Below are 85,823 nucleotides of genomic sequence, written 5' to 3' on the forward strand. Positions count from 1 at the left end.
GGGAGCGGACGGCAAAGCCGCGTGGTCTTAGCGCCTCGACGCTGGCGCGAACCTGGCTTGATGCTGCGCATCACGCCGGGGACGGTGACAAAAAAGCCCGATCGCCGGAGAGAGCGCGGAATAAGCCGTAAAACCATTGCGCGGGGAATGCCGGGCGTTTCCCGGTGGACCTGTGGTGACTACTCATGTGCATTTTTCTCGCACATGAGGCTGCGGGTGCAACGGGCACCCGGCATTCCCTGCTCCCTCCGCTTTTCGAGGGACAATGTCTTGCAGCGGCCCGGAGGCGGTTTGCCTCGCGGGGACGTCGACGCGCAGGTCGACGCACGTCACGCGGCGAGCGACCCGACGGAGCCATGCACCGAGATGAATCGGCCCCGGTGCATGGACGCACCAGGGCCCGGCTTCAGTGAGGACCCCTCGTGATGCAGTGGGTTCAGATCGGCGGTACTAGTCCGGCGCCTTCCGCGACACCGGCTTGCCGCCCGGCCTCGTCTCATCCATCTGCCGGCGCGAATAGCCCATGTTGTGCGTGTGGTGATGGTGTGATGTGTGATGCATTGTGTGATGGTGCATCGTGTGGTGATGCATTGTCTGGGGCGTGGAATCCATTGCCATGGCGTTGGGCGCGGACGTGCCGGCCTTGGCGGACACATTTGCGCCCGGCACTCCCTCCGCGGCCGATGCGGCCGGCACGAATGCGCCCGCCCCGAGCAGAGCGGCGGCCGCGAGAGCTGAGAAAACGAACTTGGATCGCATGAAGGTCTCCCTGATTTCAATCAAACGACGCAGGAACAGAAACCTGCCAAACGGGGTTGTGTTCCCTTGTGCATCCAACAAACCGCTGGTGCACCGCACTCTCCTAGCCGTCGACCGGGTGGAAGCCTCTGATCCAGATCAAAACGCCCGCCGGCTCTGGATGATAGTCGGCTCTTCCGCTAACTTGCTTCAGCCTCAGGGGGCCCCATCGCATGACCGACTTCAGCCAGCTATCCGACGGCGAAATCGCCAACCGCGTCGCGGTTTTGCGCGACAACCTTCGCCAGCTCACCGAGCAGGCAGCCGCCCAGTCCGGCGCTGCCAACGAGGAGCGGCTGGCGAACCGGATCGAGGACCAGAGCAAGGAGCTCGACGATCTCCTGAAGGAGCAGGAGCAGCGGGCGCGGGCGCGCAAGTAACGTCTCGCCTCGGATCGGCTCTAGGCGCTCCTGCGCGATCGTCTCAGCGTCGCCAGGACAATGTCCGCGGCGCGGACGCTCGGCGGCTGGTTGCCGGTCGACATGACGCCGTCGAGGCGCGCGAAGGCCTCGAGCTGGCGCCGGCGCATCGGCGAATCGGACAACACCTCGCCAAGCGCTCCGGCAAGCTTCTCGGCGGTGCAGTCTTCCTGCAGGAATTCCGGCACCACGTTTTCGCCGAGCACGAGGTTGGCCAGGATCACCGATGTGACGGTCACTGCGCGGCGGACGATGAAGGCCTCCAGCGCGCCGGTCCGGTAGGCCGTCACCATCGGCACCCCCGCCAGCGCGAGTTCCAGCGTCACCGTCCCGGACTTGGCGAGCGCGGCAGTGGCGATTCGAAATGCCGCCCGTTTCTCCTGCTCGCCAACCACAATTCTCGGCGCGACCTGCCAGGAGGCGACGCCTTCCCTGATGCCCTCCAGGAGATGCGGCATGGTCGGCAGGATCAATTCGAACTCCCGGCCCGCGGCGTTCAGCCTGTCCAAGGCCTCGCCGAACACAGCCATGTGGTGGCGAATCTCGCTGCGCCGGCTTCCCGGCAGAACCAGCAGCACGGGCGGCGTTCCGTTGCGCCGCGCAGTCTCCTCGGCGTTCGGCCTGAGCAAGCCAAGCTGCTCGGTCAGGGGATGGCCGACATAGCTGCACGGCGGTCCACTAAGCCGCCGGTATTCTTCCGGCTCGAACGGCAAGAGCGCCAGAACGTGATCGATATAGACCCGCATGGCCCGCGCCCTGCCCGGCCGCCACGCCCATACCGAGGGCGAAACGTAATCCACGATCGGAATCGAGGGATCGCGAGCGCGCACCCTTCGCGCCACCCGATGGGTGAAATCGGGGCTGTCGATGATGACCAGCACGTCGGGGCGCGCGGCAAGGACCGCCCGAACGGTTTGCCGGATCAAACGCAAGACTTTCGGAAGCTGCTTGATGACGGCTGAAAAGCCGATGATTGACAACTCCTCGATCGGAAACAGGGACCTCAGTCCCTCTTTCGCCATCGCCAGACCGCCGACGCCCTCGAAGTTGACGGCATCGCCGAGCCGCTGGCGAAGCACTTTCATCAGATGGGCGCCCAGCCGGTCGCCGGATTCTTCCGTCGCGATCAGAAAGATCTTGCGCGCGACCCTGCTGCTTGCCGGGCCTGCCATCAAAACCGCAAGCCCGTCACGAAAAGGCCGGCCGCATCGGCGGCCTCGATCATGGCCTGCGCATCGGCAACGATTGTATTGCCGGCAGCGACCGCCACGCCGGACAGTCCGGCGGCCGCGGCGCCCTCGATGGTGCGCGAACCTACGGTCGGCAGATCGTAGCGCAGATCCTGCGTGCTCTTTGGTGTTTTCACCAGCACCCCGTGTCCGGCGGGCGCGCGGATGCGACCGCCCTTGCGCAGCTCTGCGATGCGCCTCAGCAGTTCGTCCGTGCCCTCGACGCCTTCGACGCCCACGACGTGGCCGTCGATCACGACGACCGCCTGGCCGATATCGAAGGGGCTAAGCGCGCCGAGCACCTCGCGCCCCCGCGCGATGTCGGCCAGGGCATTTTGATCGGCCGCAGCATGCGTGACGTTTCCTTCAGGCATCAGCAGATCCGGTGCGGCATCTTTAACGCCAAGGAGACGAAAGCCCTCCTGCTCGAAAAGCCGTCCTACGCCCGACAACAGGTGGTCGTCGCCGCCCCGAAAGGCCGACCATATCCGCCCCATCACACGAAGCGTTCCCCAATCGAGCCGGATTTCCGAGAGCGCCGGGCGCACCAGCGTTCCGATAAAGATCAGGTCTTTGCATTTTTCCGCGCGAAGCAACTTCGTCATCCGCCCGTATTGACCCACCGTGATCCAGTGGTGACGAAAGCGTTCGATGGCGACGGGATCGCAAACTCCCTTCAGCGCAAACAACACAGGACCATGGCCTCGCGCCTTCAAGGAATCGGCAACCGCGAACGGCATCACACCGCCGCCCGCAATGACGCCGATCGGCGATGAATTTTCGGGAGCCGCTGCTGTCATGGCTGCGACTGCTCCGCCATCAATCTTCGGCGTTGCGGCCGGACGGCAAACACAAAGGGCGATGTTTACCGGCCTCGATAAATCGCAGAATTTCCGCAATCGCAGGATCCGTCGCCGCAAGCGACTGCACCGCACTCAGCCGCTCGGAAAAGACTCCCGGGGCTTCGAACAGCTTCTGGTAAAATGAACGGACGATGGCGAGCCGCTCGCGGGTAAACTTGCGGCGTCTCATGCCGATGATGTTGAGGCCTTCGAGACGAGCATATTGGCCATTGGCCAATCCAAAGGGGATAATGTCGCCCCGAACACCGCAGACGCCGCCGATCATCACCTGCGACCCTACCCGGGTGAACTGATGCACGGCTGACAAGCCGCCGATATAGACGAAATCGCCGATTTCGCAGTGGCCACCGAGAGTCGCCGACGTCGCGAAGATCACGTCGTTGCCGACCACGCAGTCGTGCCCGACATGGCTGTTGTTCATGAAGAAGCCGCGCTCGCCGACGCGGGTGAGACCGCCGCCCTTCACCGTGCCGACATTCATCGTGACGCCCTCGCGAATCGTGCAGCCGGCACCAATCTGAAGACGCGTCGGCTCGCCTCGATAGCTCAGGTCCTGCGGTGCGCCGCCCAAGGAAGCGAACGGATAGACCGTACAGTCGTCACCGACGGTGGTGTGCCCCATTACATGGGCATGCGAGATCAGCTTACAGTTCGCACCGATGACGACGTCGCGGCCGACCACGCAATAAGGACCAATCGTCGTGCCCTCGCCGATCACGGCGCCGTCTTCCACCCGTGCGGTCGGATCGATTGTGGTCATCGAGAGGCCCATCGTCTCGCAAAGACTGAAGTCATTTGTTAGATTTTTCCGTGGTTAGCGCGGGCTGCCGGGACTGTCCAGTGACCCACCGGGGCGCTGCCCGGCTTGGGTGACTCGCTGCGCTAATTCATCGTTCGCTGCACGAAGGCAGAGCCACGGGTCACGACGCATACGTAGGAAAAAGTCTGCTCGTCACCTTGGGATTCAACATCCAGGTCGATCATGATGGGCTTCGACTGGCCTCTCCAGGTGGCCAGGACGGCAGGCGATACCGGTCGCGTCCGGAATCCCTTGACGACAAGGCCAGCAATTTTCGGCAAGGCTTCGGTCGCGCTGGCAACGCATGTCTTTCCGGCAGAGGCTGGACTATTGGCGGCGACCAGCAAAGCTGCGGAAGCCGCCCATATCGTCACGTTCCGCATCTATCCTTCCCCGCGCCGGACCGAAAAACTAGAACACAGAAAGCGCAGCATGTCGATTGCAGCTTGTGCGGCATCGGCTGCAAGCGCCGGCTAGTTAAAACCGGCTCAGTCGGCCAGCATGGCACCCACATCCGCCTCGGCAACGACCGTGCCGTTGACCTTAGCATCACCATGAAACCACCACATCGCCTTGCGCCGCGAGATGCTGCGCATGTGATATTCGATGGTGTCGCCCGGCAGAACGGGCTTGCGGAACTTGCACTTGTCGATGGTTAAAAAATAAACAGCGCCCGGCTTGTCCGTCTCCATCGCCTTGATGCCAATGACGCCTGCCGTCTGCGCCATCGCTTCGATCATGAGCACGCCCGGGTAGACGGGGCGCTCAGGAAAATGGCCGAGAAACACCGGTTCGTTGTAGGTGACGTTCTTGATGCCGATTCCGCTGTGGTCCGAACGAACATTGATCAGCCGGTCGATCAGCAGCATCGGATAGCGATGCGGCAATGTCTTGAGGATCTCGTTGATATCCACGAGCTCGTATTTGACCGACGCCTCGTCCATCTTCCCCGATCCTCTCCTTTTCACCACTCTGCGCTGGCGCGAAGACCGGCCCCTTTCCGAACCCTCATCCAAGGGTTCGGAGAGCCGACGTCTCCCCGACTTTGAGGTCGTTGACAGTCCTTGGCAATCCCCGGGGTGGCCCGAGCCAAAGCGACTCGTGGCCCCGCCACCCTTCTGTTGACGCTGCGCGATGAAACCGTGGGATACGGCTTAGAAGGTGGTGCCGCCGCCGAACTTGAACTCCATCGGGATGTCGTATTTGCCCATGGTGATCGGGATCGCATAATCGAAGCGGAGCGGACCGAAGGGCGACTGCCAGATCAGGCCAACACCGACTGACGTTCGCACCACGTTTTGCGCGGCATATTGCAATCCCAGGCAGGTTCCGGGTGCGGCAGGGAGGCCGAAACCATTATTCGTCGGCGGAATACAGCCCGGCCTGTTAATTTCACCCGTCGCAGCCCACTCCGTCGGTCCCTGATAATCGCCGAGCCAACCAGCGTCCGCATATATGGCACCCTTCATGCCCAGCTCCTTGGGCAGGAACCAGAACGGCATCTGGAATTCCCATGAAGCGCCCCAGTATTGCGTGCCACCGAGCGCGTCCTGTGTACCATAGGGATTGATGTCACGCGGACCGATACCGTTCGGCGCAAAGCCGCGCACGAGGTTCGGGCCCATCTGGAACTGGTCCAGCATCCGGATCTGGTTGTCGCCGATCTTGGTCAGGATGCCGCCCTGGAGGTGGACCAAGCTGACAATGTCAGCAACCAGAGGTGTGAAGTACTTCGCGTCGACTGCCGATTTCAGATAGGTCACGTCGCCGCCGACGCCCGCGAAATCCTGTTTCCAGTCGATCAAGAGACCGTCAGTCGGGTTCTTGTTGTTATCCAACGTATTGTAGTCGAACGAATAGCCAACCGACGACGTGATTATCGCACCCTGAGCCAGTTCCTTGCGAATGGGCAGAGAGGCCTGGCTATAAGAATAACACCAAAGCCCCTGACCTGATGGATCCGTTGCGCCGAGCGCCGTTGCCGCCGCCGCCCCGTTGGCCGCGATCCAGGCGGGCGAAGGATTGAAGGCAAGAAGGCCGTTACCCGGATTCATGTTACAGTTATCCAGATAGCTCGGCAGCGATATCTCTTGCTGGTAGATCGAATAGCGCAGCTGCAGCGTCATGTCTTCGCGCAACTGAAGTCCAACCCGCGGGCTGAAACCGATCGTCCTGGTTCCATAGGCGATAAATGGGTTCGACAACTGCTCGTTGTAATAGGCATCAAGACCAAGTCCAATGCGATAGTCGAGCAGGTAAGGCTCGACAAACGAGAGCGATACGCCGCGGGCATATTCGCCGTAGGTCACCGAAGCTTTGCCAAAAAGACCGCGTCCCAACAGGTTACGTTCGGAAATGCTAACCTCGGCGAGTGGTCCGTCGATCGTAGAATAGCCGCCCGATACCGAGAAGTCGCCGGTCGATTTCTCTTCCAGATCAACATTGAGAATCACGCGATCGCTGGATGAACCCGGCTCAGTCGTGATTTTGACGCTCTTGAAGAAATCAAGATTCTTCAGGCGGCGCTCGGCGCGATCCACAAGCGCACGGTTATAGGCGTCGCCTTCGGCGATATCGAATTCCCGGCGGATCACGTAGTCGCGCGTCCGCGTATTGCCGCGCACGTTGATTCGCTCGATGTAGGTGCGCGGTCCTTCGTCGATCGAATAAACGATCGAGACAGTATGATTATCGAAGTTGCGGTCGCCACGGGGCTTGACTACCGCGAATGCGAAGCCACGCCGCGAGGCTTCGATTTGCATTTCCTCGACCGACTTCTCCAGCGCCTCGGCGTTGTAGAGCGATCCGACACTGACGCGTGAATAACTGGCGAGCGCATTGCCGTTCAATCCGGGAATGCTCGATTCGAAATTGACCGAACCGACGCGATACTGCTGGCCTTCCTCAATCTTGAAGGTGACCAAAAAGCCCTTCTTGTCCGGATCGTATTCCGTCAACGCAGCGACAACCTGCACGTCGGCAAAGCCGTGCTTCAGATAGTACCGCCGAATCAGGTCGCGGTCGGCTTCGATGCGGTCCGGATCGTAGACGTCGTTGCCGCCGAGAAAACTCAGAAAATTCGATTCGCGCGTCTTGATGACGTCCTTCAGGCGGTACGACGAATAAAACTTGTTGCCGACGAATTCGATCGAACTGATGCCGGTCTTTTTGCCCTCGTTGATGGTGAAGATCAGATCGACCCGGTTGTTCGGCTGTTCGATGATTTCCGGGACGACGGTCACGTCATAGCGGCCGGAGTGACGATAGATTTCGACGATTCGCTGGGTATCCGACTGAACCATCGGACGCGAAAATGTTCCGCGCGGCTTCGACTGAATTTCCGACGAGAGCTGCTCGTCCTTGATCTTCTTGTTACCTTCGAAAACCACACGGCCAAGGACCGGATTTTCGACCACCGACACGATGATTCGGCCGCCAGCCTGATTGATCTTGACGTCCTGGAACAGGCCCGTCTCGATCAGGGCCTTCAGACCGTCATCGATATTCCCCTTATCGAGCTTTCCGTTGGGACCGGCCTTGAAATACGAACGGATCGTGGCGGCCTCGACCCGCCGGTTGCCTTGAACCTCAATCGAATCCACCGTCTGGGCTGAAGCCGGCGACGACGCCAACCCGACCGCTAGCGTTGCAGCAAACGGCGTCGACAACATGACCAAGGCGGCCAGCAAGCCCCCCCGCACCCGCATTCCAACCTTCATGCGCCGAGCGCCCTTACATTCTTGTGCCGGTCCATCGAACCCCCGCGAACCGGCAAATCCCCAGATGCCGCACTGCTTGTAGCTAATTTTACCTAGCCGGCAAACCTTATGTGGCAGCGCGATTTCATTTTCATTCCAAGACGTTGCCTATTGGCCACGTCACAAAAAAGCCGCTTCAAGATGACGTCAAATGCAGGATATCGTTGTAGGTGACGAACACCATCAGCATCAGCACCAGCCCTAACCCGATTCGCGCCCCCATTTCCTGGGCCCTCGGAGATAATGGACGCCCCCGTACGGCTTCCACCAAATAGAACAAAAGATGACCGCCATCGAGCAACGGCACCGGAAACAAGTTCAGCAGGCCAATTGATACGGAAAGCGCGGCGCAAAGTTGCAACAGGAACTGGAAGCCGAGGCTCGCCGCCTGTCCGGAAAGTTGCGCGATCCGCAAGGGACCGCCGAGGTCACCCGTGCTGCCGGCACCGACAAACAGCGATCCTACGAACTTGAACGTGCTGTCGATGATGAACCAGACCTGATCGACGCCGATCTTCAGCGATTCGAGATAGCCAACAGGAGTAGTCTTCGGATCACTGGGCTGAGCATTGTACTGGATGCCCAGCACGCCGATCTTGTGGCTGTTGCCGAAGATGTCCTTCATTTCCTTCAGCGCAGGCGTCGCCGTCAGCGTCACAATGCCCCCATCGCGCTTCACGCGAAAAGTCAGCTTGGACCCGGCATTGGTGGAAACGATTCGCTGCATATCGGCAAAACTCTCGATCGCACTCCCATCGATCGCGAGCACGACATCGCCGACCTGAAAACCTGCAGAGGCGGCGACGCTGCCGGGCTGAACGAGATCTACGCGCGGAATTGAGCTCGGCTTGCCGTAATAAAGCGCCATCCCGGCGAAGATCACGATCGCCAGCACGAAATTCGCAATTGGTCCGGCAGCCACGATCGCCGCTCGCGGAAAGACCTTTTTATGGTGAAAGCTGTCGGCCTGTTCTTCCGGCGTCATATTGCCCAGCGTCTCCAGATCGGGCGTCGAGGCCTCGCTGTCATCGCCGAAAAACTTGACGTAGCCGCCGAGTGGCACCGCCGAAATCCGCCAGCGGGTGCCGTGCCGGTCGTTAAATCCGGCCAATTCCGGGCCAAATCCGAGCGAAAACGTTAACACTTTCACGCCCGCCCAGCGCGCAATCAGGAAATGGCCGAGTTCGTGAAAAAAGACGACGACCGTCAGCACGAACAGGAAGGGAACGAGATATCCGATCAGCCCATGACCTAACACGTTGAAACTGTGCTGAAAAAACTCAGACATTAAAATTCCCTCACCCGAAGCCGAAGGCTCCGCCCCAACGCTCTAGGATGCCTTTAAGGCAATTTGAGGCAATAGGGTGGCCGCCTTATTTCGCGCATTATAGTCAACGGCAATTGCATCATCGGCTGACGCCAGTGGCGCCAGATTTCCAGCGCTAATCCAGGCTTCCAAGGTCGCCTCGACAAGGCGTGCAATGGCGCCAAACCGAATCTTACCGGCGATGAACGCGGCGACCGCAACCTCGTTGGCCGCATTATAAACGGTTGTTGCGCCGCGGCCTGTCCGCAAGGCCTCATAGGCCAGTTTGAGGCCAGGGAAACGCGAAAAATCCGGAGCCTCAAAAGTCAGCTGCCCGATCTTGGCGAGGTCGAGCTTCGCCGCGGGACCTATGATTCGATCCGGCCAGCCCAGGCAATGCGCGATCGGCGTACGCATGTCCGGCGCACCCAGTTGCGCCACTACTGAGCGATCGGAGAACTCGACCATTCCGTGGATGATCGATTGCGGATGGACGAGAACATCGATCTCTTCCGCCGTCAGACCAAACAGGCAAGCTGCCTCGATCACCTCGAGGCCCTTGTTCATCATCGAAGCCGAATCGATGGTGATCTTCTGTCCCATGCTCCAGTTCGGATGCTTCAGGGCCTGCGCCAACGTTGCCTGCTCGATGTCGGCGCTCGACCAGGTTCGGAAGGGGCCACCCGATGCGGTGATGATCACGCGAACCAGCTCTTCGCGATTTCCGGAAGCCAACGCCTGAAACAATGCATTGTGCTCGGAATCGGCCGGGAGGATGCAGGCGCCGGCCTGCGCTGCGCGTTGCATGAAGAAATCCCCGGCGCAGACCAGGCATTCCTTGTTGGCCAGCGCGACGGTCGCGCCACGATCGACGGCGGCAAGCGCCGGCTTCAGCCCGGCAGCGCCGCTGACTGCTGCCATCACCCACTCCGCCGGCCGTGCGGCGGCTTCAACGACCGCACTTTCGCCGGCGCCGCATTCTGTTCGCGTGCCTGCGAGGGCGTCTTTCAGCTCCTGCAACCGGCCGGGATCGGCGACAGCGACATAGCGGGCGCCGAATTCCCGCGCGAGATCGGCAAGGGCCTTGACGTTGGTGTGGGCCGTCAATGCCTCTATGCGGTAGCGGTCTTTCGACGCCCGCAGCAAGTCCATCGTGCTGTCGCCGATCGAGCCGGTCGCACCGAGCACGGTGACCGAACGAACTGCGAGAGCCGCTTTGTTGTTACGCAAGGGAACGGCGCTCATATCTCACCAAACCATAAGACCGCGGCCGACGCTATCGGCGCCGCCACGCAAAAAGCCGAAAATCGCCGCCAGTACGATAGCGGCAACGAAACCATCAAGGCGATCCATCAATCCGCCATGCCCGGGAATGAGATGGCTCGAATCCTTGACACCGAACTTGCGCTTCACCGCGGACTCAAAGAGGTCACCGAGCTGCGCGACAGTCGAAAGCACAGCCGCCAACGGCAGCAGCGCAACCGTCCTTCCGAAACCGCAGGCGGCAAATCCGGCGGCAATGCCGAGGCTTGCTGCAAATCCGCCGATGGACCCCGCCCAGGTCTTCTTCGGACTCACCCGCGGCCATAACCTTGGACCACCGATCAGCCGGCCGGCAAAGTATCCGCCGATATCGGTCGCCCAAACCACCAGCAGCACAAACATCAGCGCCACGAAACCCAAAGCAGGGTCGCGCCGTAATGCGCTCGAGGCAATCGAGGCCGCCAAGGAATAGCCGATTCCGGCCACCGCCCAGCTGCGCCGGTCGCGGGCGAATAGGGCGGCGACCGCCACTCCCAGAGCAACGAGGGCAGAAACATCCATGACGTGGAAACGTTCGGTTTCGGCCCAGCCCATAGCAAGCAGGACGACGACGCCGAGCATCGCCAGCGGGAGCCGGCGTTCGCCAATGACGGTAAGCCATTCAAGGTAAAGCCCGATCGCGGCGGCCGTGACAAGGCCCGTCCAGAACCATCCGCCGATGTAAGCCACGGCCACAGCCAGCGGCGCGAGCACCAGCGAGGCGGCGACCCGCAGCAGAAGGTTTCGTCCCTCCTGGCCGGCGGTCGATTCTGCGTTGCCGCCGGTCACGATCCGGTTTTCGCAACCAGCCCGCCAAACCGGCGCTCGCGCCTGGCGTATTCCGCGATTGCGCTCTCGAGCGCCGCTTTGTCGAAATCCGGCCAGTGCACCGGAACAAAAACCAGTTCGCTATAGGCTGCCTGCCACATCAGAAAATTGGACAGCCGCTGTTCGCCGCTGGTGCGGATGATCAGGTCCGGATCTGGCACTTCGGGCGCATCGAGGTATCTGCCGAGCACATCGGCATCGATCGAGGCTGGATCCCGTTTACCTTCGGCGACCTCCGCGGCGAGCCGCTGCGCCGCGCGGGCGATTTCCTGTCGCGACCCATAGTTGAACGCGACGATCAGATTCATTCGATCGTTATTGCGCGTCAGGTCTTCAGCCTCCTTGAGAAGCGCGCAGATGTCGGGCTCCAGTCCCTCCCGTTCCCCGATCACGCGGACACGGACTCCATCGCGATGCAGAGTTGCAAGATCATTGCGGATAAATCGCCGAAGCAGTCCGAACAGATCGCCGATTTCAGACGCGGGCCTCGACCAGTTTTCTGAACTGAAGGAGAAAATCGTCAAATAGCGAATTCCCAGCTCGCCGGCCGCCCGAACTACCTGACGAAGGGCCTCAACGCCGCGCCGATGCCCCTCCACGCGCGGAAGTCCCCGCGCCGCGGCCCATCGCCCATTGCCGTCCATGATGATCGCCACATGCATGGGAGCGTCCCCCCGGTCCGGTCCTTCTGTCACGGGCGCTGCGGCATTCGACATCACTCAATCCCTCAAGGTGCGACTTCTAACACGAGCGGTTCGACGGATCGCACCCGAACAAAAGGCTATACGGTCAGGATTTCTTTTTCCTTTGTCGCCAGCAACTGATCGATTTCCGATATCGTGCTGTCGGTGGCCTTCTGCACGTCGTTTGCAAGACGCTCCTGATCGTCCTCGGACATCTCGTGACTCTTTTCCAGCCTCTTGAGTATATCGAGACCGTCGCGCCGCACATGGCGAACCGCAACACGGGCAGCTTCCGCATATTTATGCGCGACCTTTACCAGTTCCTTGCGCCGCTCCTGGTTGAGTTCAGGAATCCGCAGGCGCAGCACCTGCCCTTCCGTCGCCGGGCTCAAGCCCAGGTTGGAATCGATGATTGCCTTTTCGACGGCCTTCACCATCGACTTGTCCCAGACCTGGACAGATAACAGACGTGGCTCGGGAACGCTGACGGTCGCAAGTTGATTGAGTGGCATGTGCGAGCCGTATGCTTCGACCTGAACCGGTTCCAACATTGAGGCCGCCGCGCGCCCGGTCCTCAGGCCGCCGAGTTCGTGCTTGAGAGATTGCGTGGCGCCGTGCATGCGGCGCTTCAATTCGTTAATGTCGAAATTACCGGCGGACATGACGCTCTCTCCTCCTGAATGCGGTTGCCACGACGCCCTGCCCGCATCCTCTGGCGGCTGCAGAGCTGCGGGAGCGGCTAACCGGTGACGATGGTGCCGCGACCGCTACCGGTCAGAATGGCCCCGATCGAGCCCGGCTCGGCAATCGAAAACACGATGATAGGCAGCGAAGTCTCCCGGGCAAGCGCAAATGCGGTCGCATCCATCACCTTGTACCCGCCGCTGATAGCCTCCGAATGCGTCAGGCGGTCAAATCGCTTGGCGGACGGATCCTTCTTCGGATCGGCGCTGTAGACGCCATCGACATTGGTCGCCTTGAGTACCGCCTCTGCGCCGATTTCGGCTGCCCGCAGCACCGCCGTCGTATCGGTGGTGAAAAACGGATTACCGGTTCCACCGCCGAGCAGCACGATCCGTCCCTCGGCCAGGTATTTGTGCGCTGCACTTCGCGTGAAAAGCTCGGAAATCTGCGGCATCACCTGAGCTGACAGGGTCCGCGCCGGCGCTCCCTTGCGCTCGATCGCGGCCTCCAACGCTAGACAGTTCATCACGGTCGCCAGCATGCCCATGGTGTCGCCGGTCGGGCGCGAAAGGCCGCGGGATGATACATCCACGCCGCGAACGAGGTTTCCGCCGCCAATGACGACGGCAATTTCAACCCCCAAAGCCTTGGCCGCGATCAGGTCCCCGGCGAGGCGGTCGATCGTTGGCTGGTCGAACCCCGACGGGTTCGGACCGGCAAAATATTCGCCGGACAGTTTGATCACCACGCGACGATAGACCGGCCCTGCCATCTGCTAACCGCTTTCCCTGTCCCGCCAGGCAGCTCCCCGGCGCAAACAGCCCGTAAGCGCTAATCCCAAAGGCAGTTATTTCTGACCGCTGGCGGCCGCAACCTCGGCCGCGAAGTCGGTTTCCTGCTTCTCGATTCCTTCGCCGAGAGCATAGCGCAAGAATCCGGACACCTTGATTGGACCGCCGACCTTACCCTCAGCTTCCTTGACCGCCTGGACCACCGACTTGGCGCTGTCGTGGATGAAGGCCTGCTCGAGGAGACAGACCTCCTTGTAGTAGGTCTTCAGCCCGGACTCGACGATCTTTTCAATCACGTTTTCCGGCTTGCCCTGCTGGCGATATTTGTCGGCCAGCACGTCCTTCTCGCGCCTGACGGCCGCCGGATCGAGGCCGGCCGGATCGATGGCGAGAGGGTTTGCCGCGGCCACATGCATCGCCAGTTGCTTGCCCAGAACGGCGAGTTCATCGGTCTTGCCGGGCGATTCCAATGCGACGATCACGCCCATCTTGCCGGCGCCTTCGATCACCGCATTGTGGACATAGCTCGACACCACGCCCTTGCTGACCTCGAGCGAAGCGGCACGGCGCAGTGTCATGTTTTCGCCGATCGTGGCGATGGCATCGGCAATTGCCGTCTCAATCGTGACGTCGCCGGCCTTGGCGGCCTTGATCTTGTCGATATCGGCGCCGACATCGAGCGCAACCTGCGCGATCATCTTCACCAGGCCCTGGAAGTGCTCGTTGCGCGCGACGAAATCGGTCTCCGAGTTGACTTCGACGACCACACCCCTGGTGCCCTTGGTCAGAGCTGCGATCAGGCCTTCGGCCGCGACGCGGCCGGCTTTCTTGGCGGCCTTCGACAGGCCCTTCTTGCGCAGCCAATCCTGCGCGGCCTGCATGTCGCCACCGGTCTCGGTCAGTGCCGCCTTGCAATCCATCATGCCCGCGCCGGTGGATTCGCGCAGGTCCTTGACCATCGCTGCCGTGATTGTCGCCATGTCGCTATGTCCTTTGCCTGTGACGGCGGCTGCATGCGGTTCGAAACCGCAGCTGCCCACCGTCACCAATGCCGTCAACTGGAATGTGCCGGTCATGCCGGCCGGGTTGTTCCGGCCGGCATCCTGTTACTCCGCCTCAGCGGTAAGGGCCTTGGCCTGGGCCACCCAGGCGTCTGCGCGGGCCGGAAGACCGACCTCTTCGCCAATCTGGTGGGCCGTATCGTGATTAAGCTCGGCCAGCTGCCAGTAGTGGAAAATGCCGAGATCGTTGAGCTTCTTCTCGATGGTGCCGGATACGCCGGTGAGCTTCTTGAGATTGTCCGGCGCGCCGCGCGGACCAGCCAGGCCCTGGAAGCCGGAAGCTGCTGCCGCTGCTGCTGCTGGAGCTTCCTGGGCTGCCGGGTGTGCCGAAGCGCCGATATCGATGCCGGCGTCGCCCTGCGCGCGCGAAATGCCGTCGATCGCTGCGCGGGCCACCAGATCGCAATAGAGCGAGATCGCACGGCCGGCATCGTCGTTGCCGGGCACGACATAGGTGATACCCTTGGGATCGCAATTGGTGTCGACGATCGCCGCCACCGGAATGTTGAGCCGCTGGGCTTCCTGGATCGCGATGTCTTCCTTGTTGGTATCGATCACGAAGATCATGTCCGGCAAGCCGCCCATGTCCTTGATGCCGCCGAGCGAGCGGTCGAGCTTGTCGCGCTCGCGCTGCAACGTCAGCCGCTCCTTCTTCGTGTAGGCGTTGGCATCCCCGGAGTTGAGCACCTCATCGAGGTGGCGAAGCCGCTTGATCGACGCCGAAATCGTTTTCCAGTTCGTCAGCGTACCGCCGAGCCAGCGCGAATTGACGAAGTACTGAGCCGAGCGCTTCGCAGCCTCGGCAACGCCGTCCTGCGCCTGCCGCTTGGTGCCGACAAACAGGATACGGCCGCCCTTGGCGACAGTGTCGCTCACCGCCTGAAGGGCGCGATGCAGCATCGGCACTGTCTGGGCGAGATCGATGATATGGATGTTGTTGCGCGCGCCGAAAATGTAATCCGCCATTTTCGGATTCCAGCGGTGCGACTGGTGGCCAAAGTGAACGCCAGCTTCCAGCAGCTGACGCATGGAAAAATCGGGTAGTGCCATTGTCTGAGTTCTCCGGTTGGTTCCTCCGGAAACGTGTGAGCAAACGGGCTTGATAGCCCGGCTGCCACCGGACGGCCTTTTGAGCCATGTTTCCGTGTGAGATGGCGCGCTATATAGCGCGATTTTTGCGAGAAGCAAGGAAATCCGGGGTCTCTTGGGCCAGACTGGCCGCCAAATCGTCCAGAATCGACCCGGATCAGGAGCCTATCCTGCGATCGGCGTCCCAAAATGACGCGGAGCGAAATCCAGCCCCGCCGGCGCCAAAACTGCTGACCAACGGCTCCCGATCGCTTCTTCGCGGCCGCGCCGTCTACCCGGCAAGAAGCTCAACGCCGTTTCGCTGCGTTTGAGCCGGTGGCGGTCGGAATCGAGCCTCCCACGAGCCCAGCCGCCATCGGACCTTTTCGGCCAGATCCCGCGCGTCCTCCGGCCTCCGGGATGAGCAAAACAGCCTTCAGAGCGTCTCCACCATCTCGACGCCGGCCACCGCCTTGATGGCGCCGGCGATCTGCGGCGACACCTGGAACCGGCCTTCCAGCTTGAACTCGACCTCGGTCTGCATGTCGAGCCGCAAGACGAGGGCGATATCGCCGCTGCCCGATTGGCCTGCCGGCGGCGACAGCCGCCGCGCAATCGACTCCAGCGGCTTGGTATCGCGCAGGAAGATGCGCAGGCCCTTTTGCGTCTTGGCTGCCGCATCATCGAGCGCTTCGGCATGCAGCACGCGCGCGCGTACGTCCTCCCCCTGCAACTCCGCCCCCAATTGCAACAATACGGCTGCACCGGGCTCCAACAGATCGCGGTATTGCGCGAGGCCTTCCGAGAACAGCACCGCCTCGAAATGACCGGTGGGGTCCGATAGCCCGATGATCCCCATCTTGTTGCCGGTCTTGGTGCGCCGCTCCATGCGAGACACCACCGTGGCCGCGACTTTGCCGGCGGTGGCGCCGGTTTTCACCGCGCGCGAAAACTCGGCCCACGACTGCACGCGCAGCCGCTTGAGCACGGTCGCATAATCGTCGAGCGGATGTCCCGACAGGAAGAAGCCGATCGCATCATATTCGCGCCGCAGCCGTTCGGCCGGCAACCAGGGCTCGACCTGCGGCAGAATGATCGTCGGCGCATCGGCCGCTCCGCCGAACATGTCGTTCTGGCCGGACGTTGCCGCCTCATGGCTGCGCTGACAGGCGGCAAGTATGGCATCCGCTCCCGCAAAGACGCGCGCCCGGTTCGGCTCGAGCGTGTCGAAGGCGCCGGCCGCCGCGAGGCTTTCGATGATCCGCTTGTTGATGGCGCGCGGATTCACGCGTGAGGCAAAATCGGCCAGAGACGTGAACAGTCCGTTGCGGCGTGCCTCGACGATCAATTCCACCGCTTGCTGGCCGACGCCCTTGAGCGCGGCGAGCGCGTAATAGATCGTGCCGTTGCTGACATCGAAGACAGCGCCGGAACGGTTGATGTTCGGGGCTTCAACCTTGATGCCGAGGCGCTGCGCCTCGGCACGGAATTCCGAGAGTTTGTCGGTGTTGTTCAGGTCGAGCGTCATCGACGCGGCCAGGAACTCGACCGGGTAATGCGCCTTCATATAGGCGGTCTGATAGGACACCAGCGCATACGCCGCGGCGTGGCTCTTGTTGAAGCCATAGTCGGCGAATTTCGCGAGCAGTTCGAAGATGGTTTCCGCCTGCCCCTTGGGAACGTTGTTCTTGACCGCACCGGCGACGAAGATCGCGCGCTGCTTCTCCATCTCGGCGCGGATCTTCTTGCCCATCGCGCGGCGAAGCAGATCGGCATCGCCGAGCGAATAGCCGGCCATCACCTGTGCGATCTGCATCACCTGTTCCTGGTAAATGATGACGCCGAAGGTCTCCTTGAGGATCGGCTCCAGGATCGGGTGAAGGTACTCCGGCTCCTCGTCTCCGTGCTTGCGCGCGCAATAGGTTGGAATGTTCGCCATCGGACCAGGACGATAGAGCGCGACCAGCGCGATAATGTCCTCGAAGCGGTCCGGCCGCATGTCGACGAGCGCCCGCCGCATGCCCTGACTTTCCACCTGGAACACGCCGACCACATCGCCCCGTGCCAGCATCTGGTAACTCGGCGCATCATCGAGCGGCAGCGTCGCCAGGTCGATCTCGATGCCGCGCTGCTTCAAGAGCTTCACTGCGACATCCAGCACCGTGAGTGTCTTCAGTCCCAGGAAGTCGAACTTCACGAGGCCTGCAGGCTCGACCCATTTCATGTTGAACTGGGTGACCGGCATGTCGGACTTCGGATCACGGTAGAGCGGCACGAGCTCGCTCAACGGGCGGTCGCCGATCACGATACCTGCCGCGTGGGTGGAGGCATGACGCGTGAGGCCTTCGAGGCGCTGCGCGATATCGAAGGCGCGCGCCACCACAGGATCCTCGTCGCGAAAAGCCTGGAGTTTCGGCTCGCCTTCGATCGCGGCGGCAAGCGTGACCGGAGCGGCCGGGTTCTGCGGCACCAGCTTGGTCAGCTTGTCGACCTGCCCGTAGGGCATCTGCAGCACCCGCCCCACGTCGCGCAGCACGCCGCGAGCCTGCAAGGTTCCGAATGTGATGATCTGGGCGACCTGGTCGCGCCCGTAGCGCTGCTGGACGTAATTGATCACCTCGCCGCGGCGGTCCTGGCAGAAATCGATGTCGAAGTCGGGCATCGACACGCGTTCCGGATTAAGGAAGCGCTCGAACAGCAGCCCAAAGCGAATCGGGTCGAGATCGGTGATCGTGAGTGCGTAGGCGACGAGCGAACCGGCGCCCGAACCGCGGCCGGGCCCAACCGGAATCCCGTGCGCCTTGGCCCATTTGATGAAGTCTGACACGATCAGGAAGTACCCCGCGTAATTCATGCGGGTGATGACGTCGAGCTCGAAGGCAAGCCGCCTTCGGTAATCCTCCTCGGAGCTTCCCTGCGACATTCCGTGGACAGCGAGCCGCCGAGACAGGCCCTCCTCGGCCTGCCGGCGCAACTCGGCGGTTTCCTCCTTGGCGGCATCCTCGGCGTTGGTGCCCGCGCCCACCGTGAAACGCGGCAGAATCGGTTTGCGTGTCTTCGGGCGAAACGCGCAGCGCTCCGCGATCTCGACGGTGGAACTGAGGGCCTCCGGAATATCGGCGAACAGGACCGCCATTTCCGCGCGCGTCTTGAAGCGATGATCGGGCGTCAGCTGCTCGCGGTCAGTTTCGGCGATCAGCCGGCCACCGGCGATGCACAGAAGCGCGTCATGGGCTTCGTAGTCGTCTGATGTCGCAAAATACGGCTCGTTGGTGGCGACGAGCGGCAACCCCTTTGCGTAGGCAAGCTCGATCAGCCCGGTCTCGATGCGCCGTTCCTTTTCGATGCCGTGGCGCTGTAATTCGACATAGAGGCTGTCACCGAACAGGCTGGCCAGGCGCTCGCAGCGCGAGGCGGCCAGCGCTGGCTGGTCGGCGGCGAACGCCAGGGAGACCGGGCCATCCGGGCCGCCGGTCAGCGCGATCAGGCCTTCGGCATGGCCCTCCAGCCAATTGAGCTTGATGTGCGGGGTTTGATGGACCGGCGTCTCCAGAAAAGCGCGGGAGTTGAGGTGCATCAGGCTGCGATAGCCTCGCTCGCGCGCTGCGAGCAGCACGATTCGCGCCGGCGCTGCCGCCAGCGCATTGCGCGCGTTCGGGTCTTGATCGCCGAAGTCGACGGCAATCTCACAGCCCACGATCGGCTGGATGCCGTAGCCGGCCATCTTGTCGGAGAATTCCAGCGCCCCGAACATGTTGTCGGTGTCGGTCAATGCCAGGGCCGGCTGACGGTCGGCCTTGGCCAGCTCGCCGAGCCTGGCGATCTTGATCGAGCCCTTCAGCAGCGAATACGCCGAATGGACGTGGAGATGGACGAATCCGGGATTGGAGGACGGCGCCACGGGCTTTGACATGTCGTTCAGCAGTTCACGGCTGGGAAGGGAATCAAGCCGCTCCAGGCGACTCGGCTGGGCGCTATGGTGGGACTTCCGAAACGCTGAGTCCACGCGCCTCTGTCCCCTCGGCGTCCGCTATTGGTCTTTTCCCCAGCGCCAAATCAGCCCAGCAAACCCCGTCAGCCGGGAGTGCCGAAAACCGGCCAAAGCCTCACAATTGCGGGATCAATTGCGCCCATACCGCGATCATCCCGACAAACAGGCCGATCGATGCCAACGCCGCTGCTTCCTCGACAAAAATGCGCAACATGAAAACCTCCCGCTTTAGAACATATAGAGAACATAGTTCTCTTTTTGTTCTTACGCAAGAGGCAAGCCTGCGTTGGCTCGCAATCCGGGATCGTTGGTTAATCGGGAATGCGGGGACGAACACACCCGGGCCCAAACAAAAACCCCGGCCACAAGGCCGGGGTTTGCAATCTCAGGCGAGCCTGATCTCAGTAGCGGGGCATCATCGGTCCGCCGAACTTGTAGTTCAGGCGGGCAGTGAAGATATCGACATCCTGCTTGATGTGATCGACAGTGTTCGACGCAAACGTGACGTCGTTGCCGCCCATGAACAGGTGATCATATTCGAAGCCCAGCGACACGTTCGGCATGATGGCATATTCGAAGCCGGCGCCGAGCGCAGCGCCCCACCGGGATTCGCTGGCATTGTCTTGCAGGAAGCCACCATTATAGACGTTGTACCGATTGTCCGTAACCGCAGCACCGCCGTTCACGTAGAATAGCGCGCGATCCCAAGCGTAGCCGATCTGACCGGTGAACAGGCCGAACGCATTAACCTTGGTTTGGTTATCAAAGCCGGTCTGCAAGCTGATGTTATCGCCCTTGAAGTCAGCCCAGTTGCCCTGCGCTTCCAGGCCGAAGACCCAGGAGGCCATCTGCCAGCGGTAGCCGACCTGGGCGCCGAACGTGGCTCCGGACGGATTGTGGCTGCCTTCATCACCGAAGCCGATTTCGTTCCAGTCCACGTTGCCTGTGGCGCCGCCGCCGTTGATACCAATATAGAAGCCGCTCCAGTCATAGGCGGCTTGAACCATCGCGGGCGCCTTTGTGTACGGTGCAGGCGCTCGAGCGGGAAGATCCGCGGCGAAGGCTGGTGCAGCGGCGCCTACCGCAAATGCAACCGCCGCGAGAATGGTGACTCTTTTCATATCAAAATATCCCTGCTTTCGAAGCTGTGAGAGTGCCCCAGTGACCCCGATAACATTCATAGCGATGTTCACGCAGAATGCTGTAACTCGCTCGCAACACCCTCAGGGAAATCCGTGTTAAAAAACTTTAAGAAACCCTTGTGGAACCTTGTCTTTCTGCAACATACGGAAACAAAAAGCCGCCACATTTGCGCCGAAATTGGTGCAGCGCATCGTTCTTTGGAACGAATCCTCCGGCAAGCGTTTCAGCGAGTTTAGGTTGCGCGGAGAACCGCGTCCGCGGCAGCCGGGACAGTTGTTAGACCGGCTTTATCGGCGTTTCGAAGGTCTTTTCCGGCTGAACTGTGAGACGGATCGCGACATTGGTCGAACCGTCAAAGGTCTCAAGCACCACATCGCACATCAGACAACGGTACTCGCCTTTGATCCCCGGGCGTGAGGTCAACTCGATGCGGCGGTAGCCCGCGTGACATACCGGGCAGCTGAGATCTGATTTTTTCATAGGATTGAATGCGGCTTTCGGGTCCCAGGAGGATAATGCCGCTTTGCGGCAAAGCTTTCCAGCCCGTGCCGGATCACTTTTCTCTCCGGTCCACCCTGGCAATTCTCAGGAAAGATCGGCCGAGGTCGATTCTTCCAGCGAATCGAACCAACTCAATCCAGTTCAACGACCTCGCCGTCCACAAGCGACACCCGGCGGTCCATGCGGCCCGCCAGTTCCATGTTATGGGTCGCAATCAGCATCGCCACCCGGGTCGCCTTCACAAGCTGCATCAGAGCCTGAAACACGTGGTCGGCCGTGTGCGGATCGAGATTGCCGGTCGGTTCGTCGGCGAGGAGTGCCCGCGGCGCATTGGCAACTGCGCGTGCGATCGCCACCCGCTGCTGCTCGCCGCCGGACAGCTCCGCCGGCCGATGCTTGATTCGGTCGCCGAGGCCGAGATAGGCGAGAATCTCGGTTGCGCGCTTGACGGTTTCGGAGCGCTTCAGGCCGCGAATCATCTGCGGCAGCATCACGTTCTCCAGCGCCGAGAACTCCGGCAGCAGCCGATGCGACTGATAGACAAAACCGATTTCGGTACGGCGGATCTGCGTGCGCTCGACATCCGAAAGGCCCGAGGTCGGAGTGCCCCCGACATAGACTTCACCTTCGTCCGGCGATTCGAGCAGGCCCGCAATATGGAGCAGCGTCGATTTGCCGGTGCCCGATGGGGCCACGAGCGCGACCGACTGCCCGGCCCACAGTGCGAGCTTGGCACCATTCAGAATGACCAACGGCGCGGCGCCCTGCATGTACTGTCGTTTGATCTCGTGGAGATAAACGACCGGTACCTCCTCCGCCCCCTCCACCATCTCTCCCTCACTCGTACCGCAGCGCTTCGACCGGGTCGAGGCGGGCAGCACGCCAGGACGGATAGAGCGTAGCCAGGAAGGACAGGGTCAGCGCCATGATCACGACAGCGCTGGTTTCTCCGAAATCGATCTCGGCCGGCAGTTTGGAAAGAAAATAGATCGTCGGATCGAAGATTTCAGTGCTGGTGAGCCAGGACAGAAACTGGCGGATCGATTCGATGTTCATGCAGATCAGCACGCCGACCAGAAACCCGGTAATCGTGCCGACCACGCCGATCGATGCGCCGGTGATCAGGAATATCCGCATGATCGCCCCCTGTGAGGCGCCCATGGTGCGCAGGATCGCGATGTCGCTGCCCTTGTCTTTCACCAGCATGATCAGACCGGAGATGATGTTCAACGCGGCGACTAGCACGATCAAGGTCAAAATCAGGAACATGACGTTGCGCTCGACCTGAAGCGCGTTGAAGAACGTCGCATTTCGCTGCCGCCAGTCGACCAGGAAGATCGGCCGCCCTGCCGCCTCGGTCACGCTTTTTCGAAAAGCTTCGATCTTGTCGGGGTTGTTGGTAAACACCTCGATCGCGGACACATCGTTGTTACGGTTGAAATAGGCCTGCGCTTCCTTCAGTGGCATGAATACGAAACCCGAATCGTATTCCGACATGCCTATCTCGAACACGGCCGCAATCCGGTAGGGCTTGATGCGCGGCGTGACGCCCATCGGCGTCACGGCTCCCTTCGGCGAAATCAGCGTAATCATGTCACCGGCGTGCAGCGACAGCGAGTCGGCCAACCGGCGGCCGATCGCAACCCCCTGCCCTTCATCAAACCCCTCGAGCGAACCTTGCTTGATGTTCTTGGCAATGGACGGAAGACTGTTGAGATCCTCGCCGCGAATGCCGCGAATGAAAATGCCGGACGCGTTATAGGGTGAAGATCCGAGCCCCTGACCGTCCACCACGGGCGCGGCAAGCTTGATTCCGGGCACCTGACTGATCCTGTCCGCCACGTCCTTCCAGTCCGTTAAAGGCGATTCCAGGGGCTGCACCAGAAGGTGGCCGTTGAGACCAAGGATCTTGTCCAGCAGTTCCTTGCGAAAGCCGTTCATCACGGCCATCACGATGATCAGCGTCGCAACGCCAAGCATGATGCCAAGGAACGAGAACCCGGCGATAACGGAGATGAAGCCTTCCCTGCGGCGGGCCCGCAAATAGCGTCCAGACAGCAGCCACTCGAAGGGCGCGAAAGGCCGGGTTTGAACTGTCTCGCTCATGGCTTGATCCATGTCCGATTTTCACACGATTCGGGGCCAATTGTGGCCACAGCGGTCGGTATTCCCACCGGCCCGCGGTGGATAATCCTAAATCATCCGCGCCAGCACGTCCGCCGCGCTCAAGTTCTCGCGCGTGCCGTCGGCGCGCCGCTTGAGTTCGAACTTGCCCTCGGCAAGTCCTTTCGGGCCTACGAGGATTTGCCAGGGAATGCCAATCAAATCGGCGGCGGCAAACTTCGCTCCTGCCCGCTGGTCCGTATCGTCGTAGAGCACCTCGACGCCCTTGGCCGTCAGTTCACGATAGAGCTGCTCGCAGGCACCATCGGTGTCTGCCGATCCCTGCTTCAGATTCAGGATCACCGCCTTGAACGGCGCGACGGCCTCCGGCCATTTGATGCCGGCGTCGTCATGACAGGCCTCGATGATCGCACCCAGCAGCCGGGAAACGCCGACCCCATAGGAGCCGCCGTGAATGGCGACCTCGGCGCCATCAGGTCCGGCCACCAGGGCCTTCATCGGCTCGGAATATTTGGTGCCGAAATAGAAGATCTGGCCAACCTCGATGCCCCTCGTGTGCACGCGCTTCTCTGCCGGGACTTCGCGCTCAAAGCGGGCCGCATCGTGCACGTCCTCGGTGGCCGCATAGACCGATGTCCATTGCTTGATGATCGGCGTGAGGTCGCCATCGTAATCGACGTTCTCGCCGGGCACCGGGAGGTCAAGCACGTCGCGGTCGCAGAACACGGCGGACTCGCCGGTCTCGGCGAGCACGATGAATTCGTGGCTGAGGTCGCCGCCAATCGGGCCGGTCTCGGCGCGCATCGGTATCGCTTTCAATCCCATCCGTGCGAAGGTGCGCAAGTAAGCGACAAACATGCGGTTATAGGCGCGCCGCGCGCCGGCCTCGTCGAGGTCGAAAGAATAGGCATCCTTCATCAGGAATTCACGCCCGCGCATGACGCCGAATCGCGGCCGCTGCTCGTCGCGGAACTTCCACTGGATATGGTAGAGGTTGAGCGGCAGGTTCCGGTACGACTTGATATAGGCGCGGAAGATCTCGGTGATCATTTCCTCGTTCGTCGGCCCGTAAAGCAGCTCGCGCTTGTGCCGATCGGCGATGCGCAGCATCTCGGGGCCGTAGGCGTCATAGCGGCCGCTCTCGCGCCAGAGATCGGCAAGTTGCAACGTCGGCATCAGAAGCTCAAGCGCGCCGGCGCGGTTCTGCTCCTCGCGCACGATCTGCTCGATCTTCTTCAATACCCGCAAGCCGAGCGGCAACCAGGCGTAAATGCCGGCCGCTTCCTGCCGGATCATGCCTGCGCGCAGCATCAGCCGATGGGAGACGATTTCCGCCTCTTTCGGATTCTCCTTCAGGATCGGGAGAAAGAAACGCGACAGTCGCATGGGCCTCGCCTCGACGGAATCAGTCGGAATTGCAGGAATTTGCGGCAGTCAAACCGGATCGGCCGGAAAAACACAAGGGCGCAGGCCCAAGAGGCCGCGGTTTTCAGGCCGATTTTGCGGCTCCGCGCCCCTTACATTTTCATACCGGGCGCCATCTTCATGCCGCCACCAGCCGGCCCCATCGCACCGATGCCCTCAACGTCAAACGTGACGGTGACCTTGCCTGCCCGCTCGAACTGAAGCGTCAGCGGCACCTTCTCGCCTTGCTTGAGAGGGGCTTTCAAATCCATGATCATCAGGTGATAGCCATTCGGTGCGAACTTGACGGACTTGCCGGGATCAATGGTCAGACCTCCCTCGACAGGGCGCATTTTCATGACACCGTTCGTCATCGACATCTCATGCACCTCGATTTTGTCGGAGATGTCGCCGGTCACGCCGACCAGCTTGTCGGCCGTCGTGCCCTTGTTCTCGATGGTCAGGTAGCCGCCGCCAACCTTGGCACCGCCGGGCGTCGCGCGGCTCCAGGCCTGGCTGATGACGAGATCACCGGCCTTCACTTGGTCCGCCTGGACGGGCGCCGTCAGGAGAGCCGCCGCACAAACAATGCCAGAGAGCACACTAATGATCTGTTTCATGCGAAATTCCACGTCTGCCAGCTTTTGTTTTCCTTTGCGCTACCGCAAAGCACGTCATGGCCGGGATTGCTAGGTTGAAATCGTCTACTATACTCCCGGCGCGCGTTCAGCGGTCGCATCCGCTCGAACCGTCGCCAAACCAAGCCAGAACCTAACTCCCGTAACCCTGCATAGCAGTACGCTTGTGAGCATGCCAACCGGAGCAAATCAAGGATGCGCGAGGCTGCGCCTGTTCTGGCGGAGGCTGGTCGGCGCGGCTGCGATCTACGCCCTGGTCATGCAGCCGCTGCTGCTGGCGGCCGGAGCCCAGTTCGCCGAAGCGTCGGTCCTTGATAACGTTGCGTTCTCCCAGCTTTGCCAGCATAACGCCGACGGCAGTCCGGTTTCACCTGCCAACCAGGAACACCACCGGGCCCACCAACATTGTCTGCAATGCTTTTCCGGCGCCTTTGCGCTCTTGGGCGCCCCGCAGTCCTTCGTCGTCGCGTCTATTGATCGCCAGTTCCGCAAATTACGGGAATCCGGGCGATCGCTGCGCCTGCCGTCGTTGTCGCAGTATTCCGTCGCCCGTCCGCGAGGGCCTCCGCTCAGCGTGTGATGCAATCCAGCCCTTTCGGCTGGCCAAACCTTGCGTTCACGTATTCTGACCGGAGAAATCCCGATGTCTCGGCTCTTGCCACGTCTTCTTGCGCTTGCGGGCGTTATGGCGCTGTCCTGCACGTCGCACGCCTTAGCCCACTGCTTTGTCGGCGCGCGCTTCTTTCCTGCCACCCTTGCCACCGATGATCCCTGCGTCGCAGACGAGATGTCATTGCCCACTGTCGGATGGTCGAAAACCGGCGACGTCCCGGCCGCCACCGAATGGGACTTTTCCGGCGAACTCTCGAAACGCATCACGGATAATTTCGGCATCTCGATCGGCCAGGGCTGGACGTCCATTCGTCAGGCCGACGGCACGCTGACACAGGGCTTCGATAACTTCGAGACGGCATTCCAGTATCAAATCGTCAAAGACCGCGAGCACGAGCTCGCCGTCCTGTCGGGCCTGGTCGTGGACTGGGGGCACACCGGTTCAACCGGTTCGGGCCTGGCCACCGACTACAGTCTTGTGACTCCGACGGTTTATATCGGAAAGGGGTTTGGCGATCTGCCCTCGGAGTTCGGTTGGTTCCGCGCCTTCGCCGTCACTGCTCAGGTCGGCTATCAAATTCCGACGAACTCTTTCGACATCGCCCAGAACATCTTCATTCCCCAGCAGCTGATTTATGGCGCCTCACTCCAATACAGCATGTCCTACCTGAAATCGGAGATCGTCGATCTGGGGCTTCCGGATTTCATCAACCACCTGATGCCGATCGTTGAGTTGAGCTTGACGACACCGGTCGCCAACAACTTCGGTAATCCCTACACCACCACAGGTACAGTCAACCCCGGCGTGATCTACGTGGGAAGCGGATTTCAGGTCGGGCTCGAGGCGATGGTTCCTGTCAACCGAGCCAGCGGAACGGGAGTCGGCGTTCTCGGGCAGCTGCACCTCTATCTCGACGACATGTTCCCCTCGACTTACGGCCAGCCGCTGATTGGCGGATTGGCAACGAACACCCCCCGTAAACTCTGAGGCAAACTATGCGTATCCTGACTCTCGCGACCACAACGTTTTTCGTAACCGCGGCAGCCGCGGCTGCCCACGCCCACGCTTTTCTCGATCACGCCGAACCGCGGGTGGGAAGCACCGTCCCCTCCGCTCCCAGGGAAGTCGTGCTGACATTCTCCGAGAGCCTGGAGCCGGCATTCAGTTCGGTCGAGGTGAGCGACGCCAGCGGCCACAGCGTCGGCCAAGGCAAACCAAGGATAAGCGCGACCACCATGCGGGTCGGCCTCAAGCCGCTGCCGCCGGGCACGTACCGCGTTCGCTGGCATGTTCTATCGGTAGATACCCATACCACGGAGGGCAACTTCACCTTCCAGGTTGGCCGTTAACTGTCCGCCCGCTTCCGACATCAGCCCCGCTCAGCGGGTCGTATGCGCGGCCGGCTTCCTCCTTCCGGCCAACGCTCAATGGAGAGCATGTTGATCGATCCGCTGATTGTTGTGCGGGACCTCCACCTGGCGTCGACGATCGCCGTCGCCGGCGTGATCTTCTTTGACCTCTTCATCGCCACGCCGCTCCGGCGAACGGGATCGCCGTCCACCAAAGCAGGAGTGGCCTTGCAATCCTCCCGCGGGAAAATTCTTTGGATCGGCCTGGCGTTGTCGATTGTATCCGCGCTGGCCTGGCTGTGCCTGGTATCCATGCGGATCGTCCACGAGGACTTCAACGACGTTTTGACCGACGGCACGGCCTGGCTCGTGCTGACGCAAACCCAATTCGGCTTGGCCTGGCAAATGCGGCTGCTGCTCGGCGTCGGGCTTGCTGCCTGCTTGCTCATGCAGAGAGCAACCGGCAGCCGCGTCGCCAATGTCCTGGCGATTTTCGCGAGCTTGCTTGCCGCGGCGTATCTCGGTTCTCTTGCCTTTGCGGGCCATGGCGCGAAAGGGCTCGGCCTCGAGCACAACATCCATCTTGCCGCCGATTTTCTGCACCTGATCGCAGCCGGTCTGTGGCTCGGCGCACTCGCGCCGCTGCTGCTCTGGCTCGTCTATCTCTGCCGCTTTCAGGAAAACGGCTGGGCGTCCGCCGCGGCTCGCGCGGCCGGCAGCTTCTCGCTGATTGGTATTTTTGCCGTCGGAATCCTGCTGGTCAGCGGGCTCGTCAATGCCGCCTTCCTGCTCGGCGGGATGCACAGCCTGATCAACACTCCTTATGGCCGCCTGCTGCTCCTGAAGGTCGTGCTGTTCGCCGCCATGGTAGGCTTGGCTGGAATTAACCGGCAGTACCTTCTTCCCCGCCTGTCCAGCGACTTGCATGCCGACGGCTCCTCCGTTGCCCTCCGCTGGCTGATCCGCAGCGCGCTGCTCGAAATTGCGCTTGGTCTTGCGATCGTCTGCATTGTCGGCGTGCTCGGCATCATGCCTCCGGCCGCTGACATGGCCGCCCACATACACTGAGCGGCAACTGGGCGGCGAAAGCAACTGAGGTAAGCCGTTCAATAGATTACTGAAATACCTTCATTCGGGTTTTCAATGCCGAAATTCCATTCATTTCGCTGCATGCTGTATTTTTGAACATTCGTTGCCGGAATGGGTGACACGGCAGAAATTTTGGTCTAGGAATGCCCCCCTCAGACGGGTCGAGAGGCTGTCTGGTGGTCCAAGTCTCGGGAGGAGCCCTGGCGCGCAAAAAGGCAGCGTCGACCCGTCAATCAAGATCAATCCACGATACGGGAAAATAGGGACGACACAATTTTCGGAGCAGGACTTCGCAGGTCCTGCTCCTTTTTTATTTCCGACCTGTTGTCGCTATCCCACCGATCGGAAAGGCACCGGTCAATCGCGATCGAGAAAACTCGAGCCAATGCTCGCCTTCTTCTTGATCGGATCGAAATCGCAAAAAACGCCGTCGGCAACGAGGGTGTAGCTGGCGACGACGTTGTACTTGTCGAGCTTCACCGAGTTCAGACCAATCACGCGGGTGCTGGAGCCCCCGTTCCACTTGAAAGGCGTGGTGCTGGACGCCCGCTCGCAAGCTGCCACCGCGTCCGCAAACACATAGCCCTCGACGAAGCTTCTCAGCGTCTGAAGCTGGCCGCTGACCTTCCAATCGATATATGCAGTCGTGGCGAGGCCTGCGACGGCGAGCAACAACAACGCGACCACGATTCGCTGAAACCACATCTTTGCCCCCAATCACAAAAAACGCGCTGACCTAAAGCCCTCAGAACGGCATACCAATCAATTTCGACAATCGATCGATATTAAGCCATCCTTCGTAGTATGCCGTCATCCCCGCAGCATAGATCACCGCTGACAACAGCGTGGTCCAGATCAGCTTGCGGCCCATGCGCGTTGCGATCGGCGCCCCCGGATCGGTGCCGGGACTTCCGCCACCGTCTTCGTGCAGGCTCCGCACGCCGAAGGGCAGCGTCACGAACAACGTGATCCACCATATGACGAAGTAGATCGCAAAGCCGGTTGAAATGGTATAGGCCATGGCTAGCAGTCCAATTCTAACATTCGCATCCCTTCTCAGCAGCCGCTTTTGCGAATGTTAGAATCAAAGGGACCACTGGAAAATATTGGTTTGTGGTGCAGTCTTGGATTTGACATTCGGCTGGTGAACTCGCGGCTAGGGTCAAATCCACTGCACCGGGTTCAGGCCTGCTCGATTTCGACAAGCGCGCCGGAAAAGTCCTTCGGGTGCAGGAAGAGCACCGGCTTGCCATGCGCGCCGATCTTGGGAATGCCGTCGCCGAGAACGCGCGCGCCCTCCTTGATCAACAGGTCACGCGCCACAGTGATATCGGGCACTTCATAGCAGATGTGATGAATGCCCCCGTCGGCGTTGCGCTCCAGAAATTTGGCGATCGGCGACGTCTCACCCAGCGGCTGAATGAATTCGATCTTGGTGTTCGGCAAGGTGACAAACACGGTGATGACGCCGTGCTCGGGCAACGGCACTGCCGGCGAAATATCCGCGCCGAGAGAGCCATATATCCTGGCGGCCTTTTCGGCGTCATTGACCGCAATTGCCACGTGATTGAGCCGGCCAAGCATTGGCGCCTCCCTCATCCTTTATAGCCAGGAGAGCCGCGCCGCAAAAGCCCGCGTGCCCGTTCCAGCTTCATCAGACCGTGAGCACATGCACGAAGCATAGCGGCTTCTTGCCCCAGTGCTCGTTTACGGAAGCGCGCACGGCCCGCCTCACCGACTCGGCCAGTGCATCGGGATCGCGCCGACGCGCCCGGGGCAGGCCCTCCACGGTCGAGACGATGACATCGAACACGATTTCGTCGATGACCTCGCCCGCCGCGTTCTTTTCGGGGATTCCGATCAGGTCGATCTCGGGATCGTCGGCGAGTTCGCCCTTTTCATCCATCGCCAGGGCGATGAACGCGCAGCCGGCGAACGCCATTCTCCGCCGCTCGACGACCGCACGCGAATTGGAATCCTCGAGGATCGTCCCATCCTTGTACAGACGGCCCGACGGCACCTCGTCAATGATGCCGGCCTCGCCCGGCCCTAGCTTCACCTGGTCGCCGTTGCGGCAAATCAGCACCCTCGGCACACCGGCGGCGCGCGCCAGCTTGGCATGCTCGAACAGGTGCAACGCTTCGCCGTGGACCGGGATCAGCAGTTCAGGGCGCACCCAGCCGATGAGTTCCCGCAATTCATCGCGGCGCGGATGACCCGATACATGAACGAGATGTGTCCGGTCGGTAATGACTTCGATGCCCTGCGTGATCAGTCCATTGATGATGGATCCGACCGCCTTCTCGTTGCCCGGAATGGTGCGCGAGGAAAAAATCACGCAGTCGCCCTTGTTCAAGGTCACCTGCGGATGATCGTCATTGGCGATGCGGGCGAGCGCCGCGCGCGGCTCGCCCTGGCTTCCCGTGCACAGCGCCAACACCTTGTCCGGCGGCAAATGACCGTAGAATTCAGCACTGCGGAAATTCTGCACGCCATCGAGAAAACCGGTTTCTCTTGCCACCTGGACGACGCGGTCCATGGCGCGTCCGACCACCACCACCTCGCGCCCGGACAGGCGCGCCGCATCCGCGACAGAGCGAATACGGGCGACGTTAGAGGCAAACGTCGTTACGGCAACCCGGCCCCTGGCGGCTTTCACGAGCTCGATGATGGTCTTGGCCACTTCGGTCTCCGACGGCGAGCGACCGTCGCGCACGGCGTTGGTCGAGTCGCCGATCAGCGCCAGCACGCCCGAGGCGCCCAGTTCGCGCAGCCGCCGCTCGTCCGTTGGGGGGCCTGTGACGGGCGTCGGGTCGAGCTTCCAGTCACCGGTATGCAGCGCCGTTCCCGCGGCCGTGTGTATGGCAAGCGCATGCGATTCCGGAATGGAGTGCGCAACCGGAATGAACTCGACGCCGAAGGGCCCGAGGTCGATCCGGCCGCCTGAAGGCACAACGGTAACCGGAATCTTCGGCGGATTGCGCTCGGCGGCGCATTTCGCTTCAAACAGCGCGGCACTGAATTTGGTCGCATAAATTGGGCATTTGAGCCGCGGCCAGAGATCGATGATGGCGCCGAAATGATCCTCGTGGGCATGCGTCAGCACGAGTCCAACCAGATTCTTGCGCTCCTGCACCAGAAAACTGATGTCGGGCATGATGGTATCGATGCCCGGAAGGTGCTCCTCATCGCCGAACGAGACACCGAGATCCACCGCGAGCCACGACCGCTGCCGGCGACTGCCAAACCCGTAGACCGAAAGGTTCATGCCAATTTCGCCGACACCGCCGAGCGGAGTAAAGGTGAACTCGTCGCCGTCAGACACTAGCCGGCCCTCGCGGAAGCGGCTGCGCCGAAATGCACGTCGCCGGCCGCGACCGGCACGCTGTTGCCGCTGGAAGTCCTGACGATCATGCAGCCCGTTTCGTCGATGGTGTCAAAGATGCCCGACACCGTGGCAGTGCCGGTATGGACCGCGACAGGCTGTCCGAGTCCCGCCGCCAGCGCCAGCCAGCGCCGGCGGATTTCGCCGAACCCCCTGCCTTGATCCCAGATAGCGCGGCACTCGGCCCAACTGTCGGACAGCGCCGCAAACAGCGCCTCGGCCGTAACCTGCAGCCCGAGGGCCTTGAGCGACGTGGCGGGGATTGGCATGCCCTCAGGCGCGGCAACGACGTTGGTACCCATCCCGACCACGACGGCAAGCCGGCCGCCCGTCAACGCCTGGGCCTCCAGCAGGATGCCGGAGAGCTTGGCCTGCCCTACAAGTACGTCGTTCGGCCACTTCAGCGAAAACCCGGTCAAACCCGGCCCAGCCACATCCCGCAGCGCCGCCTCCAGCGCAAGCCCGGCGGCAAAGCCCAGCGTTGCCGCGATCGAGGGTGCGACGTCAACGGTCTCCAGCACGCTGGCGGCGAGGTTGCCCCGGGGCGCGATCCAAGCCCGGTGGCGCCGCCCGCGGCCCGCCGTCTGCTCGGTCGTGACGAACCACATCGGTCCGCCCTCACCGGATCGGGCCCGCGCCATCGCTTCGGAATTGGTCGAGCCGATCTGATCGAAACTTGCGAGCCGGTAACCGGCCGATATGGCCTTCGGACCGAGCGTGAACACCATCTAAAACAGGGATTTTGCCGCTGCTGAAGCCACGCTCACCAGCGGTCCGGGATAAATAAAGAAAAAGAGATTGAAGAGGCCGGCCACAGCCAGCACCGCGCGCAATTCAACGCGGACGGGATCAAGCCGGGTCAGCTGCTCGTCGAAATACATCACCTTGACGATCGAGAGATAGTAATAGGCGCCGATCACACTCGTGATCACGCCGATCACCGCAAGCGTGAACAGGTGCGCCTGGATGGCCGCGACGAACACATAGAATTTTCCAAAGAAGCCCGCGAGCGGCGGAACGCCGGCCAGCGAAAACAGCAACATGGCAAAGAAGAAGGCCAACAAAGGATTGGTGCGGGAAAGGCCGGCAAAATCGCTGATATTCTCCACATGCCGCCCCTCGCGCTTCATCGCCAGGATCACGGTGAAGGCGCCCAGCGTCATCGCGACGTAGATTGCGATGTAGACCAACACGCCCTGTGCGCCCTCCGCCGTGCCCGAAGCGAGGCCAACCAGGGCAAAACCCATATGACCGATCGAGGAGTAGGCCATCAGGCGTTTGATGTTCTTCTGTCCGATCGCCGCAAACGAGCCCAGAGCCATCGAGGCAATCGCGACGAACACGACGATCTGCTGCCATTCCGGAATGATTCCCGGAAACGCCGTCAGCGTCACCCGTGTGAACACGGCAAGCGCCGCGACTTTCGGTGCCGATGCGAAGAAGGCGGTGACCGGGGTCGGCGCGCCCTCGTAAACGTCGGGCGTCCACATATGGAACGGCACGGCAGAGACCTTGAAGCAAAGCCCGGCGAGCAGGAACACGATGCCGAACACGATGCCGATCGAACCGGTCTTGGCGGCCGCCGCGATGCCGGCAAAGCTGACCGTGCCGGTGAAGCCGTAGATCAGGGAAGCGCCGTAGAGCAGCATGCCCGAGGAAAGCGCGCCCAGCACGAAATACTTCAGGCCCGCTTCGGTCGATTTGACGTCGTCGCGGTTTGAGGCCGCTACCACGTAAAGCGCGAGGCTCATCAGTTCGAGACCCAGATAGAGCGTGATCAGGTCGCCGGCCGAGATGAGGACCATCATCCCGAGTGTCGAAAGCAGGACCAGGATCGAATATTCGAAGATGCGCCGCGATGGATCAGCCAGAAATTCCGCCGACAGGATCAGCGTCGCGCCCGAGCCGATAAGCGCCAAAATCTTCAGGAACCGGGCAAAGTCGTCGACGATGAAGCTGCCATTGAAGGTCACAAGCTTCCCGGCAGGCAACGTCAGCTCCAGGACGCCAACGATCACGAGAAGGACGACGGCCAGCGCGGTGACAAGGCCCGTGACGCGGACGCCCTGAAAGGCCCCAATCATCAACAGCACCATGGCTCCGGCCGCCAGAACAAGCTCCGGCAAGACGGGCAGCAATTGATAACCTGCGCTTTGAAAGCTCATGGCGTCTTATCCAATGTCACTGCGTCAGCGCGGCCGCCTTCACGGCCGTCACTGCGGTATTGTAATTGTTGACCAGTTGCTGCACCGACGTTGCCGACATGTCGAGGATCGGCTTGGGATAGACCCCGAACAGGATCGTGAGGGCGACCAGCGGCACGAGCGTCAGACTCTCACGGAAGGTGAGATCCTTGATGGTGGCAAGCGACGGCTTGACCAGCGCGCCGAAGACCACTTTGCGATAGAGCCACAGGGCGTAGGCCGCCGACAGGATCACGCCGGTGGTGGCGAATACGGTCGTCGGCAGCGAGACTTTGAAGGTCCCGAGCAGGGTCATGAATTCGCCGACGAAGCCCGACGTGCCTGGCAGACCGACATTCGCCATGGTGAAGACCATGAAGACCAATGCATAAAGCGGCATGCGGTTGACCAGGCCGCCATAGGCGGCGATTTCGCGGGTGTGCATGCGATCGTAAACGATGCCGACGCAGAGGAACAACGCGCCTGACACGATGCCGTGCGAGATCATCTGGAACACGCCGCCCGCCACGCCCTGAGTCGTGCCTGCGAAAATGCCCATGGTGACGAAGCCCATATGCGCCACGGACGAATAGGCGATCAGCTTCTTCATATCCTCCTGCATCAAGGCGACGAGCGAGGTGTAGATGATCGCGATCACCGACAGCGAGAAGACCAGCGGCGCAAAGTATTGCGATGCCAGCGGGAACATCGGTAGCGAGAAGCGCAGGAATCCATAGCCGCCCATTTTCAGGAGAATGGCGGCCAGGATCACCGAGCCCGCCGTCGGCGCCTCGACATGCGCGTCCGGCAGCCAGGTGTGCACCGGCCACATCGGCATCTTCACCGCAAACGAGGCGAAGAACGCGAGCCAGGCCCATATCTGCAAGGAGCGTGGCACCGCAGCGTGCATCAGGGTCGGGATGTCGGTCGTGCCCGCGTTCCAGTACAGCGCCATGATCGCGAGCAGCATCAGCACTGAGCCCAGGAACGTGTACAGGAAGAACTTGAAGGAGGCGTAGACGCGCCGCGGTCCGCCCCAGATGCCGATGATCAGGAACATCGGGATCAGGCCGCCCTCGAAGAACAGGTAGAACAGCACGAGGTCGAGCGAAGAGAATGTGCCCACCATCAGCGTTTCCAGGATCAGAAACGCCATCATGTATTCGCCGACCCGAAGCTTCACCGATTTCCAGCTGGCCACGATGCAGAACGGCATCAAGGCAGTGGTCAGGATGACGAAGGGCAGCGAAATGCCGTCGACGCCCATGTGGTAGGTAATGGCGTTGGCAAGCCAGGGCGCCTTCTCGACGAACTGGAAGTCGGCCTGCGTCGGATCGAAACGCGCGACCAGAAGCAGCGACACCGCAAACGTCACCAGCGTCGTCCAGAGCGCGATCCAGCGCACGTTGCGCTGTGCCGCCTTGTCATCGCCTCTGACGAGATAGACCAGCAGCGCACCGACCGTCGGCAGGAAGGTAACGACCGAAAGAATGGGCCAGGTCGTCATCGGCTAGCCTCCCACACCGAACATGAACCAGGTGATGAAGCCGGCGACCCCGATCAGCATCGCAAAGGCGTAGTGATAGAGATAGCCGGTCTGAAGTTTGACGGCGCTTCGGGTCACATCGAGCACCCGCGCCGAGACGCCGTCCGGACCGAGACCGTCGATGATCTTGCCGTCGCCGACCTTCCAAAGGAAGCGCCCGATCCATTTCGCCGGACGGACGAAGATCACATCGTACAGCTCGTCGAAGTACCACTTGTTGAGCAGGAACTTGTAGAGCAGCGGCTGCTGGTTCGCCAGTTCGACCGGCAGATACGGCCGGCGAATATAGAACAGCCAGGACACCGCAAAGCCGATGACCATCATCAGCGTCGGCAACAACCCGAGCAGATACGGCATCCGCTCCATATCCTCCAGGATATGTGGGTTCATCTTCACGGATTCGCGGAAGAATTCTTCGACCCCGTGCGGGCCGGTGAATATCTCCTTGAAGGGGAAGCCGGCCAGGATTGAGCCGACGGCAAGCAGGCCGATCGGAACCAGCATGGTCAATGGCGATTCATGCGCGGCTTCGTAATGCTCCTGGTCGTGCGGCTCGCCGTGGAAGGTCTTGAAGATCAGACGCCACGAATAGAACGAGGTGAGTCCGGCCGCGACCACTGTGGCCAGATAGCCGTAGGTCGCAAACGGATTATGCGAGGCGAAAGCGGACTCGATGATCGCGTCCTTTGAGAAGTAGCCGGCGGTCAGCGGGAATCCTGTCAATGCCAGCGTACCGACGACCATGACGAGATAGGTGAAGGGAATCCGGTCCTTCAGGCCGCCCATGTTGCGGATGTCCTGCTCGTGATGCATCGCATAGATCACCGAGCCCGAGCCCAAGAACAACAGTGCCTTGAAGAAGGCGTGAGTGAACAGGTGGAACATGCCCACCGAGTAAGCGCCCGCCCCCATCGCCACGAACATGTAGCCGAGCTGCGAACAGGTTGAATAGGCGACGATGCGCTTGATGTCGTTCTGGACGAGGCCGATGGTCGCGGCAAAGAACGCGGTCGTGCCGCCGATGAACATCACGAAGGCCTGCGCGTCCGGCGCCAGTTCGAATAGCGGCGAAAGCCGTGCCACCATGAATACGCCGGCGGTGACCATGGTCGCGGCATGGATCAGTGCGGAGACCGGCGTCGGGCCCTCCATCGCGTCGGGCAACCAGGTGTGCAGCAGGAACTGGGCAGATTTGCCCATCGCCCCCGTGAACAGCAGCAGGCAAGCCAGGGTCAGCGCATCAGGATGCCAGCCGAACAGATTGATCGTCTTGCCGGTCAGAGCGGGCGCCGCGCCGAAGATTGTTTCGAAGTCGGTCGACCCGATCAGCATGAATACGGCGAAGATGCCGAGCGCAAAACCGAAGTCGCCGACGCGGTTCACCACGAAAGCCTTTATCGCCGCCGCATTCGCCGACGGCCTCTGATACCAGAAGCCGATCAAGAGATAGCTCGCCAGACCCACGCCCTCCCAGCCAAAAAACAGCTGCACGAGGTTGTCGGCCGTCACGAGCATCAGCATCGCGAAGGTGAAGAGCGAGAGGTAACCGAAGAACCGCGGCTGGTTCGGATCCTCGTCCATGTAGCCAATCGAATAGAGATGGACGAGCGAGGACACCGTGTTGACCACCACCAGCATCACGGCGGTCAGCGCATCCACCCTCAGCGTCCAGGAGACCTGGAGATCGCCGGACGTGATCCACGGGAACAGGGCCACCCTGACGTCGTGATGGGCAAAGCCCACGTCGTAGAGCATGAACCAGGACAGCGCCGCGGAAACTAGCAGAAGTCCCGTGGTGATCAGCTCGGCCGCGCGTGATCCGACGGCCGGCGGCTCGCTCACATGGTCGCCATGACCATGCCCGTGGTCATCATGGGCTGTCGGTTCATGGCTCGGGTTGTGGATGACGCTTGCGTCGCCGCCGACCGGCGCTCCTCCGTGGCCGTGCACATCGTCGTGATGTTCCACCTCGTCGCCGCTTGGATTGCGCCCGTGCGCGCCAACGACCGAGATCACGCCTGCGATGACGGCGCCGATCAACGGCAGAAAAACGATTGCCTGAATCATCTCGCGCGCTAGCCCTTCATCAGATTGACGTCTTCAACCGCGATCGAGCCGCGATTGCGGAAATATACCACCAGGACCGCAAGGCCGATCGCAGCTTCCGCCGCCGCCACCGTCAGCACCAGAAGCGCGAACACCTGGCCTACGATATCGCCGATGAAGGTCGAGAAAGCCACGAGGTTGACGTTGACCGCAAGGAGGATCAGCTCGATCGACATCAGGATGACGATGATATTCTTGCGGTTGAGGAAGATGCCGAGAATCCCGAGCGTGAACAGGATGGCGCCGACCGCCAGATAGTGCCCCAGACCGACCGTCATCGCACCCACTCCGCCTGGTCCGCATCCTGCAAGCCCTGGCCCGAGGCAACCTTGCGCACGGACATCACCATTTCCACCGTCCGTGCATTCTGCACGCTGATGTCCTGCCGCTTGACGTACGCCTTATGCCGTAGCGTCAGCACGATCGCGCCTATCATGGCAACCAGGAGCACCATGCCCGCAATCTGGAAGTAATGGATGTATTTCGTGTAGAGCACGAGACCCAAGGCTTCCGTGTTGCTGACGTTGGCGGGGATTGCCGACGTGATCGATTTGGCGACGTTGGGGCTGATCACCCAGCCGCCGCCGATCAGAAGCAATTCGACGAGAAAGATGCCTCCAATCACGAGCCCGACCGGCAAATATTCGATGAAGCCCTCGCGCAACTCGGCAAAGTCGACGTCGAGCATCATGATCACGAACAGGAACAGCACCGCGACCGCGCCGACATAGACGACGACCAAGATCATCGCCAGGAACTCGGCCCCCATCAGCACGAACAGGCCCGACGCGTTCACGAAGGCGAGGATCAGGAACAGCACGGAGTGCACGGGATTGCGCGAGACGATCACCATGACCGCGGAAGCCACGCAGACGCCCGCAAAAAGATAAAAGAACAGGGCCGGAAGGATCATCCCCTCACCTCACCGGTATGGCGCGTCTTGAGCGATCGACTTGGCAATCTCGCGCTCCCAGCGGTCGCCGTTCGCCAGCAGCTTCGCTTTGTCATAATAAAGCTCCTCGCGCGTCTCCGTCGCGAATTCGAAGTTCGGTCCCTCGACGATGGCATCGACCGGGCAGGCCTCCTGGCACAGCCCGCAATAGATGCATTTCACCATGTCGATGTCGTAGCGCACCGTGCGGCGCGTGCCGTCATTGCGACGCGGACCCGCCTCGATCGTAATCGCCTGTGCCGGACAGATCGCCTCGCACAGCTTGCAGGCGATGCAGCGCTCTTCCCCGTTCGGATAACGGCGCAGTGCGTGCTCGCCGCGGAAGCGCGGCGAGATCGGGTTCTTCTCAAACGGATAGTTGATGGTCGGCTTCGGCTTGAAGAAATAGCGCATGGCGAGAACGAACGCCGAGACGAATTCCGTCAACAGAAGCGAGCGGGTGGTGGCGTTGATGTTGATACTCATAGCGACCTCATTTCGGCGCGATCCCCGCAAGTTGCAGTACGCCCGCAACGACGACCACCATCGCGAGCGACAACGGCAGGAACACCTTCCAGCCGAGTCTCATCAACTGGTCGTAGCGGTAGCGCGGGACGATGGCCTTGGCCATCGCGAACAGGAAGAACATGAAAAACAATTTCAGCGCGAACCAGATCACGCCCGGCACCCAGGTGAAGGGCGGCAAGTTCACCGGCGGCAGCCAGCCCCCCAAGAACAGGATCGTCGCCATCGCGCACATCGTGGTGATCGCGACGTATTCTCCCAGCATGAACAGCAGGTAAGGCGTCGAGCCATACTCGACCATGAAGCCGGCAACCAGTTCGGATTCAGCCTCGACCAGATCGAATGGCGGACGGTTGGTTTCCGCCAGCGCCGAGACGTAGAACACGACGAACATCGGAAATAGCGGCCACACATACCAGTTCAGGATGGTGAGCTGCGGCAGGCCGATCAGGCTCGCCAACCCCCGCGCCTGCTGCGCCTCGACCACGCCCGACAGGTTGAGCGTGCCGGCGCACAACAGAACGGTGATGATGACAAAGCCGATCGAGACTTCGTAACTCACCATCTGCGCCGCCGAGCGCAAGGCCGCAAGGAACGGATATTTCGAGTTCGACGACCAGCCGGCCATGATGATGCCGTAGATCGACAGCGAGGAAATCGCGAAGATGTAGAGAATGCCGACATTGATGTCGGCGATCGCCCAGCCGAAATTGGTCGGGATCACCGCCCAGGCGGCCAGCGCGAGCACGCAGGAGACCAGCGGCGCCAGCAGGAAAACGCCCTTGTTGGCGCCGGCGGGAATGGTCGGCTCCTTCAGCACGAACTTCAGAAGATCGGCGAACGACTGGAACAGGCCGAACGGCCCGACCACGTTAGGGCCACGCCTGATCTGTACCGCCGCCCAGATCTTGCGGTCGGCCAGCAGGATATAGGCGATTGCGACCAGGAGAACGACCAGCAGGAGCAGGCTCTCGGCCACCATGATGATCAACGGCCACAGGAAGCCGGTCCAGAATGCGCTTGCGAAGAATTCAGTCATCTGGTCACGCTCACTCCGCTGCCGTCAGCATGCGCCCGGAGGCAAGACGCGAGCATTCCGCCATTACGGCAGACGCCCGTGCGATCGGGTTGGTCAGATAGAAGTCCTCAACCGACGCCTTGAACGGCACCTTTTCAACCTCGCCGCCGCGGGTGGCAAGCGCCTTGATGGCCGCCGCATCGCCCGCCGCGATCTGGTCGAGGCGCATCAGATGCGGCGCTGTCTTGAAGAGGGCCTGACGCAGCGACGCCAGCGAGTCGAACGGCAGCTTTTTCCCCAAAACTTCCGACAGTGCGCGGATGATCGCCCAATCTTCGCGCGCTTCCCCGGGCGGGAAACCGGCGCGGTTGGCCATCTGCGCCCGGCCCTCGGTATTGACGAAGATACCGGACTTTTCGGTGTAAGCTGCGCCGGGCAGGATGACATCGGCCCGGTGTGCGCCGGCATCGCCATGGGTGCCGATATAAACCACGAAGGTCCCGTCCGGCACCTTCACCTCGTCGGCGCCCAGCAGGAACAGGACGTCGAGCGTTCCGAAGGTCGTCATCTGCGCCGCGTTCAATCCATCCGCTCCGGCAGCAAAACCGATGTCGAGTGCGCCGGCGCGCGAAGCGGTATCGTGCAAGACGGCAAAGCCGTCCCAGCCGTCCTTGACTGCGTCGATAGCCAACGCGAGTTTCGCGGCGCGTGCCAAAATTGCCGCCCCGTCGTGACGCCCAAACGCGCCGGCGCCAACCAGCACGATCGGCTTCTTCGCATTCTTCAGGACGTCGGCAAAGGAATGCTTGCCGGCGGCGAGATCGCCGAACGAATCCGCTCCTGCGCCGATGTAATCATAGTCGTAGGTCAGATCGGCCTTAATCCCGATCACGCCGACCTTGAGCTGACCGGTGCGCCAGCGCTTGCGAATGCGCGCGTTGAGAACCGCGGCCTCCTTGCGCGGGTTCGAGCCCACAATCAACAGCGCATCGGCCTGGTCGATGCCGGCAATCGTCGGATTAAAAAGATAGGACGCGCGTCCGGCCTTCGGGTCGAAGGCATCGCCGCCCTGGACGGCGAGATTGACCGAGCCGAACTTGGCCAGAAGCTCTTTCAGGGCAAACATCTCTTCCACGGCGGCGAGATCGCCGGCGATGGCACCGATGCGCTTTCCGTCGGTGCGCGAAACCTTGGCGGCAATCGCGGCAAAGGCCTGCTGCCATGAGGCCGGCTGGAGCTTGCCGTTGGCGCGGATGTAGGGCCGGTCAAGCCGCTGCGTGCGCAACCCATCGACCACGTGGCGGGTCTTGTCGGAAATCCACTCCTCGTTGATCGCCTCGTTGACGCGCGGCAGGATCCGCATCACCTCGCGCCCGCGCGTATCCACCCGGATCGCCGAACCCACGCCGTCCATCACGTCGACCGACTGGGTCTTGCCCAGTTCCCACGGCCGCGCGGCGAAGGCGTAAGGCTTCGACGTCAACGCGCCGACGGGACAGATATCGACAAGATTGCCCTGCAACTCGGAGGTCAGCGCGCTCTCGAGATAGGTCGTGATCTCCATGTCCTCGCCGCGGCCGGTTGCGCCCATTTCCGGCGCCCCGCAAATTTCAGCCGAGAAACGGACGCACCGCGTGCACTGGATGCAGCGGGTCATCGACGTCTTGACCAGCGCGCCGAGATATTTGTCCTCGACAGCGCGCTTGTTCTCGGCGAAGCGCGAGCTGTCGACGCCATAGCCCATCGCCTGGTCCTGCAGGTCGCATTCCCCGCCCTGGTCGCAGATCGGGCAGTCGAGCGGATGGTTGATCAGCAAAAATTCCATCACGCCTTCGCGCGCCTTCTTGACCATCGGCGAGCGGGTGGAGATCTCCGGCGGCTCTCCATTCGGTCCCGGACGGCAATCGCGCACGCCCCAGGCACAGCTGGCGACCGGCTTCGGGCCGCCCTTCACCTCGACCAGACACATCCGGCAATTGCCGGCGATCGAGAGCCGCTCGTGGTAGCAGAAGCGCGGGATTTCGGCGCCTGCCGCCTCACACGCCTGAAGCAGCGTGTATTCGGCGGGCACATCGATTTCTTTGCCATCGACAACGAGTTTGGTCATTGCTGTCTCAAGTCTTTCCCAGCTTGCAGTCCGGCGGCATGACGCTGGCGGATATGAAGGATTTCTTCACCCAGTCCTGGGTGACGGTGCCGTAGGTCGCGAGATAGGTGGGCTCGGACTGGTTCTTCTCGCAGAGAAACGGCAGATGCGGCTTCAGGTCGTAGTCGCAGGAGGCGAGCCATTCCCGCCGGTCCGAAAAGGCGGCGAAGGCTTCCTCGCATGCATAAAGGAAATACGACACGAAGCTTTCGTACTGGACCTGAAGATCATGCCCGCCCGCCTTGATCGCCGCGTAATCGGGCGATGAAAACTTCGGGTTCTTGAAAGCAAGATCGGTGTAGGCAAGAAACGCCTGCCGCGCGGCGACGGCGCGGTTGTTGGAACGGATTTCGTTGATCTGGAACAGGATCGCGACAAAGCCGAGCAGCGCCACGGCCGCCTGCGCCATCTGCGCCAGCGTCCCGAACTTCTGCCAGAATGTTGCGGGCAGCGCCATATATCCTACTCCGCCGCGACCATATGTTGGGGGTCAAGAATGCCCTGATCGTCGAGGTCGGCCTTATGCGAATATTGATCGATGCGTTCTTCGATCTCATGACGGAAATGCGCGATCAGGCCCTGGATCGGCCAGGCTGCGGCATCACCGAGCGCGCAGATGGTGTGGCCCTCGACCTGCTTGGTGACTTCCAGCAGCATGTCGATTTCGCGCTTGTGGGCACGACCTTCCGCCATGCGGGTCAAGACGCGCCACATCCACCCCGTGCCTTCGCGGCAAGGCGTGCACTGGCCACAGCTCTCATGCTTGTAGAAATAGGAGATGCGGGCGATCGCGCGGATGAGGTCGGTCGATTTGTCCATCACGATCACGGCGGCGGTGCCAAGCCCCGAGCGCAGCTTTCCGAGACTGTCGAAATCCATCGGCGTGTCGATGATCTGCTCGGCCGGCACCATGCGCACCGACGAGCCGCCGGGAATTACCGCCTTCAGATTATCCCAGCCGCCGCGAATGCCGCCGCAATGTTTTTCGATCAGTTCGCGGAACGGAATGCCCATCGCCTCTTCGACGTTGCATGGCCGCTGCACGTGACCTGAGATGCAGAACAGCTTGGTGCCGACATTGTTCGGCCGGCCGATGGCGGCGAACCAGGCTGCCCCCCGGCGCAGGATATCGGGGGCGACGGCGATCGACTCGACGTTGTTCACCGTCGTTGGGCAGCCGAACAGCCCAACATTGGCCGGGAACGGCGGCTTCAGCCGCGGCTGGCCCTTCTTGCCTTCGAGGCTTTCCAGGAGCGCCGTCTCTTCGCCGCAGATATAGGCGCCGGCGCCGTGAGTGACGTAGAGATCGAACGGCCAGCCATGGACGTTATCCTTGCCGATCAGCTTGGCCTCGTAGGCCTGGTCGACCGCGGCCTGAAGATGCTCCCGCTCGCGGATGAACTCGCCGCGCACGTAGATGTAGCACGCGTGCGCGCCCATCGCGAAGCTCGCGAGCAGGCAACCCTCGATCAGCAGATGCGGATCGTGCCGCATGATCTCGCGGTCCTTGCAGGTGCCGGGCTCGGATTCGTCGGCGTTGACCACGAGATAGCTCGGGCGCCCGTCCTTGGATTCCTTCGGCATGAAGGACCATTTCATCCCGGTCGGGAATCCGGCGCCGCCGCGGCCGCGCAGGCCGGAGGCCTTCATCTCGTTGATGATCCAGTCGCGCCCCTTCTCGATGATCGCCTTGGTTCCATCCCAGGCGCCGCGACGCCGAGCACCCTCGAGGCCCCAGTCGTGCAGGCCGTAGAGATTTTTGAAGATGCGGTCCTTATCCTCGAGCATCAGGTGGTTTCCTTCAGCGTAGTCGGTCCGCCGACAGGCGCGGAGAACTGGCGATCAATCTGCGGCCCGGGCTTCGGCGGCTTGCCGGTGGCAAAGCCGTCCAGCACCTTGCCGAAGCTCTCCTTGGTCAAGTCCTCATAGGTATCCTTCCCGATCAGGACCATCGGTGCGTTCACACAGGCGCCGAGACACTCGACCTCCTCCCAGGAAAAATTGCCGTCCTTCGACAGATGGAAGGGATCGTGATGGATCCGGCTCTGGCAGACCTCGATCAGATCGCCCGCCCCGCGCAGGCGGCACGGCGTCGTGCCGCAGACCTGCACGTGCGCCTTCTTGCCGACCGGCGCCAGCTGGAACATGGTGTAGAAGGTCGCAACTTCGAGCACGCGGATATAGGGCATGTCGAGCAGGTCGGCGACCGCGCGGATCGCCGCTTCCGACACCCAGCCCTCGTGCTGCTCCTGCACCCGCCACAGGATCGCGATGACGGCCGAGGCCTGACGTCCGGGCGGATACTTGGCGATTTCCTTCTTCGCCCATTCAAGATTCTCCGGCGTGAACGTAAAGCTCGCAGGCTGGACTTCCTTGGGCGCAAGGCGACGAACGGACATCGTATTCAGTCTCTCATTGCATGCGGCGGCCGGCGCTGGCGTTCAGGGCAGCAATTCGCTCCTGCCAGAACGCGCTTGACGTGCCGAAGACGTTGTAGCCGATGTGGGAGGAAACCTTGATGCGGTCGAGGATCGAAAGCTCGGTCACGGTCTCAAGGCGGTTGGAACGGGGGTCGTAGACGATCAGCTGAAGCGGTGTCTGATCGAGGATATAGCGCGACACGGTGTGGTCGGGGTCGTTGCCGTGCTCCTCGCAAATGATCACGCTGTCGCCGGCAAGCAATTTCGTGCCGCCCTTGATGGCGTCGATTTCGACGCCCTCGACGTCGAGCTTGATAAGGTACTTGCCGCCCGGCGCGATCCTGCCTTCAGCGAGGAGATCATCGAGCGCCATCACCGGCACTTCTTCGCCGCCGACCGTGCCGCCGGCGATGCTGAACGCCTCGTGCTTGGTACCCGACAGCCGAGCGGTGCCCTTCGCAGCGCCGATGGCGCACTTCAGCGTCTCAAAGCGGCTGCCATTGACCTTCGCGTTATTGGCGAGCTTGGCAAAATTTTCCGAGGATGGTTCGAAGGCGATAGCCTTGTGCGCGCCGAAGGGCTTGCTCGTCACCAGTACCGACCAGTAGCCGTAATTGGCGCCGCAATCGAGCAGCGTGTAGTCGACATCGACGGAATGACGGAACAGCAATTCGAGTTCGTCTTCGTAATGATAGGAACGGTCGAGCAGCTTGCTCCAATAGCCGTCACCATAGGGAAACTCGAACGTCGCATCCTCATTTAGCCTGATGGCGATGTTCCGCTCCGGCAGCGTCTTGCGCAGCAGGTTGGCGCAACCGTTGTAGCCGCGATGGAAGAAATGAGAGGAGATTTTCGAGCCCGTCACCAGCGCCAAGGCAGCCGTCCGCTCCCACAGGTTGGCCCCTTCGAGGGCGCCCGAGGCTCGGTCGAACTGGATGGGCGGCGTTGCGATCACCGATCAACCTCTCCGAACACGATGTCGAGGGAGCCGAGAATGGCCGAGACGTCGGCGAGCAGGTGGCCGCGGCAGATGAAATCCATCGCCTGCAAATGTGCAAAGCCCGGCGCGCGAATCTTGCACTTGTAGGGCTTGTTGGACCCGTCGGCGACGAGATAGACGCCGAACTCGCCCTTCGGCGCTTCGACGGCCGCATAGACCTGACCGGCCGGGACGTGAAAACCTTCCGTGTAGAGCTTGAAGTGATGGATCAGGGCCTCCATCGAGCGCTTCATTTCGCCCCGGCGAGGCGGGAAGATTTTGTGATCCTGGATCGCCACCGGCCCCTGCCCGTCGGGGCTGCGCAATTTGGCGATGCACTGCTTCATGATTTTCACCGACTGCCGCATTTCTTCCATGCGGATGCAGTAGCGGTCGTAGCAGTCGCCGTTTTTGCCGATCGGAATATCGAAATCCATCTCGGCATAGCATTCGTAAGGCTGGGCCTTGCGAAGATCCCAGGCCGCGCCGGAGCCGCGCACCATGACGCCCGAGAAACCCCATTCCCAGGCCTGTTGCAGCGTGACGACGCCGATGTCGACGTTGCGCTGCTTGAAGATGCGGTTGCCGGTCAGCAAGGTTTCGAGGTCGTCGATGACCGTCGGGAACGCGTCGCACCAGGTGTCGATATCGTCGATCAGTTTCGCCGGCAGATCCTGGTGCACGCCGCCGATGCGGAAATAGGCCGCATGCATGCGCGAGCCCGAAGCGCGCTCGTAGAACACCATCAGCTTCTCGCGTTCCTCAAAGCCCCACAGCGGCGGGGTGAGCGCGCCGACATCCATCGCCTGTGTCGTGACGTTGAGAAGATGCGAAAGGATGCGTCCGATCTCGCAATACAGAACCCGGATCAACTGGCCGCGGCGCGGCACCTCGATGCCGAGCAGCTTTTCCGCCGCAAGGCAGAATGCGTGCTCCTGATTCATCGGCGCGACGTAGTCCAGCCGGTCGAAATACGGAATCGCCTGAAGATAGGTCTTGGCCTCGATCAGCTTTTCGGTGCCGCGGTGAAGCAGGCCGATATGGGGGTCGACGCGGGCGACGACCTCGCCGTCCAGTTCCAGCACGAGACGCAGCACACCGTGCGCCGCCGGATGCTGCGGGCCAAAATTGATGGTGAAGTTGCGCAAGCTTTGCGGTTGCTCGTTCATGACTTCGGCTCCGCCTTCGCTTTCTCGTCACCCGGGAGCGGGTAGTCAGCGCCTTCCCATGGCGACATAAAATCGAATTTCCGGAATTCCTGATTGAGCCGGACCGGCTCGTACAGCACCCGCTTCTCCTGGTCGTCGTAGCGTACCTCGACAAACCCGGTGAGCGGAAAATCCTTGCGCAGCGGGTGGCCGTCGAAACCGTAATCCGTCAACAGACGGCGCATGTCCGGGTGGCCAACGAAGATCACGCCGTAGAGATCGTAGGTTTCGCGCTCGAACCAGTCGGCGCCCGGAAACACGCCGATGATCGAAGGCACCTGCGTCGTTTCGTCAGCTTCGCCGCGCAGACGGATGCGGGTATTCAAGGTCGGCGACAGCAGGTGGTAAACCACATCGAACCGCTTCTCGCGGCCGGGATAATCGACTGCCGTGACATCCGTCAGATTGACGAAGCGGCAGGCCGGATCGTCCCGGAGATAGCGGACGACATCGACGATGCGTTCGATCCGCACATCCACCGTAAGCTGGTTGAACGCCACCGAATGGCCCGTCGCCGCACCCGATAGCGCGCCAACGATCGTCTGCCCCAAAGCGTCAAGCTTGCCGTCGTCCATCCCAAAACCCTAGCTAGCGTTCGATGGTTCCCGTGCGCCGGATCTTCTTCTGCAACAAGAGGACCCCGTAGAGCAGCGCCTCTGCCGTGGGCGGGCAGCCGGGCACGTAGATGTCGATGGGCACGATGCGGTCACAGCCGCGAACCACCGAATAAGAATAGTGGTAATAACCGCCGCCATTGGCGCACGATCCCATCGAGATCACGTAGCGCGGTTCCGGCATCTGGTCGTAAACCTTGCGCAGCGCCGGCGCCATCTTGTTGGTCAGCGTGCCGGCGACGATCATCACGTCCGATTGCCGGGGCGAGGCCCGCGGCGCAAAGCCGAAGCGCTCGACGTCATAACGCGGCATTGACACCTGCATCATTTCGACCGCGCAACAGGCAAGGCCGAATGTCATCCACATCAGCGAGCCGGTGCGCGCCCAGGTGATCAGGTCGTCGGCGGCGGCAACGAAGAAGCCCTTGTCCGAAAGCTCGTGATTGATCTCCAGGAAATAGGGGTCCTTGGCGCCGACCGGTTTTCCGGTGGAAGGGTCAATAATGCCGCTCGCAGCGGGCGCAACCGCCGGCGCGAACCCTGGCTTGGTGGGAGCTTGGCTCAATCCCATTCCAGCGCCCCTTTCTTCCATTCATAGGCAAAACCGACCGTGAGCACGGCCAGAAACACGAACATGGACCAGAACCCGGTCGCCCCCAGCTTTCCGTAGGCAACCGCCCACGGGAACAGAAAGGCGACTTCAAGGTCGAAGATGATGAAGAGGATGGCGACCAGATAGAAGCGGACGTCGAACTTCATGCGGGCATCGTCAAAGGCATTGAAGCCGCATTCATAGGCCGAAAGTTTTTCCGGGTCCGGCTGCTGGAACGCCACCAGGAAGGGCGCAATCAGGAGCACCAGGCCGATCAGGCCGGCGACGCCGATAAACACCACGAGGGGAAGATAATTCTGGAGGATGCCGGTCATCGGCGGAGCCTTGGTTTCGCTGCGGTCATCGGGGTCCGCAGATTCGTTGATTAGAATTGTTCCGAGCCTTAGCGCAGCGCACCAAGAGGCGCAAGACAAGCTATCTTGACGCCGTTTCGGAGTTCAGCCGGCGTGGAAAACTCCGTCGGACGTTTGGCCGGCGTCCAGTTCGTGGCTGCAACTTTGATTTCTGGCAACAGCCGCGCGTTCAGAGCGTCCGGCCAGAATGAAACCAATTTCATCGATATCCGAAACCAACCGGAAACAAATCAAGGGTACACGGGAACCAACAAACGGCGCCAAGACGCCCGGGAGGCTCCATGAACCACTCCATTCATTCCGCGGACCGTGCCACCCACCTGAAGATCGTCGTGACGGCGCTTGTGGCGGGAATCGCGGTTGCCGGTCTTGGAATTTTTGCCCGCACAGGCTCTGAATACCCCCCGAGCGCCGGAGTTCAGAAGGCTGGCCAGCCGATTGCCCTGTCCAGCTCCGACAGCCTGGGAGTCCGGTAGCCGTAGCTTTTGTCCCCGAAGTACCCCGTTCACCAAGGGCGCCAGATAGCCGCTTGCGGCAGCAGCAGATACGTTTAACGGGCGACACCCCCCAGATAGGGTCAACAAGCTGAGAATCCAGATGGTTAGGCGGGTTTCCTGTTAAACCGCTTCCTCCAGCTCCTTGGCCGCGCGGAACGCGACCTTCTTGCTTGCCTTGATCTGGATCTGTTCGCCGGTCGCGGGGTTGCGGCCGACGCGGGCGGCGCGCTTGCGCACCTGGAGGATGCCGAGGCCGACGATGCGAATACGCTCACCCTCCTTCAGGTGTTTGGTGATCCGCTCCACGAGGTCAGTCAGGATGGTTTCCGCCTGTTTCTTGGGCAGCTCGTGCGCCTCGGCGATGTCAGCGGCGAGGTGCTTGAGCGTGATGGTGGCGGGGGTCGCAGCTTTCGCCATGTTTGGCCTCCCTGTGTTAATGGTCTTCGAGAAACCAGGAAGCCGAAGCTATGGACGATTCGTGGTTTCGCTCCCCGTGTGGCTTTGCCTGCAAATAGCGCCTTTTTTGCATCGTACGTGGCGGAAAGCCCGGCGAAACAGCTGGTTTTGCAACAACCTTGACTAAAGACAGACACCCCTTTAATTCCTGCTCCGTTGCGGACCGGTCTTGATCGGAGCATCCGCGGGAGTAGCTCAGTTGGTTAGAGCGCCGCCCTGTCACGGCGGAGGCCGCGGGTTCGAGTCCCGTCTCTCGCGCCATCTCCCCTCAGGCGCGATTTTCTGTTACTCGCGGGCATGACCGCGAACTCCTCCCGCCTCGCCTTTGCCCATACCGTGACCGAGCGCTTCCTGCGCTATGTGGTGATCGACACCCAGTCCGATCCGGAATCGCCGACCTGCCCCTCGACCGAGAAGCAGAAGAATCTGGGACGTCTGCTCGCTGCCGAACTCCAGGAGATCGGCCTGTCCGATGCCCACCTCGACGATTACGGCTACGTCTATGCGACCCTGCCGGCAAATTCCGACAAGCAGGTGCCGGTGATCTGCTTCTGCTCGCACATGGATACGTCGCCCGACTGTTCCGGCGCCAATGTCAGACCCCAGGTCGTGAAGAACTACCGGGGCGGCGACATCGTGCTGCCGGCCGATCCCTCGCAAGTGATCCGTTATGCCGAGCATCCCGCGCTGGCGAGCCAGATCGGCCACGACATCATCACGACCGACGGCACGACGCTGCTCGGCGCCGACAACAAAGCCGGCGTCGCCGAGATCATGGATGCGGTGCATTTCCTGTTGAAGAACCCGCAAATCAAGCACGGCACGATCAAGGTGCTGTTCACACCGGACGAGGAGATCGGCCGCGGCGTCGACAAGGCCGACTTGAAAAAGCTCGGCGCCGATTTCGCCTATACGATCGATGGCGAGAGCGCGGGTCAGATCGAGGACGAGACGTTCTCGGCGGACGCAGCGACCATCACAATCCAGGGCGTTTCCGCGCACCCCGGCTTTGCCAAGGGCAAGATGGAGCACGCGATCAAGATCGCAGCCGCCATCGTCGAGCGCCTGCCGAAAAATACCTGCTCTCCGGAGACCACCGCAGGCCGGGAGGGATTTTTACATCCCACCGGCATATCCGGGACGCTCGAAGCGGCGACACTGGGCCTGATCGTCCGCGACTTCACCGAGGACGGTCTGCGCGACAAGGAAGCGCTGCTGGAGCGCATCGTCAAAGAGGTGATGAAGGACTTCCCGCGCTCGAGCTACCAGATCGAAATCAAGCAGCAGTACCGCAACATGAAGCAGGTGATCGATCGTCACCCGGAGATCGTCGAATATGCGGTAGAGGCGGTTCGGCGCGCAGGATTGACGCCGGCGAAGACCGCGATCCGCGGCGGCACCGACGGCTCGCGGCTGTCGTTCATGGGGCTGCCCTGCCCCAACATGTTCGCCGGCGAACACGCTTTCCATTCGCGGCTCGAATGGGTCAGCCGGCAGGACATGGAAAAGGCCGTGCAGACCATCGTGCATCTTGCGATGATCTGGGAAGAACGGGCGTAAACCGCAGGCCTTGCTCGACGCCTTCTGGCTATGCCTTGGCTGTCACGATCCAGATCGCGCCGTCGAGCGGTACCGAAGGTCCCTTGGCATAAGGCGCGAGCGCGTCGCGGACCGACTGGGTTGCGGCCGCGACGATCTCGGCTGGCTGATCCGTGAGCGCGCGGGAGGCAGGCCCCATCTGGATGCCGCTTTTGACCGCCGCCTCCAGGCCCTGCCCAATCGCCATGTCGAACGAAAGGTTGCAGGGCTCCATCGCAATTCCGGAAAAGCCGGCGGCCGTGAGAATGCGCCTCACGCGCTCCGCGGAGGCGAAGGCGAACGGGCCCGGCTCGTCGGGACCGACCGGCGGCATTTTCGGAACGTGACGGTAAACAGCCTGCAGCGGAACCATGAAGAACGGATTTTCACGCGGCTCCCGCCAGCAAGCAAAAGTGACCCGACCTGTTCGCCGCATCGCGCGATGCATATTGGTGAAGGATATTGCGGGATCGGCGAAAAACATCACGCCGAAGCGCGAGGCGAGCAGATCGAAACGGTCCGGCGGGAACGGATGCACGGTGGCGTCGGCGAGAATGAAATCGATCGGCGCATCGGGTGGGGCGAGCTCCCGGGCACGGGCCAGCATCGGCGCCGAAATATCGACGGCCGTGACATGTCCAGTCCGCCCCGTGCGTTCCGCAAACGCGCGCGAGGTGGCGCCGCTGCCGCACCCGATGTCGAGAATTTGCTCGCCGGGAGTGATCCGGGCGCGGTCGATCAGCAGATCGACCACTGGTCGCAGCAGAATGTCCTGGCTGGCCTGCCGATCGACCCAGCGCTGGCCTCCGGGACCATTCCAGTAAGCAATCTGATCGGCATTCTTCTCGTGACCTTGAGGTGCATCCATGTCTCAGACCCGTGTTAACGCCTGCTGCCCGGCAACTTTGTCGTCGCTGTCAATATCACATAATCTGCGTTGTGGTGGTCAAAGCCATGTTGCGAAAGGGCGCCGATCGTGAAGTTCGTCCATTCCATGCTGCTGGCAACGTTGCTTGCCGGCGCCGCTCAGGCGGAGTGGTCGAAAAAGGACTATTCCGCCGAATATGATGCCTGCCTTCCCGCGTGTGACAAGAACCACCCGAACGAGCACGAAAAGTGCGTCAACTATTGCAAATGCGTTACCGGCGGCATGCAGGCGCAGTTCGCTGACCACGAACAGATGACACGGCAAGTGGCCCAGCAAAAAATGAAGGACCGGATCGCAAACCTTCAGAAGATGGCCAACTCCTGCAATCACAAGCAGTGGGGCAGTCCCGCGTGGAAGTTGAGATTTTAGTGACAGCCGCGCCAACGATTGTCTGCACGAAAGCAGGTCACATCGCATTGCCGCCGCGCCGAGATCGGGCGGGGACTAGCCCTATGTCCACAACGTTACACACAATCACGAACGGGACTTTGTAGGAACGTCGCGCCGACGCACTTCTTATCCTCCGATCAGAGAGAATAGAGGACGACATGAAGATCACGACAGTAATTCTGGCAACGGCGCTCGTCGCATCGGGCAGCGTGGCTTTCGCCCAGGGCGGCGGTGGTGGCGGAGGAGGCGGCGCGGGTGGCGGCGGCGCGGGTGCTGCCGCGGGCGGTGGCGGCTCCTCGGGAGCAGCGGGCGCAGGCTCAGTCGGCGGCACAGCGTCGCCGGGGATGACTTCGCCCGGCAGCATCACGTCGGGCAACAGAGCAACCGGCGGGACCACGGGCATGGGAACGGGTAATGACCCGGCTACCCGGGCAAATCCCGGACTCAATGCAAACGGACCTTGCAACGGTGCCAAGTCGACGACGGGTAATACACCGTCTTGCTAGCGGGAACTTCTCTTAACCGCGGACGCTTATCCCACCAGCAACGAGATGGAGACACACGATGGATAAGGAACATGTAAAAGGCGCCGCTGACAAGGCAAAGGGCGCGATCAAGGATATCGCCGGGAAGGCGACGGGAGACAAGGAACTTCAATCCGAAGGCAAGATGGATAAAGCGAAAGGCGATGTGCACAAAGCCGCCGGAGACGTAAAGGACGCGGTGAAGCACGCGACCAAGTAGATTGGCTTCGCGTCATATTCCGGAAATGGGCCGCCCCCGGGCGGCTCATTTCGTTACCAAGGGTGTAAGAGGTTTAGGAAGTTCGCAGAGATCCAAGCGCGGCTGTGCTGACTTGGCCGCTGCTGGGAGTGTTCTTCAAAAACCGAAAGCATGGTGGGCGGCTACGGATTCGAACCGCAGACCCTCTCGGTGTAAACGAGATGCTCTAACCAGCTGAGCTAGCCGCCCGTAGGAGGAGTGTTTAGCCTCGCGCACCCCTTTGGCGCAAGGTCCGATCCGGCCGCCCTTTCCCGGCAGGGCGGAAAAAAACGGCGCCCGAAGGCGCCGTTTTCATTCAAGTGTCGAGGGACTTTAGTGCGCGGTCAGGCCGCCTGAGGCCTCGTCACCGGCCTCCGGGGTCACCGGCACCTTGGCGGAGTCTTCCTCCCAGACGATCGGCACGGGAGGCCGCACCAGCGCCTTGGCCACCACCTCGTCAAGCCGGGTGACCGGGATGATGTTCATCCCGCCCTTGATCGCATCGGAAATCTCCGTGAGATCCTTGGCGTTGTCTTCCGGGATCAGCACCGTCTTGATACCGCCGCGCGCGGCGGCCAAGAGCTTCTCCTTCAACCCGCCGATCGGAAGCACCCTGCCCCGCAGCGTGATTTCGCCGGTCATGGCGACATCATGCCGGACCGGAATGCCGGTCATCACCGAAATGATGGCGGTTGCCATTGCGACGCCGGCCGACGGGCCGTCCTTCGGGGTTGCCCCCTCCGGCACGTGGACGTGAATGTCCCGCTTGTCGAACAGCGGCGGCTCGATGCCAAAGCCAACCGCGCGCGAGCGGACGAAAGATGCCGCCGCCGAGATCGACTCCTTCATCACGTCGCGCAGATTGCCCGTGACGGTCATCTTGCCCTTGCCGGGCATCATGACGCCTTCGATCGTCAAGAGTTCGCCGCCGACATCTGTCCAGGCAAGTCCGGTGACAATGCCGACCTGGTCGTCGGTCTCGATCTCCCCATAGCGGAACTTCGGCACGCCAAGGAAGTCTTCGATCGTCTTCTCGGTGACCTTGACCGACTTCTTCTTGGAGATCATCAACTCCTTCACCGCCTTGCGGGCGAGTGTCGAAAGTTCACGCTCCAGGTTCCGCACGCCCGCTTCGCGGGTGTAACGGCGGATCATCAGAAGCAGCGCGTCATCGTCGATCGACCATTCCTTGGTGTCCAGACCGTGCTTGGAGAGCGCGTTCGGGATCAGGTGCTTGCGCGCGATCTCCACCTTCTCGTTCTCGGTGTAGCCGGCGATCCGGATGATCTCCATGCGGTCCATCAAGGGTCCGGGAATATTGAGCGTATTCGCGGTCGTGATGAACATCACGTTGGAGAGATCGTAATCGACCTCGAGGTAGTGGTCGTTGAAGGACGAGTTCTGCTCGGGGTCAAGAACCTCAAGCAGCGCCGACGACGGATCGCCGCGGAAATCGGCGCCCATCTTGTCGATCTCGTCCAGAAGGAACAGCGGGTTCGACGTCTTGGCCTTGCGCATCGACTGGATGATCTTGCCCGGCATCGAACCGATATAGGTCCGCCGGTGCCCGCGGATTTCGGCCTCATCCCGCACACCGCCGAGCGAGACGCGCACGAACTCGCGCCCTGTCGCCTTCGCAATCGACTTGCCGAGCGAGGTCTTGCCGACGCCGGGAGGCCCGACGAGGCACAGGATCGGCCCGGTCAGCTTGTTGGCGCGCGACTGCACCGCCAGATACTCGACGATCCGGTCCTTGACCTTCTCGAGCCCGTAGTGGTCGCTGTCGAGCACTTCCTGCGCGGCAACGAGGTCCTTCTTGACCTTGGATTTCTTGTTCCACGGGATCGACAGCAGCCAGTCGAGATAGTTGCGCACGACAGTCGCTTCCGCCGACATCGGCGACATCTGGCGCAGCTTCTTCAGCTCGTGCTGCGCCTTTTCGCGCGCTTCCTTGGAAAGCTTGGTCTTGGAGATTTTCTCTTCGAGATCGGCGAGTTCGTCCCGGCCCTCGTCGTCGCCGAGTTCCTTCTGAATCGCCTTCATCTGCTCGTTGAGATAGTACTCGCGCTGGGTCTTCTCCATCTGGCGCTTGACGCGCGAGCGGATGCGCTTCTCGACCTGGAGCACGGAGATCTCGCTCTCCATCAACCCGAGCACCTTCTCAAGCCGCGCCGTCACCGACAGCGTCTCCAGGATCGACTGCCGGTCGGCGATCTTGACGGCCAGATGCGAAGCCACGGTGTCGCCCAGCTTGGCGAAATCCGTGATCGCCTGCACCACGCCGACGACCTCTGCCGAAATCTTCTTGTTGAGCTTCACATAGCTTTCGAAATCCGACACGACCGAACGCGCCAGCGCTTCCGCTTCGACTGACGTGGCGTCGGTGTCGGCGAGCGCCACCGCGGTCGCCTCATAATATTCGGTACGCGCGGTGTATTTTTCCACACGTGCGCGTTCGAGCCCTTCCACCAGCACCTTGACGGTGCCGTCGGGTAATTTCAGGAGCTGCAACACGCTTGCAAGCGTGCCAGTCTCGTAAATCGCATCCGGCGCCGGATCATCGTCAGACGCGTTCTTCTGCGTCGCGAGCATGATCAGCGCATCGTTCTTCATCACCTCTTCAAGCGCGCGGATCGACTTCTCGCGGCCGACGAACAGCGGCACGATCATGTGCGGGAAAACGACGATGTCGCGCAGCGGCAGAACGGGATAAGCGTGGCTTTCGCCATGAACGATCGATGGCCGGGGTTTTGGGGTGGTCATGGCCTTTTCCTTTTGTTGTGCCCCCTTGCACGCCATCCGCATCATGCGCAACGGCCACAAGGTGCCGAGTCCGCCGGAAAACCGGAGCCTGATGAGGCCGCCGTTCCGGCTTTTGCCGGCGCGAATCTTCGAGGTACTTTCACGCCGCCAGTGATATTAGGTGGCTATCGGCGGGAGGGGTGTCAAGTCGCTGAAAATGCCTGTGGGACAAGGCAAAATAAGGCTTGCAACCTAGCTTGAAACGGCCGCCGAAAAGGCCCGACAGCGCCCCTGAAGAACACCGATAGCCAAGCGCCTGAAGTCTTCAGGCGCTTGCGCTGCTTTCGACCGCACGGTCGGAACGATCGGCGTAGATGTAGAGCGGGCGCGCCGTTCCTTCCACGACTTCGCGCGAGATCACCACCTCTTCCACACCTTCCAGACCCGGCAGGTCGAACATGGTCTCGAGCAGAATGCTTTCGAGGATCGATCGCAGACCACGTGCGCCGGTCTTGCGCTCGATCGCCTTGCGGGCGACCGCGCCAAGCGCCTCATCGGCGAAGGTCAGCTCGATGTTCTCCATCTCGAACAGCCGCTGATACTGCTTGACCAGAGCGTTCTTCGGATCGGTCAGGATCTTCTTCAGCGAAGCCTCATCCAGGTCCTCCAGCGTCGCCACGACCGGCAGACGGCCGACGAATTCCGGGATCAGGCCGTACTTGAGGAGATCTTCCGGCTCGACGTGACGGAAAATTTCGCCGGTGCGGCGGTCTTCCGGCGCCAGCACCTGGGCGCCGAAGCCGATCGAAGTCGAACGGCCCCGCGCGGAGATGATCTTCTCGAGCCCCGAGAAAGCGCCGCCGCAGATGAACAGGATATTGGTGGTGTCGACCTGCAAGAATTCCTGCTGCGGATGCTTGCGGCCGCCTTGCGGAGGCACCGATGCGACGGTGCCTTCCATGATCTTGAGCAAAGCCTGCTGCACGCCCTCGCCCGAGACGTCGCGGGTGATCGACGGATTGTCAGACTTGCGGCTGATCTTGTCGATTTCGTCGATATAGACGATGCCGCGCTGGGCGCGCTCGACATTGTAGTCGGCCGACTGCAGCAGCTTCAGGATGATATTCTCGACGTCTTCGCCGACATAACCGGCTTCGGTCAGCGTCGTGGCGTCCGCCATCGTGAAGGGAACGTCAAGGATACGCGCCAGCGTCTGCGCCAGCAGCGTCTTGCCCGAACCGGTCGGGCCGATCAGCAGGATGTTCGACTTCGCTAGCTCGACGTCGTTGTGCTTGGTCTGATGATTGAGCCGCTTGTAGTGATTGTGGACGGCGACCGAGAGCACCTTCTTGGCATGGCTCTGGCCGATGACATAATCGTCCAGCACCTTGCAGATTTCCTTCGGCGTCGGAATCCCGTCGCGCGACTTCACCAGCGAGGATTTGTTTTCCTCACGGATGATGTCCATGCAGAGCTCGACGCATTCGTCGCAGATGAAGACGGTTGGACCCGCGATCAGTTTGCGAACTTCGTGCTGGCTCTTGCCGCAGAACGAGCAATACAGCGTGTTCTTGGAGTCGCTGGCGCCAACCTTACTCATTCATGTCTCCGTCCGCAGTTCGATCAAGCAGGCTTGCTCTGATCCCGGCAACTGCCGGCCACGATCTTTGTTCAAGTCGTTGTAGATAGAGCAAAATCCGTACCAGAAAAGACCCTTTTTTCTTGTCTCGCCGCGGGAATCGCGGCCAACTCGAATCCCATGCAAGCATAACCCAAGCGACCTAGCCAACCATGCTCGCACCCGACTATCAAGAATTCGCTAATTGCCGAGGCTACGCTATCCGTGACAATACCGTGATTTGCGCCGCTGCGCGCCAATTACCGGTCAAAATCCGCCAGGCGTTGCGCGATTACCACGCCAAACCGGGGCGAAAGCGGAACTTTCGGCCGGACCGGGCAGAAAGGAACGCTTTCGGGACCATTTGGCGGGGCAATCCCTATTAACGCCGGTTTGGGCCAACTGGGACGATCAGCTTGGGTTGCCTCGCCCCGTTCAGCTCGCCTTGGCGACGGAAACCGGGTCATCGGGCCGCTTGTCGATCACCTTGTCGACGAGGCCGAACGCCTGGGCATCGGCGGCGGTGAGGAACTTGTCGCGTTCCAGCGCATCCTCGATCGACTTGTAGGTCTGGCCGGTATGCTTGACGTAGATCTCGTTAAGCCGCTTCTTGAGGTTCAGGATTTCCTGCGCGTGCAGCATAATGTCAGTTGCCTGGCCCTGGAAGCCACCCGAGGGCTGGTGCACCATAATGCGTGAGTTCGGCAGCGAAAAACGCATGTCCTTTTCGCCGGCGGCAAGCAATAGCGAGCCCATCGAAGCCGCCTGCCCCGTGCACAGGGTCGAGACTGGCGGGCGAATGAACTGCATAGTGTCGTAAATCGCAAGCCCCGACGTCACCACTCCGCCCGGCGAGTTGATGTACATGGAGATTTCCTTCTTCGGATTCTCCGCTTCGAGAAACAGAAGCTGGGCGACGATCAGCGTCGACATACCGTCCTCGACCGGCCCGGTGACGAAGATGATCCGCTCCTTGAGCAGGCGCGAAAAGATGTCGTAGGCCCGTTCGCCACGGTTGGTCTGCTCGACCACCATCGGCACGAGGTTCATGTAGGTTTCAACGGGATCGCGCATAAGTCACCCAGGGTTGGCAGGAACAAACATTTGCCGGCGAACGTAAGGCACTGAAACCGAGGCCGGCAGGATGAAGGTTCCGTGATGCAGGACTTCAAACAGGTTCACAGATAATCTTGGCATTTCCGGCCACAAGACCGGAATCCCCGGCCGTGTGACCGGGCCTGCAGTTGAAGCTGATTCTGGCGGATACGCCTAGCCAACGGCGCCGGCCCGGCGCCCTTTTGTGCTTCAACCTTAACGCTGAACTTACAGACGCTTAGTGGTGCGGATTCGACATTGGCTGTCAGTCCGCCCGACTAGGCCGCGCTCTTTTCCGCCTCATCCTCTTTGTAGAGTTCTTCGCGCGAAACCTTCTTTTCGGTCACCGTGGCGAGCTCGAGGATGAAGTCGACCACCTTGTCCTCATAGATGGGTGCACGAAGCTGGGCCAGCGCATTGGCGTTGTTGCGATAAAAATCCCAGACCTCCTTCTCGCGGCCCGGCATCTGGCGGGCCCGCTCGATCACGGCACGGCCGACCTCGTCGTCTGTGACGGTGATCTTGTTCTTCTCGCCGATCTCGGACAGCACAAGGCCGAGCCGGACACGGCGGTCCGCGATCTTGCGGTATTCCTCTTTGGCGGCCTCCTCGGTCGTATTTTCATCCGCGAAGGTTTTGCCGGCGGCTTCCATTTCCGATTTGATCGAGTCCCACATCAGATTGAACTCTTCGTCGACCAGCGTCGGCGGGGCCTCGAAACGATGGGCCTCGTCAAGGCGATCGAGCAGAATGCGCTTGACGCGCTGACGAGTCGCGCCGGCAAATTCGGCGGCGATCCGCTCACGAGCCGCCTGCTTCAGCTTGTCCAGGGATTCCATTCCCAGCGTCTTGGCGAATTCATCGTTGATCTCGAGTTCCTGCGGCGCCTCGATCTTGGACGCCGTGGTCTCGAATTCGGCGGCCTTGCCCGCCAGTTCCTTGTTGCCGTAATTGGCGGGGAAACTGACTTTCAACGTCCGGGTTTCGCCTGGCGCAATGCCGATCAGTTGATCCTCAAAACCGGGGATGAAGGTGTTGGAGCCGATGGTCACCGGGATATTCTCTGCGGTGCCGCCCTCGAATGCGGTACCGTCGATCGTGCCCTTGAAAGAGACGGTGACGCGGTCACCGCTGGCCGCCTTGGCTCCCTCGCCCTTGTCGGCGAAGCTGCGGTTCTGTTCGGCAATCCGCTTGACGGCATCCTCGACCTCGGCGTCGGTGACGTCGGCGACCGGCTTCTCGACCTTGAAGCTCTTGAAGTCAGCGAGCGCAATCGGCGGGACGACCTCGATCGCGACGGTATATGTCAGATCCGACTTGCCTGCGAGCAGCTCTTCGACTTCCTTCTGCTCGGTTGGCATCGTGATCTTGGGTTCCGTCGCGAGGCGGAAGCCGCGCTCGGTGAAAAGCTTGGAATTGGCGTCGCGGATGGTCTGGTCGATCGCCTCGGCCATCACCGAGCGGCCATAGATCTTCTTCAGATGGGCGACCGGCACCTTGCCGGGACGGAAGCCATTGAGCCGGACCTTGTCCTTCATCTCCACCAGGCGCTCATCGGCCTTGGCGTCGAGATCGGCCGCTGGAACACTGATCTGAAACTCGTGCTTCAATCCCTCGGCAACCGTTTCCTTTACCTGCATGGCTTCAATCTTCTTCTCAAGAAGTCCGGCACGGGCCGGACGCGTTCAATTTGAAATGGCGCATACCATCGTGGCTTGCGCCGGCGGTTTCGGTAGTCTCCAGAACCCTATGAAATCCTTGCCGTATTCCGCGGCCCGGCTGTCTCGACTTCCGAATAATCACAAGCCGCCGGCGGCCCAAAGGCGATGGGTTGTCGCTCGTAACGCAATGGCGGCAGGAGATCAACAGTTCCGCCATGGGACAGCGTCCCAAAACGGGGCCGAGCAAGCTATGGTCGCGATCGGCAACCTCCGCCACACACCCCCGTCGAATTGCAACAATTCTTGCGCAGGGGGAGCGGGAGGTGGTGCGGGCGGAGGGACTCGAACCCCCACAACTTTCGTCACTGGAACCTAAATCCAGCGCGTCTACCAATTCCGCCACGCCCGCAAGAAGAGCATATCCGCCGCCGTGCCGCGGGCAGCGGCTTATAACATGCGCTGCAAGCCGACAGCAAATGCAGGTCGCGGCCACCGCAATCCAACATTCGCACCACTTTCCAACCGGCCCCTCATGCAACCGACAGGAACTTCAATTCGCCGCACTGGCCGCAATACCATGCAAAGACTGGCCGGCATCAACGATATGTCTGATCACAAACCGAATGGCATTTTTCGACCGAACCGGCGCGAGGTCATGGCCGGTCTCGCGGCCGCCACGCTGCAAGCACCGAAGCGCGCAGTGGCGGCGGAAACACCGCTTGCACTTCGCTGCAGGGAAGCCTCGCTCGGCTTACGGGAAACAGGCGCGGCAACACAGACCTGGTCGCTCGGCGATCAGCCGCTTCATTTCAAGCGCGGCGATCGTCGAGAGGTTACACTGGTCAATGATCTCACGGTTTCGGTCGCGCTCAACTGGCGCGGCCTCGACGGCGCGGCCGCGCTTGAGCCTCTGCTGGCGCGTTCTCAACTCGCGCCGTCGGCGCGCGACACCTTCGACCTGCCGTTGCGCGACGCCGGGACTTATCTGTGCGATGCTGGCTTGCTCGGCGACGGCGCGTCGCGGCCATTCCGGGGACTGCCGCTCATTGTGCACGAGAGCGAGCCGGTCGAGGTCGATCGCGACGAGGTGCTCTTCATCGAGGGCTGGCGGCTGAAGCCGGATGGCACCGCGATCGCACCCGGCACTGATCCCGCGGGCACGCAGGGGATCTACACCGCCAACGGGCTGCCTTTGCGCGAACTTGAGTTTCGCCGCGGTGAACGCTTGAGGATTCGCTTCATCAATGCTCTCGAGCGTCGGACGATCGCGCTGAAAATGCTGTACCACCGCATCACTGTGATGGCGCTGGACGGGCAGCCGGCCGAGCCGTTTATGGCGCTCAATGGCGCCTTCACCTTGGCGCCGGGCGGCCGGGCGGACGTCTTTGTCGATGTCGCGCAAGACTCCGGCAACACGCCGATCCTCATGCATGACGGAGAAGCGGTTCACCTGATCGGCCGCATGGTCCTGTCAGAGGAGACCCCAATCCGTTCTCAGACCCTGCCGCCTCCATCCGCCCTGCCCTCGAATGGCTTGCCCGCACGGCTCGACCTCAAGGCCGCATTGCGGGTCGATCTGCCCTTTGGCGACGAACAAAAGAACTGGCTTCGGCCGGACAGTTTCACACCGACGGCACCGCCCGTCTTTCGCGCCAAGGCCGGCCGCACCGTGGTGCTCTCGCTGATCAACCGCGCGAAAGTGACAGTCGTCATTCACGTGCACGGGCATCATTTCCGGCTGCTCGACCGGCTCGACGACGGCTGGAAGCCGTTCTGGGCGGATACGATCGCAATCGATGCCGGACAGACCCTGCGCGTTGCCTTCGCGGCCGAATATGCCGGGCATTGGCTGATCGAAGCGGCAGAGACGAATTGGAGCGCACCGAAACTCCTGCGCTGGTTCAGCGTCGAGTAAACTCCATCAGTTGCGATGATCTCGGCGCAAGCGCCATGGTTTGTCGCAAGGAAACCCGCTGCGATGTTCCGGACCATGGGCTAATAATCGATGCCGAACTCGTCATAGAGATGGCGAGTCACCGCGGGCAACGTCTCCGGCAGGTCTTCCGCGATCAGTCCGGGTCCCGCCTCTTGCGCCGCCTCACCGTGCATCCAGACCCCGATCGAGGCCGCCTCGAACGCCGGCACGCCCTGCGCCAATAACCCGGCGATCATGCCCGACAGCACGTCGCCGGCACCCGCGGTCGCAAGCCACGGCGGAGCATTTGCCGCGATGGTCGCACGGCCGTCGGGAGATGCGACCGTGGTATCAGGACCTTTCAACAGCACGACCGCGCCGGCACGTTCGGCCGCCGCCCTCACCCGCTCGAGCTTGGAGCGGCCCGGATGCTTGTTGCTGATATCGCTGAACAGCCGCGGGAACTCGCCCTCGTGCGGCGTGAGGACCACCTGCGGATCGGACGAATGCCGGATCGTCTCGAACAGGCGTTCGGGCGCATCGGCGAAGCTGGTCAGCGCGTCCGCATCCAGCACCAGCGCCTTTTTCGCTGTGAGTGCCGCGAGCACGAGATCCCGGGATCGCTCACCGATGCCGGCACCCGGCCCTATGACATAGGCGTTAAGGCGCTTGTCGCCCAGCAATTCGCTGAATTCGATCACCGTGTCGACCGGGCGAACCATTACCGCCGTCAGCGCCGAGGCATTGACGGCAAGCGCATCGCGCGGCGAGGCCAGCGTGACGAGACCGGCGCCGGCCCGCAGGGCGCCGCGGGCGGAAAGCCGCGCCGCACCGGTTGCGGCAATGCCACCGGAGACGGCGACGACGTGGCCGCGGTCGTATTTGTGCCCCTCGACGGTCGGGATCGGAAACGCCTTGGCCCAGGACGAGGGAACATTCTCGAACGTTCTCGGTGCGATTTCCACCAGCACGCCGGCATCGATACCGATGTCGGCGACGCGGACGCGGCCGCAATGAACGCGTCCCGGCAGGAGAAGATGCGCCGGCTTGCGGCGAAAGAAGGTGACCGTCTCGACGGCACGCACGGCAGTTCCCATGATCGCACCCGACGTGCCGTTGATGCCGCTTGGCAGGTCAACCGCCAGGACCGGCGCGCCGTTGGCATTGATCGCCTCGATCATGTCGAACGGCTCACCCTTGACCGGGCGATCGAGACCGGCGCCGAACAGCGCATCGATGATCAGCGCCGGTCTGCCGATCGCCTGCGGATTGAACGGCAGCACCGGATATTTCCAGCCTCGTGCAGCGGAAGCTGCATCGCCCTGCAAGCTTTCCCGCTCGCACAGCAGGATGACCGAAACTTCCCGGCCGCGCGCTGCGAGTTCAGCGGCCGCCACAAAACCGTCGCCACCATTATTGCCCGGGCCGGCGATCACCAGGATCGGCCCTTCCGCGACAAGGTCCATGGCGGCCGCGGCAACCGCCTGCCCCGCGCTCAGCATCAAGGCGAAGCCCGGCGTTCCCGCGGCGATCGCGAGCCGGTCGGCCCGCGCCATCTCAGCCGTCGTCAGAACTTCCATGCCTAATCCCCTGACAGAAACGCCCGTTCCGAAGGCAGTTTTGGCGGTTTAGCCGAAAGCTTGGCCCGGATGGGCGCACACAATTTGGTCTATTTGCCTAATTTTAGTGCTGCACTATGCTGTGTCGATTCCCATCAACGGCCTTTCGGCACCTTCTAAGAGGTTGATGAAATTCAACAATCTGACACCTTAACGGCTTGGCATAGACCCTGCTTCCGAGGAAGCCATCTCCGGGTCTGTCGCCATGCAGGCAAATATCAAGCCTGTAACCGGCCACCTGATCCAAGTCATTTCGCGATCCGCGACAACAAATCTGTCCCCAAGACCCTGAAAGTGCCGGGAGGCAACCTGTGAAGAAAATCGAAGCCATCATCAAGCCGTTCAAGCTCGACGAGGTTAAGGAAGCACTCCAGGAAGTCGGACTTCAGGGCATTACCGTCACCGAGGCCAAGGGATTTGGACGCCAAAAGGGCCACGCCGAGCTCTACCGGGGCGCCGAATACATCGTCGATTTCCTGCCCAAGGTGAAGATCGAGATCGTCATATCCGACGAGCTGGTCGAACGCGCGATCGATGCGATCCGCCGCGCGGCGCAGACCGGTCGGATCGGCGACGGCAAGATTTTCGTATCCAATATCGAGGAGGCGATCCGCATCCGGACCGGCGAGTCTGGGCTCGACGCGATCTAACGCGAAAAGCTGATCCCTCCTCACCCGGCCGGCGAAATGCCGCTTTATGCGGCATTTTCCTATTTGCTCCGTATTGTCCCGCTCCGTATTGTCTTGGGCATTCCCCGATTGTATTGACCATTGAGCCGGGTGCTGCCCTGGGCGGCCCCAATCAAGCCATCACCAAAAGGGGGATTCATGAAGACCGCCAAGGACGTCCTCAAGTCGATCAAGGACAATGACGTCAAATATGTCGATCTGCGCTTTACCGATCCGCGCGGCAAATGGCAGCACGTCACCTTCGACGTCAGCATGATCGACGAAGAGATCTTTTCCGAAGGAACCATGTTCGACGGCTCGTCGATCGCCGGTTGGAAGGCGATCAATGAATCCGACATGTGCCTGATGCCGGATCCGGTCACCGCCACGATCGATCCGTTCTTCGCCGAGACCACGATGGTCATCACCTGCGACGTCCTGGAACCCACCACGGGCGAGCCCTACAACCGCGACCCCCGCGGCATCGCCAAGAAGGCGGAAGCCATGGTCAAGTCGATGGGGGTGGGCGACACCGTGTTTTTCGGTCCCGAGGCCGAGTTCTTCGTGTTCGACGACGTGCGTTTTTCGGCGCTGCCCTACAACACCGGTTTCAAGCTCGACTCCTCCGAGTTTCCCACCAACTCGGATACCGAATACGAAGGCGGCAACCTCGGTCACCGCATCCGCACCAAGGCCGGCTATTTCCCGGTGCCGCCGCAGGATTCCGTTCAGGACATGCGCTCGGAAATGCTGGGCGCCATGGCCAAGATGGGCGTCAAGGTCGAAAAGCACCACCACGAAGTGGCCTCCGCCCAGCACGAGCTCGGCATGAAGTTCGACACCATGACGCTGATGGCCGACCAGATGCAGGTCTACAAGTACTGCATCCACCAGGTCGCGCATATCTACGGCAAAACTGCCACTTTCATGCCGAAGCCGATCTATGGCGACAACGGCTCGGGCATGCACTGCCACCAGTCGATCTGGAAGGAAGGCAAACCGACCTTCGCCGGCAACAAATATGCCGACCTGTCGGAAACCTGCCTCCACTACATCGGCGGCATCATCAAGCACGCCAAGGCCATCAACGCCTTCACCAACCCCTCGACCAACTCCTACAAGCGGCTGGTGCCGGGCTATGAGGCCCCCGTGTTGCTCGCCTATTCCGCGCGCAACCGCTCCGCTTCCTGCCGTATCCCCTACACGTCGAACCCGAAGGCCAAGCGCGTCGAGGTGCGTTTCCCCGACCCGATGGCAAATCCGTATCTCGGCTTCGCCGCGATGCTGATGGCCGGCCTCGACGGCATCAAGAACAAGATCGACCCGGGTCCGGCGATGGACAAGGACCTCTACGACCTGCCGAAGGAAGAGCTGAAGGCGATTCCGACAGTGTGTGGCTCGCTTCGTGAAGCGCTGGAAAATCTCAACAAGGACCGCGCGTTCCTCAAGAACGGCGGCGTGTTCGACGATGATTTCATCGACGCCTATATTGAACTGAAGATGACCGAAGTGGAGCGTTTCGAAATGACGCCGCACCCGGTCGAGTTCGAGATGTACTACTCGCAGTAAAGAGCCGCGATACGAATTCCAAAAAAGGGACGCATCCGCGTCCCTTTTTATTTTGCGCTGGCCAACGCTTCAGCGCACCGGCGTTCAATCCTCGTAGCTGTTGATCACGGCGTCGGCGACGACGCGCTTGGTGATGATGCCGACAACGTCGTTGATGCGGGGGCGCGCGGTACCGCGAAACACGATCGCTGCGCCGGCACCATGACGTTTCAGCCGCGCGAATGCCAGGCTCAGAAGATCCTGGTCGCGGCAGATCACCAGCCGGCTCTCGACATATTTCTCGACCCTCACGTCCGGATTGGTGCGCGCCTCGAGCCACAGCCCCGAGCGCGGCGGGATCAGTCCGACGATCCGCCCTCCCCGTTCGACCACGATGGGGCGGACGTCCTCGATATCGTCGGGAACGATCGCCTCCCTCAGCGTCGTGCCGGCGCTGGCGACGATGAACCCGCGCTCCATGATGTCCTGAGCCTGTTGCACCAGATAAAGATTGATGTGCCGCTCCTTGGGAATGCGGTGGCCGCGATGGCGCAGTTTGATGGTGTAGATCGTCTCCCCGACGAGGGCGCGCCGGACGCCCGCCGCCAGCGCCACGGCCACGATCACGGGCACGATGATCGCGTAATCACGGGTCATCTCGAACACCATGACGATCGCCGTCATCACGCCGCCCGTGCCCGCGCCGACCACGGCGGCCATACCGACGATGGCGGCGGACGGCAGCGATAGCCCCGAATGCGGCAGCACCATCTCCACGGCCGCGGCAAAGGCCGCACCAAGGGTCGCGCCGAGATACAGCGACGGTGAAAAAATGCCGCCGGAGGCGCCGGAGCCAAGACTGATGGTGGTTGCAAGCATCTTCAGCACGAATAACAGCGCCAGCAGGCCGACCGCCGTCATCTTCTGATCGAAGATCTCCTGGATCACCGCATATCCGACGCCGTCGACATAAGAGTGTCCGAACAGGCGGGTGAGAACCACCATCATCAAACCAATGGCGGCCATCCCGACAATGTTCTGCACGTACTCATTTTCCGACAGCTGCGGAAAACCGTCTTCCATGAAGACCAGCAGGCGGATGAAGGCCCAGGCCGCGACGCCGCAGAGCAATCCGAGCAGCACGAAACCCAGGATCTCGCCGGCCGCGAGCGAATTCGCCAGCGAAAATTGCACATCCGGAACGGCGAAGGCCGGATCGGGGCCGATCAGGATTCGACCGATCGTCGTCGCAGCGCCGGTCGCGACCACCACGGGAAGAAAGGTGCGGTTGGACACTTCGGGCAACAGGATCTCGAGCGCAAACAGCACACCGCCGAGCGGTGTGTTGAAGGTGGCGGCGATGCCGGCGCCCGCGCCTGCCGAAATAAGCGTGATCCTCTGCCGCGTCGACAATCCGATCAGTTTGGAGAAGGCGGACGCAAGCGCCGCGCCGATCTGGATGATTGGTCCCTCACGCCCGACCGCAGCTCCGCTGCCGATCGAGAGTGCCGAAGCGAGCGCCTTGACGACGGCGACCTTGCCGCGGATCGTGCCGCGCTTGTAAAAGATCGCGTCCATCACTTCGGGCACGCCGTGACCTTTGGCTTCCGGCGCAAAGGTCCTGACCAGATACACGACGATGAGGCCGCCGACGATCGGTGAGAAAAACACGAGATCGCCGAAGTAGCTCGGCCCCTCGCTCACATTTGCGTTGAAAACAGCGCTCAGTCTCGCGTTGTAGAACAGGTTGTGGACCAGGGCGATCAGGGCGCGAAACCCGACCGCGCCAAAACCCGTCATGATCCCGGTCGCGAGCGCAAGGCCGCAGAGCGTCAGCAGGCTGACTCGCCGCTCCTCGGCCGCAGGTTTGGCCGCAGAACCGATGAGCGCCCGCTCCTCGTTGGAAGACCCAGTAAGCATCAAGAACCGACCCCGTTGGAAAACCCGGCAGGATATGAATGCACCAATTCTTCAGTGAGGGAAGCGTTTCTAAGCTGAAATGGTACAGGAGACGACCGGCGACGAGCTTCTGGGCCTGGCGCGCGGGTCAAAGCGCAAACCATCCATGCACCCGATGGACATCCTCGACAACCTCGGCAATGATTGCCGTCAATTCGAGGTCTGAAAGCCGGCACGCGAGGGTCGCAAGACGCGACGGGCAACAGATGATCGACGGAAAGACAAAACTCATCGCCCACATCGGCTATCCCACCGAAACCTTCAAGGCGCCGATGATCTGTAACCCCTACTTCGCGGCGAAAGGGATCAATGCCGCGGTCATCCCGATGGGCTGCAAGGCCGGTGATTACGACTCGTTCCTCGAACTCGTTCTCCGGCTGAGCAACGTGCACGGCGCGTTGATCACCATGCCGCACAAGGTCAGGACGCTTGCGCTGGTCGACGAAGCCTCCGCATCGGCCAGGATCGCGGGGGCCTGCAATGCGGTCAAGGTCGACCAGCGCGGCCTGACGATCGGCGATATGTTCGACGGAGAAGGTTTTGTGCGCGGCCTCCTGAGGCACGGGCGCCGGGCTGCCGGCGCAAATGTGCTGGTCGCCGGCTGCGGCGGGGTCGGCTCGGCCATCGCCGCCGCGCTGGCAAGCGCCGGTGCGTTGCGGATCAGCCTGCACGACACGCTCGCGCCGGCGATGAGCGCCCTCGCCGGGCGCCTCAAGGCGCACTATCCGAAGCTCGAAGTGAGCACGGGGTCTTCCGATCCTGCCGGTTACGACATTGTCGTCAATGCCACGCCGCTCGGCATGAACAACGACGATCCGCTTCCCCTCGATGTCGATCGCATCGCACCTTCCACCTTCGTCGGCGAGGTCGTGATGAAGACGGAAATTACGCCCTTCCTGGCCGCGGCGCGCGCCAAAGGCTGCGGTTATCAGGTCGGCACCGACATGCTGTTCGAGCAGATCCCGGCCTATCTCGAATTCCTCGGCTTCGGCACAGCCGGCGTGGATGACCTGCGCCGCCTCGCGCAAATTCACTACTGACGCAGCGGAAAAAGACGCTGGCATCTCGGGGCGCAGGCGCCTTTGCGGCCTCGCCGTCAACCGCGAGAGCCGGCAGCGGTCCTAAACCCTGAACACCTTGGCATAGCGCGCCTTCAGCTCTTCGCTCTCCGCCTGCACCTGAGCCGGATCGGACTTGAGCATCTTGATTTCCGACATCGGCTTCTGCCCAGGCCTCGCCTTCACCTCGGCATGGAAGGAGCGATGGGCGAATTCATCGACCAGCATCTGCTGGGCTTCGCGGCTGAAGAAGAAGCTCTGGAACAGCCGCGCCGCGTTCGGATTGGGCGCAGCCTTGAAGACGCCGCTCGGAACGATGATCAGCGGCGAGCCCTCGAGCGGATACACTACCTCCACCGGCTTGCCCTGGCTCTTGAACACCACCAGGTTGTAGTCGTTGCCGTCGGCCATCACCGCACGTTCGCCGAGCATGATCTTCTTCGGCGGATCGCCGGCCGATTGCACCTGCATCACCTTCTGCTTCGCGAGCTTCTCCAGATACGGCCAGCCGAGGGTGTGCGACAGCACGAACGTTGTCGTCAGGATGGCGCCGCTGTAGCTCGGATGCCCCTTGACCAGCTTGCCCTCCCATTTCGGATCGAGCAGGTCGGCATAGCTCTTCGGCGCATCCTCCGGCTTGACGAGGTTGGTGTTGTAGCCAATCGCCTCGAACCATGCGCAGGACGTCGCCCACAGGCCCTCAGAGTTATATTGGTCGACGGGGTAATGCTTCACCACGTCTTCCGGCAGGTATGGCGCCAGCCAGCCGTTCTTCCGCCAGTCGAGATAGTGCGAGACGTCGGTCGAGTTGGCGACATCCACCGCATGGATGCCGCTGTCGTTTTCCTGCGCGATGCGCTGGTAGATCCGCTCGGCGCCGGAGCGCTCGACGCGGACAGAGATGCCGGGATATTTGGCCTCGAACAGCTTGCCGAGCCGCTCGGCAACATCGAGCTGGATAGCCGCATAATAGGAGACCTTGCCCTCCATGCGCGCGGCCTCGATCAACTCCGGCGTGACGGCGGAAGGCGCGGGGGCGGCGGCTTTCAGCGGCTCGGCGAACAGCATCCCCGCCACCGACCCTGCGGAGGCGCCCAGCACCTCGCGACGCGACCATTTCCGCTTGCCCATCCGTCTCGCTCCCCGCGGCGAACCGCTATTGTTGTTGATTACCGGGGCATGTTAGCGAACATTGGCTGCCGCGACACTCATCAATTCGTGGCGGGCAGCCACGCTTTTGCGGCGGGCATCCGTGACCCAGCGCCCGTCATTGCAATCAGGCGGCGCGCACCGCTTCCAGGAAGCTCTCGACCTGGCTCTTCAGGCGGACGCTCTCACCGGCAACGGACTTCGCCGCCGAGAGAACCTGGTTTGAGGCAGCGCCTGTTTCGCTGGCGCCGCGCTGCACGTCGCTGATATGCGAAGAGACCTCATGCGTGCCGTGGGCGGCCTGCTGCACGTTGCGGGAAATCTCCTGTGTCGCAGCCCCCTGCTCTTCCACTGCGGCCGCAATGGCGGAGGATATTTCCGACAGTTTCTCGATCGTTCCGCCGATCTCCTTGATCGCGCCCACCGAATCCTGCGTCGCCGACTGGATATCGACGATCTGCTGGCCGATCTCGCTGGTGGCCTTCGCCGTTTGCTCCGCCAGCGCCTTGACCTCGGAGGCAACCACGGCAAAGCCGCGTCCCGCTTCGCCGGCCCGCGCCGCTTCGATAGTGGCGTTCAGGGCCAGCAGGTTGGTCTGACCTGCAATGGCGTTGATCAGCTCGACGACATCGCCGATGCGTGATGCCGCTTTCGCCAGTTGCTCGACACGGCCGTTGGTCTTGTTCGCCTCGTCGACGGCAGCCATCGCCATTCGAGCGGACTCCTGAACCTGGCGGCTGATTTCGTTGATGGACGAGCTCAATTCCTCGGTCGCCGAGGCGACCGATTGGACATTGGTCGAAGCCTCTTCCGATGCACCGGCCACCTTCGTCGCCAGATCCTGCGCATGGTCCGCGGTCGAGGAAAGCGTCGTGGCCGAGGCTTCCAGTTCAGTCGAGGACGAGGCCAGCGAACCGACCAGTTCGCCGATCAGCGTTTCGAAATCCAGCGTGGCGGAGCTTATTCGCTGCGCCCGCGCCAGGTTGACCGCCTTCTCCGCGTTGACCGCCTCGTCGGAAGCCTTCTTGGCGAGCAGCGCTTCTTTAAAAGCCTGGAGGGCCGTCGCGATGCGGCCGATTTCGGTCGCATCGCCCTGGCTCGGAATCTCGACCGACAATTCGCCGTCAACCAGCCGGCCCATGGGGTTCAGGATCGAGTTGATGCCGCGCCGAATGTCCTGCGACACGAGAACCGCTGAGCCTATCCCGAAGACCAGCGCGCCGAGCAGAATCACGCTCATCAGGTAGATCGCGCGCCAATACGTCGCCTCGGCACGTTCTCCGGCCGCTTCGGCGCCCTTGTCGTTCAACGCCACAAGTCCGGCGAGCGCCTTGTCCATCGCGCGGCCGAACGGGACCACCTTCTTCGCATTGATCTCCTTGGCGGCAGCGAGATCGCCCTTCATGGCGTGCGACCGCACCTCTTCGGAGGCCGCAATGAACTCCTCCCAGCTGCGATCCAACTGATCCACAAGTCGGCGCTCGGTGTCAGACCCGATCAGCGGCCGATAGGCCTTCGCAGCCTTTTCGAAGTCCGCCTTGCGAGCATAAAGATTCTTGTCGACGTCGGCGCGGTCCGCGTCTGCAACGATGAGATGATCGCGCAATACGGCGCGAAACCGCGCTGACTGCACCCGCATCTCGCCGATCCATCGGACGCTTGGCAGCCAATGCGCCTGAATTTCCTGAGTGGATGCGTCGATCGCGCGCATTTGGACGAAGGCAAATCCGCCTATCATGGCAATCACCAGCGACAGAAAGCCGACGATCGCGTAAAGCTTGGCGCTGATGGAAAATCTGGCAAGCACGAATGAATCCCCCAGTAACCGTCCGGATCGAAATTAAAGCTCATTGTTAACCACGTCAGTCCTAAGATTTCGCTAAGAATGTCGATCTGGATGCGCGGCGCGCGGATCTAGCGCCCGCGGCATCACGTATTTGCGGCGGTTTTTCCGAAATTCTAACGATGAAATCGAAATGGCAATGCCGGGCAATCGCCCGTAAACATTGTCGCACTACTGTCGCCCCATTCAAAAACACACCAGGGGTGGCTATTATGACCAATCTTTCCATCGCGTCCGTCGTCCGCATCGAATCCGTCAAAGATGCCGGCGATTATCCCTTCAAGATCGCCCTGTTCTGCTGCATCGGACTGCTGGCGTCGCTCTGCCTGACGACGATGGGCGTCGATCTCGGCGCAGCCTGGATTTAACCGCGGCGGCAACGATCGTCGGTAAGTTCTGCAGGGCCGCCTGATTGGCGGCCCTTTGCTTTGTGGCACGGTGCCTGACTTAGCTCCGCCGCGCTGACGGTCGCCGACAATTCCTTAAGGAAGGTGTTCGAAGTATTGAACAGCGACATATGCAAAGCGGGCGCTCATGGCGGCCGCTTTGCTCGTTCGAGGCGGCAGGTCTAAGCCGCGGCCTTCTTCCGGTTGGCGGCCAGGCGCTCATCAACCAGCGCAACCTGCGCGTCGATCGCCGGATGCCGCAATCCCTTCTGAAGCGCGATGAGCTGCACCAGCTTGTCGGCGCGCTCGATGTTCGGCGCGCCATTCTGCAGCGCGCGTGCCGCAGACGCCGGGCGCGACAGGCTCTGCGCCGCCGCCGCGTATTTTTCAAACGGGACAAGGTCGGACGGCTGGGCGCCGAGCTTCACGCAGAGGTCGAACACGAAATTATAGACCGAGCGCGATTCCTCGATGTTCGAATGCACCGCTTCCTGCGCGGTCCGCATGCCGTCCCTGGTGATGCAGCGGTAGTTGCCGGCGAGCAGCATCGCCCATTTCGCCAGCGGCACCCAGATCGAATCGTAGGCCTTCAGCTTGACCGGCAGTTCGATCTCGTCGCCCCCGACCTTGAGGCGCGCCGCATCAACGTCCTTTTCCAGGTTGCGGATGATCTGCGTGTCCTTGTCGTCTTCGAACTTCGCGCATTTGAAGTTGGTCGGCAGCGTGACCAGGAGTTCGTTCGCCTTGCCGTCCGGCGGACGGATGGCTTGGGGATCGGGACTGTTCAGCGTGATCTTGTGCGGGCTGACGGAATCCCAGACGCGCGGATCGGTATAGGCCGGCTCCAGCGCCGTGTAGTCGAGGCCTGGAATCCGCTTGATGTAGGGAAGCGGCGGCATGTTCATGATCGACATGCACGGCACGCCCGATTTTCCGACCGCATCGAGCAGCTGGCGCACGCCCTCGGATCGATACTGCGGCTCCTGCATGCAGAGCCCAACGAGGTCGTACTTCGAAGGATCGACGCCGGTCGCAGGCCCTGCCGTGACCTTGCCCGGGAGCTTGCGGGATTCCAGCAGCACGGGATCCTTGCGGCCGCGGATCGGCAGCGTCACCTTGAATCCTTCGGCGTTGATCAGATCGGCTTCGGCCGGGAGGCAGACGAGATGGATCGAGTGGCCGCCGAACAACAACTTGGATGCGAGTAGCGATCCATATGATGCGCCCATGAGGAGGATGTTGTAGGAAGGCATTTTGTTTTTCCTTTGTTTCCCTCTGCGGACCCGCTGGCAGTTCTACCGGGAGTCTTCAACGAAAACGGCTGCCTTCGGACCAGGCTTCCTGATAGCGCGCTCACAGCCGAGTTCAAGAGGCAGGCATCCTCCGAGCGGTCAAGCTCGCTTGATTGCCGCCGCGACGCACAAGAGATGACATCCGGCTGGGCCTTGCGGTGCACAAAGCCGCGCGCGGTTTTCAAACCATGAAAACGTCTTTTCAGATTCTGAAATTCCTGGCGCCGAGCATCTAAACGTCTCTTCAGACCGGCTGCATAGGATCACGGCGAGGCGCAGCATGAGGAGCCGCGCCGCGTCCCCCGCCTCGCCAACCATTCGCCGCAGACGATCCTGGGCGAATTTCCCCTTGTGCCGTCGGGCAAATCACCGCTAGCTCTTGGTGCGTCTCGCGCTCGGATCAGGAGGGGCGTTGCGCATCGTCACGAACGTGGAGCGCGGGATGCGATGGACGTGGCGACGTCACAAGACGGGTGACATCGCCGCGGACGGCGAAGCCGCGTGGTTCTGATATCTCGACGCTGATATCAAGTTGGCGGAACGATACCCGCCGGCGATGGTGGCAAAAACGCCCGATCACCAGGAAGAGCGCGGAGCAGCCGTTAAAACCATAGCGCGGGGAAAGCCGGATCGCTCCGGCCGAACCTGCGGTGCACTTACTCGTGTGCTTTTTTCTTGCACACGAGGCCTCGGGTGCGGCCTGCATCCGGCTTTCCCTGCACCCTCCGATCTTGGAGGGTGACGTGCCTGGCAAAACTCGGGCGATCTCAGCCGCGGGATCGTGGAGGCGTGGCCTTTCGCCGGCGGAGGACGGCTACGGCATGAGATGGCAGCGATGCGCCGTGAGCTTCGAAGCCAACGACACCCTTCGTCGTCATTCCGGGGCGCGAGTGAAACGAGCGAGCGCGGAATCCATCGTGCCGGACGAATGCTCGGCGAAATCGATTCCGGGCCCGAGCCTCCCGCGCAAAATAGCTTCGCTATTCTTCAACGGCGCATCACGGAAATGACGTGACGATCGAACTACGCCGCAACAGGCCTGGATTTCACGAGCGCCTTGCCGAAGGCCTCAAACAGCGCGCGGTTGATCGGGTTGCGTTGCGGGTCATATTCGGCATGCCATTGCACGCCCAGTGCAAACGACGGCGCATCCGCAATGCGGATCGCCTCGATCGTGCCGTCTTCCGCGACGCCCTCCACCACCACCCGCTCCCCGGGATCGAGGATGCCCTGACCATGCAGCGAGTTGACGCGGATGGTGTCGCAGCCGAGCAGTTCGGCAAACGCGCCGCCGGCGAGCAGCCGCACCTCGTGGCGGTCGGCGAAGATCACCTTGGGATCGGGATGGATCTCACCGTTTTCCAGCCGCGGCATGCGGTGGTTCATGCGGCCGGGCAATTCACGGATTTCCGGATGCAGCGAACCGCCGAAGGCGACATTCATTTCCTGAAGGCCGCGGCAGATGCCGAACAGCGGGATGCCGCGGGCAACACAGGCCTCCGACAGCGCCAGCGCCACCTCGTCGCGCTTGAGGTCGTAAGGCTCGTGCTTGGCATCCGGCTCGGTCTTGAAGCGCTTCGGGTGAACATTGGCGCGGGCGCCGGTCAGCACGATGCCGTCGACGCTGTCGAGAAGAGCGGGAATATCGGTGATTTCCGGACAGCCGGCGAACATCAGAGGCAGGGCGCCAGCCACCTCGGCGATGGCGCGAAGGTTGCGTACGCCGACCGCCTGCACCTCAAAGCGACTTTCGATGCGGTGGGAATTTCCAATCACACCGACAACGGGCTTCCGTCTCATACCCCTTCCATCTCGCAACCGTCCGAAACATCAATAATGCCCCTGCAACTGCGCCGGATCAATAATTTGCAGCGCCTTTCCACGGCTGCCCTGCCCTGCGGCGGGCTCATTCCTCGGGGGCCGGATCGCCATGTCCGGCGGCGGATAGCCGCGGAGCGCTTGATTGCAGGCGCATTTGACGAAAGAGTGAAGTTTCATCCTCGATAGAAGGGAAGAACGTGCCGCTGTCATCAGACGACCGCCAACAGACCCGAAAAGATCTTGCCTGGTCCATTGCTGCCGGCGGGGTCGGCATCGTCGCCTTCGCAGGCCTCCTGGCGTTCACGTGGTATTATGCGGCGACGCTACTGCTGATCTTTGCCGGCATGCTTCTGGGAGTGACGCTCAACGCGCTGACCCAGCAGCTCGGGCGCCTGATTGCGGCGCCGCATTGGCTGCGGCTCGCCACGGTCTGCCTCGTGCTGGCCGCGCTGTTGTCCGGCGCCGCTTTCCTGGGCGGCACGACCATAGCCCAGCAGGCCACCGCGCTGAGCGGCACGATCAAATCGCAGCTCGTCACGGTGAAGGCCTTTCTCGACCGCAACGGCATCGACACCAGCTACTTCGAGCTGGGCAACCCGCCGCAGGGACAGCCGGGCGCGGCGGCGCCGAGTACAAGTCAGCCGCACCTTCCGAGCGCCGGCACGATCGCCTCGAGCGGCGGCGCCATCGTGAGCCAGACCTGGAGACTGCTGCTCGGCACGCTCAATGCCGTAGGCAACTTCTTCATCGTGATCTTTCTCGGCCTGACCTTTGCCGCCCAGCCCGCTGTCTATCGAAACGGCCTGCTGTATCTGGCGCCGGCGAGACAGCGCGCCCACGCAGCCGTCATCATCGACGGCATCGGCGAGACGCTGGAGCGCTGGCTGATCGCACAGATGGTGGTGATGATGGTCGTGTTCGCCGTGACATGGCTCGGCCTTGCGGTCATCGGCATCCCCGGCTCGTTCATCCTCGGCATTCAGGCGGGCCTCCTCGCCTTCATCCCGACCGTCGGCGCGATCATCGCCGGCGTGATCGTCGTGCTGGCGAGCCTCGCGTCGGGCTGGGTCGCAGCCGGCAGCGCCTTGGTGCTGTTTCTCGGCGTTCACGCGCTGGAAAGCTACGTGCTGACCCCGATTCTCCAGCGCCAGGCGCTGGATATTCCGCCTGCCACGCTGTTTGCGTTCCAGATCCTGCTCGGCATCGTGTTCGGGATCTGGGGTATCTCGCTGGCACTGCCGCTGATGGCGGTCGTCAAGGTCCTGATCGATTACTTCAAGGCGGAAGAGCCGGCGGCAGCCAGTGCAGCAGCGTGATTTCAGCTCACCACCGTCTCGGTGTGCTCGACATCCGGCGGCGCGACGAAATACTGGCCGACGAGGCCGCGCCAGGCCTGAAAGTCTTCGGAACCGCGGAAATCCACGGTATGGTTTTCCAGCGTCGCCCATTTCACGAAGAGCCGGTAGCGCGTCGGCTTTTCCACCGATTTGTGAAGCTCCATGCCGCCGCAGCCCCTGGCGCGCTGAAACAGCGGCTTGGCCTTGACGACGGCGGCTTCAAAGTCCTTCTCGGTGCCGGGTTTGACTTCGATCTGGGCGATTTCGGTGACCATGGGTGCAGCCTCTTCTTTTGCAGCAGTCTGTCTCTAGCCGAGCCAGCAAAAAAGAAAAGGGCCGTCGCCGCCGCGCTTCTTTTCCGTCAGCGGAAAAGCAGGACCGTGCCCACCACCATCATCGCGCAGCCGACGAACATCAGGAGCGGCCAGCGGCTCCGCGGAGAACCATACCGTCCTTGCGCGCGACGCTCGATGATGAGGGCGCTTTCAAACTCTGCCGCGGTCGAGAACAGGCAGCCGAAACCGCCGCGTGCCGAGGTGGCTGCCGCTTCGAGCGAGCTGAGTGCGGCTTCCGGATTGCGGGTGCGGATCGATTCCATGGATCCGACGGTACGGAGCGGATGGTAAACAGAAGGTTACGATCTTCCCTGTTTCGCTTACGCCAGACGCGGCAATCCCGCCACCGGCCGTGCGGAGCCTGCGCTTTTGCGACGCCAGTGCTCCAGCGACAGCGGCAACTCCTCCGCCGCCTCGACGCGGTTGCGGCCGCCGCGCTTGGCCTGGTACAGCGCCGTATCGGCCGCCGCCAGCAGCACCTCGAGTTCCGTGCCGGCCGGTCCGCCCGCCACGCCGATGCTGACGGTCGTGTCGACCGGGCCCTCCTCGCAGACGATGCCGGAGGCCTCGAAGGCTTCGCGCACCCGCTCCGCCACAATCACGCCTTCCTCGAGCGGACACGGCAACAGCGCCGCAAATTCCTCCCCGCCGATGCGTCCCGACAGATCGCTGATGCGAAGATTGTTCACCACGACGGCCGAGAACAGTTTGAGGATTTCATCGCCTGCCGGATGGCCGAAACGATCGTTGATCGACTTGAAGTGATCGATATCGAAGATCAGCACCGTCACCGGCCGGCCACCATTGGCCTCGCGCTCGATCACCCGCGAACACGCTTCGGCGAAGCCGCGGCGGTTGAACATGCCGGTGAGCGGATCGCACGACGCCGCAGTCTTGTGCACGGTCACCGCGCGCTCGGACACGAGCATGAAGATCAGGAACACGCTGCCCACCGCATAAAGAACCAGCTCGACGGCGAACATCGTTACCCAGATGCTCTGACCGAAGGCGCGATCATGCGGATACAGGAGAAGGCCAAGGAGGATCGGCAACATCAGCACGAAGCCGTGCAGCACGGGGACCGCCACCGACGGCCAGCGCCGGCGCAAGGTGCGGCGGCGCTCGGTCCACAATTCGGTGGCCGTGAGCGCGGCATAAATCGCGACGATCGCCGCGCCGATGGTCATCCGCAGGGCGCCGGCCCCCGGCGGCAGGGAGGTGACGGCGGCAATCCAGGCCAAGGCGCCGAGGATCAGACCCGGGTAATTCGATTTGCGCCCATGGAACAGCCGCGCGGCGTTCCAGACCATGCCGCAGGTCAAAAAGCCCACGGCGTTCAGGCCAAGCGCGAACAGATCGCCGAATCTGGCGCTACCGAATGTCCACAAGGCGACCGAGCCTGCTCCGACGAGATAGGCGGATCCCCACCATTTCAGCGCGGCGATTTTTTCCTGAAAGCCGAAGAACAAAAGCATCATTCCCAGCAGCGCCGCGAGCATCGCGGCGACCGTGTAGAGCGTGGAAATATCGAGCGACATGGAGTCACCGGAGGTTTGTGATGCACAGTGGCAGTCTCGCGAGCCAAGCGAGACCACCGCTGACTGCCACGCTAGGCCCGCGGCGTTGGCAATCCGTTTGACTCGAAGGGCAAGTTTTCCGGAAAAACTGCGTCAACTGATTGCTAAAATGCGAAAAGAAAAAGCGCCCGCAGGCGGACGCTTTTGTATTTCGGATAAGCCGCCTTCGCGGCAAATTCTAATGAAGCAATTAGCGCTTCGAGAACTGGAAGGACCGGCGGGCTTTGGCGCGGCCGTATTTCTTGCGTTCCACCACGCGGGAGTCGCGGGTAAGAAAGCCGCCCTTCTTCAGAACGCTTCGCAGGTCCGGCTCGAAGTTCGTCAGCGCCTTGGAAAGGCCGTGGCGGACCGCACCGGCCTGGCCGGAAAGGCCGCCACCGGTCACGGTGCAGATCACGTCATACTGGCCGGCGCGGGCTGCTGCGATCAGCGGTTGTTGAATCATCATCCGCAGCACCGGGCGGGCGAAGTAGACCTCGACCTCGCGGGAGTTGACCGTCACCTTGCCGGTGCCGGGCTTGACCCAGACGCGCGCAACCGCGTCCTTGCGTTTGCCGGTGGCATAAGCGCGGCCGTATTTGTCGACTTTCTTGACGTATTTCGGCGCTTCGGGAGCGGCAGGCTTGAGCTGCGACAATTGATCGAGCGACTGCACGGTTTCAGCCATCTTATGCGGCCCTCATGTTCTTGCGATTCATCTTGGCAACGTCGAGCGTCTCCGGCTGCTGCGCTTCATGCGGATGCTCCGCGCCGGGATAAACACGCAAGTTGCCCATCTGGATACGGCCGAGGGGACCACGCGGGATCATGCGTTCGACTGCCTTCTCCACCACGCGCTCGGGGAAACGACCCTCAAGTATCTGGCGGGCGGTATGCTCCTTGACGTGACCGACGTAGCCGGTGTGCTTGTAGTAGGTCTTCTGCTCGCGCTTGCGGCCGGTCAGCACGGCTTGCGCCGCATTGATGATGATGACGTGATCGCCGCAGTCGACGTGGGGCGTATAGGTCGGTAGATGCTTGCCGCGAAGGCGCATGGCGACCAGCGAAGCGAGGCGACCGACCACCAGACCCTTGGCGTCGATCAGCACCCACTTCTTTGTCACCTCGGCGGGTTTTGCCGAAAAGGTTTTCATGTGAGGTATCCGTGAAAAGCAAAGGCGCACAACGGGTGCGCTCGACTGCGCTCGTTTTTAGAGAGGTCCGCCCGCGCCGTCAACGCCAAACGGAACAATTAATATCAGCAATATCAGATATTTAAAAATATGGTTTTATATTACCGCTAAAATTTTTCAGCAACGGGAATGGAATAGGTCGAGGTCACATGGGCGATCGCATCAGGCGATCCGGCTGAGAACAGGCCGACTTCCCCGACCGCCAAGCGTTTGCCGAGCTTGAGAATCCGCGCCTCCGCCAGCACATCCTGCCGAGGCGTGCCCTTGCGCAGGAAGTTGATGTTGAGATTGGTGGTGACCGCCAAGCCCACCGGGCCAATCGCGGACAGCAGCACGACATACATGGCGAAATCGGCCAGCGCCATCAGCGTCGGGCCCGAAATTGTCCCGCCTGGGCGCAGCATCTGCTCGCTGTAATGCTGCCTGAGCCGACAGAAGACGCCATCGGCCTGCTCAATCCGAATATCGTCGCCGCTGAAGGCTTGGGGAAATTCGGTTCGCAGGAACTCCTCGAGCTCAGGTACCGTCATTTTTGCAATCGTCATGCTACGCCCCCGCCCTCGTGTCGGGCTGTTTATTACATTAGGTTGACAAGTCAGCCTATCATCTTGCCAGCCAGCGAAGATTTCGATGACAAGCCAGAGCGCAAGCGCCCCCGTTTCACCATCGGTTTCGCAACCGCCGATCCTGCTCCGCGAGCAGGTTGGCGATGTCGCGGTATTGACCCTCAACCGGCCCGATGCCCGCAACAGCCTTTCGGAGAGATTGATCGCGGCGCTCACCACCGAATTGCGGCACATCCATGATGACCTCTCCGTGCGCGTCGTGGTGATCGCCGCGAGTGGCAAGGCATTTTCGGCCGGGCACGACATCAAGGAACTGACGGCGCGGCGCAACGACGCCGACCGGGGCCGCGCCTATTTCGCCGAGATCATGAGGGCGTGCAGCACCATGATGCAGACGATCGTCCATTTGCCGAAACCCGTGGTCGCCGCGGTTCAGGGCATCGCCACCGCCGCCGGCTGCCAGCTGGTCGCTACCTGCGATCTCGCGATTGCCTCGGAAGCTGCGACCTTTGCGACGCCCGGCGTCGATATCGGCCTGTTCTGCTCGACACCCATGGTGGCGCTCTCACGCAACATCCCGCGCAAGCAGGCGATGGAAATGCTGCTCACCGGCGAACCCATTTCCGCCGCGACCGCGCGCGACATCGGCCTGGTCAATCGCGTCGTACCCGCGGGCCACGAACGCAATGCGGCGATCGAACTGGCGCAGAAGGTCGCCGGTAAATCCGCCTATACGATCAAGATCGGCAAGACCGCCTTCTACCGTCAGGCCGAAATGAGTCTTGCCGAGGCCTATCGCTACACTGCGGAAGTCATGACGGAAAACATGATGGCGCGCGACGCCGAAGAAGGCATCGGCGCCTTCATCGATAAGCGCAAGCCGAAATGGCAGGATAAATGAACCACGACAGCTACGACGACGACTACATCCGCGGAATTCTTAACGGCGTGAAATCGATCGCGATGGTCGGCGCCTCGCCGGTCAATGTGCGGCCGAGTTACTTTGCCTTCAAATATCTCGCCCAACGGGGCTACGACATGATTCCGGTCAATCCGGGCCACGTCGGCAAGAGCCTGTTGGGAAAGCCCTTCGTCGCATCGTTGCGCGATATCGACCGCCCCGTCGATATGGTCGATATCTTCCGCAATTCCAGCAACATCATGCCGGCAGTCGACGAAGCATTGAAGATGACGCCGCTGCCGAAGGTAATCTGGATGCAGCTTGGCGCGCGCGATGATGCCGCAGCGGAGAAGGCCGAGGCTGCCGGTATGAAAGTCGTGATGAATCGCTGTCCGAAGATCGAATACGGGCGATTATCTTCGGAAATATCATGGATGGGCGTGAATTCCCGCACACTGAGCTCGAAACGCGCACCGATGCCCACGCAAGGCATGCGGTTGTCGCTGGGGCGAACCAGCCTCAGCGGCGGCGCAACTGCCGCGGCCGACCGCGCCGCGAAAAACAGAACCGATCCGAGCTGATCGCAAACGAAACAGTTCTCGCGCAGGCGGAATCGAATCTGGCAGATCATTTCAAACCGGCTTCCGACGGCATCTCCGCCTTGACGCGGAAGCCTGGCGACCTCAGCATGTAGCGAATGGCCTGAAGATTGATGCAGGAAACACCAATGACCGATCGGGATCCCGGCTTTTCCACCCTTGCCGTACATGCGGGCGCACAGCCCGACCCTACTACCGGCGCGCGCGCAACGCCGATCTATCAGACCACCTCTTACGTGTTTAATGATGCCGACCACGCCGCTTCGCTTTTCGGCCTGCAGTCGTTCGGGAACATCTACACCCGCATCGGCAATCCGACGCAGGCGGTGCTTGAAGAACGTGTCGCGGCGCTGGAAGGCGGCACGGCGGCGCTTGCCACTGCATCCGGCCATGCCGCACAGGTCGTGGTCTTCCAGATGCTGCTCAAACCGGGCGACGAATTCATCGCCGCGCGCAAGCTCTACGGCGGCTCGATCAACCAGTTTACCCACGCCTTCAAGAGTTTTGGGTGGAATGTGGCGTGGGCCGACCCAGACGATCTCGATAGCTTCGAGCGCGCAGTAACGCCGCGCACCAAGGCGATCTTCATCGAATCCATCGCCAATCCCGGCGGCACCATCACCGATATCGAAGCAATCGCCGCCGTCGCGCGAAAGGCCGGCGTTCCCCTGATCGTCGACAATACGCTGGCGACGCCTTACTTGATCCGCCCGATCGATCACGGCGCCGACATCGTCGTGCACTCGCTGACCAAGTTCCTCGGCGGCCACGGCAACTCGCTCGGCGGCATCATCGTCGATGCCGGCACCTTCGATTGGTCAAAAGACAACAAATATCCGATGCTGAGCCAGCCGCGACCGGAATATCACGGGATCAAGATCCAGGAGACTTTCGGCAACTTCGCCTTTGCAATCGCCTGCCGCGTGCTCGGGTTGCGCGACCTGGGCCCGGCGATCTCGCCATTCAATTCATTTCTCATCCTGACCGGGATCGAGACGCTGCCGCTGCGGATGCAGAAGCATTGCGAGAATGCCAAGGCGATCGCCGAATGGCTCGTCGCGCATCCGGCGGTGGCGGCCGTCAACTACGCCGGATTAAGTGGTGACAAGTACAACAACCTGGCGCGCAAATATGCCCCGAGGGGCGCCGGCGCCGTGTTCACGTTCAGTCTCAAGGGCGGCTATGACGCTGGCGTCGAACTAGTCTCGCGGTTAAAACTTTTCTCGCACCTCGCCAATATCGGCGACACCCGCTCGCTGGTCATTCATCCGGCCTCGACCACCCACAGCCAGCTCGACGATGCCGCCAAGATCAAATCGGGCGCGGCTCCGGACTTGGTGCGCCTGTCGATCGGGATCGAGGACAAGGAAGACCTGATCGCCGATCTCGATCAGGCGCTGCGGCCCGGGAGCTGAGTTCAGCCGCGTTAACACTCGCTCCGCCCAAAGGTGCTTGAATTGGCAGCGGATGATTCGGAGCGGAACCATGTTGCGCTGGATATGCCTCTTTGCCGCCGCTGCCTTTTTCATTGGTCCGGCCTCTGCCGCCGACATGCCGAATGGCTACCGCAAGGCGCCGCGTCATGGCCGGATTGTTTCCGTCGAACCGGATTCCGACCTGCTCTTCACGCCGTCGGAAGCCTTTCCTCTCGTCCACTTCCCGCCGCACACGCCGATCTTGCTGGGGTCGGCGACGCTGCCCGGCTATTACGGCTCGACCCATTCCTATGAATATCAGCCCTATTACGGCGGCGAAAATATCGACTTCCGTTATCGACTGCCCTACGCCTGTGGCGTGCTCGGCTATTGCTAGCGAATTGCGCTAACCGGTCGACCGATTACCTGCGTTGTCAACTCACGCTTAACCCGCGTCAGGCGTTCCGCCTGGGAAACGGCGAGTGTCAGCACCAGAATCGCGACGGCCTGATGGGTGAGCGCAAGATCCATCGGCGCCTGATTCAGCAGCGTGAGAATGCCGAGAACGACCTGAACGGATACAATCCCCAACAGCCACAGCGCGCCCTCCAGCACCGCCCGATCGACACGGGCGCGCGCCGCATCGATCACATGCAACACCACGAGCGCAAACAGCGTGTAAGCTACCATGCGATGCTCGAACTGCACGGTCAGCGTGTTTTCGAAAAGGTTGCGCCACCACGGCACATGAAAGAAGAGCCGCGCAGCCGACGGAATAAAGCCGCCGTCGATATCCGGCCAAGTGTTGTAGATCTTGCCGGCACGAAGGCCCGCCACCAAGGCGCCGAGATAGAGTTGCACGAAGGTCAGGGCCAGCAGGACGATGCCGGTGATTTTCAACCGTGACGGCACAATTAACGCCGTGGTCTGCCTGAGTCTCCGCAGAGTCCACACGATGCCGGCGAAAATAAGCAATGCCAGCACGAGATGCGTCGCAAGACGATATTGAGAAACCTCGACCCGCTGAGAGAGCCCGGATGCCACCATCCACCATCCGACTCCGCCCTGCAGCGCGCCGAGCGCAAAGATACCCCACAACCTCCGCTTCAGCTCCGCGCCGAGACCACCGCGCCACAGGAAATAAAGAAACGGCAGCAGATAAACCATACCGATCACCCGACCGAGCAGCCGATGGCTCCATTCCCACCAGAAGATGGTCTTGAATTCGTCAAGGGACATGCCGGCGTTCATCTGGCGGTATTGCGGAATTGCCTTGTAGCCGTCAAAGGCCTGCTTCCACTCGGCCTCATTGAGGGGCGGCAAAGCACCGGTGACCGGCTTCCACTCCACGATCGATAGGCCGGACTCCGTCAGCCGGGTCGCGCCGCCGACCAGCACCATCGCCGCAATCAGTACGGCAACCGTAAGCAGCCAGATGCGAACCGGGCGAAGATCCGCCATTTGAGAGACAGGAGCAGCAGCCATCAGCAACACACTTGATCGAAGTCTGGTGGACCTTATAGTCCGCCCCTCCGCCGCGCGCAAAGCACGCATTTGAGACCAAAACGCCCATTTCGCGATGAAAATACGCACCCGAAAACTGCTCGGAACCGTCGCCCTGCTGCTGCTCGCTGCGAGCTGGTCGCTAATGGGCATGGCGGTCGCGCAGACGCCGTGGCTCGCAAAGTCGGGCGTATTGCAGGCGATCTTCTATGTCGTGGCCGGCATGGGGTGGGTGTTACCGGCGATGCCGATCGTGAGCTGGATGTCCCGGCCGGATGCTTCCTGACAACCGTCGCACAGTCAGGGCGATGCCGCACCGGCCAGGATCACGCGCAGGGCGCGCAGCGATTGCAGCCTGCCGTCCCACCTGATCCGCGGAAGCGCGAACAGCGGCGTATGCCCTGCCGGCTCGATCACTCCTGGAACAGCCGAGACGGCACTGACGAAACCGGCTTCTTCGGCCATAGCCATGTGCTTACGCTGCCAGGATTGCCGGTCACCAAATGGATAGGCGAAGTGCCTGACCTCGCGCCGCAGCGCCGTCTGGATGACCGCTTTTCCCATGGTCATTTCTCTGAGCGCGCCGGCGTCTTTCATGTTCGACAGGACGGGATAATTAACCGTTGCGCTTCCTATCGTAACCAGCGGATCTGCCGCCAGCATAGCAAGATCGCCCCAATCGAGTGCCGCTTCGCGCGATAGCGCTGTCAAATCGACGGCGTAGCGCGTGCACAGGTCCTTGATGGACGCGGACAGATCTTCGGCTTGAAGCGAACGCATCCATTGCGACAGGAACTCGTAAAGTTGATTTTTCTCGGCTATCGCCGGGACATCGAAGTGCCTCTCCTGGCGGCCTACCACCAGGCTGATACGTCGTTCCTGCGCGATCACCTGCTCGAGCGCAAGCCACCAGGCCTCGCCTATTCCGTCGGCGAACGCCGTCGGCACATAAACGGTGAAAGGAA

83 protein-coding genes and 3 tRNA genes are annotated in these 85,823 nt (G+C 61.6%); 22 read left to right on the forward strand and 64 right to left on the reverse strand.

Going from position 1 to position 85,823, the window contains the following annotated elements:
• Nucleotides 1-450: 450 nt before the first annotated feature.
• Nucleotides 451-759, reverse strand: a complete 309-nt coding sequence (locus NEZ08_RS07165; RefSeq protein ID WP_298105763.1) for a hypothetical protein — start codon at nt 757-759, stop codon at nt 451-453.
• Nucleotides 760-971: 212 nt separating this feature from the next.
• Between NEZ08_RS07165 and NEZ08_RS07170 the strand changes: the two genes are divergently transcribed.
• The gene (locus NEZ08_RS07170) at nt 972-1,178 is read left to right on the forward strand and encodes a hypothetical protein (protein WP_298105764.1); all 207 of its coding nucleotides are present in this window, start codon (nt 972-974) and stop codon (nt 1,176-1,178) included.
• Between the two features lie 20 nt (nt 1,179-1,198).
• Here the strand turns inward: NEZ08_RS07170 and lpxB are convergent, their stop codons facing one another.
• The 20 genes from lpxB to NEZ08_RS07270 all read right to left on the reverse strand — a co-directional run bounded on the left by lpxB (nt 1,199) and on the right by NEZ08_RS07270 (nt 25,372).
• Complete coding sequence (gene lpxB, locus NEZ08_RS07175; RefSeq protein ID WP_298105765.1) at nt 1,199-2,389, reverse strand: lipid-A-disaccharide synthase; 1,191 nt, start codon at nt 2,387-2,389, stop codon at nt 1,199-1,201.
• Nucleotides 2,389-3,246: an LpxI family protein gene (locus tag NEZ08_RS07180; protein ID WP_298105767.1), complete on the reverse strand. Its 858-nt coding sequence runs from the start codon at nt 3,244-3,246 to the stop codon at nt 2,389-2,391. The genes lpxB and NEZ08_RS07180 overlap by 1 nt, the downstream gene beginning before the upstream one ends.
• Before the next feature lie 19 nt (nt 3,247-3,265).
• Entirely contained in the window at nt 3,266-4,069 is an 804-nt protein-coding gene (gene lpxA / locus NEZ08_RS07185) for an acyl-ACP--UDP-N-acetylglucosamine O-acyltransferase (protein ID WP_298105769.1), read from the reverse strand.
• A gap of 527 nt (nt 4,070-4,596) precedes the next feature.
• The gene (gene fabZ, locus NEZ08_RS07190; protein ID WP_298105771.1) at nt 4,597-5,052 is read right to left on the reverse strand and encodes a 3-hydroxyacyl-ACP dehydratase FabZ; all 456 of its coding nucleotides are present in this window, start codon (nt 5,050-5,052) and stop codon (nt 4,597-4,599) included.
• A gap of 210 nt (nt 5,053-5,262) precedes the next feature.
• A complete protein-coding gene (gene bamA, locus NEZ08_RS07195) occupies nt 5,263-7,827 on the reverse strand; it encodes an outer membrane protein assembly factor BamA (RefSeq protein ID WP_298105773.1) in 2,565 nt (854 codons plus the stop codon).
• A gap of 175 nt (nt 7,828-8,002) precedes the next feature.
• Nucleotides 8,003-9,154: an RIP metalloprotease RseP gene (gene rseP, locus NEZ08_RS07200; protein ID WP_298105775.1), complete on the reverse strand. Its 1,152-nt coding sequence runs from the start codon at nt 9,152-9,154 to the stop codon at nt 8,003-8,005.
• Nucleotides 9,155-9,196: 42 nt separating this feature from the next.
• Nucleotides 9,197-10,417, reverse strand: a complete 1,221-nt coding sequence (gene dxr, locus NEZ08_RS07205; protein ID WP_298105777.1) for a 1-deoxy-D-xylulose-5-phosphate reductoisomerase — start codon at nt 10,415-10,417, stop codon at nt 9,197-9,199.
• Between the two features lie 3 nt (nt 10,418-10,420).
• Nucleotides 10,421-11,263 (reverse strand): phosphatidate cytidylyltransferase, encoded by an 843-nt coding sequence (locus NEZ08_RS07210; protein ID WP_298105779.1) that lies wholly within the window; start codon nt 11,261-11,263, stop codon nt 10,421-10,423.
• Entirely contained in the window at nt 11,260-12,018 is a 759-nt protein-coding gene (locus tag NEZ08_RS07215) for an isoprenyl transferase (protein WP_298105781.1), read from the reverse strand. The genes NEZ08_RS07210 and NEZ08_RS07215 overlap by 4 nt, the downstream gene beginning before the upstream one ends.
• A 65-nt stretch (nt 12,019-12,083) precedes the next feature.
• On the reverse strand, nt 12,084-12,647 hold the full coding sequence (frr, locus tag NEZ08_RS07220) for a ribosome recycling factor (RefSeq protein ID WP_298105783.1): 564 nt from the start codon (nt 12,645-12,647) through the stop codon (nt 12,084-12,086).
• A 77-nt stretch (nt 12,648-12,724) separates the two neighbouring features.
• Complete coding sequence (pyrH, locus tag NEZ08_RS07225; RefSeq protein WP_298105785.1) at nt 12,725-13,441, reverse strand: UMP kinase; 717 nt, start codon at nt 13,439-13,441, stop codon at nt 12,725-12,727.
• Between the two features lie 75 nt (nt 13,442-13,516).
• Nucleotides 13,517-14,440 (reverse strand): translation elongation factor Ts, encoded by a 924-nt coding sequence (gene tsf / locus NEZ08_RS07230; protein ID WP_298105910.1) that lies wholly within the window; start codon nt 14,438-14,440, stop codon nt 13,517-13,519.
• A gap of 126 nt (nt 14,441-14,566) precedes the next feature.
• Nucleotides 14,567-15,571, reverse strand: coding sequence for a 30S ribosomal protein S2 (locus tag NEZ08_RS07235; RefSeq protein WP_298105786.1), 1,005 nt, complete (start codon nt 15,569-15,571; stop codon nt 14,567-14,569).
• Between the two features lie 454 nt (nt 15,572-16,025).
• A complete protein-coding gene (gene dnaE / locus NEZ08_RS07240; RefSeq protein WP_298105788.1) occupies nt 16,026-19,502 on the reverse strand; it encodes a DNA polymerase III subunit alpha in 3,477 nt (1,158 codons plus the stop codon).
• A gap of 479 nt (nt 19,503-19,981) precedes the next feature.
• On the reverse strand, nt 19,982-20,773 hold the full coding sequence (locus NEZ08_RS07245; RefSeq protein WP_367278384.1) for an outer membrane protein: 792 nt from the start codon (nt 20,771-20,773) through the stop codon (nt 19,982-19,984).
• A 226-nt stretch (nt 20,774-20,999) separates the two neighbouring features.
• On the reverse strand, nt 21,000-21,203 hold the full coding sequence (locus NEZ08_RS07250; protein ID WP_298105790.1) for a hypothetical protein: 204 nt from the start codon (nt 21,201-21,203) through the stop codon (nt 21,000-21,002).
• Nucleotides 21,204-21,355: 152 nt separating this feature from the next.
• Nucleotides 21,356-22,054: an ABC transporter ATP-binding protein gene (locus NEZ08_RS07255; protein WP_298105792.1), complete on the reverse strand. Its 699-nt coding sequence runs from the start codon at nt 22,052-22,054 to the stop codon at nt 21,356-21,358.
• A gap of 7 nt (nt 22,055-22,061) precedes the next feature.
• Nucleotides 22,062-23,342, reverse strand: a complete 1,281-nt coding sequence (locus NEZ08_RS07260; protein WP_298105794.1) for a lipoprotein-releasing ABC transporter permease subunit — start codon at nt 23,340-23,342, stop codon at nt 22,062-22,064.
• A gap of 75 nt (nt 23,343-23,417) precedes the next feature.
• Nucleotides 23,418-24,734: a proline--tRNA ligase gene (proS, locus tag NEZ08_RS07265; RefSeq protein ID WP_298105796.1), complete on the reverse strand. Its 1,317-nt coding sequence runs from the start codon at nt 24,732-24,734 to the stop codon at nt 23,418-23,420.
• Nucleotides 24,735-24,865: 131 nt separating this feature from the next.
• Nucleotides 24,866-25,372 (reverse strand): copper chaperone PCu(A)C, encoded by a 507-nt coding sequence (locus NEZ08_RS07270; protein ID WP_298105797.1) that lies wholly within the window; start codon nt 25,370-25,372, stop codon nt 24,866-24,868.
• Between the two features lie 277 nt (nt 25,373-25,649).
• Between NEZ08_RS07270 and NEZ08_RS07275 the strand changes: the two genes are divergently transcribed.
• The 4 genes from NEZ08_RS07275 to copD all read left to right on the forward strand — a co-directional run bounded on the left by NEZ08_RS07275 (nt 25,650) and on the right by copD (nt 28,420).
• Nucleotides 25,650-25,970: a hypothetical protein gene (locus NEZ08_RS07275; RefSeq protein WP_298105799.1), complete on the forward strand. Its 321-nt coding sequence runs from the start codon at nt 25,650-25,652 to the stop codon at nt 25,968-25,970.
• A gap of 105 nt (nt 25,971-26,075) precedes the next feature.
• Nucleotides 26,076-26,990, forward strand: a complete 915-nt coding sequence (locus NEZ08_RS07280; protein ID WP_298105801.1) for a hypothetical protein — start codon at nt 26,076-26,078, stop codon at nt 26,988-26,990.
• An 8-nt stretch (nt 26,991-26,998) separates the two neighbouring features.
• Complete coding sequence (locus NEZ08_RS07285) at nt 26,999-27,352, forward strand: copper resistance CopC family protein (protein ID WP_298105803.1); 354 nt, start codon at nt 26,999-27,001, stop codon at nt 27,350-27,352.
• 87 nt (nt 27,353-27,439) lie between these two features.
• The gene (gene copD / locus NEZ08_RS07290) at nt 27,440-28,420 is read left to right on the forward strand and encodes a copper homeostasis membrane protein CopD (RefSeq protein ID WP_298105805.1); all 981 of its coding nucleotides are present in this window, start codon (nt 27,440-27,442) and stop codon (nt 28,418-28,420) included.
• Between the two features lie 378 nt (nt 28,421-28,798).
• Here the strand turns inward: copD and NEZ08_RS07295 are convergent, their stop codons facing one another.
• From NEZ08_RS07295 to NEZ08_RS07395, 21 genes are all read right to left on the reverse strand, one after another.
• Nucleotides 28,799-29,146: a hypothetical protein gene (locus NEZ08_RS07295; protein WP_298105807.1), complete on the reverse strand. Its 348-nt coding sequence runs from the start codon at nt 29,144-29,146 to the stop codon at nt 28,799-28,801.
• A 40-nt stretch (nt 29,147-29,186) separates the two neighbouring features.
• Nucleotides 29,187-29,462: a DUF1467 family protein gene (locus NEZ08_RS07300; protein WP_298105809.1), complete on the reverse strand. Its 276-nt coding sequence runs from the start codon at nt 29,460-29,462 to the stop codon at nt 29,187-29,189.
• Nucleotides 29,463-29,623: 161 nt separating this feature from the next.
• Nucleotides 29,624-30,025, reverse strand: a complete 402-nt coding sequence (mce, locus tag NEZ08_RS07305) for a methylmalonyl-CoA epimerase (RefSeq protein WP_298105811.1) — start codon at nt 30,023-30,025, stop codon at nt 29,624-29,626.
• Nucleotides 30,026-30,095: 70 nt separating this feature from the next.
• Complete coding sequence (locus NEZ08_RS07310) at nt 30,096-31,766, reverse strand: ribonuclease J (RefSeq protein ID WP_298105813.1); 1,671 nt, start codon at nt 31,764-31,766, stop codon at nt 30,096-30,098.
• Nucleotides 31,766-32,554 (reverse strand): biotin--[acetyl-CoA-carboxylase] ligase, encoded by a 789-nt coding sequence (locus NEZ08_RS07315; RefSeq protein WP_298105815.1) that lies wholly within the window; start codon nt 32,552-32,554, stop codon nt 31,766-31,768. Before NEZ08_RS07315 ends, NEZ08_RS07310 begins: the two co-directional genes overlap by 1 nt.
• A complete protein-coding gene (nuoN, locus tag NEZ08_RS07320; protein WP_298105816.1) occupies nt 32,555-33,991 on the reverse strand; it encodes an NADH-quinone oxidoreductase subunit NuoN in 1,437 nt (478 codons plus the stop codon).
• Between the two features lie 16 nt (nt 33,992-34,007).
• On the reverse strand, nt 34,008-35,516 hold the full coding sequence (locus NEZ08_RS07325; protein ID WP_298105818.1) for an NADH-quinone oxidoreductase subunit M: 1,509 nt from the start codon (nt 35,514-35,516) through the stop codon (nt 34,008-34,010).
• Between the two features lie 3 nt (nt 35,517-35,519).
• Nucleotides 35,520-37,622, reverse strand: a complete 2,103-nt coding sequence (gene nuoL, locus NEZ08_RS07330) for an NADH-quinone oxidoreductase subunit L (RefSeq protein ID WP_298105820.1) — start codon at nt 37,620-37,622, stop codon at nt 35,520-35,522.
• A gap of 8 nt (nt 37,623-37,630) precedes the next feature.
• Nucleotides 37,631-37,939 carry an NADH-quinone oxidoreductase subunit NuoK gene (gene nuoK / locus NEZ08_RS07335; RefSeq protein ID WP_298105822.1) on the reverse strand — a complete coding sequence of 103 codons (309 nt, stop codon included), beginning with the start codon at nt 37,937-37,939 and terminating at the stop codon, nt 37,631-37,633.
• Nucleotides 37,936-38,574, reverse strand: a complete 639-nt coding sequence (locus tag NEZ08_RS07340; protein WP_298105824.1) for an NADH-quinone oxidoreductase subunit J — start codon at nt 38,572-38,574, stop codon at nt 37,936-37,938. Before NEZ08_RS07340 ends, nuoK begins: the two co-directional genes overlap by 4 nt.
• Before the next feature lie 9 nt (nt 38,575-38,583).
• Nucleotides 38,584-39,078: an NADH-quinone oxidoreductase subunit NuoI gene (gene nuoI, locus NEZ08_RS07345; protein ID WP_298105826.1), complete on the reverse strand. Its 495-nt coding sequence runs from the start codon at nt 39,076-39,078 to the stop codon at nt 38,584-38,586.
• A gap of 7 nt (nt 39,079-39,085) precedes the next feature.
• The gene (nuoH, locus tag NEZ08_RS07350; RefSeq protein WP_298105828.1) at nt 39,086-40,156 is read right to left on the reverse strand and encodes an NADH-quinone oxidoreductase subunit NuoH; all 1,071 of its coding nucleotides are present in this window, start codon (nt 40,154-40,156) and stop codon (nt 39,086-39,088) included.
• Nucleotides 40,157-40,166: 10 nt separating this feature from the next.
• Nucleotides 40,167-42,242 carry an NADH-quinone oxidoreductase subunit NuoG gene (gene nuoG, locus NEZ08_RS07355; RefSeq protein WP_298105830.1) on the reverse strand — a complete coding sequence of 692 codons (2,076 nt, stop codon included), beginning with the start codon at nt 42,240-42,242 and terminating at the stop codon, nt 40,167-40,169.
• 7 nt (nt 42,243-42,249) lie between these two features.
• On the reverse strand, nt 42,250-42,738 hold the full coding sequence (locus NEZ08_RS07360) for a hypothetical protein (protein ID WP_298105832.1): 489 nt from the start codon (nt 42,736-42,738) through the stop codon (nt 42,250-42,252).
• Nucleotides 42,739-42,743: 5 nt separating this feature from the next.
• Nucleotides 42,744-44,069 carry an NADH-quinone oxidoreductase subunit NuoF gene (gene nuoF, locus NEZ08_RS07365; RefSeq protein WP_298105834.1) on the reverse strand — a complete coding sequence of 442 codons (1,326 nt, stop codon included), beginning with the start codon at nt 44,067-44,069 and terminating at the stop codon, nt 42,744-42,746.
• A complete protein-coding gene (nuoE, locus tag NEZ08_RS07370) occupies nt 44,069-44,680 on the reverse strand; it encodes an NADH-quinone oxidoreductase subunit NuoE (protein ID WP_298105836.1) in 612 nt (203 codons plus the stop codon). The genes nuoF and nuoE overlap by 1 nt, the downstream gene beginning before the upstream one ends.
• A 13-nt stretch (nt 44,681-44,693) precedes the next feature.
• Nucleotides 44,694-45,653 (reverse strand): FkbM family methyltransferase, encoded by a 960-nt coding sequence (locus NEZ08_RS07375; RefSeq protein WP_298105914.1) that lies wholly within the window; start codon nt 45,651-45,653, stop codon nt 44,694-44,696.
• On the reverse strand, nt 45,653-46,849 hold the full coding sequence (locus NEZ08_RS07380) for an NADH-quinone oxidoreductase subunit D (RefSeq protein WP_298105838.1): 1,197 nt from the start codon (nt 46,847-46,849) through the stop codon (nt 45,653-45,655). The genes NEZ08_RS07375 and NEZ08_RS07380 overlap by 1 nt, the downstream gene beginning before the upstream one ends.
• On the reverse strand, nt 46,846-47,463 hold the full coding sequence (locus tag NEZ08_RS07385) for an NADH-quinone oxidoreductase subunit C (RefSeq protein WP_298105840.1): 618 nt from the start codon (nt 47,461-47,463) through the stop codon (nt 46,846-46,848). Before NEZ08_RS07385 ends, NEZ08_RS07380 begins: the two co-directional genes overlap by 4 nt.
• 13 nt (nt 47,464-47,476) lie before the next feature.
• On the reverse strand, nt 47,477-48,073 hold the full coding sequence (locus tag NEZ08_RS07390) for an NADH-quinone oxidoreductase subunit B family protein (protein ID WP_298105842.1): 597 nt from the start codon (nt 48,071-48,073) through the stop codon (nt 47,477-47,479).
• Nucleotides 48,064-48,429, reverse strand: a complete 366-nt coding sequence (locus NEZ08_RS07395) for an NADH-quinone oxidoreductase subunit A (RefSeq protein WP_298105843.1) — start codon at nt 48,427-48,429, stop codon at nt 48,064-48,066. The genes NEZ08_RS07390 and NEZ08_RS07395 overlap by 10 nt, the downstream gene beginning before the upstream one ends.
• Nucleotides 48,430-48,749: 320 nt before the next feature.
• On the opposite strand from NEZ08_RS07395, the gene NEZ08_RS07400 reads away from it, so the two are divergent.
• Complete coding sequence (locus tag NEZ08_RS07400; RefSeq protein ID WP_298105844.1) at nt 48,750-48,944, forward strand: hypothetical protein; 195 nt, start codon at nt 48,750-48,752, stop codon at nt 48,942-48,944.
• A 141-nt stretch (nt 48,945-49,085) separates the two neighbouring features.
• On the opposite strand, the gene NEZ08_RS07405 is transcribed toward NEZ08_RS07400, so the two are convergent.
• Nucleotides 49,086-49,382 (reverse strand): HU family DNA-binding protein, encoded by a 297-nt coding sequence (locus tag NEZ08_RS07405; protein WP_298105846.1) that lies wholly within the window; start codon nt 49,380-49,382, stop codon nt 49,086-49,088.
• A 223-nt stretch (nt 49,383-49,605) separates the two neighbouring features.
• On the opposite strand from NEZ08_RS07405, the gene NEZ08_RS07410 reads away from it, so the two are divergent.
• Together NEZ08_RS07410 and pepT are read left to right on the forward strand one after the other, a co-directional pair.
• Nucleotides 49,606-49,682 (forward strand) — tRNA-Asp (locus NEZ08_RS07410).
• A 36-nt stretch (nt 49,683-49,718) separates the two neighbouring features.
• Nucleotides 49,719-50,981 (forward strand): peptidase T, encoded by a 1,263-nt coding sequence (gene pepT, locus NEZ08_RS07415; protein ID WP_298105847.1) that lies wholly within the window; start codon nt 49,719-49,721, stop codon nt 50,979-50,981.
• Between the two features lie 28 nt (nt 50,982-51,009).
• On the opposite strand, the gene NEZ08_RS07420 is transcribed toward pepT, so the two are convergent.
• Complete coding sequence (locus tag NEZ08_RS07420) at nt 51,010-51,867, reverse strand: class I SAM-dependent methyltransferase (RefSeq protein WP_298105849.1); 858 nt, start codon at nt 51,865-51,867, stop codon at nt 51,010-51,012.
• A gap of 108 nt (nt 51,868-51,975) precedes the next feature.
• Between NEZ08_RS07420 and NEZ08_RS07425 the strand changes: the two genes are divergently transcribed.
• The 3 genes from NEZ08_RS07425 (at nt 51,976) to NEZ08_RS07435 (ending at nt 53,061) form a co-directional block, all read left to right on the forward strand.
• Nucleotides 51,976-52,296: a hypothetical protein gene (locus tag NEZ08_RS07425; protein ID WP_298105851.1), complete on the forward strand. Its 321-nt coding sequence runs from the start codon at nt 51,976-51,978 to the stop codon at nt 52,294-52,296.
• A gap of 179 nt (nt 52,297-52,475) precedes the next feature.
• Complete coding sequence (locus NEZ08_RS07430) at nt 52,476-52,823, forward strand: hypothetical protein (RefSeq protein ID WP_298105853.1); 348 nt, start codon at nt 52,476-52,478, stop codon at nt 52,821-52,823.
• A gap of 58 nt (nt 52,824-52,881) precedes the next feature.
• Entirely contained in the window at nt 52,882-53,061 is a 180-nt protein-coding gene (locus tag NEZ08_RS07435; protein WP_298105855.1) for a CsbD family protein, read from the forward strand.
• A gap of 151 nt (nt 53,062-53,212) precedes the next feature.
• Here the strand turns inward: NEZ08_RS07435 and NEZ08_RS07440 are convergent.
• From NEZ08_RS07440 to NEZ08_RS07465, 6 genes are all read right to left on the reverse strand, one after another.
• Nucleotides 53,213-53,289 (reverse strand) — tRNA-Val (locus NEZ08_RS07440).
• Nucleotides 53,290-53,412: 123 nt separating this feature from the next.
• Complete coding sequence (gene lon / locus NEZ08_RS07445; protein ID WP_298105857.1) at nt 53,413-55,842, reverse strand: endopeptidase La; 2,430 nt, start codon at nt 55,840-55,842, stop codon at nt 53,413-53,415.
• A gap of 304 nt (nt 55,843-56,146) precedes the next feature.
• Nucleotides 56,147-57,421 (reverse strand): ATP-dependent Clp protease ATP-binding subunit ClpX, encoded by a 1,275-nt coding sequence (gene clpX, locus NEZ08_RS07450; RefSeq protein ID WP_072824156.1) that lies wholly within the window; start codon nt 57,419-57,421, stop codon nt 56,147-56,149.
• Between the two features lie 453 nt (nt 57,422-57,874).
• Nucleotides 57,875-58,513 carry an ATP-dependent Clp protease proteolytic subunit gene (locus NEZ08_RS07455; protein WP_298105861.1) on the reverse strand — a complete coding sequence of 213 codons (639 nt, stop codon included), beginning with the start codon at nt 58,511-58,513 and terminating at the stop codon, nt 57,875-57,877.
• 299 nt (nt 58,514-58,812) lie between these two features.
• The gene (gene tig / locus NEZ08_RS07460; protein WP_298105863.1) at nt 58,813-60,174 is read right to left on the reverse strand and encodes a trigger factor; all 1,362 of its coding nucleotides are present in this window, start codon (nt 60,172-60,174) and stop codon (nt 58,813-58,815) included.
• Between the two features lie 345 nt (nt 60,175-60,519).
• Nucleotides 60,520-60,604 (reverse strand) — tRNA-Leu (locus tag NEZ08_RS07465).
• Nucleotides 60,605-60,799: 195 nt separating this feature from the next.
• On the opposite strand from NEZ08_RS07465, the gene NEZ08_RS07470 reads away from it, so the two are divergent.
• On the forward strand, nt 60,800-62,110 hold the full coding sequence (locus NEZ08_RS07470) for a multicopper oxidase family protein (RefSeq protein ID WP_298105865.1): 1,311 nt from the start codon (nt 60,800-60,802) through the stop codon (nt 62,108-62,110).
• Nucleotides 62,111-62,190: 80 nt separating this feature from the next.
• Here NEZ08_RS07470 and NEZ08_RS07475 read toward each other — a convergent pair whose 3' ends face one another.
• Nucleotides 62,191-63,690: an NAD(P)H-hydrate dehydratase gene (locus NEZ08_RS07475; RefSeq protein WP_298105866.1), complete on the reverse strand. Its 1,500-nt coding sequence runs from the start codon at nt 63,688-63,690 to the stop codon at nt 62,191-62,193.
• Nucleotides 63,691-64,040: 350 nt separating this feature from the next.
• Here NEZ08_RS07475 and NEZ08_RS07480 point away from each other — a divergent pair, with 350 nt between their 5' ends.
• Both NEZ08_RS07480 and glnA read left to right on the forward strand, forming a co-directional pair.
• Nucleotides 64,041-64,379: a P-II family nitrogen regulator gene (locus tag NEZ08_RS07480; protein ID WP_072824146.1), complete on the forward strand. Its 339-nt coding sequence runs from the start codon at nt 64,041-64,043 to the stop codon at nt 64,377-64,379.
• 177 nt (nt 64,380-64,556) lie between these two features.
• Nucleotides 64,557-65,966, forward strand: a complete 1,410-nt coding sequence (glnA, locus tag NEZ08_RS07485) for a type I glutamate--ammonia ligase (RefSeq protein ID WP_298105871.1) — start codon at nt 64,557-64,559, stop codon at nt 65,964-65,966.
• Between the two features lie 84 nt (nt 65,967-66,050).
• On the opposite strand, the gene NEZ08_RS07490 is transcribed toward glnA, so the two are convergent.
• Entirely contained in the window at nt 66,051-67,865 is a 1,815-nt protein-coding gene (locus tag NEZ08_RS07490) for a chloride channel protein (RefSeq protein ID WP_298105873.1), read from the reverse strand.
• A 245-nt stretch (nt 67,866-68,110) separates the two neighbouring features.
• Between NEZ08_RS07490 and NEZ08_RS07495 the strand changes: the two genes are divergently transcribed.
• Nucleotides 68,111-68,944, forward strand: coding sequence for a shikimate dehydrogenase (locus NEZ08_RS07495; RefSeq protein WP_298105875.1), 834 nt, complete (start codon nt 68,111-68,113; stop codon nt 68,942-68,944).
• 81 nt (nt 68,945-69,025) lie between these two features.
• Here NEZ08_RS07495 and NEZ08_RS07500 read toward each other — a convergent pair whose 3' ends face one another.
• Together NEZ08_RS07500 and NEZ08_RS07505 are read right to left on the reverse strand one after the other, a co-directional pair.
• The gene (locus NEZ08_RS07500) at nt 69,026-70,093 is read right to left on the reverse strand and encodes an ABC transporter substrate-binding protein (RefSeq protein ID WP_298105877.1); all 1,068 of its coding nucleotides are present in this window, start codon (nt 70,091-70,093) and stop codon (nt 69,026-69,028) included.
• A gap of 145 nt (nt 70,094-70,238) precedes the next feature.
• Complete coding sequence (locus NEZ08_RS07505; protein ID WP_298105879.1) at nt 70,239-71,918, reverse strand: methyl-accepting chemotaxis protein; 1,680 nt, start codon at nt 71,916-71,918, stop codon at nt 70,239-70,241.
• 248 nt (nt 71,919-72,166) lie between these two features.
• Between NEZ08_RS07505 and NEZ08_RS07510 the strand changes: the two genes are divergently transcribed.
• Nucleotides 72,167-72,322: a hypothetical protein gene (locus NEZ08_RS07510; protein WP_298105881.1), complete on the forward strand. Its 156-nt coding sequence runs from the start codon at nt 72,167-72,169 to the stop codon at nt 72,320-72,322.
• Nucleotides 72,323-72,522: 200 nt separating this feature from the next.
• On the opposite strand, the gene NEZ08_RS07515 is transcribed toward NEZ08_RS07510, so the two are convergent.
• Together NEZ08_RS07515 and NEZ08_RS07520 are read right to left on the reverse strand one after the other, a co-directional pair.
• Nucleotides 72,523-73,593: a hypothetical protein gene (locus NEZ08_RS07515; RefSeq protein ID WP_298105883.1), complete on the reverse strand. Its 1,071-nt coding sequence runs from the start codon at nt 73,591-73,593 to the stop codon at nt 72,523-72,525.
• Between the two features lie 1,062 nt (nt 73,594-74,655).
• Nucleotides 74,656-75,432, reverse strand: a complete 777-nt coding sequence (locus tag NEZ08_RS07520) for a gamma-glutamyl-gamma-aminobutyrate hydrolase family protein (protein ID WP_298105885.1) — start codon at nt 75,430-75,432, stop codon at nt 74,656-74,658.
• A 218-nt stretch (nt 75,433-75,650) separates the two neighbouring features.
• Here NEZ08_RS07520 and NEZ08_RS07525 point away from each other — a divergent pair, with 218 nt between their 5' ends.
• Nucleotides 75,651-76,769 carry an AI-2E family transporter gene (locus NEZ08_RS07525; protein WP_298105886.1) on the forward strand — a complete coding sequence of 373 codons (1,119 nt, stop codon included), beginning with the start codon at nt 75,651-75,653 and terminating at the stop codon, nt 76,767-76,769.
• Between the two features lie 2 nt (nt 76,770-76,771).
• Here NEZ08_RS07525 and NEZ08_RS07530 read toward each other — a convergent pair whose 3' ends face one another.
• The 6 genes from NEZ08_RS07530 to NEZ08_RS07555 all read right to left on the reverse strand — a co-directional run bounded on the left by NEZ08_RS07530 (nt 76,772) and on the right by NEZ08_RS07555 (nt 80,419).
• Nucleotides 76,772-77,065 (reverse strand): antibiotic biosynthesis monooxygenase, encoded by a 294-nt coding sequence (locus NEZ08_RS07530; protein WP_298105888.1) that lies wholly within the window; start codon nt 77,063-77,065, stop codon nt 76,772-76,774.
• A gap of 86 nt (nt 77,066-77,151) precedes the next feature.
• On the reverse strand, nt 77,152-77,388 hold the full coding sequence (locus tag NEZ08_RS07535) for a hypothetical protein (protein ID WP_298105890.1): 237 nt from the start codon (nt 77,386-77,388) through the stop codon (nt 77,152-77,154).
• A gap of 57 nt (nt 77,389-77,445) precedes the next feature.
• Nucleotides 77,446-78,663: a GGDEF domain-containing protein gene (locus NEZ08_RS07540; RefSeq protein WP_298105892.1), complete on the reverse strand. Its 1,218-nt coding sequence runs from the start codon at nt 78,661-78,663 to the stop codon at nt 77,446-77,448.
• Between the two features lie 229 nt (nt 78,664-78,892).
• Entirely contained in the window at nt 78,893-79,369 is a 477-nt protein-coding gene (gene rpsI, locus NEZ08_RS07545; protein WP_298105894.1) for a 30S ribosomal protein S9, read from the reverse strand.
• Nucleotide 79,370: 1 nt separating this feature from the next.
• Nucleotides 79,371-79,835 carry a 50S ribosomal protein L13 gene (rplM, locus tag NEZ08_RS07550; protein ID WP_298105896.1) on the reverse strand — a complete coding sequence of 155 codons (465 nt, stop codon included), beginning with the start codon at nt 79,833-79,835 and terminating at the stop codon, nt 79,371-79,373.
• Nucleotides 79,836-79,981: 146 nt separating this feature from the next.
• Entirely contained in the window at nt 79,982-80,419 is a 438-nt protein-coding gene (locus NEZ08_RS07555) for a PaaI family thioesterase (protein WP_298105898.1), read from the reverse strand.
• Nucleotides 80,420-80,504: 85 nt separating this feature from the next.
• Between NEZ08_RS07555 and NEZ08_RS07560 the strand changes: the two genes are divergently transcribed.
• The 4 genes from NEZ08_RS07560 to NEZ08_RS07575 all read left to right on the forward strand — a co-directional run bounded on the left by NEZ08_RS07560 (nt 80,505) and on the right by NEZ08_RS07575 (nt 83,752).
• Nucleotides 80,505-81,341 carry an enoyl-CoA hydratase gene (locus NEZ08_RS07560; protein WP_298105900.1) on the forward strand — a complete coding sequence of 279 codons (837 nt, stop codon included), beginning with the start codon at nt 80,505-80,507 and terminating at the stop codon, nt 81,339-81,341.
• A complete protein-coding gene (locus NEZ08_RS07565; RefSeq protein WP_298105901.1) occupies nt 81,338-81,922 on the forward strand; it encodes a CoA-binding protein in 585 nt (194 codons plus the stop codon). The genes NEZ08_RS07560 and NEZ08_RS07565 overlap by 4 nt, the downstream gene beginning before the upstream one ends.
• 146 nt (nt 81,923-82,068) lie before the next feature.
• Nucleotides 82,069-83,355, forward strand: coding sequence for an O-acetylhomoserine aminocarboxypropyltransferase (locus NEZ08_RS07570; RefSeq protein WP_298105903.1), 1,287 nt, complete (start codon nt 82,069-82,071; stop codon nt 83,353-83,355).
• Nucleotides 83,356-83,425: 70 nt separating this feature from the next.
• Nucleotides 83,426-83,752 (forward strand): hypothetical protein, encoded by a 327-nt coding sequence (locus tag NEZ08_RS07575; protein WP_298105904.1) that lies wholly within the window; start codon nt 83,426-83,428, stop codon nt 83,750-83,752.
• Here NEZ08_RS07575 and NEZ08_RS07580 read toward each other — a convergent pair.
• Entirely contained in the window at nt 83,749-84,840 is a 1,092-nt protein-coding gene (locus NEZ08_RS07580) for a COX15/CtaA family protein (protein ID WP_298105906.1), read from the reverse strand. The genes NEZ08_RS07575 and NEZ08_RS07580 overlap by 4 nt on opposite strands.
• A gap of 94 nt (nt 84,841-84,934) precedes the next feature.
• Between NEZ08_RS07580 and NEZ08_RS07585 the strand changes: the two genes are divergently transcribed.
• Nucleotides 84,935-85,144, forward strand: a complete 210-nt coding sequence (locus tag NEZ08_RS07585; protein WP_298105908.1) for a DUF2842 domain-containing protein — start codon at nt 84,935-84,937, stop codon at nt 85,142-85,144.
• A 14-nt stretch (nt 85,145-85,158) separates the two neighbouring features.
• Here NEZ08_RS07585 and NEZ08_RS07590 read toward each other — a convergent pair.
• Nucleotides 85,159-85,823: polysaccharide deacetylase family protein (locus NEZ08_RS07590; RefSeq protein ID WP_298105909.1), on the reverse strand; the 665-nt coding region annotated here is incomplete at its 5' end.

Source organism: Bradyrhizobium sp., assembly GCF_027451485.1.
In the GTDB taxonomy this organism is placed as follows: domain Bacteria; phylum Pseudomonadota; class Alphaproteobacteria; order Rhizobiales; family Xanthobacteraceae; genus Bradyrhizobium.

Coding starts and splice junctions, on each gene's coding strand:
- NEZ08_RS07165 (WP_298105763.1), bottom strand. CDS start 759: ATGCGATCCAAGTTCGTTTTCTCAGCTCTCGCGGCCGCCGCTCTGCTC.
- NEZ08_RS07170 (WP_298105764.1), top strand. CDS start 972: ATGACCGACTTCAGCCAGCTATCCGACGGCGAAATCGCCAACCGCGTC.
- lpxB (WP_298105765.1), bottom strand. CDS start 2,389: ATGGCAGGCCCGGCAAGCAGCAGGGTCGCGCGCAAGATCTTTCTGATC.
- NEZ08_RS07180 (WP_298105767.1), bottom strand. CDS start 3,246: ATGACAGCAGCGGCTCCCGAAAATTCATCGCCGATCGGCGTCATTGCG.
- lpxA (WP_298105769.1), bottom strand. CDS start 4,069: ATGACCACAATCGATCCGACCGCACGGGTGGAAGACGGCGCCGTGATC.
- fabZ (WP_298105771.1), bottom strand. CDS start 5,052: ATGGACGAGGCGTCGGTCAAATACGAGCTCGTGGATATCAACGAGATC.
- bamA (WP_298105773.1), bottom strand. CDS start 7,827: ATGAAGGTTGGAATGCGGGTGCGGGGGGGCTTGCTGGCCGCCTTGGTC.
- rseP (WP_298105775.1), bottom strand. CDS start 9,154: ATGTCTGAGTTTTTTCAGCACAGTTTCAACGTGTTAGGTCATGGGCTG.
- dxr (WP_298105777.1), bottom strand. CDS start 10,417: ATGAGCGCCGTTCCCTTGCGTAACAACAAAGCGGCTCTCGCAGTTCGT.
- NEZ08_RS07215 (WP_298105781.1), bottom strand. CDS start 12,018: ATGTCGAATGCCGCAGCGCCCGTGACAGAAGGACCGGACCGGGGGGAC.
- frr (WP_298105783.1), bottom strand. CDS start 12,647: ATGTCCGCCGGTAATTTCGACATTAACGAATTGAAGCGCCGCATGCAC.
- pyrH (WP_298105785.1), bottom strand. CDS start 13,441: ATGGCAGGGCCGGTCTATCGTCGCGTGGTGATCAAACTGTCCGGCGAA.
- tsf (WP_298105910.1), bottom strand. CDS start 14,440: ATGGCGACAATCACGGCAGCGATGGTCAAGGACCTGCGCGAATCCACC.
- NEZ08_RS07235 (WP_298105786.1), bottom strand. CDS start 15,571: ATGGCACTACCCGATTTTTCCATGCGTCAGCTGCTGGAAGCTGGCGTT.
- dnaE (WP_298105788.1), bottom strand. CDS start 19,502: ATGTCAAAGCCCGTGGCGCCGTCCTCCAATCCCGGATTCGTCCATCTC.
- NEZ08_RS07250 (WP_298105790.1), bottom strand. CDS start 21,203: ATGAAAAAATCAGATCTCAGCTGCCCGGTATGTCACGCGGGCTACCGC.
- NEZ08_RS07255 (WP_298105792.1), bottom strand. CDS start 22,054: ATGGTGGAGGGGGCGGAGGAGGTACCGGTCGTTTATCTCCACGAGATC.
- NEZ08_RS07260 (WP_298105794.1), bottom strand. CDS start 23,342: ATGGATCAAGCCATGAGCGAGACAGTTCAAACCCGGCCTTTCGCGCCC.
- proS (WP_298105796.1), bottom strand. CDS start 24,734: ATGCGACTGTCGCGTTTCTTTCTCCCGATCCTGAAGGAGAATCCGAAA.
- NEZ08_RS07270 (WP_298105797.1), bottom strand. CDS start 25,372: ATGAAACAGATCATTAGTGTGCTCTCTGGCATTGTTTGTGCGGCGGCT.
- NEZ08_RS07275 (WP_298105799.1), top strand. CDS start 25,650: ATGCAGCCGCTGCTGCTGGCGGCCGGAGCCCAGTTCGCCGAAGCGTCG.
- NEZ08_RS07280 (WP_298105801.1), top strand. CDS start 26,076: ATGGCGCTGTCCTGCACGTCGCACGCCTTAGCCCACTGCTTTGTCGGC.
- NEZ08_RS07285 (WP_298105803.1), top strand. CDS start 26,999: ATGCGTATCCTGACTCTCGCGACCACAACGTTTTTCGTAACCGCGGCA.
- copD (WP_298105805.1), top strand. CDS start 27,440: ATGTTGATCGATCCGCTGATTGTTGTGCGGGACCTCCACCTGGCGTCG.
- NEZ08_RS07295 (WP_298105807.1), bottom strand. CDS start 29,146: ATGTGGTTTCAGCGAATCGTGGTCGCGTTGTTGTTGCTCGCCGTCGCA.
- NEZ08_RS07300 (WP_298105809.1), bottom strand. CDS start 29,462: ATGGCCTATACCATTTCAACCGGCTTTGCGATCTACTTCGTCATATGG.
- mce (WP_298105811.1), bottom strand. CDS start 30,025: ATGCTTGGCCGGCTCAATCACGTGGCAATTGCGGTCAATGACGCCGAA.
- NEZ08_RS07315 (WP_298105815.1), bottom strand. CDS start 32,554: ATGGTGTTCACGCTCGGTCCGAAGGCCATATCGGCCGGTTACCGGCTC.
- nuoN (WP_298105816.1), bottom strand. CDS start 33,991: ATGAGCTTTCAAAGCGCAGGTTATCAATTGCTGCCCGTCTTGCCGGAG.
- NEZ08_RS07325 (WP_298105818.1), bottom strand. CDS start 35,516: ATGACGACCTGGCCCATTCTTTCGGTCGTTACCTTCCTGCCGACGGTC.
- nuoL (WP_298105820.1), bottom strand. CDS start 37,622: ATGATTCAGGCAATCGTTTTTCTGCCGTTGATCGGCGCCGTCATCGCA.
- nuoK (WP_298105822.1), bottom strand. CDS start 37,939: ATGACGGTCGGTCTGGGGCACTATCTGGCGGTCGGCGCCATCCTGTTC.
- NEZ08_RS07340 (WP_298105824.1), bottom strand. CDS start 38,574: ATGATCCTTCCGGCCCTGTTCTTTTATCTTTTTGCGGGCGTCTGCGTG.
- nuoI (WP_298105826.1), bottom strand. CDS start 39,078: ATGAGTATCAACATCAACGCCACCACCCGCTCGCTTCTGTTGACGGAA.
- nuoH (WP_298105828.1), bottom strand. CDS start 40,156: ATGACTGAATTCTTCGCAAGCGCATTCTGGACCGGCTTCCTGTGGCCG.
- nuoG (WP_298105830.1), bottom strand. CDS start 42,242: ATGACCAAACTCGTTGTCGATGGCAAAGAAATCGATGTGCCCGCCGAA.
- NEZ08_RS07360 (WP_298105832.1), bottom strand. CDS start 42,738: ATGGCGCTGCCCGCAACATTCTGGCAGAAGTTCGGGACGCTGGCGCAG.
- nuoF (WP_298105834.1), bottom strand. CDS start 44,069: ATGCTCGAGGATAAGGACCGCATCTTCAAAAATCTCTACGGCCTGCAC.
- nuoE (WP_298105836.1), bottom strand. CDS start 44,680: ATGTCCGTTCGTCGCCTTGCGCCCAAGGAAGTCCAGCCTGCGAGCTTT.
- NEZ08_RS07380 (WP_298105838.1), bottom strand. CDS start 46,849: ATGAACGAGCAACCGCAAAGCTTGCGCAACTTCACCATCAATTTTGGC.
- NEZ08_RS07385 (WP_298105840.1), bottom strand. CDS start 47,463: ATGGACGACGGCAAGCTTGACGCTTTGGGGCAGACGATCGTTGGCGCG.
- NEZ08_RS07390 (WP_298105842.1), bottom strand. CDS start 48,073: ATGGGATTGAGCCAAGCTCCCACCAAGCCAGGGTTCGCGCCGGCGGTT.
- NEZ08_RS07395 (WP_298105843.1), bottom strand. CDS start 48,429: ATGACCGGCATCCTCCAGAATTATCTTCCCCTCGTGGTGTTTATCGGC.
- NEZ08_RS07400 (WP_298105844.1), top strand. CDS start 48,750: ATGAACCACTCCATTCATTCCGCGGACCGTGCCACCCACCTGAAGATC.
- NEZ08_RS07405 (WP_298105846.1), bottom strand. CDS start 49,382: ATGGCGAAAGCTGCGACCCCCGCCACCATCACGCTCAAGCACCTCGCC.
- pepT (WP_298105847.1), top strand. CDS start 49,719: ATGACCGCGAACTCCTCCCGCCTCGCCTTTGCCCATACCGTGACCGAG.
- NEZ08_RS07420 (WP_298105849.1), bottom strand. CDS start 51,867: ATGGATGCACCTCAAGGTCACGAGAAGAATGCCGATCAGATTGCTTAC.
- NEZ08_RS07430 (WP_298105853.1), top strand. CDS start 52,476: ATGAAGATCACGACAGTAATTCTGGCAACGGCGCTCGTCGCATCGGGC.
- NEZ08_RS07435 (WP_298105855.1), top strand. CDS start 52,882: ATGGATAAGGAACATGTAAAAGGCGCCGCTGACAAGGCAAAGGGCGCG.
- lon (WP_298105857.1), bottom strand. CDS start 55,842: ATGACCACCCCAAAACCCCGGCCATCGATCGTTCATGGCGAAAGCCAC.
- clpX (WP_072824156.1), bottom strand. CDS start 57,421: ATGAGTAAGGTTGGCGCCAGCGACTCCAAGAACACGCTGTATTGCTCG.
- NEZ08_RS07455 (WP_298105861.1), bottom strand. CDS start 58,513: ATGCGCGATCCCGTTGAAACCTACATGAACCTCGTGCCGATGGTGGTC.
- tig (WP_298105863.1), bottom strand. CDS start 60,174: ATGCAGGTAAAGGAAACGGTTGCCGAGGGATTGAAGCACGAGTTTCAG.
- NEZ08_RS07470 (WP_298105865.1), top strand. CDS start 60,800: ATGTCTGATCACAAACCGAATGGCATTTTTCGACCGAACCGGCGCGAG.
- NEZ08_RS07475 (WP_298105866.1), bottom strand. CDS start 63,690: ATGGAAGTTCTGACGACGGCTGAGATGGCGCGGGCCGACCGGCTCGCG.
- glnA (WP_298105871.1), top strand. CDS start 64,557: ATGAAGACCGCCAAGGACGTCCTCAAGTCGATCAAGGACAATGACGTC.
- NEZ08_RS07490 (WP_298105873.1), bottom strand. CDS start 67,865: ATGCTTACTGGGTCTTCCAACGAGGAGCGGGCGCTCATCGGTTCTGCG.
- NEZ08_RS07495 (WP_298105875.1), top strand. CDS start 68,111: ATGATCGACGGAAAGACAAAACTCATCGCCCACATCGGCTATCCCACC.
- NEZ08_RS07500 (WP_298105877.1), bottom strand. CDS start 70,093: ATGGGCAAGCGGAAATGGTCGCGTCGCGAGGTGCTGGGCGCCTCCGCA.
- NEZ08_RS07510 (WP_298105881.1), top strand. CDS start 72,167: ATGACCAATCTTTCCATCGCGTCCGTCGTCCGCATCGAATCCGTCAAA.
- NEZ08_RS07515 (WP_298105883.1), bottom strand. CDS start 73,593: ATGCCTTCCTACAACATCCTCCTCATGGGCGCATCATATGGATCGCTA.
- NEZ08_RS07520 (WP_298105885.1), bottom strand. CDS start 75,432: ATGAGACGGAAGCCCGTTGTCGGTGTGATTGGAAATTCCCACCGCATC.
- NEZ08_RS07530 (WP_298105888.1), bottom strand. CDS start 77,065: ATGGTCACCGAAATCGCCCAGATCGAAGTCAAACCCGGCACCGAGAAG.
- NEZ08_RS07535 (WP_298105890.1), bottom strand. CDS start 77,388: ATGGAATCGATCCGCACCCGCAATCCGGAAGCCGCACTCAGCTCGCTC.
- NEZ08_RS07540 (WP_298105892.1), bottom strand. CDS start 78,663: ATGTCGCTCGATATTTCCACGCTCTACACGGTCGCCGCGATGCTCGCG.
- rpsI (WP_298105894.1), bottom strand. CDS start 79,369: ATGGCTGAAACCGTGCAGTCGCTCGATCAATTGTCGCAGCTCAAGCCT.
- rplM (WP_298105896.1), bottom strand. CDS start 79,835: ATGAAAACCTTTTCGGCAAAACCCGCCGAGGTGACAAAGAAGTGGGTG.
- NEZ08_RS07555 (WP_298105898.1), bottom strand. CDS start 80,419: ATGACGATTGCAAAAATGACGGTACCTGAGCTCGAGGAGTTCCTGCGA.
- NEZ08_RS07560 (WP_298105900.1), top strand. CDS start 80,505: ATGACAAGCCAGAGCGCAAGCGCCCCCGTTTCACCATCGGTTTCGCAA.
- NEZ08_RS07565 (WP_298105901.1), top strand. CDS start 81,338: ATGAACCACGACAGCTACGACGACGACTACATCCGCGGAATTCTTAAC.
- NEZ08_RS07570 (WP_298105903.1), top strand. CDS start 82,069: ATGACCGATCGGGATCCCGGCTTTTCCACCCTTGCCGTACATGCGGGC.
- NEZ08_RS07575 (WP_298105904.1), top strand. CDS start 83,426: ATGTTGCGCTGGATATGCCTCTTTGCCGCCGCTGCCTTTTTCATTGGT.
- NEZ08_RS07580 (WP_298105906.1), bottom strand. CDS start 84,840: ATGGCTGCTGCTCCTGTCTCTCAAATGGCGGATCTTCGCCCGGTTCGC.
- NEZ08_RS07585 (WP_298105908.1), top strand. CDS start 84,935: ATGAAAATACGCACCCGAAAACTGCTCGGAACCGTCGCCCTGCTGCTG.